106 protein-coding genes (2 of these 106 cut by a window edge) are annotated in these 115,343 nt (G+C 65.6%); 74 read left to right on the top strand and 32 right to left on the bottom strand.

The window, feature by feature from the left end; all coding sequences use genetic code 11:
- Nucleotides 1-223, top strand: partial view of a RelA/SpoT family protein gene (locus tag ACSQ12_RS11950; RefSeq protein ID WP_011692141.1) — the 3' portion only. It extends 2,171 nt beyond the left edge of the window; only the last 223 of its 2,394 coding nucleotides appear in the window; the start codon falls outside the window, past its left edge; it ends in the stop codon at nt 221-223.
- A gap of 67 nt (nt 224-290) precedes the next feature.
- Here ACSQ12_RS11950 and ACSQ12_RS11945 read toward each other — a convergent pair whose 3' ends face one another.
- The 3 genes from ACSQ12_RS11945 to ACSQ12_RS11935 form a co-directional block, all read right to left on the bottom strand.
- Complete coding sequence (locus ACSQ12_RS11945; RefSeq protein ID WP_436065538.1) at nt 291-920, bottom strand: hypothetical protein; 630 nt, start codon at nt 918-920, stop codon at nt 291-293.
- A 93-nt stretch (nt 921-1,013) separates the two neighbouring features.
- Nucleotides 1,014-2,645: a DUF349 domain-containing protein gene (locus ACSQ12_RS11940; RefSeq protein ID WP_436065537.1), complete on the bottom strand. Its 1,632-nt coding sequence runs from the start codon at nt 2,643-2,645 to the stop codon at nt 1,014-1,016.
- 61 nt (nt 2,646-2,706) lie between these two features.
- Nucleotides 2,707-3,507, bottom strand: a complete 801-nt coding sequence (locus tag ACSQ12_RS11935) for a peptidylprolyl isomerase (RefSeq protein ID WP_436065536.1) — start codon at nt 3,505-3,507, stop codon at nt 2,707-2,709.
- 262 nt (nt 3,508-3,769) lie between these two features.
- On the opposite strand from ACSQ12_RS11935, the gene hisS reads away from it, so the two are divergent.
- Nucleotides 3,770-5,113, top strand: coding sequence for a histidine--tRNA ligase (hisS, locus tag ACSQ12_RS11930; RefSeq protein ID WP_436065535.1), 1,344 nt, complete (start codon nt 3,770-3,772; stop codon nt 5,111-5,113).
- 16 nt (nt 5,114-5,129) lie between these two features.
- On the opposite strand, the gene ACSQ12_RS11925 is transcribed toward hisS, so the two are convergent.
- Nucleotides 5,130-6,386 carry an APC family permease gene (locus tag ACSQ12_RS11925; protein WP_436065534.1) on the bottom strand — a complete coding sequence of 419 codons (1,257 nt, stop codon included), beginning with the start codon at nt 6,384-6,386 and terminating at the stop codon, nt 5,130-5,132.
- A 108-nt stretch (nt 6,387-6,494) separates the two neighbouring features.
- Between ACSQ12_RS11925 and aspS the strand changes: the two genes are divergently transcribed.
- Entirely contained in the window at nt 6,495-8,285 is a 1,791-nt protein-coding gene (gene aspS, locus ACSQ12_RS11920) for an aspartate--tRNA ligase (RefSeq protein ID WP_209744402.1), read from the top strand.
- A gap of 80 nt (nt 8,286-8,365) precedes the next feature.
- A complete protein-coding gene (locus ACSQ12_RS11915) occupies nt 8,366-9,160 on the top strand; it encodes a GNAT family N-acetyltransferase (protein ID WP_436065533.1) in 795 nt (264 codons plus the stop codon).
- A gap of 74 nt (nt 9,161-9,234) precedes the next feature.
- Here ACSQ12_RS11915 and ACSQ12_RS11910 read toward each other — a convergent pair whose 3' ends face one another.
- Nucleotides 9,235-9,882, bottom strand: coding sequence for an acVLRF1 family peptidyl-tRNA hydrolase (locus ACSQ12_RS11910; protein ID WP_436065532.1), 648 nt, complete (start codon nt 9,880-9,882; stop codon nt 9,235-9,237).
- Between the two features lie 52 nt (nt 9,883-9,934).
- Here ACSQ12_RS11910 and ACSQ12_RS11905 point away from each other — a divergent pair, with 52 nt between their 5' ends.
- The 15 genes from ACSQ12_RS11905 (at nt 9,935) to nusB (ending at nt 24,139) form a co-directional block, all read left to right on the top strand.
- Nucleotides 9,935-11,359: a replication-associated recombination protein A gene (locus tag ACSQ12_RS11905; protein WP_436065531.1), complete on the top strand. Its 1,425-nt coding sequence runs from the start codon at nt 9,935-9,937 to the stop codon at nt 11,357-11,359.
- Between the two features lie 222 nt (nt 11,360-11,581).
- Nucleotides 11,582-11,980: a cupin domain-containing protein gene (locus ACSQ12_RS11900; RefSeq protein WP_436065530.1), complete on the top strand. Its 399-nt coding sequence runs from the start codon at nt 11,582-11,584 to the stop codon at nt 11,978-11,980.
- Nucleotides 11,981-12,198: 218 nt separating this feature from the next.
- A complete protein-coding gene (gene rpsD / locus ACSQ12_RS11895) occupies nt 12,199-12,825 on the top strand; it encodes a 30S ribosomal protein S4 (RefSeq protein WP_011692125.1) in 627 nt (208 codons plus the stop codon).
- A gap of 145 nt (nt 12,826-12,970) precedes the next feature.
- A complete protein-coding gene (locus ACSQ12_RS11890) occupies nt 12,971-13,345 on the top strand; it encodes a DUF948 domain-containing protein (RefSeq protein WP_011692124.1) in 375 nt (124 codons plus the stop codon).
- A gap of 17 nt (nt 13,346-13,362) precedes the next feature.
- The gene (locus ACSQ12_RS11885) at nt 13,363-13,593 is read left to right on the top strand and encodes a DUF6167 family protein (protein ID WP_245199135.1); all 231 of its coding nucleotides are present in this window, start codon (nt 13,363-13,365) and stop codon (nt 13,591-13,593) included.
- A 182-nt stretch (nt 13,594-13,775) separates the two neighbouring features.
- Complete coding sequence (alaS, locus tag ACSQ12_RS11880) at nt 13,776-16,454, top strand: alanine--tRNA ligase (protein WP_436065529.1); 2,679 nt, start codon at nt 13,776-13,778, stop codon at nt 16,452-16,454.
- 7 nt (nt 16,455-16,461) lie between these two features.
- Nucleotides 16,462-17,061, top strand: coding sequence for a Holliday junction resolvase RuvX (gene ruvX / locus ACSQ12_RS11875; RefSeq protein ID WP_436065528.1), 600 nt, complete (start codon nt 16,462-16,464; stop codon nt 17,059-17,061).
- Nucleotides 17,058-18,719, top strand: coding sequence for an endolytic transglycosylase MltG (mltG, locus tag ACSQ12_RS11870; protein WP_436065527.1), 1,662 nt, complete (start codon nt 17,058-17,060; stop codon nt 18,717-18,719). The genes ruvX and mltG overlap by 4 nt, the downstream gene beginning before the upstream one ends.
- Nucleotides 18,716-19,576: a shikimate dehydrogenase gene (locus tag ACSQ12_RS11865; RefSeq protein ID WP_436065526.1), complete on the top strand. Its 861-nt coding sequence runs from the start codon at nt 18,716-18,718 to the stop codon at nt 19,574-19,576. Before mltG ends, ACSQ12_RS11865 begins: the two co-directional genes overlap by 4 nt.
- A gap of 26 nt (nt 19,577-19,602) precedes the next feature.
- Nucleotides 19,603-20,802: a chorismate synthase gene (gene aroC, locus ACSQ12_RS11860; protein WP_436065525.1), complete on the top strand. Its 1,200-nt coding sequence runs from the start codon at nt 19,603-19,605 to the stop codon at nt 20,800-20,802.
- A complete protein-coding gene (locus ACSQ12_RS11855; RefSeq protein ID WP_436065524.1) occupies nt 20,802-21,401 on the top strand; it encodes a shikimate kinase in 600 nt (199 codons plus the stop codon). Before aroC ends, ACSQ12_RS11855 begins: the two co-directional genes overlap by 1 nt.
- Nucleotides 21,398-22,489 (top strand): 3-dehydroquinate synthase, encoded by a 1,092-nt coding sequence (gene aroB, locus ACSQ12_RS11850; protein ID WP_209744433.1) that lies wholly within the window; start codon nt 21,398-21,400, stop codon nt 22,487-22,489. The genes ACSQ12_RS11855 and aroB overlap by 4 nt, the downstream gene beginning before the upstream one ends.
- A gap of 14 nt (nt 22,490-22,503) precedes the next feature.
- Nucleotides 22,504-23,022: a tetratricopeptide repeat protein gene (locus tag ACSQ12_RS11845; RefSeq protein ID WP_209748360.1), complete on the top strand. Its 519-nt coding sequence runs from the start codon at nt 22,504-22,506 to the stop codon at nt 23,020-23,022.
- Nucleotides 23,023-23,165: 143 nt separating this feature from the next.
- Nucleotides 23,166-23,729, top strand: a complete 564-nt coding sequence (gene efp, locus ACSQ12_RS11840; RefSeq protein ID WP_209744438.1) for an elongation factor P — start codon at nt 23,166-23,168, stop codon at nt 23,727-23,729.
- Entirely contained in the window at nt 23,729-24,139 is a 411-nt protein-coding gene (nusB, locus tag ACSQ12_RS11835) for a transcription antitermination factor NusB (RefSeq protein ID WP_011692113.1), read from the top strand. The genes efp and nusB overlap by 1 nt, the downstream gene beginning before the upstream one ends.
- 59 nt (nt 24,140-24,198) lie before the next feature.
- Here the strand turns inward: nusB and ACSQ12_RS11830 are convergent, their stop codons facing one another.
- The gene (locus tag ACSQ12_RS11830) at nt 24,199-25,479 is read right to left on the bottom strand and encodes a PrsW family intramembrane metalloprotease (RefSeq protein WP_436065523.1); all 1,281 of its coding nucleotides are present in this window, start codon (nt 25,477-25,479) and stop codon (nt 24,199-24,201) included.
- 207 nt (nt 25,480-25,686) lie between these two features.
- Here ACSQ12_RS11830 and pyrR point away from each other — a divergent pair, with 207 nt between their 5' ends.
- The 13 genes from pyrR (at nt 25,687) to ACSQ12_RS11765 (ending at nt 40,945) form a co-directional block, all read left to right on the top strand.
- Complete coding sequence (gene pyrR / locus ACSQ12_RS11825; protein WP_028269121.1) at nt 25,687-26,271, top strand: bifunctional pyr operon transcriptional regulator/uracil phosphoribosyltransferase PyrR; 585 nt, start codon at nt 25,687-25,689, stop codon at nt 26,269-26,271.
- On the top strand, nt 26,268-27,281 hold the full coding sequence (locus ACSQ12_RS11820) for an aspartate carbamoyltransferase catalytic subunit (RefSeq protein ID WP_436065522.1): 1,014 nt from the start codon (nt 26,268-26,270) through the stop codon (nt 27,279-27,281). The genes pyrR and ACSQ12_RS11820 overlap by 4 nt, the downstream gene beginning before the upstream one ends.
- On the top strand, nt 27,281-28,669 hold the full coding sequence (locus ACSQ12_RS11815; protein WP_436065521.1) for a dihydroorotase: 1,389 nt from the start codon (nt 27,281-27,283) through the stop codon (nt 28,667-28,669). The genes ACSQ12_RS11820 and ACSQ12_RS11815 overlap by 1 nt, the downstream gene beginning before the upstream one ends.
- Complete coding sequence (locus tag ACSQ12_RS11810; protein ID WP_436065520.1) at nt 28,669-29,187, top strand: PH-like domain-containing protein; 519 nt, start codon at nt 28,669-28,671, stop codon at nt 29,185-29,187. Before ACSQ12_RS11815 ends, ACSQ12_RS11810 begins: the two co-directional genes overlap by 1 nt.
- On the top strand, nt 29,168-30,457 hold the full coding sequence (gene carA, locus ACSQ12_RS11805) for a glutamine-hydrolyzing carbamoyl-phosphate synthase small subunit (RefSeq protein WP_436065519.1): 1,290 nt from the start codon (nt 29,168-29,170) through the stop codon (nt 30,455-30,457). The genes ACSQ12_RS11810 and carA overlap by 20 nt, the downstream gene beginning before the upstream one ends.
- Entirely contained in the window at nt 30,457-33,756 is a 3,300-nt protein-coding gene (gene carB / locus ACSQ12_RS11800) for a carbamoyl-phosphate synthase large subunit (RefSeq protein WP_209744451.1), read from the top strand. Before carA ends, carB begins: the two co-directional genes overlap by 1 nt.
- A complete protein-coding gene (gene pyrF, locus ACSQ12_RS11795) occupies nt 33,749-34,615 on the top strand; it encodes an orotidine-5'-phosphate decarboxylase (RefSeq protein WP_436065518.1) in 867 nt (288 codons plus the stop codon). The genes carB and pyrF overlap by 8 nt, the downstream gene beginning before the upstream one ends.
- Before the next feature lie 107 nt (nt 34,616-34,722).
- Nucleotides 34,723-35,073 carry an integration host factor, actinobacterial type gene (gene mihF, locus ACSQ12_RS11790; protein WP_209744457.1) on the top strand — a complete coding sequence of 117 codons (351 nt, stop codon included), beginning with the start codon at nt 34,723-34,725 and terminating at the stop codon, nt 35,071-35,073.
- A complete protein-coding gene (gene gmk, locus ACSQ12_RS11785; RefSeq protein ID WP_209744460.1) occupies nt 35,070-35,642 on the top strand; it encodes a guanylate kinase in 573 nt (190 codons plus the stop codon). The genes mihF and gmk overlap by 4 nt, the downstream gene beginning before the upstream one ends.
- Before the next feature lie 39 nt (nt 35,643-35,681).
- Nucleotides 35,682-35,942 (top strand): DNA-directed RNA polymerase subunit omega, encoded by a 261-nt coding sequence (gene rpoZ / locus ACSQ12_RS11780; RefSeq protein WP_011692102.1) that lies wholly within the window; start codon nt 35,682-35,684, stop codon nt 35,940-35,942.
- 55 nt (nt 35,943-35,997) lie between these two features.
- The gene (gene coaBC / locus ACSQ12_RS11775) at nt 35,998-37,233 is read left to right on the top strand and encodes a bifunctional phosphopantothenoylcysteine decarboxylase/phosphopantothenate--cysteine ligase CoaBC (RefSeq protein ID WP_436065517.1); all 1,236 of its coding nucleotides are present in this window, start codon (nt 35,998-36,000) and stop codon (nt 37,231-37,233) included.
- A 109-nt stretch (nt 37,234-37,342) separates the two neighbouring features.
- Nucleotides 37,343-38,578: a methionine adenosyltransferase gene (metK, locus tag ACSQ12_RS11770; protein ID WP_436065516.1), complete on the top strand. Its 1,236-nt coding sequence runs from the start codon at nt 37,343-37,345 to the stop codon at nt 38,576-38,578.
- 210 nt (nt 38,579-38,788) lie between these two features.
- A complete protein-coding gene (locus tag ACSQ12_RS11765; protein ID WP_436065515.1) occupies nt 38,789-40,945 on the top strand; it encodes a primosomal protein N' in 2,157 nt (718 codons plus the stop codon).
- Nucleotides 40,946-40,970: 25 nt separating this feature from the next.
- On the opposite strand, the gene ACSQ12_RS11760 is transcribed toward ACSQ12_RS11765, so the two are convergent.
- The 4 genes from ACSQ12_RS11760 to ACSQ12_RS11745 all read right to left on the bottom strand — a co-directional run bounded on the left by ACSQ12_RS11760 (nt 40,971) and on the right by ACSQ12_RS11745 (nt 44,891).
- Nucleotides 40,971-42,047: a glycosyltransferase family 4 protein gene (locus tag ACSQ12_RS11760; RefSeq protein ID WP_436065514.1), complete on the bottom strand. Its 1,077-nt coding sequence runs from the start codon at nt 42,045-42,047 to the stop codon at nt 40,971-40,973.
- Complete coding sequence (locus ACSQ12_RS11755) at nt 42,044-42,973, bottom strand: alpha/beta fold hydrolase (protein ID WP_436065513.1); 930 nt, start codon at nt 42,971-42,973, stop codon at nt 42,044-42,046. The genes ACSQ12_RS11760 and ACSQ12_RS11755 overlap by 4 nt, the downstream gene beginning before the upstream one ends.
- 11 nt (nt 42,974-42,984) lie before the next feature.
- A complete protein-coding gene (locus ACSQ12_RS11750; RefSeq protein ID WP_436065512.1) occupies nt 42,985-43,860 on the bottom strand; it encodes an aldo/keto reductase in 876 nt (291 codons plus the stop codon).
- Nucleotides 43,861-43,928: 68 nt separating this feature from the next.
- A complete protein-coding gene (locus ACSQ12_RS11745; RefSeq protein ID WP_436065511.1) occupies nt 43,929-44,891 on the bottom strand; it encodes a sugar-binding transcriptional regulator in 963 nt (320 codons plus the stop codon).
- A gap of 124 nt (nt 44,892-45,015) precedes the next feature.
- Here ACSQ12_RS11745 and ACSQ12_RS11740 point away from each other — a divergent pair, with 124 nt between their 5' ends.
- The 9 genes from ACSQ12_RS11740 (at nt 45,016) to holA (ending at nt 57,552) form a co-directional block, all read left to right on the top strand.
- On the top strand, nt 45,016-46,818 hold the full coding sequence (locus tag ACSQ12_RS11740; RefSeq protein WP_436065510.1) for a glycerol-3-phosphate dehydrogenase/oxidase: 1,803 nt from the start codon (nt 45,016-45,018) through the stop codon (nt 46,816-46,818).
- Between the two features lie 162 nt (nt 46,819-46,980).
- Nucleotides 46,981-47,730, top strand: a complete 750-nt coding sequence (locus ACSQ12_RS11735; protein WP_209744487.1) for an MIP/aquaporin family protein — start codon at nt 46,981-46,983, stop codon at nt 47,728-47,730.
- Between the two features lie 58 nt (nt 47,731-47,788).
- Complete coding sequence (gene glpK, locus ACSQ12_RS11730; protein WP_011692092.1) at nt 47,789-49,303, top strand: glycerol kinase GlpK; 1,515 nt, start codon at nt 47,789-47,791, stop codon at nt 49,301-49,303.
- A gap of 419 nt (nt 49,304-49,722) precedes the next feature.
- Nucleotides 49,723-52,254 (top strand): leucine--tRNA ligase, encoded by a 2,532-nt coding sequence (leuS, locus tag ACSQ12_RS11725; RefSeq protein ID WP_436065509.1) that lies wholly within the window; start codon nt 49,723-49,725, stop codon nt 52,252-52,254.
- 69 nt (nt 52,255-52,323) lie between these two features.
- Nucleotides 52,324-53,328: a DegV family protein gene (locus ACSQ12_RS11720; RefSeq protein WP_436065508.1), complete on the top strand. Its 1,005-nt coding sequence runs from the start codon at nt 52,324-52,326 to the stop codon at nt 53,326-53,328.
- A gap of 43 nt (nt 53,329-53,371) precedes the next feature.
- On the top strand, nt 53,372-53,557 hold the full coding sequence (locus ACSQ12_RS11715) for a hypothetical protein (RefSeq protein WP_043429806.1): 186 nt from the start codon (nt 53,372-53,374) through the stop codon (nt 53,555-53,557).
- Between the two features lie 266 nt (nt 53,558-53,823).
- Complete coding sequence (locus ACSQ12_RS11710; protein ID WP_436065507.1) at nt 53,824-54,630, top strand: ComEA family DNA-binding protein; 807 nt, start codon at nt 53,824-53,826, stop codon at nt 54,628-54,630.
- Between the two features lies 1 nt (nt 54,631).
- Entirely contained in the window at nt 54,632-56,602 is a 1,971-nt protein-coding gene (locus ACSQ12_RS11705) for a ComEC/Rec2 family competence protein (RefSeq protein ID WP_436065506.1), read from the top strand.
- Nucleotides 56,536-57,552 (top strand): DNA polymerase III subunit delta, encoded by a 1,017-nt coding sequence (holA, locus tag ACSQ12_RS11700; protein WP_436065505.1) that lies wholly within the window; start codon nt 56,536-56,538, stop codon nt 57,550-57,552. The genes ACSQ12_RS11705 and holA overlap by 67 nt, the downstream gene beginning before the upstream one ends.
- A gap of 125 nt (nt 57,553-57,677) precedes the next feature.
- On the opposite strand, the gene rpsT is transcribed toward holA, so the two are convergent.
- Together rpsT and ACSQ12_RS11690 are read right to left on the bottom strand one after the other, a co-directional pair.
- Nucleotides 57,678-57,938 (bottom strand): 30S ribosomal protein S20, encoded by a 261-nt coding sequence (gene rpsT / locus ACSQ12_RS11695; protein WP_011692086.1) that lies wholly within the window; start codon nt 57,936-57,938, stop codon nt 57,678-57,680.
- A gap of 198 nt (nt 57,939-58,136) precedes the next feature.
- Nucleotides 58,137-58,694 (bottom strand): type II toxin-antitoxin system PemK/MazF family toxin, encoded by a 558-nt coding sequence (locus tag ACSQ12_RS11690; protein WP_436065504.1) that lies wholly within the window; start codon nt 58,692-58,694, stop codon nt 58,137-58,139.
- A gap of 179 nt (nt 58,695-58,873) precedes the next feature.
- Here ACSQ12_RS11690 and lepA point away from each other — a divergent pair, with 179 nt between their 5' ends.
- Both lepA and hemW read left to right on the top strand, forming a co-directional pair.
- Entirely contained in the window at nt 58,874-60,727 is a 1,854-nt protein-coding gene (lepA, locus tag ACSQ12_RS11685) for a translation elongation factor 4 (protein ID WP_011692084.1), read from the top strand.
- A 36-nt stretch (nt 60,728-60,763) separates the two neighbouring features.
- Nucleotides 60,764-61,993, top strand: coding sequence for a radical SAM family heme chaperone HemW (gene hemW / locus ACSQ12_RS11680; RefSeq protein WP_436065503.1), 1,230 nt, complete (start codon nt 60,764-60,766; stop codon nt 61,991-61,993).
- Nucleotides 61,994-62,058: 65 nt separating this feature from the next.
- Here the strand turns inward: hemW and ACSQ12_RS11675 are convergent, their stop codons facing one another.
- Nucleotides 62,059-62,478, bottom strand: coding sequence for a DUF4870 domain-containing protein (locus tag ACSQ12_RS11675; protein WP_436065502.1), 420 nt, complete (start codon nt 62,476-62,478; stop codon nt 62,059-62,061).
- A 123-nt stretch (nt 62,479-62,601) separates the two neighbouring features.
- Nucleotides 62,602-63,453, bottom strand: a complete 852-nt coding sequence (locus ACSQ12_RS11670) for a DUF3097 domain-containing protein (protein WP_436065501.1) — start codon at nt 63,451-63,453, stop codon at nt 62,602-62,604.
- Between the two features lie 246 nt (nt 63,454-63,699).
- Between ACSQ12_RS11670 and hrcA the strand changes: the two genes are divergently transcribed.
- The 3 genes from hrcA to ACSQ12_RS11655 all read left to right on the top strand — a co-directional run bounded on the left by hrcA (nt 63,700) and on the right by ACSQ12_RS11655 (nt 66,717).
- On the top strand, nt 63,700-64,713 hold the full coding sequence (hrcA, locus tag ACSQ12_RS11665) for a heat-inducible transcriptional repressor HrcA (protein WP_209744520.1): 1,014 nt from the start codon (nt 63,700-63,702) through the stop codon (nt 64,711-64,713).
- Nucleotides 64,714-64,804: 91 nt separating this feature from the next.
- Nucleotides 64,805-65,932: a molecular chaperone DnaJ gene (gene dnaJ / locus ACSQ12_RS11660; protein WP_209744523.1), complete on the top strand. Its 1,128-nt coding sequence runs from the start codon at nt 64,805-64,807 to the stop codon at nt 65,930-65,932.
- A 2-nt stretch (nt 65,933-65,934) separates the two neighbouring features.
- Nucleotides 65,935-66,717 (top strand): 16S rRNA (uracil(1498)-N(3))-methyltransferase, encoded by a 783-nt coding sequence (locus tag ACSQ12_RS11655; RefSeq protein ID WP_436065500.1) that lies wholly within the window; start codon nt 65,935-65,937, stop codon nt 66,715-66,717.
- Nucleotides 66,718-66,725: 8 nt separating this feature from the next.
- Here ACSQ12_RS11655 and ACSQ12_RS11650 read toward each other — a convergent pair whose 3' ends face one another.
- Nucleotides 66,726-67,688, bottom strand: coding sequence for a GerMN domain-containing protein (locus tag ACSQ12_RS11650; RefSeq protein ID WP_209744529.1), 963 nt, complete (start codon nt 67,686-67,688; stop codon nt 66,726-66,728).
- A gap of 377 nt (nt 67,689-68,065) precedes the next feature.
- On the opposite strand from ACSQ12_RS11650, the gene ACSQ12_RS11645 reads away from it, so the two are divergent.
- From ACSQ12_RS11645 to ACSQ12_RS11625, 5 genes are all read left to right on the top strand, one after another.
- Nucleotides 68,066-69,154, top strand: a complete 1,089-nt coding sequence (locus ACSQ12_RS11645; protein WP_436065499.1) for a PhoH family protein — start codon at nt 68,066-68,068, stop codon at nt 69,152-69,154.
- Entirely contained in the window at nt 69,151-69,624 is a 474-nt protein-coding gene (ybeY, locus tag ACSQ12_RS11640) for an rRNA maturation RNase YbeY (protein WP_011692075.1), read from the top strand. The genes ACSQ12_RS11645 and ybeY overlap by 4 nt, the downstream gene beginning before the upstream one ends.
- Nucleotides 69,621-70,964: a hemolysin family protein gene (locus ACSQ12_RS11635; protein WP_209744535.1), complete on the top strand. Its 1,344-nt coding sequence runs from the start codon at nt 69,621-69,623 to the stop codon at nt 70,962-70,964. Before ybeY ends, ACSQ12_RS11635 begins: the two co-directional genes overlap by 4 nt.
- Nucleotides 70,948-71,904, top strand: coding sequence for a GTPase Era (gene era / locus ACSQ12_RS11630; protein ID WP_209744537.1), 957 nt, complete (start codon nt 70,948-70,950; stop codon nt 71,902-71,904). The genes ACSQ12_RS11635 and era overlap by 17 nt, the downstream gene beginning before the upstream one ends.
- 152 nt (nt 71,905-72,056) lie before the next feature.
- Entirely contained in the window at nt 72,057-73,631 is a 1,575-nt protein-coding gene (locus ACSQ12_RS11625; RefSeq protein WP_436065498.1) for an LCP family protein, read from the top strand.
- Nucleotides 73,632-73,711: 80 nt separating this feature from the next.
- Here the strand turns inward: ACSQ12_RS11625 and ACSQ12_RS11620 are convergent, their stop codons facing one another.
- Nucleotides 73,712-75,664: a M13 family metallopeptidase gene (locus ACSQ12_RS11620; protein ID WP_436065497.1), complete on the bottom strand. Its 1,953-nt coding sequence runs from the start codon at nt 75,662-75,664 to the stop codon at nt 73,712-73,714.
- A gap of 254 nt (nt 75,665-75,918) precedes the next feature.
- Here ACSQ12_RS11620 and leuA point away from each other — a divergent pair, with 254 nt between their 5' ends.
- The 3 genes from leuA to ACSQ12_RS11605 all read left to right on the top strand — a co-directional run bounded on the left by leuA (nt 75,919) and on the right by ACSQ12_RS11605 (nt 79,370).
- Nucleotides 75,919-77,658: a 2-isopropylmalate synthase gene (gene leuA, locus ACSQ12_RS11615; protein WP_011692070.1), complete on the top strand. Its 1,740-nt coding sequence runs from the start codon at nt 75,919-75,921 to the stop codon at nt 77,656-77,658.
- A gap of 93 nt (nt 77,659-77,751) precedes the next feature.
- Complete coding sequence (gene recO, locus ACSQ12_RS11610) at nt 77,752-78,507, top strand: DNA repair protein RecO (RefSeq protein WP_307864408.1); 756 nt, start codon at nt 77,752-77,754, stop codon at nt 78,505-78,507.
- 2 nt (nt 78,508-78,509) lie between these two features.
- Nucleotides 78,510-79,370, top strand: coding sequence for an isoprenyl transferase (locus ACSQ12_RS11605; protein WP_436065496.1), 861 nt, complete (start codon nt 78,510-78,512; stop codon nt 79,368-79,370).
- A gap of 7 nt (nt 79,371-79,377) precedes the next feature.
- On the opposite strand, the gene ACSQ12_RS11600 is transcribed toward ACSQ12_RS11605, so the two are convergent.
- Nucleotides 79,378-80,463, bottom strand: coding sequence for an alpha/beta hydrolase (locus tag ACSQ12_RS11600; RefSeq protein WP_436065495.1), 1,086 nt, complete (start codon nt 80,461-80,463; stop codon nt 79,378-79,380).
- Nucleotides 80,460-81,470, bottom strand: a complete 1,011-nt coding sequence (locus tag ACSQ12_RS11595) for an alpha/beta hydrolase (RefSeq protein ID WP_436065494.1) — start codon at nt 81,468-81,470, stop codon at nt 80,460-80,462. Before ACSQ12_RS11595 ends, ACSQ12_RS11600 begins: the two co-directional genes overlap by 4 nt.
- A 126-nt stretch (nt 81,471-81,596) precedes the next feature.
- Between ACSQ12_RS11595 and ACSQ12_RS11590 the strand changes: the two genes are divergently transcribed.
- Entirely contained in the window at nt 81,597-82,670 is a 1,074-nt protein-coding gene (locus tag ACSQ12_RS11590; protein ID WP_209744556.1) for a quinone-dependent dihydroorotate dehydrogenase, read from the top strand.
- An 80-nt stretch (nt 82,671-82,750) separates the two neighbouring features.
- Here ACSQ12_RS11590 and ACSQ12_RS11585 read toward each other — a convergent pair whose 3' ends face one another.
- The gene (locus ACSQ12_RS11585) at nt 82,751-83,353 is read right to left on the bottom strand and encodes a DUF3043 domain-containing protein (RefSeq protein ID WP_011692064.1); all 603 of its coding nucleotides are present in this window, start codon (nt 83,351-83,353) and stop codon (nt 82,751-82,753) included.
- Between the two features lie 131 nt (nt 83,354-83,484).
- Between ACSQ12_RS11585 and ACSQ12_RS11580 the strand changes: the two genes are divergently transcribed.
- From ACSQ12_RS11580 to ACSQ12_RS11560, 5 genes are all read left to right on the top strand, one after another.
- The gene (locus ACSQ12_RS11580; protein ID WP_436065493.1) at nt 83,485-84,915 is read left to right on the top strand and encodes a dipeptidase; all 1,431 of its coding nucleotides are present in this window, start codon (nt 83,485-83,487) and stop codon (nt 84,913-84,915) included.
- A gap of 209 nt (nt 84,916-85,124) precedes the next feature.
- Nucleotides 85,125-85,514 (top strand): HesB/IscA family protein, encoded by a 390-nt coding sequence (locus tag ACSQ12_RS11575; protein ID WP_011692062.1) that lies wholly within the window; start codon nt 85,125-85,127, stop codon nt 85,512-85,514.
- A 186-nt stretch (nt 85,515-85,700) separates the two neighbouring features.
- On the top strand, nt 85,701-86,573 hold the full coding sequence (gene ctaC, locus ACSQ12_RS11570; RefSeq protein WP_209744562.1) for an aa3-type cytochrome oxidase subunit II: 873 nt from the start codon (nt 85,701-85,703) through the stop codon (nt 86,571-86,573).
- Between the two features lie 10 nt (nt 86,574-86,583).
- A complete protein-coding gene (ctaD, locus tag ACSQ12_RS11565; protein WP_209744565.1) occupies nt 86,584-88,305 on the top strand; it encodes an aa3-type cytochrome oxidase subunit I in 1,722 nt (573 codons plus the stop codon).
- Nucleotides 88,302-88,703 carry a cytochrome c oxidase subunit 4 gene (locus tag ACSQ12_RS11560; protein WP_011692059.1) on the top strand — a complete coding sequence of 134 codons (402 nt, stop codon included), beginning with the start codon at nt 88,302-88,304 and terminating at the stop codon, nt 88,701-88,703. The genes ctaD and ACSQ12_RS11560 overlap by 4 nt, the downstream gene beginning before the upstream one ends.
- Nucleotides 88,704-88,846: 143 nt before the next feature.
- Here ACSQ12_RS11560 and ACSQ12_RS11555 read toward each other — a convergent pair whose 3' ends face one another.
- On the bottom strand, nt 88,847-89,302 hold the full coding sequence (locus tag ACSQ12_RS11555; protein ID WP_436065492.1) for an HPr family phosphocarrier protein: 456 nt from the start codon (nt 89,300-89,302) through the stop codon (nt 88,847-88,849).
- Between ACSQ12_RS11555 and ACSQ12_RS11550 the strand changes: the two genes are divergently transcribed.
- Nucleotides 89,301-90,095, top strand: a complete 795-nt coding sequence (locus ACSQ12_RS11550; RefSeq protein WP_436065491.1) for a GntR family transcriptional regulator — start codon at nt 89,301-89,303, stop codon at nt 90,093-90,095. The genes ACSQ12_RS11555 and ACSQ12_RS11550 overlap by 2 nt on opposite strands.
- Nucleotides 90,096-90,159: 64 nt before the next feature.
- On the opposite strand, the gene qcrB is transcribed toward ACSQ12_RS11550, so the two are convergent.
- The 4 genes from qcrB to ctaE form a co-directional block, all read right to left on the bottom strand.
- On the bottom strand, nt 90,160-91,839 hold the full coding sequence (gene qcrB / locus ACSQ12_RS11545; protein WP_209744571.1) for a cytochrome bc1 complex cytochrome b subunit: 1,680 nt from the start codon (nt 91,837-91,839) through the stop codon (nt 90,160-90,162).
- On the bottom strand, nt 91,817-92,887 hold the full coding sequence (qcrA, locus tag ACSQ12_RS11540; RefSeq protein WP_011692055.1) for a cytochrome bc1 complex Rieske iron-sulfur subunit: 1,071 nt from the start codon (nt 92,885-92,887) through the stop codon (nt 91,817-91,819). The genes qcrB and qcrA overlap by 23 nt, the downstream gene beginning before the upstream one ends.
- Nucleotides 92,888-92,986: 99 nt before the next feature.
- Nucleotides 92,987-93,775 (bottom strand): cytochrome bc1 complex diheme cytochrome c subunit, encoded by a 789-nt coding sequence (gene qcrC / locus ACSQ12_RS11535; RefSeq protein ID WP_043481688.1) that lies wholly within the window; start codon nt 93,773-93,775, stop codon nt 92,987-92,989.
- A gap of 87 nt (nt 93,776-93,862) precedes the next feature.
- Nucleotides 93,863-94,537, bottom strand: coding sequence for an aa3-type cytochrome oxidase subunit III (gene ctaE, locus ACSQ12_RS11530; protein WP_231510979.1), 675 nt, complete (start codon nt 94,535-94,537; stop codon nt 93,863-93,865).
- A 112-nt stretch (nt 94,538-94,649) separates the two neighbouring features.
- Here ctaE and trpD point away from each other — a divergent pair, with 112 nt between their 5' ends.
- Nucleotides 94,650-95,708, top strand: a complete 1,059-nt coding sequence (gene trpD, locus ACSQ12_RS11525) for an anthranilate phosphoribosyltransferase (protein ID WP_436065490.1) — start codon at nt 94,650-94,652, stop codon at nt 95,706-95,708.
- Nucleotides 95,709-95,723: 15 nt separating this feature from the next.
- Here the strand turns inward: trpD and ACSQ12_RS11520 are convergent, their stop codons facing one another.
- On the bottom strand, nt 95,724-96,005 hold the full coding sequence (locus ACSQ12_RS11520) for an Lrp/AsnC family transcriptional regulator (RefSeq protein WP_011692051.1): 282 nt from the start codon (nt 96,003-96,005) through the stop codon (nt 95,724-95,726).
- A gap of 82 nt (nt 96,006-96,087) precedes the next feature.
- On the bottom strand, nt 96,088-96,504 hold the full coding sequence (locus ACSQ12_RS11515) for a DUF3054 domain-containing protein (RefSeq protein WP_436065489.1): 417 nt from the start codon (nt 96,502-96,504) through the stop codon (nt 96,088-96,090).
- A 169-nt stretch (nt 96,505-96,673) separates the two neighbouring features.
- On the opposite strand from ACSQ12_RS11515, the gene ACSQ12_RS11510 reads away from it, so the two are divergent.
- From ACSQ12_RS11510 to ACSQ12_RS11500, 3 genes are all read left to right on the top strand, one after another.
- The gene (locus ACSQ12_RS11510) at nt 96,674-97,042 is read left to right on the top strand and encodes a VOC family protein (protein WP_436066991.1); all 369 of its coding nucleotides are present in this window, start codon (nt 96,674-96,676) and stop codon (nt 97,040-97,042) included.
- A 116-nt stretch (nt 97,043-97,158) separates the two neighbouring features.
- The gene (locus ACSQ12_RS11505) at nt 97,159-97,635 is read left to right on the top strand and encodes a VOC family protein (RefSeq protein WP_436065488.1); all 477 of its coding nucleotides are present in this window, start codon (nt 97,159-97,161) and stop codon (nt 97,633-97,635) included.
- Between the two features lie 142 nt (nt 97,636-97,777).
- Entirely contained in the window at nt 97,778-98,074 is a 297-nt protein-coding gene (locus tag ACSQ12_RS11500; RefSeq protein ID WP_209744583.1) for an antibiotic biosynthesis monooxygenase family protein, read from the top strand.
- A 663-nt stretch (nt 98,075-98,737) separates the two neighbouring features.
- Here ACSQ12_RS11500 and ACSQ12_RS11495 read toward each other — a convergent pair.
- Nucleotides 98,738-101,128 (bottom strand): ATP-binding cassette domain-containing protein, encoded by a 2,391-nt coding sequence (locus tag ACSQ12_RS11495; RefSeq protein WP_436065487.1) that lies wholly within the window; start codon nt 101,126-101,128, stop codon nt 98,738-98,740.
- 148 nt (nt 101,129-101,276) lie between these two features.
- Between ACSQ12_RS11495 and ACSQ12_RS11490 the strand changes: the two genes are divergently transcribed.
- Genes ACSQ12_RS11490 through ACSQ12_RS11480 form a run of 3 tightly spaced genes read left to right on the top strand, consistent with a single transcriptional unit; the run spans nt 101,277 to nt 104,345 of the window.
- Nucleotides 101,277-102,491 (top strand): type III polyketide synthase, encoded by a 1,215-nt coding sequence (locus ACSQ12_RS11490; protein WP_436065486.1) that lies wholly within the window; start codon nt 101,277-101,279, stop codon nt 102,489-102,491.
- Nucleotides 102,491-103,216: a class I SAM-dependent methyltransferase gene (locus ACSQ12_RS11485; RefSeq protein ID WP_436065485.1), complete on the top strand. Its 726-nt coding sequence runs from the start codon at nt 102,491-102,493 to the stop codon at nt 103,214-103,216. Before ACSQ12_RS11490 ends, ACSQ12_RS11485 begins: the two co-directional genes overlap by 1 nt.
- Nucleotides 103,209-104,345: an FAD-dependent oxidoreductase gene (locus ACSQ12_RS11480; protein ID WP_436066990.1), complete on the top strand. Its 1,137-nt coding sequence runs from the start codon at nt 103,209-103,211 to the stop codon at nt 104,343-104,345. The genes ACSQ12_RS11485 and ACSQ12_RS11480 overlap by 8 nt, the downstream gene beginning before the upstream one ends.
- Here ACSQ12_RS11480 and ACSQ12_RS11475 read toward each other — a convergent pair.
- On the bottom strand, nt 104,332-104,796 hold the full coding sequence (locus tag ACSQ12_RS11475) for a nuclear transport factor 2 family protein (RefSeq protein WP_436065484.1): 465 nt from the start codon (nt 104,794-104,796) through the stop codon (nt 104,332-104,334). The genes ACSQ12_RS11480 and ACSQ12_RS11475 overlap by 14 nt on opposite strands.
- A 93-nt stretch (nt 104,797-104,889) precedes the next feature.
- Here ACSQ12_RS11475 and ACSQ12_RS11470 point away from each other — a divergent pair, with 93 nt between their 5' ends.
- Nucleotides 104,890-105,816: a hypothetical protein gene (locus ACSQ12_RS11470; RefSeq protein WP_436065483.1), complete on the top strand. Its 927-nt coding sequence runs from the start codon at nt 104,890-104,892 to the stop codon at nt 105,814-105,816.
- A gap of 9 nt (nt 105,817-105,825) precedes the next feature.
- Complete coding sequence (locus ACSQ12_RS11465) at nt 105,826-106,506, top strand: peptide deformylase (RefSeq protein ID WP_209744598.1); 681 nt, start codon at nt 105,826-105,828, stop codon at nt 106,504-106,506.
- On the opposite strand, the gene ACSQ12_RS11460 is transcribed toward ACSQ12_RS11465, so the two are convergent.
- Nucleotides 106,503-108,563, bottom strand: coding sequence for a S9 family peptidase (locus ACSQ12_RS11460; protein WP_436065482.1), 2,061 nt, complete (start codon nt 108,561-108,563; stop codon nt 106,503-106,505). The two genes, ACSQ12_RS11465 and ACSQ12_RS11460, sit on opposite strands and share 4 nt — an antisense overlap.
- A 129-nt stretch (nt 108,564-108,692) precedes the next feature.
- Between ACSQ12_RS11460 and ACSQ12_RS11455 the strand changes: the two genes are divergently transcribed.
- From ACSQ12_RS11455 to ACSQ12_RS11440, 4 genes are all read left to right on the top strand, one after another.
- A complete protein-coding gene (locus ACSQ12_RS11455) occupies nt 108,693-109,544 on the top strand; it encodes a putative RNA methyltransferase (RefSeq protein ID WP_436065481.1) in 852 nt (283 codons plus the stop codon).
- Between the two features lie 122 nt (nt 109,545-109,666).
- The gene (locus tag ACSQ12_RS11450; protein WP_011692036.1) at nt 109,667-110,128 is read left to right on the top strand and encodes an NfeD family protein; all 462 of its coding nucleotides are present in this window, start codon (nt 109,667-109,669) and stop codon (nt 110,126-110,128) included.
- A gap of 103 nt (nt 110,129-110,231) precedes the next feature.
- Complete coding sequence (locus ACSQ12_RS11445) at nt 110,232-111,218, top strand: SPFH domain-containing protein (protein WP_209744604.1); 987 nt, start codon at nt 110,232-110,234, stop codon at nt 111,216-111,218.
- A gap of 263 nt (nt 111,219-111,481) precedes the next feature.
- Nucleotides 111,482-111,829: an RNA polymerase-binding protein RbpA gene (locus ACSQ12_RS11440; RefSeq protein ID WP_011692034.1), complete on the top strand. Its 348-nt coding sequence runs from the start codon at nt 111,482-111,484 to the stop codon at nt 111,827-111,829.
- Nucleotides 111,830-111,943: 114 nt separating this feature from the next.
- Here the strand turns inward: ACSQ12_RS11440 and ACSQ12_RS11435 are convergent, their stop codons facing one another.
- The 3 genes from ACSQ12_RS11435 to ACSQ12_RS11425 form a co-directional block, all read right to left on the bottom strand.
- Nucleotides 111,944-112,684 carry a polyprenol monophosphomannose synthase gene (locus tag ACSQ12_RS11435; protein WP_209744606.1) on the bottom strand — a complete coding sequence of 247 codons (741 nt, stop codon included), beginning with the start codon at nt 112,682-112,684 and terminating at the stop codon, nt 111,944-111,946.
- A gap of 419 nt (nt 112,685-113,103) precedes the next feature.
- Nucleotides 113,104-114,780 carry an amidohydrolase gene (locus tag ACSQ12_RS11430; protein ID WP_436065480.1) on the bottom strand — a complete coding sequence of 559 codons (1,677 nt, stop codon included), beginning with the start codon at nt 114,778-114,780 and terminating at the stop codon, nt 113,104-113,106.
- A gap of 63 nt (nt 114,781-114,843) precedes the next feature.
- Nucleotides 114,844-115,343, bottom strand: partial view of a DEAD/DEAH box helicase gene (locus ACSQ12_RS11425; protein WP_436065479.1) — the end only. 2,395 nt of this gene lie beyond the right edge of the window; the window shows 500 of its 2,895 coding nt (coding positions 2,396-2,895); its start codon lies beyond the right edge, outside the window; its stop codon occupies nt 114,844-114,846.

The following is a 115,343-nucleotide window of genomic DNA, read 5'->3' as shown; positions in this document are numbered from 1 at the left end:
AGACCGGAAGTCGCTGCTCTCCGACGTCACCCGCATCCTCTCCGAAAACCACGTCAATATCCTGGCCGCCAGTGTGCACACCTCGACGGACCGGGTGGCCATCTCGAAGTTCGCCTTCGAAATGGGCGATCCCAAGTATCTGAGCCATGTGCTCAGCGCCGTGCGGCGCATCGACGGCGTGTTCGATGTGTACCGCACAACCGGAAACCGCCGGCGCAGCTAACTGCCGGCCGCGCCGGCTGCCATGCTCTGCCAGCCAGCCATGCTCTGCCGCCCGGACAGGCATGCTGCTAGCCGGGCTGGGCCCGCAGGGCAGCGAGTTTTTCCAGTGCCGCCTTCTTGTGCGGAACCCGGGGAGTGGCTTCGACGGCGAGGGTCAGCAGCCGCAGCCTGACGTCCAGTTCGGGGGTCGACAGCATTTTCCGGAGGGCCGGCAGTGCCCGCTCTGCATCCACGTGCAGCGCGATATCCAATGCGGTCCGCAGCGGGCTGGAAACCATCAGGCCGCCCAGGCTGACAACGTCAAACGGACCGAGCCGCACTTCGTGCAGGGTGCAGCCGCGGGTCGACCTCAGGCTGGAGACACGCCGGGTGGCATCCACGAGGAGCGCAAGCCGGTCCGGCTCCCCGGCGCAGCCGTAAATCCACGCCGCTGTCATCCGGCCCGCAACCACCCGTTGCCGGATAGCCGGCGGCACGGCGAAGGAGGCCGCGCGGGCGCGCAGTTGGGGCGTGGCGGCAGTTCCGGGGAGCATGTACCCGCGCTGATACAGCTGGCTCAGAATGCCGTCTGCAGCCATGGCCTGCAGCTCCGGCCACGAGAACACGCGGCCGGGTGAATACAGTTCTGCGGGCCCGATATCTGTGCGCCCGGATGCTGCAGGCCAGGAATTGGCGGGGGCGGGGAACGAGTTAGCCATTCAGCTATCTTCTCCTGCCGCCTTAAACCCGTACAGGCCCCGCTCCGGCTATGTGGATAACCGGAACGGGGCCTGTACGCTGAGCCTGACTGGCTACGACAGTTCGCTGGCCGAGCGCGAGATCTGGTCAAGCCATGCCTGGCGTGCCTCCAGGGCTTCCTGGGCGGCCTTGATCTTACGCTGGTCGCCAGCCTGCTCCGCCTTCGCGAGGTCTTCCTTCAGCCCGGCGATGGCGGCTTCCAGCTGGGAAAGTGCGCTGTTGGTCCGCGCCTTGGTCTCCGGGTTGGACCGCTTCCAGTTTTCGTCTTCGGCGTGGCGGACGGCGTCCTCCACCTTCCGAAGTCCGGCTTCGATCCGGCCCATGTCCGCACGGGGAACCTTGCCGGCTTCCTCCCAGCGGTCACGGATGGACTGGAGGGCCTTCTTGGCGGCAGCCAGGTCCGTGATGGGCAGCAGGGCGTTCGCCTCGACCAGGAGGGCTTCCTTCACGGTCAGATTTGCACCGTACTCCTGGTCGATCTCATCGTTGGCAGCCTGCCGCGAGGTGAAGAACACGTCCTGGGCGGCGCGGAAGCGGGCCCAGAGTGCGTCGTCGTCCTTGCGGCTGGCCCGCGGCGAGGCCTTCCATTCGTCCATCAGGCGCCGGTATTCACCCGCGGCGAAACCCCAGTCCGTTGAGGAGGACAGTGCCTCGGCTTCAGCGATCAGCTTTTCCTTCGCGGCCTTGGCTGCGGAGTTGTTGCTGTCCAGCTGGGAGAAGTAGGCCCGGCGGTGGCGGTCGAAGACAGTCCGCGCTGCCCTGAACCGCTTCCAGAGGGCGTCCTCGTTGCTGCGGCCCAGCCGCACGCCGTTCTTCTGTGCCGCTTTCCAGCTTTCGAAGAGCTCGTTCATGCGGGCGCTGGAAGTCTTCCACTGGATTTGCGCGGGGTCGTGGCCGGAAATTTCTTCCGCCTCCGCAACGATCGCTTCGCGTGCGGCCAGCTCGGCGGCACGCACGGCGTCATGTTCGGCTTTTTCGGCCTTCTCAAGTTCCGCGATCTGCGTGGACAACGTATCGAGACGGGCTTCGGCGGCGCGGAGATCGCCCACCATGTTGCGTTCCGCCAGCTGCTCGCGCAGGTGCGTCACGGTCTTCTGCATATCGGTGGTGGGGGCCTTGGAGCCCACCCGCTGTTCGAGCAGGACAATCTGGGCCACGACGTCATCGTACTTGCGCGCGAAGTAGCCAAGGGCTTCCTCGTCGCTGACGTCCGGGTACTGACCGACCGGGTGTTCTTCGCCGTCGATGGTCAGGAACACGTGTCCGTCGCCTTCAACGCGGCCCCAGCGTGCGGCTTCGGCCAGGGAGGCAGCCGAGGAAACAGGAGCGGGGACGGGAACCGCAGGAGAGGACGCTGCCTTCGGCCGCGCCGCGAAGGCTGCCGGCGAGGGCGCCGGACGGGCTGCCGGACGCGGTGCCGGGGACGCAGCTGCGGTGGCTTCAGCCTCCGGGGCTGCGTCTGCGGCCTCTGCCGGAGCGGCGGGTGCCTCGGCCGCGGGGGCGTCTTCGGCGGGTGCCTCAGCCTCCGGTGCGGAAACTTCCTGGGTAGCGGACTGCGCCTCTGCCGTAGCCTCGGGAGCTGCTTCGTTGCCAGCTGGCTGTGCGTCGTCAGCCACCTGAGCCACGGTCTCGGCTTCTTCGGAGGCTGCTGTTACTGTTTCGTCGGATTTCTGACTGTCTGTCACCGCTAAAAGTCTTTCGCTTGGAGGGAAATACCAGCACCCGCAGCGTGGAGGCCGGGGCTGGTTACTTCAGAGAGAACGAGTCTATCGTGACTGGTTCCGCAGGAGCGCCGTCTGTTGCGCTTGCGCCCGTCTTAATGCCGCCGGCGGCGATCTTGGTCACCACATCGAGGCCGGAGGTCACTTTGCCCACCACCGTGTATCCGCCGGCTTCATCGGCCGGGATGACGGTGTCTTTGTAGACTATGAAGAACTGGGTGCCGTTCCCGTAGGCGTTGCCCCCGGTCCGCGCCACTGCAATCGTTCCGGCCGGATAGTTGTTGTCCGCCGGGGTGTTTTCCAGCGGGCCCCAGGTGTACGCGGGATCGCCCTGCCCGTCACCGGTCTTCGATCCGCACTGCAGGACGCCGAACGTTTCGCCTGTGGTCAGCCGGTGGCAGCTGATGCCGTTGTAATAGTTTTCGTCGGCTAGGGACTTGAAGACCGCCGCTGCCTGCGGTGCCTTCGTTCCGTCCAGCTCAACGCCCAGGGCGCCGCCGTTCAGTTTGAGCTCGCCGGTGAACACTTTGCCCGCCGCAGTCTCGGGTTTGGGGATGTTGGGGCCGTTCGTGGCGGACGGTGCGGGCGACGCCGAGGGGCTGGTCAGGCCGGCCTGTGCGGCCGCGTACTCCTCTTCGGAGGGGTTGCCGGCGAACACAGTGAGCTGGAGGACGACGGCGAGCACCACGGCGCCGGCGCCGGCGCTGACAGCGATGATGTTGTCGCGCCTGCGGCGTTTCTCCTGGTGCCGACGCAGCTCGCGTTTCGCTTCCATTTGCAGGATGCGCCGCTTTGCTTCGCGGGCGCTCCGTGAACTGGCCGCCAAAAGTCCTCCTGGTTGTCGGGCCGGCCAGTCGAACGGGCCATGGGCGACGTCCGGTGTCCAGCAGCAAGCGGCAGGCGATGCTCCGGGGCCGCTCCATTAGAGTTGCCAGCGCCGAAAGCATAAACTGACTGCCGCACATAGTTTATGCATGACTGGCTGGACTCCCGTCCTAACCGCCGCTTTTGACCGCATGGCGGAACCGGAATGCCGGGTAAGGGACGTCAGCCTTTCTGTTTTCTGTTACCTGAGGAGAAAATCCACCATGGCACGCACCGCCTCCCTGTCCGGATTCCCCGAGTGGCTTCCCGAGGAGCGGCTGGTGGAGCTGCATGTGCTGGACACCCTGCGGCGGGTTTTTGAGCTGCACGGCTTCTCCTCGATCGAAACCCGTGCCGTGGAAACGGTGGGCCAGCTGCTCCGCAAGGGCGAAATCGACAAAGAGGTGTACGGCCTTAGCCGCCTGCAGGAGGACGAAGAGGATTCAAGGGCCGCCAAGGGCGACCACCACTCCCTGGCCCTGCACTTTGACCTGACGGTGCCGTTCGCCCGGTACGTCGTCGAAAACGCCGGATACCTCGCCTTCCCGTTCCGCCGGTACCAGATCCAGAAGGTGTGGCGCGGCGAGCGGCCGCAGGAGGGCCGCGCCCGCGAATTCACGCAGGCGGATATCGACATCGTCGGCGACGGCGAGCTGCCGTTCCGCTACGACGTCGAAATCGCCCTGGTGATCGCTGAAGCCCTCAGCGCCCTCCCGATTCCTGACTTCCGCTTGCGCATCAACAACCGCAAGCTGGCCGAAGGCTTCTACCGCGGAATCGGACTGACCGATACCGCCGGAGTCCTGCGGAGCATCGACAAGCTCGAGAAGATCGGTCCTGCCAAGGTGGCCGATCTGCTCAAGACCGAGCTGGGGGCGTCCGAGGAACAGGCGCAGGCCGCCCTGAGCCTGGCCGGCATCCGCACCGAGGACACCTCCTTCGTTGAGAAAGTCCGTGCCCTGGGTGTGAAGGACGAGCTGCTGGAGGAGGGCCTGAACGAGCTGGAGCAGGTCATTGCCGCCGCGGTCCAGCGTGCGCCCGGAAAGGTGGTGGCGGACCTCAGCATCGCCCGCGGCCTGGACTACTACACCGGAACCGTGGTGGAAACCGTGCTGGTGGGCCACGAACAGCTTGGCTCCATCTGCTCCGGCGGGCGCTACGACGCATTGGCAAGCAAGGGAAACCGGAAGTTCCCGGGCGTCGGCCTGTCCATCGGCGTCACCCGCCTGGTCTCCAGGATCCTGAGCCAGGAACTGGCGCAGGCCACGCGTTCGGTGCCGACCGCAGTGCTGGTCGCCCTGAACAGCGACGACAGCTGGGGCGCGGCCCAGGACGTCGCCGCGCAGCTTCGCTCCCGCGGAATTTCCACCGAGGTGGCCGCCAAAGCGGAAAAATTCGGCAAGCAGATCAAGTTCGCCGACCGCCGGGGCATCCCGTTCGTCTGGTTTACGGACGACGACGGAAAGCACCAGGTGAAGGACATCCGGTCCGGCGAACAGACGGACGCCGACCCCGCTTCCTGGACGCCGGCCGAAGAGGACCTGCACGTCCGGATCCTCAAGGCCTGAGCGGCCTTAAGCGGCCTTAAGGGCTGGGCTGCCGCTTCCGGAGCTTCAGTACCAGGAACCGGCCGGCAATCCCGGCGGCCAGCACCGCTGCCATGCCCGCAACCGAGGCAAACGGCAGCGTAACGGCCAGGAGCAGGCACCCCGCGAATCCCGCAGCGTTCATCCATCGGGGTGCGGTCGCTGGCCGCTCGGCCAGGGTGAAGGCGGCAGCATTGGTCACGGAGTAGTAGATCAGCACGCCGAAACTGGAGAATCCCACCACGGTGAGGACGTCCGTGGTGATGAGCAAGGCAACCACCGCGGCGGCCACGGAGAGCTCAGCGACGACCGGAACAGTGTGGCGTCCGCCCACCCGGGCCAGGGGCGCGGGGAGGTCGCGCTCCCGGGCCATGGCCAGCGCAGTGCGGCCCACTCCGGTAATCAGGGCGAGCAGGGCTCCCAGACATGCGGCGGCTGCGCCGGCTTGGACCAGGGGGCTGCCGGCGCGGAGGCCGGAGAAGACGACGGCGTCCAGCAGTGGCGACGCTGATCCGGCCAACCGCTGCGGCGACAGGTGCCAAAGCAGCAGCACGGCGAGTCCCAGGTAGATCACGAAGGCAGCGGCCAGTGCGGCCAGTATCGCCCGCGGAATGGTACGGGTGGGATCTTTGACTTCCTCGCCCAGTGTGGCGATCCGGGCGTACCCGGCAAAGGCGAAGAACATCAGCCCGGCGGCCGGGAGGATTCCCCAGGCGCTGCCGGGGCTTTCCGCCGACACGCCCGGCTCCGGATGGGGGCCCAGCAGGCCCGCAACCGCGACAAACACCAGGGTGGCGAGAACAATGCCGAGCAGGACCCTGGTCAGCAGCGCTGTGCGGGTGATACCCATGAGGTTGACAGCCGTCAGCACTGCGACGGCGGCAACGGCCACGGGTGTGGCATAGTCCGGGGCCACGTAGTGTCCAAAAGTCAGGGCCATGGCCGCGCACGAAGCAGTTTTTCCGGTGACAAAACCCCAGCCGGCAACAAATCCCGGCCATTCGCCCAGCTGCTTGCGGCCGTAAACGTAGGTGCCTCCGCTGGCCGGGTATTTGGCCGCCAGCTGGGCGGAGGCGACGGCGTTGCAGTAGGCAATCGCGCCGGCGATCAGCACGGAAACAATCATGAGCCGGCCGGCCAGTGCGGTGGCAGGGGAGAAGACGACGAACACGCCGGCGCCGAGCATGGAGCCGAGCCCGATTGCGGTGGCGTCAAACACTCCGAGCCGTCGCTGTAGCCGCTGATGGGTCTGCATGGCGGAAGTAAAGCCTCTCCAACGGGTAAACTCGAACGGGACTGTTCCCTAACGGTCCCATTGAACATCATCTCTGTATTCCTGCTGTCTCCCTAAGAAAGGCGTGCTGTGCTGCGCACACATGACCTCGGATCCCTTCGCTCCGAGCACATTGGACAAACCGTAACCCTGGCCGGCTGGGTGGGCCGGCGTCGTGATCACGGTGGTGTGGCATTCGTTGACCTTCGCGATGCCTCGGGCGTCTCCCAGGTGGTCGTCCGCGAAGAAGAGGTCTTCCACGGACTCCGCAATGAGTACGTCCTCCAGGTCATCGGCACCGTTTCGCAGCGTCCGGAGGGCAACGAAAACCCGGCGCTGGCCACCGGCCAGATCGAGGTCATCGCCGAGAAGGTGACCATCCTCAACACCTCCGATCCGCTGCCCTTCCAGATCGACGAGCACGTCGAGGTGGGTGAGGAAGCCCGCCTCAAGCACCGCTACCTCGACCTGCGCCGCCCGGGCCCCGCCCGCAACATGCGCCTGCGCTCCGAGGCCAACCGCGTGGCCCGCGAACTGCTCCACCGCGACGGTTACGTCGAAATCGAAACACCCACCCTCACGCGCTCGACGCCGGAAGGCGCCCGCGACTTCGTGGTCCCCGCACGCCTCGCGCCGGGTTCCTGGTACGCGCTGCCGCAGTCACCGCAGCTTTTCAAGCAGCTCCTGCAGGTGGGCGGGTTCGAGAAGTACTACCAGATCGCGCGATGCTACCGCGACGAGGACTTCCGTGCAGACCGCCAGCCGGAATTCACCCAGCTGGACATCGAAGCGAGCTTCGTGGAGCAGGATGACATCATTTCGCTCGGCGAAAGCATCGTCAAAGCCCTGTGGCAGCTGATCGACGTCGAGATCCCGACGCCCATCCAGCGCATCACCTACGCCGACGCCATGGCACGCTACGGCTCGGACAAGCCGGACCTGCGCTTCGGCCTGGAGCTGACCGAGCTCACCGAGTTCTTCAAGGACACCAACTTCGGCGTGTTCAAGGCGCCCTACGTCGGTGCCGTCGTCATGCCGGGCGGAGCCTCGCAGGCCCGCCGCGCGCTGGACGCCTGGCAGGAATGGGCCAAGCAGCGCGGGGCCAAGGGCCTCGCCTACGTCCTCTTCAAGGAAGACGGCGAACTGGCCGGTCCCGTGGCCAAGAACCTCACGGATACCGAGCGCGCCGGCCTCGCCGACGCCGTCGGTGCCAAGCCCGGAGACTGCATCTTCTTTGCCGCCGGCGAGAAGACGCCTTCCCGCGCCCTCCTCGGTGCCGCCCGCGTCGAAATCGGACACCGCACCGGCCTGATCAACCCCGCCGACTGGGCATTCTGCTGGGTCGTGGATGCGCCGATGTTTGAACCCGCCGCAGCCGCTGTGGCCTCGGGCGACGTCGCCGTCGGTGCCGGCCAGTGGACCGCAGTCCACCACGCCTTCACCTCGCCCAAGCCGGAATTTATGGATTCGTTCGACAAGGACCCGGAGTCCGCGTTGTCCTACGCCTACGACATTGTCTGCAACGGCAACGAGATCGGCGGCGGCTCCATCCGTATCCACGAACGTGACGTCCAGGAACGTGTCTTCGAACTCATGGGCCTGGACAAGGCGGATGCCGAGACGAAGTTCGGTTTCCTCCTGGAAGGCTTCAAGTTCGGCGCTCCGCCGCACGGCGGCATTGCCTTCGGCTGGGACCGCGTAGTGGCACTGCTGGCCGGCGTGGAATCGATCCGCGACGTCATCGCCTTCCCCAAGTCCGGCGGCGGCTACGACCCGCTGACCCAGGCTCCCGCGCCGATCACCGCGCAGCAGCGCAAGGAAGCCGGCGTCGACTTCAAGCCCGAGGCAAAGAAGACGGATCCCGGCGCCACGAAGGCCTGATCTGCCGAGGCACGGACACCAGCAAGAGGCTCCCCGGGACAACCGGGGAGCCTCTTGCCGTTGACACAGGAGGGAGCCGCATGGCTCGCATCGCACTGTCTGACATTGAATCCGCCATGGACGCCGCCTGGCCCGCCCCCGACCGGGAAGAATCCGGTGGCTGGGTGCTGCGTGCCGCGGGCGGCGTGACCCAGCGGGCCAACTCGGTCTGGCCGCGTTCGGAGCCTTCCGGCACCCGGCACGACCGCGTGGCCTGGCTCCGGGATGCCCGGGCCTGGTACCGCAACCGCCGGCTTCCGGTGATCTTCCAGGTCTTCGATGACTCCCGCAGTACCGCCCTGAACGCTGTCCTCGACGAGGAAGGCTTCACCCGGCAGTCGGAGACCCTGGTCCTGGTCCGCGACGCCGGCGCGGAGCCCGCATCCGCTGACGAAGCGCCTGACGGCGGCGTTGAACTTTCGGCAGAGCCGTCGGCTGAATGGCTGCGGCTCTGGTGGAGTGTGGACGGCCGCGGTGGCGACGAGTCCCTCGCCACCGCCCGCGGCATCCTCGAAGGCTGCCGGTCGCTGTACGCCCTGGTGCGGGACGACGACGGCGTGCCCGCCGCCGTCGGGCGCCTTGCCGTTCCTTCCGGCTCGGAGGGCGGCCTGTACGCCATGGCCACCCGTCCTGATGCCCGGCGCCGCGGCTACGCGAGCCGGGTTCTGCGGACCTTGCTGCGTGAAGGTGACGCCCGGGGCCTCAGCGGTTACTGGCTGCTGGTGACGGCGGCCAATGCCGGTGCCCGGGAGCTGTATGCCCGTTCGGGATTCACGGAAGCCGGACGCTACTACTACCGGCAGGAACGGCCCAAGCGGCACCTGACCGGCTGCTAGGTTCCTTCGGCCGCATGGCTTTCGGAGTAACCGTCACGCTTGCACCGGAGGATTCGGCCCAGCAACGGGCGGGGTTAAGCCGGCGGGTCGGTCACCAGGATCCGGACCGAGCACGCGGCGGCTGCAGCCTGCTTCACCACAGAAGCGCGCGGGTCCGGGACGTCCAGGAACGGCAGCCGGGACAGCGCCGCGTAGCGTTTCAGCGCGGGTTCCGCGAGGACCTGCTCGGCCAGGGCGCGGTCGCCGCCCGGCGCCAGATATTCGATCCGGTGCTCCGCGAAGATCCGGTCGGCGTGCCCGGCGACAGCCTCCACCAGGGCGTCCGCCTGGTTGCTGCGGCGCCGGGCGAACCGCTGCTGGGACCCGCCGCCCGCAGCAGTCCTGGACTGGATGTGGCGGGTGCCGGTTTTCGAGGCCAGCGCGGCGCCGTCACGGACCGCCGCCACTGAATAACCGCCCCGGCGGACAAGCACCAGCCCGAGCGTCCGGGACTGCGCCGCCAGCGACGCCATCCGCGCCACGCCGTCGCCGCCGCGGCCGGGCCGTCCGTCCGCCGGCCACGGCGGCTGCAACAGCGCCACGGCACCGTCCGCGGCGGACAGCTGCAGGCCGCCGTCGAGCTCTTCTTCGACCAGGGGGCCGTGGCTTGCGGCAAACCGCTCCACCCACCCCGGCAGCCGTTCACCGGAGACGAATGCCACACGGGACTCTGGGGTAGTCATGGCGTGGTTCTCCGTTGATAGTGACGTCCTGAACTAGAAGTAGCCTATCTATGTGGATGATCTCTTTGGCCAAGGGCCGGACAACGACGACGACGGCGGGACGGTGACGCCGTCCGGGACGGCAGTTTCCGGGCTGGCCGCCGGCCGGACGCAGCCCCGGAGCCCGCTCGCGGTCAGGATGCGGCCCCGTACCCTCGACGACGTCGTGGGCCAGCAGCACCTGTTGGGCCAGGGGTCCCCGCTGCGGCAACTGGCCGCCGGAGCCGGGGCCGATTCCGCCGGTCCGGCCGGCCCCACCTCGCTCATCCTGTGGGGTCCTCCTGGAACCGGCAAGACCACGCTGGCGCATGTGATCGCGAAAGGCCCGGGCCGGAAGTTCGTCGAACTCTCCGCCATCACCGCGGGCGTCAAGGATGTGCGGCGCGTTATGGACGAGGCGCTCACGGCCCGGGACCTCTACAAGACCACCACTGTGCTTTTCCTCGACGAAATCCACCGTTTCAACAAAGCCCAGCAGGACGCGCTGCTGCCGGGCGTCGAAAACCGCTGGGTGGTGCTCGTCGCCGCCACCACCGAGAATCCCTCGTTCTCGGTGGTGTCCCCGCTGCTGTCCCGCTCGCTGCTGTTGACGCTCCGCCCGCTGACCGATGCCGACATCGAGGGATTGGTCCAGCGGGCCGTGGCTGATCCCCGCGGGCTGAACGGGAAGGTGAAGCTCAGTGACGAGGCATTGGCCCACCTGGTCAGGCTGTCCGGCGGCGACGCGCGCCGTGCGCTGACGGCGCTGGAGGCGGCCGCCGGCGTGGCTTTTGGTGATGCCGACGACGCCGACGACGGTCCCGTCACCGTGGAACTGCGGCATACCGAGCGGGCCCTTGATGTGGCCGCGGTCAGGTACGACCGTGCCGGGGACCAGCACTACGACGTTGCCAGTGCCTTCATCAAATCGATTCGCGGATCCGACGTGGACGCCGCACTCCATTACCTGGCCCGCATGCTGGAGGCGGGGGAGGACCCCAGGTTCATCGCCCGGCGCATCGTGATCTCGGCCGCGGAGGACATCGGGATGGCAGACCCCACCGCGCTGCAGACCGCCGTCGCGGCGGCGCAGGCCGTACAGCTGATCGGCATGCCCGAGGGGCGGATCGTGCTGGCCGAGGCCGTGGTCCACCTGGCGACGGCCCCAAAGTCCAACGCTGCCTACATGGGTATCAACAAAGCCACGGCCGACGTACGGGCCGGCCTGGGGAACGGCATCCCGGCCCACCTGCGGGACGCGCACTATCCGGGTTCCAAACAGCTCGGGCACGGGCAGGGTTACAAATACGCGCACGATGCACCGCACGGCGTTGCCACGCAGCAGTACCCGCCCGACGACCTGGTCGGCCGGGATTACTACGAGCCCACCGCCAACGGCGCCGAACGCGAGATTTCCACCAGGCTGGAGCGGCTCCGGAAGATCATCCGCGGCGGCTGACGGGCTGCCCCGGGCGGTCGGTACAAGTCTCCGTTGACTTCCGCCAGCGGAGGGCTAACGTTGAATTACGTCAGCAAAGATCTGCTGTACGTGCGTGCCCAGAGGGGGGACATCAGCACACATGCCGGTTGTTCATACGCTCAGGCCCCGGGCCGGCGGCCGGCACGGAATCAGCCCGGCACAACCTTTACGCTCCTTTTCCCACTTCCCAGGGAGTGTCACATGTCCGCAAATTTCGTCACCGCAGTGTCCGTGAAGTCGTTCGACGTTCCGGACAAGAAGCGCTGCCCCGACAAGGCCGAGTTCGATCTGGTCACCGTCAACGACTACTCAGTGACCCGGCTGATACTCAACCCCGGCTGGCGGTGGTCGGAGAGCATCAAGCCCCTCGAGAAGACCGACTTCTGCCAGCACAACCACCTCGGATTCTGCGTCTCCGGTGTGATGGAAGTGGAAACCCCCGACGGCGTCCGATCCATCATCCATGCCAACGACACCTACACGCTGCCGCCGGGCCACGATGAATGGGTGGTGGGGAACGAGCCGTTTATCGCGGTCGAGTTCCTGGGCGCCGCGTCCTTCGGCCGTCCGGCCAGCCGCGGCGTCCACGCGCGGACCTGACGGCAGGCGTCAGGGAGGGCGGACCGCATCGTGGTAGGATAGTTCGTTGTCTGGCAAGGCACGGACGCGCAATCCACTGATTTTCAGCATTTCATGCTGCTCTGATTTTTTTGGTGGTCTGTCGCCCGGCGCCCAGTAGCAAAAGGCAGCGGTTGGCCGATGCTCTCCATCGTGGAGGCCAGTAACACTGACACACCGCAGATATTGGAAGGACACAAGTGGCTAACAACACTCGTGCTCGCCGTACCGCACGCCTTTCGCGTGCACTCGGCATTGCTCTGACCCCCAAGGCCGCCAAGTACATGGAGCGCCGCCCGTACGGCCCCGGTGAGCATGGCCGTGCCCGCAAGAAGCAGGACTCCGACTACGCCGTACGTCTGCGCGAAAAGCAGCGTCTGCGCGCCCAGTACGGCATCCGCGAAGCCCAGATGACCCGTGCCTTCGAAGAAGCACGCCGCACCAAGGGCCTGACCGGTGAAAACCTGATCGAACTGCTCGAAATGCGTCTCGACGCCCTCGTGCTGCGTGCCGGCTTCGCCCGCACCATCGCCCAGGCCCGCCAGCTGGTTGTGCACCGCCACATCCTGGTTGACGGAATCCGCGTTGACCGCCCGTCCTTCCGCGTCGGCGAGGGCCAGCTGGTCCACGTCCACAGCCGCAGCGAAACCATGCCTCCGTTCCAGGTTGCAGCAGCCGGCGCACACCGCGACGTTCTGCCCCAGGTTCCGGCCTACCTGGACGTCAAGCTTGACGCCCTGCAGGCACGCCTGGTTCGTCGCCCGAAGCGCTCCGAGGTTCCCGTAACCTGCGAAGAGCAGCTCGTCGTCGAATTCTACGCACGCTAAATAAACGCAGCGTATACAAAGAAGCCCGTGGCAAGCGCCACGGGCTTCTTTGTATGTAAGGTACTGGGGGGAGTTCCGCAAGAGCGGCCACGGCGCCGGTGCGGAACCCGCAGCAGTCCACGGAAATACAAGGAGATGAACGTCTATGTCTGGTGGCGATATTGCCGGCCTGATCGCGGCAGGGGTGTTTGCGCTTCTCGTGCTGCTACTCGCCGTGCCGATCCTGAAACTCGGACGGGTTTTTGATGAAGTCCGGACGTCCATCCGTTCGATCAGCGACGGCGCCACACCGCTCATGGATGAAGTCACTGCAACGGTGTCCACCACGAACCAGCAGCTCAAGAAGGTTGACGGCATCTCGTCCAACGTCTCGGACGCCTCAGCGAACATCTCGGCGCTGTCGTCCCTGGTGGCGGCAACCGTGGGATCTCCGCTGATCAAGGTGGCAGCCTTCAGCTACGGAGTCCGCTCCGCCCTTTCCGCCCGCAAGAAACCCGCCACCGGCCGCCGCAGCCGCTAATCCCGACGGAGCACTCAATGAAAAGAATCCTCTGGATGGGAATCGGCGTCGCCATCGGCGTCATCGCCTTCCGCAAGATCACCGAGGCCCAGTCCACCTTGGGTCCTGAAGGCCTCAACAGGGCGGTGGGCCGGCTGGCCGACGGCATCTACGACTTTGCAGACGCCGTCCGGGACGGCATGCAGGAACGGGAAACCGACCTGCGCGCGGCACTGGGCATCGACAGCCAGGACCTGGCCCGGCGCTAACCTGCAGCCACTGGAACGGCCCGGAAGCCGGTCCGGTACCCGCGCGGACATCGCAATGCCCGGCGTAGGGGAGAATTAAACCGGTGGCTCCGGCATGTGCCAGGGCAGCCACGCGTTGCATTGCGTGAACCGCACGCATCAGAACTACACGCAGTACACCAAGAAGGGTAAGTAACCAGGTTATGAAGTCGCAGGAGATCACCAAGCGCTGGATCGACTTTTTTGTCAGTAAGGGCCACACGGCGGTGCCTTCGGCGTCCCTGGTTTCCAGCGACCCCTCCTTGCTGTTCACGGTGGCCGGCATGGTCCCGTTCATTCCGTACCTGACGGCGCGCGAAGAGGCGCCCTACAACCGGGCCACCAGTGTGCAGAAGTGCATCCGAACCGGCGACATCGAGGAAGTCGGCAAGACGGCACGGCACGGCACCTTCTTCCAGATGTGCGGCAACTTCTCCTTCGGCGACTACTTCAAGGAAGACGCCATCAAGTTCGCGTGGGAACTGCTCACCACGAGTGTTGCCGACGGCGGCTACGGCCTGCCGCCCGAGAAGCTGTGGGTCACCGTCTACGAAGAAGACGACGAGGCCGAGCAGCTCTGGCTCAAGAACACCGGCATGCCCGCAGAACGGATCCAGCGGATGGGCAAGGCGGACAACTACTGGTCCACCGGCCAGCCCGGCCCGGCCGGCCCCTGCTCCGAGATCTACTACGACCGCGGCCCGTCCTACGGCGTCGAAGGCGGCCCCATCGCCGACGAGAACCGTTACGTGGAAATCTGGAACCTGGTGTTCATGCAGTACCAGATCGACAACGTGCGCTCGAAGGTGGACTTCGATATCACCGGTGAACTCCCCAAGAAGAACATCGACACCGGCCTGGGCATGGAACGCCTGGCAATGATCCTGCAGGACGTCGAAAACATGTACGAGACCGACCAGGTCCGTCCCGTCATCGACAAGGCCGCGGCACTGTCCGGCAAGGAATACACCTCGGCCGAGTCCGCCGACGATCCCCACCACACCGACGATGTCCGGATGCGCGTGGTGGCTGACCACATCCGGTCCGCACTGATGCTGATCGCCGACGGCGTAACGCCCTCCAACGAAGGCCGCGGCTACGTGCTCCGCCGCCTCATCCGCCGCGCCGTGCGCTCCATGCGGCTCCTCGGCGTCGAAAAGGCCTGCCTGCCCGACCTGCTCCCCGCTTCCCGCGACGCCATGAAGGGCGTCTACCCGGTGGTGGAGACTGACTTCGACCGCATCAGCCGCATCGCCTACGCCGAAGAGAAGGCGTTCCTGCGGACCATTGCGTCCGGCACCGCCCGCCTCGAGGACGCCGTGAAGGATTCCAAGGCAGCCGGCCAGCCGCTGTCCGGTGCAGATGCTTTTGCCCTGCATGACACCTACGGTTTCCCGATCGACCTGACGCTGGAAATGGCTGAAGAAGCGGGCCTGAAGGTCGACGAACCCGAATTCCGGAAGCTGATGCTTGAGCAGCGCCAGCGCGCCCAGGCGGACGCCAAGGGCAAAAAGGGTTCGCACGCCGACCTCAGCGCCTTCCAGGAGCTGCTGGCCGAGGGGGAGACGGTCTTCACCGGTTACACGGAGCTTGCCGGCGAATCCAAGGTCCGCGGCATCCTTTCCGGCGGCCGCAAGGTTTCCCAGGCCTCCACCGGCGACGAAATCGAACTGGTGCTTGCCGAGACCCCGTTCTACGCGGAAGCAGGCGGCCAGGCTGCCGACACCGGGCTCATTACGGGCGACGGATTCGTCGTCGAAGTCCTGGACGTCCAGCGCCCCGTCAAGGGCCTGAGCGTGCACAAGGCAATCGTCCGCGAGGGCGAAATCGGCGCGGACTCGCTCGTGCAGGCTGCGGTGGACCGCGAGCGGCGGCACTCCGCAGAGCAGGCCCACACCGGCACCCACATTGTGCATGCCGCCCTGCACCAGATCCTCGGCCCGGAGGCCCTGCAGCGCGGTTCCTACAACAAGGCCGGCTACCTGCGTTTCGACTTCGCCTGGGGCGAGGGACTCAGTGCCGCCACGCGCTCCGAAATCGAAGAAGTCTCCAACCTTGCCATCCGCAACAACTTCCAGGTGGAGACCAAAGTCATGGCTTTGGCTGAGGCCAAGGCACTCGGCGCCATGGCGCTCTTCGGCGAGAACTACGGCAACGAGGTCCGGGTCGTGGAGATCGACGGCGCATGGTCCCGCGAGCTTTGCGGCGGCACCCATGTGGCCAACACCTCGCTCATCGGCAGCCTGTCGCTGCTGGGCGACCAGTCCGTCGGCTCGGGAAACCGCCGCGTTGAAGCGTTCGTGGGAATGGAGGCCTTCCGGCACCTCGCTGCCGAGCGGGCGCTGGTCACGGAGCTCACGGAAATGCTGAAGGTGCCGTCGGGGCTGCTGGCCGACCGCATCGCCACCACCCTGACCAAGCTCAAGACGGTGGAAAAGGAACTGGAGCGCCTGCGCAAGGAGCAGCTGACGGCTGCCGCCGCGCAGCTGGTGGGTACGGCGAAGGACGCTTCCGGGGTGAAGGTCATTGCGCACGACGCCGGACAGGTGAGCGGCGCTGACGACCTGCGCGGACTGGCCCTCGACCTCCGCACCCGTCTTGGCTCCGAGGCCGCCGCAGTTGCGGTTGCCGGTGTGAGCAACGACCGCCCCGTGATTCTTGTCGCCACCAACGAGGCGGCCCGTGCCGCGGGCGTGAAGGCCGGAGCACTCGTCCGGCTCGCCGCCGGGATCCTCGGCGGCGGCGGCGGCGGCAAGGACGACGTCGCCCAGGGCGGCGGCACCGATGCCGCGAAGGTGCCGGCGGCGCTGACCGCCGTCGTGGACGCAATCACGAGGCGATAACCGAACCGTGAACCAATCTGCTGAATCCGACGCCTACCCCCGCGGCATCAAGCTGGGGGTGGACGTGGGCACGGTCCGTGTAGGCGTTGCGGTGTGTGACCGCGACGGCATCCTGGCCACACCGCTGAAGACGCTCGAGCGAAACGCCAAGAAGAATACGGATGTCCGTGTGCTGGCGGCGCTGGCCTCGGAGCTTGGCGCCGTGCAGGTATTTGTCGGGCTGCCGCGCACGCTCAAAGGGGAAGAACACGCTTCGGCCCGGATGGCGACGGATTACGCGGAGCTGCTGGCGGAAGCACTCACGGCCTCCGGATCGGACATTCCAGTGCAGCTCGTGGACGAACGGTTGAGCACGGTGACGGCCCACCGCAACCTGCACGAAGCTGGCATGAGCAGCCGGAATCACCGTAAGGTAGTGGATCAGGTTGCCGCCGCAGGAATACTGCAGCACGCAATCGACATGCAAAAAGCCAGGGGAACGGATGTAGGAAGCCGCGTGTTCGCGGGTTCCCAGCCGGGGCTTTCCGGGGACGCCGCAGCGGAGAACGCTGATCAGGCCGTCCCGGGAATCAATGTGCAATCTTCAGAAAATGGAAGGCAACAGTGAGCCCGGTTAACAGCGGAGAGTCCTCAGGTGAGGAATTCAGTGACTCCGGACGTCAGCTGACGCGCAAGGAAATTCGAGCCAGGGAGAAATCCCTGACCACCGAAGGCAACGACGTCGTCCCACCGCAGGCGTTCGAAACCGGCCACGCGCCGCAGGTTCCGCCCGCCATGCCGGCGGAGCCGCCCACCGTCCAACAGGCCGCTGTTCAGGAACCTGTCCACCGGGAGGCCGTCCACCCCGAGCCGGTGCAGCACGACGTGCAACCCGAGGAGCCTGTGCACCACGACGCCCCGCTGCACCACGAAGAGCCTGTGCACCACGATGCCTCTGCCGAGTTCGCTCCGCATGCCTACGACGCCCACGCCGAGCCGCACGGAGACGCTGCCCACCACGGCTACCCCGTTCAGCACGGGGACGAGGCACACCACGAGGATGACGCGCACCACGCCTACGGAGAGCACCACGAGGACGAGGCGCACCACGTCTACGATGACGCCCACGTCTATGCAGCGGGGGAGCACCCCGAGGAGCATCTTGACGAACCTGCACATCCGCTGATGGCCGTCGGCTCGTCCGTGGCGGTCGTTCCGGCAACGTCCAAGAAGGTCCGCCGTCGCCGGCGCTGGCTCGCGCTGCTGCTGACCCTGGCGGTGTTCGTGACTGCCCTGGTGGTGGGCGCCCAGTTCCTGAAACCCCTCTTGGGCGGGAACACCATCGCCGATTACCCCGGCCCCGGCACCGGCGAGGTGAATGTCTCCGTGGAACCCGGTGAAGGCACCCGGTCTGTCGCCACCAAGCTCGCGGAACAGAAGGTGGTTGCCAATCCGGACACGTTCCTGCGCGAGCTCACAGCTTCCGGCGGCACCATTGCCCCGGGGGAATTCCAGTTCCGCCAGGAAATGAAGAATTCTGACGCCGTGGCCGTGCTGCTGGGCAAGGGCGAAGGCAAAGTCATGTACTTCGCCCTGAGCGCCGGATTGCGGATCGGCGAATCACTCCAGGCCATATCCCAGGGTTCGGGTATCCCCGTTGCCGAACTCAAATCGCTCAGCGACGCCCCGGCCCAGTTCGGGCTGCCGGCGAAGGCCAAGAACCTTGAAGGTTACCTGGCGCCCGGCGAGCACCGGTTCCCGCTGGGAACGCCGGCGAAGGAGATCCTCCAAAACCTTGTGACCACCACGACCGACGAGCTGAAAGCGCAAGGAGTCACGGATCCCGCGAAGCAGTACGACGTCGTTACGGTCGCCAGCATCGTCCAGGCTGAAGGCGGCCAGGCCGAGTACGGCGACGTCGCCGGTGCCATCTACAACCGGCTCAAGCCGAACAACACCGAGACGGCCGGCCTGATCCAGTCCGATGCAACAGTGACGTACGGGCTGGGAATCAAGAGCTTCCACATCGACGAGGATCAGAAAGCCGACAAGTCGAACCCCTACAACACGTATGCCAACCAGGGTCTTCCGGTGGGACCCATCGGCTCGCCCGGCAAGAACGCCATCGACGCGGCAGCCAAGCCGAAGGCCAACGACTACATGTACTGGGTGACCATCAACCTGGACACCAAGGAGACGAAGTTCTCCAAGACGCTGGCTGAGCACAACCAGTACGTGGAGCAGTACAACGCCTGGTGCGCCGCCAACGCAGGACGTTGCACGTGACCTTGAAGGCTGCCGTCCTTGGGCACCCGATCGGCCATTCGAAGTCCCCGGCCCTGCACCGCGCTGCCTACGGGCGTCTGGGAATCGACGTCGAGTATTCCGCCATCGATGTGACTGTTCCCGAGCTGCCGGCCTTCATGGCGTCGGTCCGCGACCAGCCCGGCTGGTGCGGACTGTCCGTCACGATGCCGCTCAAGACGGCCATGGTTGACGAGGTTGACGAGGTCCGTGGCGTAGCCTGCATCCTCGGAGTGGTCAACACCGTGGTGTTTGAGGCTGACGGGACGTCCGTGCGACGGGTCGGCTACAACACCGACGTCGCAGGCATCGTCAACGCCGTGCGGCATGCCGGCGTCGTCTCCGCACCGTCAGCCGTGATCCTGGGCGGCGGCGGTACCGCTGCCGCCGCTATCGCGGCACTCAAGGATCTCGGCGCACCGTCGGCTGATGTCTACGTGCGCGATGTGGGACGGGCGGCAGAAGCCCGGGCCGCCTCCCAGGGTGTGGGCCTTCCCGTGCGCATCCTCCCGCTATCCGGCGCGGCCGCCGCAATGGCCGCCGCCGACGTCGTCATTTCCACACTCCCGCCCCGCGGGGCCGACGCCCTGGCGGATGAGCTCGCGGGCCTCGGGGCCCGGACGCCGGGAGTGCTGCTGGATGTCGCCTACGATCCGTGGCCCAGCAGGATAGCCTCCGTCTGGCAGGACGGGGGAGGCACAGTGGTTCCCGGCCTGGAAATGCTGCTCTACCAGGCGGTGGAGCAGGTCCGGTTCTTCAGCGGCCTTGGCGACGACGTCACGGCCGAAGTCATAGATGTGATGTGTGACGCAGTCGGGGCACCCCGACGAGTGTTCTAACCGCCCTACGTGGCAGGATGGATTTTATGTTGCGTTGGTTGACTGCCGGTGAATCCCATGGACCGGCACTGGTCGGAATAATTGAAGGCGTCCCTGCCGGTGTTGAACTCACCAGCAGCCAGATCGCCGATGCCCTCGCCCGTCGTCGCCTCGGCTACGGCCGCGGTGCCCGGATGAAGTTTGAGCAGGACGTCGTTACCGTCCTTGGCGGCGTGCGCCACGGCATCACCCAGGGCGGCCCGGTGGCCATCCAGGTGGGCAACACTGAATGGCCTAAGTGGGAGCAGATCATGTCTGCAGACCCCGTGGCACCCGAGATCCTGGCTGACCAGGCACGCAACGCACCGCTGACGCGGCCGCGCCCCGGCCACGCGGACTTCACGGGCATGCAGAAATACGGCTTTGACGAAGCACGCCCCGTGCTGGAGCGCGCCAGCGCCCGCGAAACCGCTACCCGCGTTGCACTGGGCACCGTGGCATCGCAGTTCCTCAAGCAACTGGGCATTGAACTGGTCAGCCATACAGTGTCGATCGCCAGTGTCTCCGTGCCGGAAGGGCGCCCGCTGCCGGTACCCGCCAATGTGATTGCGCTCGACGCAGACCCGCTCCGCTGCTTTGACCGGGAAACCTCGGACGCCATGGTGGCCGAAGTCGACGCCGCCCACAAAGAAGGCGAAACCCTCGGCGGTGTGGTGGAGGTGCTGGCCTACGGCCTTCCGCCCGGACTCGGCAGCTACGTCCACTGGGACCGCCGCCTGGACTCCCGCCTCGCCGCAGCCCTGATGGGCATCCAGGCGATCAAGGGTGTTGAGGTTGGCGACGGCTTCCTCACGGCTTCCCGCCGGGGTTCGGCCGCCCACGACGAAATCGTCAAGGACTCCGACGGCCGGATCATCCGCATCAGCAACCGCGCCGGCGGCATTGAAGGCGGCATGAGCATCGGTGACGTCCTGCGGGTCCGTGCGGCAATGAAGCCCATCGCCACCGTTCCGCGTGCCCTCAAGACCATCGACGTGAGCACCGGGGAAGCCGCCAAGGCCCACCACCAGCGCTCCGACGTCTGTGCTGTTCCGGCCGCCGGCGTCGTCGCTGAGGCCATGGTGGCACTGGTACTGGCCGAGGCAGTGGCGGAGAAGTTCGGCGGCGATTCAGTCGCGGAAACGGCACGGAACATCAAGGGTTACCTGGACAACATTCCGGCGTCCCTGGACTCGATCGGACAGTAGTGCCGGTCAGCAGCAGGAACGGCACTGCGGGCCGGCGGCCCATTGCGCTCATCGGACCCATGGCCGTTGGCAAGTCGGCAATCGGCCACCAGCTTGCTCAACAGCTGGGGGCGGCGTTCGTCGACACCGACGTCGTGATTGTGGAAAACCACGGAACCATCCCGGACATCTTCGCCGCCCGCGGCGAGCGTGCGTTCCGGGAAATTGAGGCGCGGACCGTCGCCCGGGTCATCGAAGAGGCCGGCACCACCGGCACCGTCATTTCCCTCGGCGGCGGCGCCGTACTCGACTCCGGCACCCAGCAGCTGCTGCGCCGCTGCACCGTTGTCTACCTCGAGTGCGATGCCGACACCGTTTCGGAGCGCATAGCCCGCAATTCCGGCCGACCGCTCCTGGCCGGAGACGCCATGGGCCGCTGGCGTGCGCTTTTTGCCACCCGGCAACCGGTCTATGAACGGCTTGCCGACCTTGTTTTCGATGTCCGCCACGGATCCGTCACGGATCTCGGGCACCGGCTGGAAGAGGCGCTGCGTGAGTACGCGGCGGCACAAACCGCGGCGGCGGAGCCAGTGGCCGCCACAAAGGAAGTTGAAAAGTGAGTAGCGAATCAACCGTCATCACAGTCACCGGCAAGTCCGCCGCTGACAACTACGACGTCGTTGTGGGCCGCGGCCTGCTTGAACGCCTTCCCGAGCTCCTGGGGGAGCGCGTCAAACGGGTCCTGGTCATCCACCCGCGGGCCCTGCGGCTCACCGGCGACACCGTACGCGATGAGTTGGCCTCGGCCGGGTTCACTGCGCTGACCGCAGAAATTCCGGACGCCGAAGAAGGCAAACACATTCAGGTCGCCGCGTTCTGCTGGCAGGTCCTGGGACAAAACGATTTCACCCGCTCCGACGCCGTGGTGGCAGTAGGCGGCGGTGCTGTCACGGACCTCGCGGGCTTCGTGGCGGCCACCTGGCTGCGCGGCGTCAAAGTCATCCACATGCCCACCAGCCTGCTCGGCATGGTGGATGCCTCCGTCGGCGGCAAGACCGGCATCAACACTGCCGAAGGCAAGAACCTGGTGGGTGCGTTCCACCCGCCGGCAGCCGTCCTCGCGGACCTTGACACGCTCAGCACCCTGCCGAAGAACGAGCTCATCTCGGGCATGGCTGAGGTCATCAAGTGCGGGTTCATCGCCGACCCCGCCATCCTGGACCTTGTGGAAAAGGATCCGTCCGCAGTCACCGACCCGCAGTCAGCAGTCCTCCGCGAGCTGATCGAGCGCGCTATCGCCGTGAAGGCCGACGTCGTGTCCGAGGACCTCAAGGAAACCGGCCGGCGCGAGATCCTCAACTACGGGCACACCCTGGGCCACGCGATCGAGCTTGTGGAACGCTACTCCTGGCGCCACGGCGCTGCCGTTTCGGTGGGGATGATGTTCGCCGCTGAACTCGCCCGCAGCGTGGGTCGCCTCAGCGACGCCGACGCCGACCGTCACCGCAGCATCCTGGAAACGCTCGGACTGCCGATCACCTACCGCCGCGACCGGTGGCAGGGACTGCTGGACGGCATGCGCCGGGACAAGAAGTCCCGTGGCGACCTGCTTCGTTTCGTGGTCCTGGACGGCATCGCCCGCCCGGGAATCCTTGACGTTCCGGACACATCCCTCCTGTTCGCCGCCTACCAGGAGATTGCCTCTTGATGACGGGCGGCGTCATGATTGATTCCATGGGCGGCACGAGTGAGTGGCCGGATGCAGGGTTCCCCGGTGTCAAGATCAACCCGGACACCCTCATGCCGGGAATCGTCAACGAAGAGGCGTGCAGCCTGGCACTCCAGGCGTCCTCCGACCCGGCGGACCGCATCATGGTCCTCCTGGCGGAAGGACACGCCGGCGATGCCGCGGAGCTTCTGGCCGAAGCACGCTACAACGATCCCGAATCTTTCCGGCTCCGAGCCTTTGAAGCCGAGGTCCTCCGGGTTTCCAAGCGTTATGACCGGGCCGTGGATCTTTACCGCCAGCTGTTGGCAGAGGTCCAGGGAACCGAGCTGGAGGCCATGGCGCACCAGCACCTCGGCCGTGCCTACTACGCCGGGGGCAACACGGCAGCTGCCGTCGACGAGTTCGCCAAGGCCCTGGACCTTCGCGTTGCGGGGGCCGCGGATGCAGCGCTGATCTACTCGTCCACCGTCGCGCTGCAGCGTGCCCGGAACGTCCTGGAAAGGTCGTCCTAGGGGCTGTCGCAGCACCCGGCCGGCAATACCGGTAGAATGGTTCTTGGATTTTTGACAAATACTCGCTGGCGGCCTTTTGGCGTGCCTGCCTGACATAACCGGCTGGCGGCTTGAAGCAGTCAGAGACAAACCAGAGGATACCCGTGGCAACCACAAACGACATCAAGAACGGAACCGTGCTGAAGCTTGAGGGCCAGCTCTGGAACATCATCGAGTTCCAGCACGTCAAGCCGGGCAAGGGCGGCGCATTCGTCCGCACCAAGATGCGCAACGTCATGTCCGGCAAGGTGGTCGACAAGACCTTCAACGCCGGCCTCAAGATCGAGACCGCCACTGTGGACCGCCGCGACTACCAGTACCTGTACCAGGACGGCGCCGACTACGTGTTCATGGACACTCAGGACTACGACCAGATCACGGTCTCCGGCGCCACTGTAGGCGACGCCACCAACTTCATGCTGGAAAACCAGATGGTCAACATCGCCATCCACGAAGGCACCCCGCTGTACATTGAACTGCCGCCGAGCGTCGTGCTCGAAATCACCTACACCGAGCCGGGCCTGCAGGGCGACCGCTCCTCGGCCGGCACCAAGCCGGCCACGCTGGAAACCGGCTACGAGATCCAGGTGCCTTTGTTCGTTGAGAACAACACCAAGGTCAAGGTCGACACCCGCGACGGCAGCTACCTCGGCCGGGTCAACGACTAGTGAGTGCCCGCGGTAAGGCCCGTAACCGGGCCCTGGATGTTCTTTTCGAGGCGGAGCAGCGCTCCCTCTCGGCTTTCGATGTGCTGCGGTCACGCCGTGAAAAAACCGACCAGATCGTCAACCCCTACACCCTCGAGATCGTCGAAGGCGTGGTGTCCCACCAGGCCGCCATCGACGAATTCCTGGAGACATACTCGCAGGGCTGGACACTGGAACGCATGCCTTCGGTGGACCGCATCATCCTGCGCATCGGCACGTGGGAACTGCTCTACAACGACGACGTGCCCGACGGCGTAGCCGTCAGCGAGGCTGTCGCCCTTGCCAAGACGCTGTCCACGGACGAGTCGCCGTCGTTCATCAACGGCCTCCTGGGCCGGCTCCAGCAGCTGAAGCCGTCGCTGTTGGCATAGCATCACGAGAAAGGACCGGTCCCCGCCCAGGCGGGCGCCGGTCCTTTTTGTTTTCCCGCTTAGCGCAGCACGGCGTCCCGTCTGGCCACGATTTCCGCGAGCTGGCGGTGCTCATCCAGCTGGTGGGCCGGAACATCACGGCCGCTGAGGATCCGTTGCCGGATGAAGGCCAACCGGGTGGCCGATCGCAGGAACGCTTTCATCTGCGGCCCCCGGCCGAACTGCTTCGCCCAGCGGACTGCGGAACGGCGTCCGCCGGCCGTTGCCAGCATGTCCACCTCGGGCGGCGTGAACCACCCTGCGGCGGCATACTCCTGGAGGCGCTGCCGTGTCAGCCGGTTTTCCGCCACGCGCAGCAGCACTATAACGACGACGGCCAGCACGAAGATGGGCACCTGTACCACGATGTACTGCACCAGGAAGTTCTGGCCCATGCTGTTCCACATGCTGTGCAGGATCATCGCCGGGACCAGGCCCACGGCAAAGGCCACGACGGACATCCCCGGGTGCCAGCGCCGGGCCGCAAAACCGAGAATGAGCCCGGTGGTACCCGTGAAGATGGCGTGGGCGAACGGGGACATGACCCCCCGCAGGAAGAACACGACCGCGAGGTCTGTGCCCGGTGTGGCGGACTCGGCAATGGCCCGGCCGAAGTAGAGGATGTTTTCCGTAAATGCGAAGCCGCCCGCAATGGTGAACGCGAACACCACACCGTCCACGGGGCCGTCAAAGTGCTTCCGGGCCAGCACGAGGAGCAGCAACAGGCCCAGGGACTTGGCGAACTCCTCCACCACGGGGGCCTGCACGGTGACGGCAAAAGTCCGGTAGTCCACGCCGGCCGGGGGCACCGCCGCCAGCGCAAAGACCGGCTGGATCAGCAGTGTGACGGAAATGGACACGACGGCGCCCCACAGGAAGGCGAACAGCAACAGTCGCTTGGGCTCTGGCTCCCAGCGGTCAATGATGTAGACGGCCAGGAGCACGGCGCTCAAGGGGATCAGGGACGCAATGAAGCCGATCACGAATCCGGTGACGCCGGTGTTGCCCACAAGGTAGGGGAGGACCAGGAAGAGGCTGGCAAAAGCCAGGAAGCCGCCGCCGCCCACCAGCCCAATAACTCCCGCACTTGAGCGGCTGCGGACTGCGGCAGGCGGCACCATGGTGTTCACCGCAGGCGCGTGGCTGCTGGCGGGTGCCGCACGGTAGTGATCAGGCCGGACCTGGCCCATCCAGGTGGGATTGGCCTGCTGCGGAAGCTCCTGCCGGGGCCATGGCGGCTGCTGCCCGTATCCGTGGCCGCCGGAGGGATCGTGCTGCGGCCAGGGTGCGTTCGATGTCATGGAACTGAGCCTATGTCCCCGTAACCGTCGCTTCCAAGACGACAGGCGCGCGGGAAAGGCACACCTCACCACCCCCGGGGTGTGATGTTAAACGCCTTCCCGCCGCCCGCCGGCCAGCAGGGCGTGGCTGCCGCGTATGGTAATTTTGAAGGGCAAATGTTCCTTTTTTAATTCCGTCCCGTGAGGCGGGGAAAGGGGAGACGAGCGTTGACTTCAGTCACAGAAGCACCGGTTCCGGCCAGGGTTGTGCTCAACTCTGCGGACATTGACCGTGCACTCACTCGTATCGCCCATGAGATCCTCGAGGCCAACAAGGGTTCCCAGGATTTGGTGCTGCTGGGCATTCCGCGCCGCGGCTACCCGCTGGCAGTCCGCCTGGCCAAGAAAATCGCCGCCGCCGATCCCACCGTGGATGCCGCCGCCATCGTGGGCCAGCTGGACGTCACCATGTTCCGGGACGATCTGTCCCACCAGCCCACGCGGCCGCCCTATCCCACCCAGCTGCCCCGCACCGGCATCGACAACAAGGTCGTTGTCCTGATTGACGATGTCCTCTATTCGGGCAGGACCATCCGCGCAGCGCTGGACGCGATCGTGGACCTCGGCCGCCCGCGCATTGTCCGGCTGGCCGTCATGATCGACCGAGGCCACCGCGAGCTGCCCATTCGCGCAGACCATGTCGGCAAGAACCTCCCCACCTCCTCCTCCGAAAAGGTCCGGGTCCGCCTCGAAGAGACCGATTCCGTTGACGGAACCCCCGTCAATGAAGTGGTCATCGAGGCAGGCGCATGAAACACCTGCTCTCCACCGAAGACCTCAGCCTGGCCAACGCCATCCGCATCCTCGACACCGCAGAGGAAATGGCGGCCGTGGGGGACCGGGAAGTCAAGAAGCTGCCTGCGCTGCGCGGCCGCACCGTGGTGAACCTGTTTTTCGAGGACTCCACCCGCACCCGCATCTCGTTCGAAGCAGCAGCGAAGCGGCTGTCCGCGGACGTCATCAACTTCGCTGCGAAGGGATCCTCCGTCTCCAAGGGCGAATCCCTCAAGGACACAGCCCAGACGCTGGCAGCCATGGGGGCCGACGCCGTCGTCATTCGCCACTGGGCCTCGGGTGCGCCGCACCGGCTGGCAGCCACGGACTGGATCGACGCCGCCGTCATCAACGCCGGCGACGGAACCCACGAACACCCCACCCAGGCGCTGCTGGACGCTTTCACCATGCGCCGGCACTGGGCCAGGCTCCACGGGACGCCGTCCGCCGGGGCGGACCTTAAGGGAATGCGCGTGGCCATCGCCGGCGATGTCCTGCACTCGCGTGTGGCCCGCTCGAATGTCTGGCTGCTGCGTACGCTCGGCGCCGAGGTCACCCTCGTGGCGCCGCCCACCCTGCTGCCCATCGGCGTCGGGCAATGGCCCTGCGACGTGAGCTACGACATGGACGAAACCCTGGCGAAGGGCGTCGACGCCGTCATGATGCTGCGTGTCCAGGGGGAACGGATGAACGCCTCCTTCTTCCCCACGACCCGCGAATACTCCCGCCGCTGGGGATTCGACGACAACCGCCTCCGCGCCCTGGACAGCCTGGGCCTGAAGGACACCATCATCATGCACCCCGGCCCCATGAACCGCGGGCTGGAAATTTCCTCTGCGGCCGCGGACTCACCCCGTTCCACCGTGCTGGCACAGGTGCGCAACGGCGTGTCCGTCCGGATGGCCGCCCTGTACTTGCTGCTCTCCGGGGACACCCGCGAACCAGCCGTAACTACCAACGCCGCCTATTCCACCAAGGAGAGCCACTGATGGCACACGATCAACAGGATGCAGTCACCACCGGGGCATACCTCATCCGCGGCGCAGCGATTCTCGGCGGCGCGGCCGAAGACCTCCTGATCCGGGACGGCATTATCGCCGCACGCGGCACTGACCTTGCCGGCACCGACGCAGCAGACGGCGCCACCGTGATTGAGGCCGAAGGCCTGGTAGCACTGCCCGGCATGGTGGACATCCACACGCACCTCCGCGAGCCCGGGCGGGAAGACGCCGAAACAGTGGAAACCGGCACGCGCGCCGCCGCGCTTGGCGGCTACACGGCCGTGCACGCCATGGCCAACAGCAATCCCGTTGCGGACACCGCAGGCGTGGTGGAACAGGTGCACACCCTGGGACGTGCCGCGGGCTGGGTGGACGTCCGCCCGGTGGGCGCGGTGACCGTGGGCCTCGCAGGCGAACAACTGGCCGAGCTCGGCGCCATGGCTGATTCCCGTGCCAAGGTCCGGGTCTTTTCCGACGACGGCATCTGCGTCCACGACCCCGTGATCATGCGCCGTGCGCTGGAATATGTGAAGGCGTTCGACGGCGTGGTGGCACAGCACGCGCAGGAACCCCGGCTCACCGCAGGCGCCCAGATGAACGAAGGCGACGTCTCGGCAGTTCTCGGACTGACGGGCTGGCCCGCCGTGGCCGAGGAAAGCATCATTGCCCGGGACGTGCTGCTCGCCCAGCACGTCGGGTCCAGGCTGCACGTCTGCCACGTCTCCACGGCAGGCTCGGTGGAGATCATCCGCTGGGCCAAGGCCCGCGGGATCAACGTGACGGCCGAAGTGACGCCGCACCACCTGCTCCTGACCGATGAACTGGTCCGCAGCTACGACCCCGTCTACAAGGTCAACCCGCCGCTGCGTACGGACTCCGACGTCCAGGCGCTGCGTGCCGCCCTTGCCGACGGCACGATCGACGTCGTCGGAACGGACCATGCCCCGCACCCGAGCGAACACAAGGAATGCGAGTGGGCGCAGGCGGCCATGGGCATGACCGGGCTGGAAACGGCGCTGTCCGTCGTCCAGGAAACCATGATCGAGACCGGCCTGATGGGTTGGGCCGATTTTGCCCGGGTGACGTCCACCGCTCCCGCCGTGATCGGACGGGTGGCGGACCAGGGACGTCCGCTGGAGGCCGGCGAACCCGCGAACGTCACACTGGTGGACCCGGCTGCGCGCTGGACCGTGGACCCTTCTAAGATGGCAACCATGGGCCGTAACTCTCCGTTCGCCGGCAGGGAACTCCCCGGCAAGGTGGTGGCGACGTTCTTCAAGGGCCACCCCACGGTCCTGAACGGCGAGCTCAACACCCCGTACCGCCACGGGCCCCACCAGGAAACAACCGCCGCCGCCCCCGCGGGCGGGTACTGATGGACAAAGTACTCCCCGGACTCGCCATGCTGGCGATCATCGCGGTGGCCTTCGTGTTGCTCGGCATCGGGTGGCGGAACCGCCTGCGGCGCCAGTCCGACGTCGAACAGCTGCCCTCGGTTCCGGCGGAACTGAGCCAGCCGCTGGCCACCGCCGACGGCCAGTATGTTGCCACCACGACGGCCGGCGACTGGCTGGACCGCATCGCCGTCCATGGCCTGGGCATCCGCACCAACGCTGAACTCACCGTCCACCCGGAGGGCGTGTTGTTCGAGCGCTCCGGGGCCGGGCCGGTCTTCATCCCGGCGGACCGGCTCACCGGAATCCGCCAGGACAGCGGCATGGCCGGGAAGTTCGTCGAAAAAGACGGACTCCTGGTGGTCAGCTGGACCCTGGGCGGCCGGGAACTCGATACCGGGTTCCGGACCCGCCGTGCCGCCGACAAGCCGCCCGTCCTGGCAGCCTTTCAAGAATTGATCTCCGCAGCCCCTCAGGCAGATGCCGATAGTGGAAAGTAACAACGTGACAGAAACCGAAGTAACAGCAAACGCAGATACTGCACCTGAACAAGGAACTGCCGCACCCGCGGTGCTGGTGCTCGAGGATGGCCGCACCTTCCGCGGCACCAGCTACGGCGCCACCGGCACCGCCCTCGGCGAGGCGGTATTCGCCACCGGCATGACCGGCTACCAGGAAACCATCACGGACCCCTCCTACGCCCGCCAGCTCGTGGTCCAGACCGCCCCGCACATCGGCAACACCGGCGTCAACAAGGACGACGCCGAATCGCGCCGCATCTGGGTGGCCGGCTACATTGTCCGCGATGCCGCCCGCCGGCCCTCCAACTGGCGCTCCGAACGCTCCCTGGACGACGAACTCGTGGAGCAGGGCATCGTGGGCATCCAGGGCGTGGACACCCGGGCCATCACCCGGCACCTGCGCGAACACAAGACCATGCGTGCCGGCATCTTCTCCGGCGAGGCAGCCCGCGCCACGGACAAGGAACTTCTCGACGCAGTACTGGCCAGCGCCCCCATGGAAGGGTCCCGCCTCGCCGAGGAAGTCAGTGTTGACGAGGCCTACGTCGTGGAGCCCAAGGACTGGGGCTGGGACGGCGAGCCGCGCTTCACCATCGCCGCAATCGACCTCGGCATCAAGCGCATGACACCCATCCGCTTCGCCGAACGCGGAGTCCGCGTCCACGTCCTGCCGGCAACGGCCACCCTGGCCGACGTCAAGGCGGTCAACCCGGACGGATTCTTTATGTCCAACGGCCCCGGCGACCCCGCCACGGCAGACAACCAGGTCAAGCTGCTGCGCTCGGTGCTGGACGAGAAGCTGCCGTACTTCGGCATCTGCTTCGGCAACCAGATCCTGGGCCGCGCCCTCGGCTTCGGCACGTACAAGCTCCGCTACGGACACCGAGGCATCAACCAGCCCGTCATGGACCGCCGCACCGGCAAGGTGGAGATCACCTCGCAGAACCACGGCTTTGCCGTGGACGCCCCGCTCGACGGCGCCACCCAGGCTCCCGAGGAGCGGTACGGCCGCGTCGAAGTCAGCCACGTCAGCCTCAACGACGACGTCGTGGAAGGCCTCTCCTGCCTGGACATCCCCGCTTTCTCAGTGCAGTACCACCCTGAAGCAGCCTCGGGACCGCACGACGCCGCTTACCTCTTTGACCGCTTCATCGAGCTGATGGCGGACACGAAGAAGGCAGCCGCCGCTGCCGACTCTGCTTCCGAGACAAAGACTGCCACCGAATCCAAGACTGAGGACAAGAAGTAATGCCTAAGAGAACTGACCTTAAGAGCGTCCTGGTCATCGGTTCCGGCCCCATCGTGATCGGCCAGGCCGCCGAGTTCGACTATTCCGGCACCCAGGCTCTCCGTGTCCTCAAGGAGGAAGGCCTGCGCGTAATCCTGGTCAACTCCAACCCGGCCACCATCATGACTGACCCCGAGTTCGCCGATGCCACCTACGTGGAGCCCATCACCCCGGAGGTGGTGGAAAAGATCATCGCCAAGGAACGGCCTGACGCGATCCTGCCCACCCTGGGCGGCCAGACAGCCCTCAACACTGCCATTGCGCTGGACAAGAACGGCGTGCTGGAAAAGTACAACGTGGAACTCATCGGCGCGAACATCGCCGCAATCGAACTCGGCGAAGACCGCGAGAAGTTCAAGGGTGTCGTGGAGCGTTGCGGCGCGGAGTCCGCCCGCAGCCACATCATCCACAGCATGGATGAAGCACTGAAGGCCGCCGAGGACCTCGGCTACCCGATGGTGGTCCGCCCGTCCTTCACCATGGGCGGCCTCGGCTCCGGCCTCGCCTACACCGAGGACGACCTGCGCCGGATCGTCGGCCAGGGCCTGCAGTACAGCCCCACCAGCGAGGTCCTGCTCGAAGAAAGCATCCTCGGCTGGAAGGAATACGAGCTCGAGATGATGCGGGACAAGAACGACAACGTGGTTGTCGTCTGTTCCATCGAGAACTTCGACCCCGTAGGCGTCCACACCGGCGACTCCATCACGGTTGCACCCGCGCTGACCCTCACGGACCGTGAGTACCAGCGCCTGCGCGACATCTCCATCGCGGTCATCCGCGAAGTGGGCGTGGACACCGGCGGCTGCAACATCCAGTTCGCCGTCGAACCGGACACCGGACGCGTCGTCGTCATCGAAATGAACCCCCGCGTCTCCCGGTCCTCCGCGCTGGCATCCAAGGCCACCGGCTTCGCCATCGCCAAAATCGCCACCAAGCTCTCCCTGGGATACACCCTGGACGAGATCCCCAATGACATCACCCAGAAGACCCCGGCCTCCTTCGAACCGACGCTCGACTACGTCGTGGTGAAGGTTCCCCGCTTCGCCTTCGAGAAGTTCCCGGCAGCGGACCCCACCCTCACCACCACCATGAAATCGGTGGGCGAGGCCATGGCCATGGGCCGCAACTTCACCGAGGCCCTGCAGAAGGCGCTCCGTTCCCTTGAACAGAAGGGCTCACAGCTGGACTTCAGCCACGTTCCGGAATGGGAAGTCCCGGAGCTGATCGAAAAGGCCAAACGGCCCACCACGGAACGCCTGCACCAGGTGCAGCGTGCTCTGCTCGGCGGCGCAACGGTGGAGCAGCTCTTCGAGGCCACCAAGATCGACCCCTGGTACCTGGACCAGCTCCAGCTGCTCAACGAGATCTCGCAGGAGATCCGCAAGTCCACGGCCCTCACCCCGGAAATGCTGCAGCGCGCCAAGCGCCACGGCTTCTCCGACGAGCAGATCGGCGCCCTCACCAACAACCAGGAGGCCGTGGTCCGCGGCGTCCGCCAGGCCCTGGGCATCCGGCCGGTCTACAAGACCGTGGATACCTGTGCCGCCGAATTCGCCGCGTACACGCCGTACCACTACTCGTCCTACGACGAGGAGGACGAGGTTGCGCTGCACTCCAAGCCGTCCATCATCATCCTGGGCTCCGGGCCCAACCGCATCGGCCAGGGCATCGAATTCGACTACTCCTGCGTGCACGCCTCCATGGCACTCCGCAAGGCCGGCTACGAGACCGTCATGGTCAACTGCAACCCGGAAACCGTCTCCACCGACTACGACGTCTCCACACGCCTCTACTTCGAGCCGCTGACCCTCGAGGACGTCCTGGAAGTCATCGCGGCGGAGGAGCGCACCGGCGGCGTCATGGGTGTGTTTGTCCAGCTCGGCGGCCAGACCCCGCTCAAGCTCGCACAGCAGCTGGCCGACGCCGGTGTGCCGATCCTCGGCACGTCGCCGGAAGCGATCGATCTCGCCGAACACCGAGGCGCCTTCTCCCGGGTGCTGGACGAGGCCGGACTGATCTCGCCCAAGAACGGAACGGCCGTTTCCTTCGAAGACGCCAAGAAGATCGCCGACGAAATCGGCTACCCGGTCCTGGTCCGCCCGTCCTACGTGCTGGGCGGACGCGGCATGGAGATCGTCTACGACGAGCCCAACCTCTCGCGCTACATCGCCAACGCCACCGAGATCACCACCGAACACCCGGTGCTGATCGACCGGTTCCTGGAAGACGCCGTCGAAATCGACGTTGACGCCCTCTACGACGGCACCGAAATGTACCTCGGCGGCATCATGGAGCACATCGAAGAGGCCGGCATCCACTCCGGCGACTCCGCGTGCGTCCTGCCGCCGATCACGCTCGGCAACAACGTGATCGAGCGCGTCCGGACCGCCACCCTGGCCATCGCCGAGGGCGTGGGCGTCCGCGGCCTCATCAACATCCAGTTCGCCCTGGCCTCCGACGTCCTGTACGTCCTCGAAGCCAACCCGCGGGCCTCCCGCACGGTGCCTTTCGTCTCCAAGGCCACGGGCGTGCAGATGGCCAAGGCTGCTGCACTGATCGGCACCGGAGTAACCATCAACCAGCTCCGCAGCGCCTACAAAATGCTGCCGGAGACCGGTGACGGCTCCACCCTGCCGTTCGACGCACCCGTCTCGGTGAAGGAAGCCGTGCTGCCGTTCAGCCGCTTCCGGACGCCGGAGGGCAAGGTTGTGGACTCCCTCCTCGGCCCGGAAATGCGCTCCACCGGCGAGGTCATGGGCATCGACAAGCACTTCGACACCGCCTTCGCCAAGAGCCAGGCCGCCGCCAACAACGCGCTGCCCACCGAAGGGAAGATCTTCGTCTCCGTGGCGAACCGGGACAAGCGCTCGGTGATCATGGGTGTGAAGCGCCTCTCGGATCTCGGCTTCGAGATCGTCTCCACCGGCGGCACCGCGGACGTCCTGCGCCGCAACGGCATCCAGGCCACCCCGGTCCGCAAGGTCGCCGAGGGCAGCAGCGCCGAGGGCGAAGGGACAATTGCCGACCTCATCATCGCCGGCGAGATCGACATGGTGTTCAATACGCCTTCCGGCGGCGAGGCCCGCATCGACGGCTACGAACTGCGGGCCGCGGCAACGTCCATCGGCATTCCGTGCATCACTACAGTTGCCGAATTCAACGCAGCAGTGCAGGCCATTGAAGCGCAGCGGACCTACGAATGGTCCGTAACCAGCCTGCAGGAGCACGCCGAGAACCTGAAGGCCCTGCAGAATGGCTGAGCAAGCGGCAGCAGTGACGGCCGGCCGGGAGTCCTTCGGCTCCCGGCTCGGCCGGGCCATGGCGGACCGCGGTCCGCTGTGTGTGGGGATTGATCCGCACCCGGCGCTGCTCAAGGCCTGGGGACTGAACGACGACGCCGCCGGCCTGGAGCGCTTCTCGCTCACCGTTGTGGACGCAGTGGGTTCGCTCGCTGCCGCCGTCAAGCCGCAGGTGGCGCTGTACGAGCGGCACGGCTCGGCGGGCATGGCGGTGCTCGAACGCACCCTCGCGGCCGCCGCCGGCGCCGGTGTGCTGACCATTGCCGACGCCAAACGCGGTGACATCGGCTCCACGATGGCGGCCTATGCCGACGCCTGGCTCCGGGACGGCTCGTCACTTGCTGCGGACTCGGTGACCCTGAGCCCCTACCTTGGCTTCGAGTCGCTGCGCCCGGCCCTCGACCTGGCCGCAGAGTACGGCCGCGGCGTGTTCGTCCTGGCCCTGACGTCCAATCCGGAAGGTGCCTCCGTCCAGCACGTGGGCGGTGCGGATTCAGTTGCGCGCAGGATCACCGAAGCCGCCGCCGGGGAAAACCGCCGGTACGCGGGTGCCCTGGGTTCGGTTGGCCTCGTGGTCGGCGCCACCGTGGGAGGTGCCCTGCAGGATCTGCAGCTGGACCTGGCGGCTGTCCGGGGGATCATCCTCGCTCCCGGGCTCGGCGCGCAGGGCGCCACGGCCGCTGATCTGCGGTCAACGTTTGGTGCCGCCTATTCGCAGGTCCTGGGCACCTCAAGCCGGGACATCCTCTCGGCAGGTCCCTCCGCCGGGGGCCTCCGGGAGGCTGCACTGCGTACCCTGGAACCCCTGCTGGCCGGCTGATCCATTGATTTCGGCGCCATTGATTTCCGGACCGGGCAAAGGGTAGGTTCAGGAAGACTCCAACGGCCCTTGCCTTGGTTCGGACTGACGATTCGGCGGTGACTTGAGTGAGCCTGCGGCCCCTGACAGACCAGGAACGCGCGGAAGCCCTGGGGAAGGCGGCAGCGGCCCGGGCTGCCCGGGCGGAAGCCAAGGAGCAGCTGAAGTCCGGAACCCTCGCCGTGGCGGACCTCCTCGCCTCCGGCGACGGAAATTCCGCGCTTGCCCGGATGAAGGTTTCGGAGATGCTTGAGGCACTGCCCGGTATCGGCCGCGTCACGGCGGCCGCCATCATGGACGAGCTGGGCATTGCCGCGTCCCGCCGGCTGCGGGGACTCGGCGTTCACCAGCGCCGGGCGCTGGTAGATTTTATGAACGAGAACCACGTCCATCCGAATAACGCCCAAAGGAATATGTGAGCAAGAAACCGGGACTGACAGTCCTCGCCGGTCCGACGGCTGTTGGCAAAGGCACCGTGTCCACCTACATCCGGGACAACTATCCTGAAGTCTGGCTTTCCGTCTCAGCCACCACCCGTGCACCGCGCCCGGGGGAGCAGGACGGAGTCCACTACTTCTTCAAGTCCGCCGAGGAATTCGACGCCCTGGTGGCTGACGGCGAACTGTTGGAGTGGGCCGTGGTGCACGGCCGCAACCGTTACGGCACCCTCCGCAGCACCGTGGACGCCGCCATCGCCGATGGCCGCTCGGTGCTGCTGGAGATAGATCTGCAGGGCGCACGCCAGGTCAAGCAGGCCGTTCCGGAGGCGCAGTTCGTCTTCCTCGCCCCGCCCAGCTGGGAGGAAATGGTCCGCCGCCTGGTGGGCCGCGGCACGGAAACGGCCGAGGAACAGCAGCAAAGACTGGAAACCGCTAAACTAGAACTTGCCGCTGAGCCGGAGTTCGATCACACCGTTATCAATGATGACGTTCGACGCGCAGCGGACGAGCTTGTTTCACTCATGGGGCTGACCCCGCACCCGCACTAGCCGCAGGGTCGGATCGGCCCGTTAGAATTTGGAGAATTCGTGTCCACGAACCTTGAAGGCATCATCAACCCGCCGATCGACGAGCTGCTGAAGGCAGCTGATTCCAAGTACGGCCTGGTGATCTTCGGTGCCAAGCGTGCACGTCAGATCAACGCATACTACGCGCAGCTGCACGAGGGCCTGTTCGAGTACGTAGGTCCGCTGGTCGACACCAAGCTGAACGAGAAGTCGCTTTCCATCGCCCTGCGCGAGATCAACGAAGGCAAGCTCGTTTCCACGCCGATCGAGCCTGCAGAGTAAGAACTCTTCGGACTGGATCTCATCGGAATACAGACTGCCTGTTGACGGAGGTCACGTGCGCATAGTCCTCGGAGTCGGGGGAGGGATTGCCGCCTACAAGGTGGCATCGCTCCTCCGGCTTTTTACTGAAGCCGGACACAACGTCACTGTGATCCCCACGGAGGCCGCCAACCGCTTTGTCGGAGTGGCCACCTGGGAAGCCTTGTCCGGAAATCCGGTCAGCAACAGCGTCTTCGACGACGTTCCGTCGGTCAACCATGTGCGCCTGGGGCATGAGGCGGACCTCATCGTCGTGGCTCCGGCCACGGCGGATCTCCTGGCCCGCGCGGCCGGTGGCCACGCGGACGACCTCCTGACCAACACCCTGCTGATGGCCAGCGGTCCCGTGCTGATGGCACCTGCCATGCACACCGAAATGTGGCTGCACGCCGCCACCCAGGCCAACGTGGAAATGCTGCGCAGCCGTGGCGTCACCGTCCTCGAACCGGCCAGCGGCCGGCTCACCGGGTCCGACTCCGGTCCCGGCAGGCTGCCCGAGCCGGAGGCAATCTTCTCTGCCGCCATGGCGTTGACGCAGGACAGCGGGGTTCGCGGACAGTTGCCGCTGGCCGGCCGTACCGTCACCATCAGCGCAGGCGGCACGCGTGAACCACTTGACCCGGTGCGGTTCCTCGGTAACCGCTCCTCCGGGAAACAGGGCGTGGCACTTGCCGTGGCCGCCCGGGACGCGGGCGCGAGCGTCCGGCTGCTCGCCGCCCACATGGACGTACCGGCGCCCGACGGCGTCGAGGTGGTCCGTGTGGAGACGGCGCTGCAGCTCCGGGAAGAGGCGCTGCGCGCGGCAGCCGATTCCGACGTCGTCATCATGGCCGCCGCTGTGGCGGACTTCCGCCCTGCGGACGTTTCGGACACCAAGATCAAGAAACGTGACGACACCGCCGATCCGGTGATCAGCCTGCTGCGTAACCCGGACATCCTGCAGGAGCTCGTGGAGGTGCGCGCGGCGAACCGGCCCGGGCAGCTGATCGTGGGTTTTGCGGCGGAAACCGGGGACGACGACGGTGACGTGCTCGCCTACGCCGAGGCCAAACTGCGCAAGAAAGGCTGCGACCTGCTGGTGGTCAACCATGTGGGTGAAGGCCTGGTGTTCGGCCAGGACCACAACTCGGTGGTCATCCTTTCCCGCACCGGCTCCGAACCACAGGCGGCATCCGGTTCAAAGGACGATGTTGCGGCCGCCGTTATTGACCGCATCAGCTCCGAGTTGAGCCGTGTTTTTCCACGATCATGATTTTCGAGAAGCTGTTTCCCGGAGACTCAGAGACCGGCGTGTGCAAAGCCTGCTTAGCAGGGGGACACATGCTGAGGCCTGACCGATTCCCAACCAGTAAGGTAGTTGAGTGACTTTACCGCTGCACATTCCCGCTCCCCATGGCGCGACGCCGCCATCCCTTCGTCTCTTCACGTCGGAGTCCGTGACTGAGGGCCATCCCGATAAGATCTGCGACCAGATCAGCGATGCCATCCTCGATGCCCTGCTGGCGAAGGACCCCGAGTCCCGCGTGGCAGTCGAAACACTGGCCACCACCGGACTGGTGCACGTAGCGGGCGAAGTCACCACCGACGCCTATGTGGAGATTCCGCAGATTGTGCGCGAGACCATCCTGGGGATCGGCTATGACTCCTCGGCCAACGGCTTCGACGGTGCCCGCTGCGGCGTCTCCGTGTCCATCGGCCAGCAGTCCAACGACATCGCCGGCGGCGTTTTCAATTCCCTGGAGGCCCGCGAAGGCCGCCAGGAAGATGACTACGACCTCCAGGGCGCCGGAGACCAGGGCCTGATGTTTGGCTACGCCAGCGACGAGACGCCGTCGTTCATGCCGGTCCCGATCTGGATTGCGCACCGCCTCTCGGAGCGGCTCACCGAAGTACGCAAGAACGGCGACCTGCCGTACCTCCGCCCGGACGGCAAGACCCAGGCGACGATCGGCTACGACCGCGACCGGCCCGTCTCAGTCGAAACCATCGTGATCTCCAGCCAGCACGCGGAAGGCGCCAGCCTCGAACAGCTGCGCGCCGACCTCGCCACGCACGTGATCAATCCCGTGCTGGCGGCAGCCAACCTGGACATCTCCCGGACGCACAACATCCTTAATCCCGCCGGTGCATTCGTGACCGGCGGCCCCGTGGGAGACGCCGGCCTGACGGGCCGCAAGATCATCGTCGACACCTACGGCGGCATGGCGCGCCACGGCGGCGGGGCCTTCTCCGGCAAGGATCCGTCCAAGGTTGACCGCTCGGCGGCGTACGCGATGCGCTGGGTGGCCAAGAATGTGGTGGCTGCGGGACTCGCCAAGCGGGCCGAGATCCAGATCGCCTACGCCATCGGCCAGGCACGCCCCGTGGGCACCTACGTGGAGACCTTCGGCACGGAAACGGTGGATCCCGAGCGTATCAGCGCCGCGATTTCGGAGATCTTCGACCTTCGCCCCCGTGCGATCATCGACGCGCTGGACCTCAAGCGTCCCATTTACGCCAAGACGGCGGCGCACGGACACTTTGGCCGCGACGATCCCGACTTCACGTGGGAACGGCTCGACCGGGTGGACGAGCTCAAGGCTTTCTTCAACGCCTGAGAACCGCCGCCCGCAACAAACCGCGGCGCACGCGATCCGCGCGGCACCAATGTGCCGGGTTGGAGTAAATGTCGGTGCCATGTGCTTGGCTGTAGCAGGGTCCCCGTCCGGGCGGCCCTGCTACAGTGCTTTCCGGCCAATGCCGCCGGGCCCCTTGCACCGGAACCACTGGCACCATAACTGGCACGATGTTGAACGGAGGGCGGCCCCATGACCTCCTTTTCCTCCGACGGAACGGCCACCGGCGAGCCGTTCCAGCTCTCACTCCTGCAAGGATTCCCGGCGGGCCGCCCGGTGTCTCCATCCGGCCCGGCCCTCGCCCCCTCGCTGCCCGTTGCCAGGGTGCTCATCGAGTCTTCGCTGCCACACCTGGACAGGCCCTTCGACTACAGCGTGCCGGCAGCCATTGACGCCGCCGCGCAGCCGGGCGTCCGGGTCAAGGTCAAGTTCAACGGCCAGGAGCTCGGCGGCTACATCCTGGACCGGCTGGCGGAATCCGACGCCGGCCATACCCTGGTGCCCCTCCACAAAGTGGTTTCGCCCGTCCGTGTGCTCACACCGGACCTCGCCGAACTCGCCGGCAAAGTGGCTGCCCGCTACGCCGGCACCATCAGCGACGTGCTGCGCGTAGCCATTCCGCCGCGGGTGGCCGGGCTGGAAAAGGAGCTTGTCGCTGCAGGTACCCTCGGCCTGAACCGGGGTACTGCTGCCGAACCAGCCGCGGATCCCGGTCCGGAGGCGGACCGCATTCCTCCCGCACCGGGCCACTGGTCCCGCTACATCAACGGGGTGGCGTTCCTGCAGCACCTCGCGGCCGGCGAATCGCCGCGGGCCGTCCTGAGCGCGCTGCAGGGTTTCGGCCCCGCCGGCTGGCCCGCCCTCGTTGCCGAGGCCGTTGCAGCCGCCCGCGCCTCCGGCCGCGGCGCGGTGGTGGTTGTTCCGGACTACCGCGACCTGGACCGGGTCGAGGAGGCGCTGGCGGAGCTGCTGCCCCGGGAAGACATTGCCCGGCTCACCGCCGACGACGGACCAACGCCCCGCTACCGCAGCTACCTGCGGGTGCTCACGGGCAGCGCCGGCGTTGCCGTCGGTACCCGCTCGGCGGCCTACGCTCCAGTGCACAACCTGGGTCTTGTGGTGTGCTGGGATGACGGCGACGACCTTCACATCGAACAGCGGGCGCCGTACGCCCACACCCGGGAGGTCCTGCTGCTGCGGGCGGAACAAGAAGGCGCGGCGTGCCTCATGGCGGCGCACACACGCAGCACAGAACTTCAGCGGCTGGTGGAGGCGGGCTGGGCCAGACCTGTGCACGCCGACCGTCCCGAGGTCCGCCGGACAGTACCGCGGGTTGTGAACACAGCGGATAGCTTCGAGCAGGAGCGCGACCCCCTGGCCAGGATCGCGAGGCTGCCCGGTGCAGCCTGGCGTGCCGCCAAGGAGGGCCTGGAACGCGGACCCGTTTTGGTCCAAGTGGCCCGTTCCGGCTATGCGCCGTCACTGGTTTGTGATTCCTGCCGGGAGCCGGCCCGGTGCGCAGCCTGCAGCGGACCCCTGGCTGTTGCCGGTGCCGCCGGCAGCTCGGCAGTGCCGCAGTGCCGCTGGTGTTCCGCTTCCGCGCCGGACTGGCGCTGCAGCCACTGCACGAGCCCCAGGCTGCGCCGCTCCGCTACCGGCGTGCTGCGGACCGCGGAGGAACTGGGCCGGGCATTTCCCGGCAAGCCGGTCATCACTTCGTCCGGGGACCACGTCAAAGCCGCTGTCCCGGACACGAACGCCCTGGTGGTCGCCACGGTGGGAGCGGAACCTGTGGCGGCCGGCGGCTATGCCGCCGCAGTTCTCCTGGATGGAGACACGCTCCTCCGCCGCGAAAACCTCCGCGCGGGGGAGGACGCCGTCCGGCGCTGGTTCAATGCCGCGGCGCTGGTCAGGCCTGCCCGCGAGGGCGGCCTCGTCGTTATCACCGCCGATGACACAGCCGGGGTCGGCGCGCTGCTGCGCTGGGACGCAGGGGGGTACGCGCAGCGTGAGCTCTCACTGCGCCAGGAGCTCCAGCTGCCCCCCGCGGTCAGGATTGCCTCCGTCACCGGCGGCCGGACCGCCGTCGGGCACTTCACCGACGCCATCGAACAAAGCCTTGCCAGGCAGGGGATCACCCTTCGCACCGCCGGACCGGCCCCGCTGGTACTCACGGACGCACGCGCGCCGCGGCGGGAGGCCTGCGAGGACGTCAGGACCCTGCTGTTCATTCCGTACGCGCAGGCGGCCGACGCCACTCGGGTGATGCGGGCCGTCAAGGCGGCTGCAGTGGCGCGGCGCATCGACGATCCCGTCCAGTTAAGGCTCGACGGCGTGGATGTGCTGTAGCTGATGCGCTCCCGCCGGCGCCACCTCAGCGGCGGTTGATCCGGGCGGCCTCCTCGGCCAGCTGCACAAGCTGCCGGGCCGAGTGGTCCCAGCTGAATTCCGCGGCCCGCTCCACCGAACGGAGTGAATGAGCTTTCCACACTTCCGGCTCTTCCAGTCTGCGGACCGCGTTGGCAAACTCCGAAGGGGAATCCGGGTGGACATAACTCACCGCGTCATGCCCTACTTCGCGGAAGATCGGGATGTCGCTGGCGATCACCGGTGTCCCATGGGACATGGCCTCCACGAGCGGGAGGCCGTAGCCCTCGGCGCGTGAGAGGCTGATCAGGGCCGTTGTCCGGCCCAGCAGCGCCTCATACTCGGCGTCCGTCACGCCGTTGTGGAACACAACGTTGGCCCCCGGCGGCACCAGCGCTTCGAGCTCCGCCCGCCGCTGCGGCGTGATGCGGCTGAGGAGGTGGAGCGTCATGTCCGGAAGTTCGGCCATTCCCCGCACCATGGTTTCCACGTTCTTGTACGGCATGAACGAACCCATGTACAGGAGCGTCCTGTCCGCGCCGGCACCGGGGTCGCGCGGAGTATGGCCGTGCTGCGGCGCATTGCCCACAATCCGGACCGGACGCCGGGTGAGGCGGTGTTTGGCGATCAGCGCTTCGGTGGTGTGGCTGATGGTGGCCACCACGTCCGCCCGGTTCAGGAGCAGCCGCTGCGGCCAGTACGCCTTATGGTACAGGCGCCACAGCAAACGGACGGGTGCCGGCAGGAAGCCCGGCGGGGAAGGGTGCTCGTAGTAGATGAGGTCGTGAAGGGTCAGCACCAGGGCGTACTTCCGGCCGAAGGTTCCCATCGTCTGCATCGGGCACACCACGACGTCGGCGCCCAGCTTGTTTACCTTGCCGGCTACGAACAGTTCCGCGGGGGAGAGCGGGCTGTTGATCAGCGTGTAGGGCACATCCGGGAGGAGGGCCAGCTGCCGGGGATCACTGATGAGCATCGAGACGTCGGCGATCTTGGCCGTGGCTGCGATCAGGCTGGCGCCGTACCGGCTGATGCCGTCGTGGTGGTCCAGGCGGGTGAAGCGGGCGTCGATAATGATTTTCACGCGGGATGGTCCTTCAGGAAGCGCCTGATGAAGCCGGCGGCCGGTTGAGGTGTCTCGTAGTGGATGAGGTGCCCCACGCCGGGAATCACCTCGAGGGTGCCGTCCGGCAGGAGTGCCTGCAGCTTGTGCTGGTCCGGGAGCATCGCGATCTCATCCTTCTCCCCGGCAATCAGCAGCACGGGCAGGGCAAGATCCGGGGCAACCTCGGAGACATTGCTTCCCACTGACGCCTTGAACGACTCAAGCAGACTGTCCCGGTTGGCAAAGGCGGAGAAGTAGGCGTTGTGCTGTCCATGGATGAACTGCAGGAGCTGCTTGTCCCTGGTCTTGGCCATGGCCATGCTCATCACCCTGACAATGAGCCGGCTGCGGAGCAGGTAAAGGCCGAGGGCCCGGGGGAGCCTGGCGGAGGCCTCGTAGTACAGGACAGCCAGTTTGGTCATAACGCCCTTGGGCCCCTCCAGCGCCGGGGCGGCAATGGGGTTGATGAGGATCAGCGGGAACACGGCGCCGGGGTTGGCAGCCACGAAGTGGCTGGCGACGATGGACCCGAACGAGTGCCCCAGGAGCACCGTGTCCGGTCCCAGGCCCAGTGCGGCCATGAAATCGTTGATGAACTGCCCGTACCGCCTCACGCTGTGCCCGCCGTCCGTGAACGCATCCGAGCTGCCGAAGCCGGGAAGGTCGGGCATGATGAGCCGCATGTCGGGGAGCTGGTCCGCCACCCGGAGCAGGCCGTGGTGGTCGCCCCGGAATCCGTGGACCACCAGGATGGTCCGGGTCTCTGCCGTCACGCTGACAGGTTCATAGATCCAGTAGTCCACATTGCAGCCGTCCAGGTCCACGCTGGCGGCCCGCGTCCGGGCGTCCAGTTGCCCGCTGAAGAGGGGCGCGGCCTGTGCCGGTCCCGTGTCCACTTGTTCCATGGTGTTGAATCCTAGTTGACGTCGTCAGGGTTGGAGCCGGTGCGGTGGCCGCGTTCCAGGGCAGCGAGGGCAGCCATCTCCGCGGGGTCCAGGGCGAACCCGAAGACGTCCAGGTTTTCCCGGATCCGGGCATAGGAACTGGCCTTCGGGATCACCACGTTGCCCAGCTGGACGTGCCATCTCAGGATGATCTGCGCCGCTGTCCGCCGGTGCGCCGCTGCCAGCTCCAGGACTACCGGATCCGCAAGCACCTGGCCCCGGCCCAGCGGGCTCCAGGCCTCGGTACGGATGCCAAGCCGGGCGTGCAGCTGGCGGAGTTCGTCCTGCTGGAGCCAGGGGTGGAGTTCGATCTGGTTCACTGCAGGGACGACTTCGGCGGTCTCCAGCAGATGCTCCAGGTGGGCGGGCTGGAAGTTGGACACCCCGATGGCCCGGATCCTGCCCTCGCGGTAGAGGGTTTCCATGGCCCGGTAGCTTTCCGTGAAAAGTCCGCGGCGGGCGCATGGCCAGTGGATGAGGTACAGGTCGACATATTCCATGCCGAGGTTGGACATGGACGTATCGAAGGCCCGCATGGTGGCGTCATAGCCATGGTCGTCATTCCACACCTTCGTGGTGACGAAGAGGTCCTCGCGGGAAAGCGCTGGTGCTGCTTCGCCGGAGCCTCCGGCCGGACCGCCGCCCGCGAACCCGGCAAGCGCGCCGATAGCCTTGCCTACCCCGGTCTCATTCCCGTACATGGCGGCCGTGTCGAAGTGGCGGTAGCCGGCCTCGAGGGCCATGGTCACCAGGCCGGCGGCGTCTGCAGGGGGAACCTTATAGAGCCCGAAGCCCAGTTGGTCGATCAGCACACCGTTGTTGAGGCTCAGTCGGGGCGAGTTCTTCATACGACTGACTCTACCGACTCGGCGCCGTCCGCTCCCCGGGACAGGCCGGGCGGGACTGGCAGCAGGCTTCAGGACAGTCCGTCAAAGCTGACGAGGCGGCGGGCGGTGGCTTCATCGAGGATCAGGTCCGTGGCCAGGCCGGCGGCAAGCGCGCCGCGCAGTCCGTTGATCTTCGAGGCCCCGGAAACAACGCAGATCCGCCGCCTGACCTGCCGCAGCTGCGCCAGGGCAGGGCCGGTGGACCTCTCATTGAGAGTGATGCCGTCAGAGGATCCGTCCCCGCGGAAAAATACGGTGGCTACGTCACCCACCACGTCCGAGTTCGCCAGGATATTCAGGTCGTTTTCGTCGAGGTATCCGCCGGCATAGACGTGGCTGGGGTAGTCGGCATCCACCGATCCCACGCCGAAGATGGCGATGCTCATGCGTGACTGCAGTTCAAGGATGCGCTGGACGCTGCGTTCATTCCACATGGCGGTTTTGGTGGCTGCGTGGTCGAAGAAGGCCGGAACGGGAAACTGTTCAACGCGCGCACCGTAGGCACTGCCGAACCTGCGCATGATGTCGCTGGCGTAGGTAATGCCGGTGGTCTGCATGTTGCCGGCGCCATTGAGCTGGACGATCACGCTGTCATGGGTGATCTTGCGGGTGAGATGCCTGCTGACGGCGCTGAGGGTGGATCCCCAGGCGACGCCGATGATGGCGTTGGAGTCAACCAGCGGCCCGATTGTCCTAGCGGCCTGCATGGCCACCCTGTCAAGGGTTTCCGCTTCATTAAGGGTGTCCAGCACCGGAACGACGTGGACATCCACCCGGTATTGGGTGCGGATCATGTTTTCCAGTTCCGGCCCGGTGTCGAGCGGATTGCGGATCTGGATCTGAACCAGGCCGGTCTCCCGGGCAGCCGAAAGTAGGCGGGAAACCGTGGATCTGGAGGTCCTGAGCTCTCTGGCTATGGCGTCCATCGTGAGGTCCTGGAGGTAATACAGTTGTGCAGCCCTGAGGGCTTCTGAGTGGCGTGAGCGCGGCATTCGGCTTCCGTTCTGCACGTTTGTGCATAGTGCTTGACTCCATTTTCCATTACTCCAAAGAATAGTGATGAACGGCGCCGCGCTGTGAGGCGCGCCGCACAGGACCAAACCCAAAGGAGCAGATTTGGGAACCAACGATTCATCCGGCCATCCGGCCACCAGCCGCCAGCGGTCATCAGTGCAGAGCCTGCGCAAGCGGCCCCGAGCCCAAGTCCTGATCATCGGCGGCGGGATCAACGGAGTCGGCACGTTCCGCGATCTGGCGCTGCAGGGCGTGGACGTTGCGCTCGTTGAGCGGGGGGATTACTGCCAAGGGGCCAGTGGTGCATCGTCGCACATGATCCACGGTGGCATCCGATACCTGGAAAACGGTGAGTTCCGGCTGGTCCAGGAGTCCGTCGTCGAGCGCAACAGGCTTCTGCGCATCGCTCCCCATTACGTCAAGCCGCTCCAGACGACCATCCCCATCTTCAGCACTTTCTCAGGCGTACTGTCCGCGCCGCTGCGATTCCTGACCCACAAGCAGCAGGGCAAGCCGAAGGAACGCGGAGCCTTCCTCATCAAGGTCGGCCTGAGCATGTACGACTTCTTCTCGCGCGACGGCGGCACGGTCCCGCGCCACCAGTTCCGGGGCCGTAAGCGCGCACTAGCGGAACTGCCGCGGCTGCACCCGGGCATCAAATATGCCGCAACCTACTTCGATGCCTCGGTCCACAACCCCGAGCGCCTCACCCTTGACGTGCTCCAGGACGGCGAGAAAGCCGGCGCCAGCGGCCAGAGCGACGCGCGGGCCAGCAACTACCTCTCGCTCGTCGCCATGGGCGGAGCTGCCGGCACGTCGGCCGGCTCCACCGGCGGCAGCACCGTCCAGCTGCGCGATGAACTGACCGGCGAGGTCTTCGACTTCACGGCGGACGTCATCGTCAACACCACGGGTGCGTGGGTGGACCTGACCAACGAGGCCATGGGCGCCGCCTCGACGTTCATGGGCGGCACCAAGGGCTCGCACATCGTGCTGGACCACCCCGGCCTCCTCGAAGCCTGCAACGGCCGCGAGATCTTCTTCGAACACACTGACGGCAGGATCGTCCTCATCTACCCGATGGGCGACCGGGTCCTCGTGGGCACCACCGACGTGGACGCGGACATGGCAGAGGATGCCGTCTGCACCGACGATGAGATCGATTACTTCTTCGACCTGATCGGCCACGTCTTCCCTGACGTCGCAGTGCACCGGGACCAGATTGTCTACACTTTCGCCGGTGTTCGCCCGCTGCCCAGGCACGACGCCACCCAGCCCGGCTTCGTCAGCCGCGACTACCGCATCGAGCGCAGGGCCGGCAGCCAAACAGCGGACGCCGGCGGCAGCGGCGCCGTCGTACTCAGCCTGGTGGGCGGCAAATGGACAACATTCCGGGCGCTGGCCGAACACCTCACGAACGATGTGCTCAAGGAACTGGGCCTGGACCGGAAAGTCTCGACGGCGAAACTCGCCATTGGCGGCGGAGCCGGCTTCCCTGACAGCCAGGCCGGGGTCCAGCAGTGGATCAAGGCCCACATGTCCGCCGGCCGCGATGCTGACCGGATCTCCGGATTGCTGACCCGCTACGGGACCCGAGCCGAAGAGGTGCTTCGCTACCTCGATGCCGGCCCCGACCGGCTCCTGCACTCCACCCGTGAACTCAGTGTCCGCGAACTGGAATTCATGGCCCGGAACGAACAGGTGGGACACCTCGTCGATGTGCTGATCAGGCGCACCTCCCTGGCCTTCCGCGGACTGGTGACGGGCGAACTCCTCAACGAGGTGGCAGATGTCCTCGCTGCCCCGTTGGGATGGGACGCGGCTGCCAGGGCAGCCGAAATCCACCATGCCCAGGAGGTGCTTGAACGCTTCCACGGCGTCCAGGTCCACAGCCTGGTCGCCTAGACAGCTTGCGTGCCCGGGGAGGACTTGCCCGGGCGCAAGGGCTGCGCGGTTCCGCTGGAGGAGCAGCCGGCGCAGCAGCCGGCCGGCAACGCAACAACGTTGCCGGCCTAACAGCCCTTCAAACTCGCGAAGGGCTGACAACAGAAAATAGAGGAGTCAAAGATGTCTCTTGGAATTGTTTTCCTTTCCGAAGTATTCGGAACCGCGATGCTGACCCTGCTGGGTTGCGGCGTTGTGGCAAACGTCGCGCTCAAAGGCACCAAGGGCAACAACGGCGGATTCCTGATGGTCACGTGGGGCTGGGGCATCGCGGTCTTCGCCGGCGTCTACGTCGCCGCCAGGTCCGGCGCGCACCTGAACCCGGCCGTGACCCTTGGCCTGTTGGTCAACGGCAAAGCGGAGTATGCTCCCGGCGTCAGCGTCGACTTCGCATCCACACTGACCTACTTCGGCGGAGAACTCACGGGCGCGTTCCTGGGCGCCGTGGTCATGTGGCTGGCCCACAAGCAGCACTTCGACGCCGAACCGGAACCCGCCAGCAAGCTCGCCGTGTTCTCCACCGGCCCTGCCATCCGCTCCACCCCCTGGAACCTGATCACCGAGATCATCGGCACGTTCGTGCTCGTCTTTGTCATCCTGACGTTCGGCGGCACCCCTTCGGGCCTCGGCCCGCTGGCTGTGGCCCTGCTCGTTGTAGGCATCGGCGTGTCCCTTGGCGGTCCCACCGGCTACGCCATCAACCCCGCCCGTGACCTTGGCCCCCGCATCGCGCATGCTCTGCTCCCCATCAAGGGCAAAGGTTCCAGCGACTGGAGCTACTCCTGGATCCCGGTCGTCGGGCCGCTGGTCGGCGGCACCCTGGCCGGCGCTGTCGCAGCTGTAGTGCCGATCATTGCCTCGGCAGCTTCCTGATCCGCCCGCGTTTCAACACCCCCGTCAAGCACCTCAGACAACAGACAAGGACGTCAACATGAACCAGTACGTAATCGCCATCGACCAGGGCACCACCAGCACGCGCGCCATCGTCTTCGACCACAGCGGCAGCATCGTCTCCTCCGGCCAGATGGAACACGAACAGATCTTTCCGCAGGCCGGCTGGGTGGAACACGACCCCGCCGAAATCTGGAACAACACCCGCGAGGTCATTGCCTCGGCGCTGTCCAAGGCGAACCTGACCCGGCACGACATCGCCGCGGTCGGCATCACCAACCAGCGCGAAACCGCGGTCGTGTGGGACAAGACCACGGGCAAGGCGATCTACAACGCCATCGTCTGGCAGGACACCCGGACCCAGGACATCGTGGATGAACTGGCCAAGGACGGTGGACCGGAGCGTTTCAAGCAGAAGGTGGGCCTGCCGCTGGCCACGTATTTCTCCGGCACCAAGATCAAGTGGATCCTGGACAACGTGGAAGGCGCCCGCGCCAAAGCCGAAGCCGGCGACCTGGTCTTTGGCAACACCGACTGCTGGGTGCTGTGGAACCTCACCGGCGGAGTGGATGGCGGCGTGCACGTCACGGACGTCACCAACGCCTCCCGGACCATGTTCATGGACCTGGACACGCTGTCCTGGGACCAGGAGATCCTTGACGCCTTCGGTGTTCCCGCCTCAATGATGCCCGCCATCAAGTCTTCCTCCGAGGTCTACGGCACCGTCCACACCTCCCAGTTGCTCCGGGAAGTGCCGGTTGCCGGCATCCTCGGCGACCAGCAGGCAGCCACGTTCGGCCAGGCGGCATTTGATGCCGGCGAAGCCAAGAACACGTACGGAACGGGCTGCTTCCTGATCTTCAACACCGGCGAGGAAATTGTCCACTCCAAGAACGGCCTGCTGACCACCGTGGGCTACAAGCTGGGGGACGCTGCTCCGCACTACGCGCTGGAAGGCTCGATCGCCGTCACCGGGTCCCTGATCCAGTGGCTGCGTGACAACCTCGGCCTGATCAGCAGTGCCCCGGAAGTGGAGACGCTCGCGGCGTCGGTCAAGGACAACGGCGGCGTGTACATCGTGCCGGCGTTCTCCGGCCTCTTCGCACCATACTGGCGGTCCGACGCCCGCGGCGCGATCGTTGGCCTGACCCGCTTCGTGAACAAGAACCACATCGCCCGTGCGGCGCTGGAGGCCACAGCCTTCCAGACCCGTGAGGTGCTCGACGCCGTCAACGCGGACTCCGGTGTTCCGTTGACTGAGTTGAAGGTCGACGGCGGCATGGTTGCCAACGACGCCCTGATGCAGTTCCAGGCGGACATCCTCGGCGTTCCGGTGATCCGGCCCAAAGTTGTGGAAACCACCGCCCTCGGTGCCGCCTACGCCGCCGGCCTGGCCGTCGGCTTCTGGAAGGACCTCGGGGAGTGCTCGGCCAACTGGTCCGAAGACAAGCGCTGGGAACCGCAAATGGACGACGCCGAGCGGGACCGCCAGATGCGCCTCTGGAAGAAGGCCGTCACGAAGTCCATGGACTGGGTCGACGAGGACGTGAAGTAGACCCGGCGAGCCTATGCCTTCGCTGTCAAGGGGGCCCCGCCCGTCCCCTGCTGCCCCCGACGCTCGCAAGCTCGCGTCGGGGCCCTCGCAGCAGTGGGCCCATCGCGGACGCCCGAAGCCGCTCCCGGGCCCCCTTGACAGCTCGGCATGTCCGAGCCCGTCTATTCAGCCGCTCGTGGCGACTTACGTTTAGGTGATGGTGGAGGTGCGCTAAAGTAGTTCTATGCGTGCGATCCTTCTGCTTAGCTAGCCGCCCGGTATCCCGGACCTACTCGGATTACCGCGCGGCAGCCCCTCCATGTCGAGGGGCTTTTGTGTGTCTGGAGCCCTTCGGGGCCGGCAGCAGGGGATTAGGGGGCCGGGGCTGGACAGCAAGCCCGGGCCGTACGAAAAGCGGTACAGAACAGAAGAGGGCAGCAGTGAGCGTTCAGCCGGAGACAGAGACCGGAACAGCAGCAGTCGCGACGGAAGGTCCCGAGGAGGGCACCTACAGCTTCGCCGCGATGGAGGCCAAATGGCCGCAGGTGTGGGAAGACCTCAAGGTGTTCACCCCCGTCGACGACGGCTCGCGCGAGCGCCGCTACGTCCTCGACATGTTCCCCTACCCCTCAGGCGACCTGCACATGGGTCACGCCGAGGCGTTTGCCATGGGCGACGTCGTGGCGCGCTACCTGCGCCAGAAAGGCTATGACGTCCTGCACCCCATCGGCTGGGATTCCTTCGGCCTGCCCGCCGAGAACGCCGCCATCAAGCGCAACGCGCACCCCAGCGAGTGGACCTACGCCAACATCGACACCCAGGCGGCGTCCTTCAAGCGCTACGCGATCTCGGCAGACTGGTCACGGCGCCTGCACACCTCGGACCCGGAGTACTACCGGTGGACCCAGTGGCTGTTCAAGCGCTTCTACGAGCGCGGCCTGGCCTACCGGAAGGATTCCCCGGTCAACTGGTGCCCCAAGGACCAGACCGTACTGGCCAATGAACAGGTGGTCAACGGTGCCTGCGAGCGCTGCGGCACCGCTGTCACCAAGAAGTCCCTGAACCAGTGGTACTTCAAGATCACCGACTACGCCGACCGGCTGCTGGACGACATGGACGAACTGCGCGGCCACTGGCCCGAACGGGTCCTGGCCATGCAGAAGAACTGGATCGGCCGGTCCGAAGGCGCCCACGTGAACTTCGTGATCGAAGCCGCCGGCCGTAAGCCGGCCAAGGACGTCACCGTCTTCACCACGCGCCCCGACACCCTGTACGGTGCCACGTTCTTTGTGGTTGCAGCAGATGCGCCGCTGGCAGTGGAGCTGGTCACGGACGAGCACGCCGCGGCCCTGGACGCGTACCGCGAACAGGTCAAGGCGCTGTCCGAAATCGAACGACAGTCCACCGAGCGCGAGAAGACGGGCGTCTTCACCGGCCGCTACGCCGTCAACCCCCTGAACGGCGAAATGCTGCCCGTCTGGGCTGCCGACTACGTGCTGGCAGACTACGGCACGGGCGCCATCATGGCGGTCCCCGCCCACGACCAGCGCGACCTCGACTTTGCCAGGACCTTCGACCTGCCCGTCCGCGCCGTACTGGACACGGGGGAGGACGACCCCGCGGTGACCGGAAAGGCCACCGCCGGGGAAGGCACCTTGATCAACTCCGGCGTGCTCGACGGCCTGCCCAAGGCCGAGGCCATCCCCGCAGCGATCGACATGCTGGAGAAACAGGGCACGGGCGAAAAGTTCGTCAACTTCCGTCTGCGTGACTGGCTGCTCAGCCGCCAGCGCTTCTGGGGCACACCCATCCCGATCATCCACTGCCCTGCCTGCGGCGAGGTTCCTGTTCCCGACGAGCAGCTGCCCGTCACCCTGCCGGCTGACCTTCGCGGCGAGGACCTGTCCCCGAAGGGCACCTCCCCGCTGGCTGCGGCCGAAGCCTGGGTCAACGTTGAATGCCCCAACTGCCACGGTCCCGCCAAGCGTGACACTGACACCATGGACACGTTCGTTGACTCGTCGTGGTACTTCCTGCGCTTCGTGTCGCCGCAGTACACCGAGGGTCCTTTCGACCCGGAGAAGATCAATGACTGGATGCCGGTGGGGCAGTACGTGGGCGGCGTGGAACACGCCATCCTGCACCTGCTGTACGCGCGGTTCTTCACCAAGGTCATCCACGACCTCGGCATGATTGACGCCGACGAACCGTTCAGCGCGCTGCTCAACCAGGGCCAGGTCCTCAACGGGGGCAAGGCCATGAGCAAGTCCCTGGGCAACGGCGTCGACCTCGGTGAGCAGCTGGACAAGTACGGCGTCGATGCCGTGCGCCTCACCATGATCTTCGCCTCCCCGCCCGAGGACGACGTCGATTGGGCGGACGTCTCGCCGTCGGGCTCTGCGAAGTTCCTCGCCCGGGCCTGGCGCTTGGCGCAGGACGTCACCAGCGCGCCCGGCACGGACGCCGCCCAGGGAGACCGGGCGCTGCGCTCCGTCACGCACCGCACCATCGCCGACGCCGCCGCACTGCTGGACAGCAACAAGTTCAACGTGGTGGTGGCCAAACTGATGGAGCTGGTCAACGCCACCCGCAAAACCATAGATGCAGCCTCCGGCGCAGGCGGGGCGGATCCCGCCGTCCGCGAAGCAGCGGAAGCCGTCTCGGTCATCCTGAGCCTCTTCGCGCCCTACACGGCCGAGGACATGTGGAACGTTCTGGGGCATCCCGCATCGGTGGCGAACGCCGGCTGGCCCTCGCATGACGAAGCACTCCTGGTGCAGGACACCGTGACCGCAGTCGTCCAGGTCCAAGGCAAGGTCCGCGACCGCCTCGAGGTCTCTCCCGAGATCGGCGAAGACGAGTTGCGTGAACTGGCCCTCGCGTCGGAGAACGTCCAGCGTGCCCTCGACGGGCGGGGCATCCGCACGGTCATCGTGCGTGCACCTAAACTGGTCAACATCGTCCCGGCGTAGCCGGGGCACCGGCCGCCGGTATTGCCGGCGGCCGGCCATGATGTTTGACCGGAGCAGCAGGGGGACGCCGTGAACGACCGGGAGCCGGCCGGCTGGCCGTGGCTAAAGGAACGGCTAGTCCGGCTGCGGCAGGTTTCCAGGCCGGGGGCTGCGCCGGAAGCCGTGGTTCCGGCCGCCGTCGTGCGCACCGCAGTGGTGACCGATTCCGCCGCTGCGCTTCCTGCGGACTGGGTCAGGGACTTCGCCGCCGACGGGCGGCTGACCGTGGTGCCCATGCCGGTGATGGTGGGGGCGGAGATCTACGGCGAGGGCGAAGACGACATCACCGACACGATCGCGGTGGCGCTGGCCACCGGGATGCCTGTGAAGACATCACGGCCGTCACCCGGCCAATTCGAGCAGGCCTATCTTGCGGCGCTGCGACGCGGCTTTGAGTCGGTGGTCTCCGTGCACATCTCCGGAGCGCTGTCCGGCACTGCCGACTCCGCCAGGCTCGCGGCAACCCGTGTGGGCATCCCCGTGGAAGTGGTCGATTCGAAGACCGTGGGCATGGCGCTGGGGATGGGTGTGCAAAGCGCAGTGGTGGCGGCCGCGGACGGCCGCCCTGCGGCCGAAGTCCGCGCCTTCGCCGAAGACCGGATGGCCCGCACCAAAGTCTATTTCTACGTACCCAGCCTCGAGCAGCTGCGCCGCGGCGGCCGGATCGGAGCGGCGGCGTCCCTCTGGGGAACCATGTTCGCCATCAAGCCGATTCTCGCCGTGGATGACGGGAAGATCGTTCCGTTGGAGAAGGTCAGGTCCGCGGCAAGGGCCGTGGCGCGCCTTGAGGAAATCGTGGTTGCCGACGCCGCAGCGCGGCCTGCCGGCCAGGCCAGGCTGGCAGTCCACCATTTCGGCAACCCGGGTGAGGCAGCGGAGCTTGCGGACCGGCTGGCAGCCGCGCTACCGGAAGTCCCTGCGGCGCAGATCAGTTCGCTCCCGGCCGTACTCGCTGCCCACGCCGGACTGGGTGTCCTGGCAGTGATCGTGGGGGAGAGCAGCACTCCGCAGAAGGAACCCCCTCTGGTCCGATAGCTGTGCCGGTAGTACAGTCTCCCCACCAAGCAAGGAGGCTCCCATGACAATGCAGGTGCACCACGTTGCCCAGTTCGACAAGGACGTGTCCGAAGAAGTCACCAACTGGCTGAAGTACCTCAAGGGCCAGGTGACCAGCGTCCAGTTCCTGACGACGACTGTTCCCGACCCCAAGGCACCGGAGTCCTGGCGGGTCCAGTACGAGGCGTATATCACCTACCAGAAGTAGCCGGCCGGAGAATCGCGGAGAAGTCCGCCAGCGGCGCTTTCCACATACCGTCATCCGCGCTGTCTGTTCCGCATCCATTTGCCTAGCGTGGGGGTATGTCACGCCGGAACGCGGAAGCGGGAGCACCTGCCGCGGCCAGCCGTGCGCGGCGGCGCCTGACAACCACCCTGGGGCCTTCCGGCGGCGGTGACGGCAGCGGCGGGTCCGAAGCCAGGGACCCAGGTTCAGCGGGGCTTATGGGGCACGGTGCCGGGGGTAGCGGCCAAGTGACTTTTGCGTACGACGGCGGTGCGCAGCCGGAACCTCGGGCGGTAGACGGCTCTGCCGTCGATTCATCGGCCGTTTCCGGGACGCATGGACCGGCGAAGTTCAGGTGGCGCACGGGATTCCGCGTTGCCGTGCTGCTGGGACTGCTGAGTCTCCTCCTCGGTGGCTGGTTCTGGTGGGATGTGGGCGCCAGCCGGCCCCACGTGGTGCCGCTGAGCGACGTCAGCAGCACGGAGGGCAGCGGGCAAGGGGAAGGACATCCCGGTCCAGGTCCGGGAGAATCCGGCGCCGCCTCAACGGGAGGACAGGCGTCAGATTCCGCATCCGGAGCGAAGATCGTTGTCCACGTGGCGGGGGCCGTCAACCGGGCGGGCGTTGTGGAACTGCCACAAGGCAGCCGGGTCCACGAGGCGATAGCCGCGGCAGGTGGCAGTGCGGAAGGGGCTGACCTGAACCGGTTGAACCTTGCTGCCGTCCTGTCCGACGGCCAGAAGATCCACGTTCCGCGGATCGGGGAGCCGGCGGATGCCTCCGGCGCGGCAGCTGGCGCCACCGGTCCGGGCGCCCCGGGATCGGCGGACCCAGTGCCTGGCCAATCGGGAGCGGGAGGCGCGAAAATCGACCTGAATGCGGCGTCTGCCGAGGAACTGGGCGCATTGCCCCGGGTAGGGCCCGTGCTGGCCCAGCGCATCGTCGATTGGCGCAAGGAACACGGCCGGTTCAGCACCGTTGAGGAGCTCGACGCGGTGGACGGTGTTGGCCCCAAGATGCTGGAAACGCTGCTGCCCCTCGTTCGGGTGTCCTGAGGTGGGCAAGGTCAGTCCGTGGCACCGCTTCGTCGATGCAGCCGTCAGAGGTGAGGTGGGCGGGTCCCCTCGACTGCCGCGCACCGCTGACGACCCGTCGACTCCCCGCCGGGCTGCGGAAGTCCGTGCTGCCGGCATCAGGGCCATCGTGCCGCGGACGGCGTCCGGCCTGCGGGACGTCATTGCGGCGCGCCTCCTTCCCGGACCGGAGGCCCGGGTGCAGGGGACAGGGAAGCCTGCCGGATGTGCAACCGGCGACAGGCCGCGGCGCCGGACCGACCTGCGCCTTGTGCCTCCCGCCCTCCTCGCCTGGGCCGCCGCCGTCGCCGGCGTCTGGTTGCCGATGCCCGCGCTCGGCGTCCTTATCGCGGGATTTCTTCTGGCAGCCGTGGTGCTGTTTGCTGCGATGCGCCGTCGCCGGTCGCTGCGCCACGATGGCGGCCGCGCGCCGCGGAGTTTCCTGACCACCCTCACCATTGCCTTGCTGCTGTCGGCTGCCATCGCGTCCCACTCGGCGGTTGCCGCATCGCAGAAGCACGACGGGCCTGTAGCGGATGCAGTCGCGGCGCGCTCCGCTGTGGTGGTTGAGGCGGAGATTGCGGGGACACCGCGCCAGTTGAAGATTCCCGGCCGCGCCGGATCGGACCGGTGGGCTGTTGAGGCCACCGCATATGCGATCACTGCCAACGGCGGGCTCATCAGAAGCGATGCCCGCTTGCTGTTGGTGGGCGGGGGAGACTGGCAGCACGTGCTCCCCGGACAGCGGATCCGGACTACGGGAAAGCTGAGGCCGGCCGACGACGGCCAAACGCAGGCGGGTACCCTTTCCGCCACCACCGGCCCAGCCACCACGGATGCCCCCTCCGCATGGCAGGAAGGACCCGGCGCCCTCCGCAGCGGGTTTGCAGAGGCTGCGGAATGGATCGGTGGCGATGCCCGCGGCCTCCTGCCGGGAATGGTCACGGGTGACACCAGCCGCCTCGATGACCAGCTTGAAAGCGCCATGAAAACCGTCGGCATGACCCACCTGACCGCAGTGTCTGGAGCGAACTGCAGCCTCATCCTGGGCGCGCTGCTGCTGGCTGCCCGAAGTATCCGCCTGCCGCGGGCTCCGGCCGCCGCGGCTGCCCTCTCCGGCCTGGCACTGTTCGTCCTGATGGTGGGTCCTGACGCCAGCGTCCTCCGGGCTGCGCTTATGGGCGCGATCGGACTGGTCTCCCTTTCCGGCGGCCGGACCGGACGCGGGCTCAGCTTCCTCTGCCTGGCCGTGATCGGACTCCTCATGGCCGATCCGGCACTCGGGACCAGTTTCAGCTTCCTGCTGTCCGTGCTTGCCACCCTCGGCATCGTGACGACCGGACCGCGGATCATGGAATGGCTTCCGCCGGTGGTGCCACGCTGGCTGGCGGCCGGCCTTGCCGTACCGCTGTCCGCCCAGCTTCTCTGCGGTCCGGTGATTGTCCTGCTACAGCCCCAGTTTTCGTCCTACGCACTGCCGGCGAACATGGTGGCGGCTCCCCTAGTGGCACCGGTGACCATCCTCGGGACCGCCGCCGTGCCCGTGGTGCCGCTGGCCCCGTGGGCAGCCGTGGTTCCGATGGCGGTGGCGGGCGGCTGCTCGGCCGGAGTCGCGGCCGTTGCGCGGTTCTTCTCGGGCCTGCCCGGTGCCGCCCTGCCGTGGCCTGAGGGGCCGTTCGGCGCTGCCACGATGGCGGCGCTGTCCGGCTGCACCCTGCTTGTGCTGTGGCTTGTTCTGCACCCGCGTGCCCTGTGGGAGCTGGTCCTGGCGACGCATCGAAGGACCGTCGATCTGCTGGATCTGTGGCCCGGTTTCTCCGGCTTGGATGAGCGCCGCCACCGTGGGAGTCTTAGAGGTATTAATCGGATGTCCGGGAGGAACCAAGAGTGGCCGCTGCGCAAAAAGCACGATCCAAGCCGGCGACGTCAGCGACCGCCACCTGGCGCGATGTGACCCCGGCCCGCGTGGTGCTGGTCGGCGGACCCGAGGAATACCTCGGCATCCGGGCCATGGACCGCATCAGGTCCCAGGTCCGCGCAGCCCAGCCTGATGTCGAGATCACCAGGCTCAACGCAGGCAGCTATGAAGCCGGGTCCCTCGCCATGAACGTCAGCCCTTCGCTGTTCGGGGAATCGAAGCTGATTGAGGTGGAATCCGCGGAGGCAATGAATGACGCGTTCCTCGCGGACGCACTGAAGTACCTGGCAGACCCTGAGCCCGACGCCGTCCTGGTGGTCCGCCACGCCGGCGGCGTTCGGGGCAAGAAACTGCTCGATGCCATCAAAGCCGCCGGCTGGCCGGTGGTCGATTGTCAGCCGCTCAAGAAGGATGCGGACAAGTCGGCATTCGTCGCAGCGGAATTCAAGGCCGCTTCGCGCCGCATCGAGCCCGAGGCCGTCCATGCGCTGGTGAATGCGGTGGGCGCCAACCTGTCGGAGCTCGCTGCCGCCTGCAGCCAGCTGATCGCGGATGCAGCCACTGCTGTGGATACGGACATGGTGGACCGTTACTATGGCGGGCGGATCGAGGCAACAGCCTTCAAAGTTGCGGACGCCGCGCTTGCCGGCAACGGACCGCTGGCACTCTCTACGCTCCGCCACGCCCTTGCGACGGGGGCCGATCCCGTTCCGCTCGTGGCGGCACTGGCCGCAAAACTGCGCACGGTGGCCAAAGTAGCCGGTGCGCAGGGATCCTCGGCCCAAATTGCGCGGCAGCTTGGCATGCAGCCGTGGCTTGTTGAACAGGCGCAGCGGGACGTCAGGCGCTGGACACCGGAAGGCCTGGTCCGCTCCATCCAGGTGACTGCCGAGGCGGACGCCCAGGTCAAAGGCCTTTCCCGGGATCCGGTCTACGCAGTGGAGCACGCTGTCACCGTCATTGCAACGTCGGTCCGCCGCAACTAGCTGCGGACACGTAGCGGACGGTTCGCCACCGACTCTGCCAACCTGCAGTCGCCGTTAAATGGATGTGGCCGGCACCCCGCTTGGGGTGCCGGCCACGATCATCAGTTCAGGTGAACTGGAAAACCTTAGAGTGCGTTGACCTTCTTGGAGATCGCCGACTTGCGGTTTGCAGCGTTGTTCTTGTGAAGAACGCCCTTGCTGACAGCCTTATCCAGCTTACGGCTTGCAGCAACCAGCGCAGCAGCAGCGGCATCCTTGTCGGTGGACTCAACGGCGGTGTTGACGGCGCGGATGGCCGTCTTCAGCTCCGACTTGACTGCGTTGTTGCGCAGGCGAGCCTTCTCGTTGGTGAGGATGCGCTTCTTCTGGGACTTGATATTAGCCACGTGTGAACTCTCTTTTTAATGCGGAAATGGTCTAGAGGGCTTTCAGATTGGCCATTGACTGAGCGGCGTGGGGATACCTATGGCGGCCAACCATCAGTGGCCGTCGACCTGCACGGACACACAGCTGTCAATAGTAGCAGATGCTCTGCAATGCTGTTGTTTCCCCGCTGGTGTCGGGCGTTGTGCCGGTGGCATCCATCAGCTCCAGCCGTGAAGCTCACGCAGTGCCGAGGCGACGCTGTCGAATCGCTTGCGGTCCAGGACGGCGCCTTCCCTGCGGATGTCCGCCGGGCTGATCTGGATGATGCGGTCCAGCTTGGCTTCACTGGGCCGGCGCTGCCTGTCCCAGCTGCCTGTCCCGATATCCACGTAGCTGTCGTCATTCCTGCGGTCCTGGTCATGGTCCTTGCTGGTGAGCATGAGTCCCAGCAGATACCGCCCGCGGCTGCCAACCAGGAGCACGGGCCGGTCCTTGCCCTGGGAGTGGTCCTCTTCGTAGGGAACCCAGGTCCACACGACTTCGCCCGGTTCCGGCTTGCCGTTGGGGGAGGGGGCGTACTTGATATCCGTGGTTCCCTTGAAGTCACCAGGGTATGTTCCGCTGAGGCCGCTTGCAGCGGCCTGCGGCTGCTTTGAACGGACGGGAGTGGGGCGGCCGGGGGCCGGGCGGGCCGGTCGACCCGCGGCGGGGCGCCCTTCCAGCAGGCGAAAAGCAGTGCGGACAGCCCGGCCGAGTGAGCGGAGGTTAAATGCCATCCTGCAACGATACTTCGACCGGCCGGCCCGGACTTTCGCGGTCCCGCGGACCAGGCGCGCAAACAATGCACCGAGTGGCGGCAGGACGTGGGACACTATAAGTTCACGTGCGGCAGGTCCCGCGACGGCCCCGGCCGTCCTGAGCACAGCCGCGGAAATGCCAACAGTAAGGACCCTGCGTGTCTCCCATGGCCCGCACCGCCCCGGTGCCCGCCGCAACAGATCCGGCCATCATCCGGAACTTCTGCATCATTGCGCACATTGACCACGGTAAATCCACTCTGGCCGACCGCATGTTGCAGTACACCGGCGTCGTTCAGTCCCGCGACATGAAGGCCCAGTATCTGGACCGCATGGATATCGAACGTGAGCGCGGCATCACCATCAAGTCCCAGGCAGTACGCATGCCCTGGGAAGTTGACGGCACCAGCTATGCGTTGAACATGATCGACACCCCCGGTCACGTCGACTTCACCTATGAGGTCTCCCGTTCGCTGGCCGCCTGCGAAGGTGCAGTGCTCCTCGTGGACGCGGCCCAGGGCATCGAGGCGCAGACCCTCGCGAACCTGTACCTGGCGATGGAGAACAACCTCACCATCATCCCGGTCCTGAACAAGATCGACCTCCCCGCGGCCCAGCCCGAAAAGTACGCCGAGGAACTTGCCAACCTGATCGGCGGCGACCCCGACGAGGTCCTGCGCGTCTCCGGCAAGACCGGCATGGGCGTCGAAGTCCTGCTGGACAAGATCGTCCGCGACCTGCCTGCACCCGTGGGCGACCCGGACGCTCCCGCCCGCGCCATGATCTTCGACTCGGTCTACGACACGTACCGCGGCGTGGTCACTTACGTGCGCGTGGTCGACGGCATGCTGCACCCCCGCGAACGCATCCAGATGATGTCCACGCGCGCCACACATGAACTCCTTGAGATCGGCGTCAGCTCCCCGGAGCCCACCCCCTCCAAGGGCCTGGGCGTCGGCGAAGTGGGCTATCTCATTACGGGTGTGAAGGACGTCCGCCTGTCCAAGGTGGGCGACACCGTCACCAACCTGGCCAAGCCTGCCTCCCAATCACTCCCGGGCTACGCGGACGCCAAGCCCATGGTCTTCTCCGGGCTCTACCCGCTGGACGGCACGGACTACCCGGTGCTCCGCGATGCGCTGGAAAAGCTGATGCTCAACGACGCCGCCCTCGTGTACCAGCCGGAAACCTCGGCCGCGCTGGGCTTCGGCTTCCGTGTTGGATTTCTCGGGCTGCTGCACCTCGAAATCACCCGTGAGCGCCTTGAGCGCGAGTACAAGCTCGACCTGATTTCCACCGCCCCCAACGTGGAATACGAAGTGACCCTGGAGGACAAGCGGGTTGTCCATGTCACCAACCCCAGCGAATACCCCACCGGTAAAATCGCGGAAGTCCGGGAGCCGATGGTGTCCGCCACCATCCTCGCGCCGAACGAATTTGTCGGGGCCATCATGGAGCTGTGCCAGAGCCGCCGCGGTGTGATGGGCGGCATGGACTACCTCTCCGAGGACCGAGTGGAAATCCGGTACCGGCTGCCGTTGGCCGAAATCGTCTTCGATTTCTTCGACATCCTCAAGTCCAAGACCCGCGGCTACGGCTCGCTGGACTGGAAGGCCGACGGCGACCAGGTTGCCGACCTTGTCAAGGTGGACATCATGCTCCAAGGCGAACAAGTGGACGCCTTCAGCGCCATCACCCACCGGGACAAGGCCTATGCCTACGGCGTGATGATGACCGGCAAGCTGCGTGAACTTATTCCCCGCCAGCAGTTCGAGGTGCCGATCCAGGCTGCGATCGGCTCCCGGATCATCGCCCGGGAAAGCATCCGTGCCATCCGCAAGGACGTCCTTGCCAAGTGCTACGGCGGTGACATCACCCGTAAGCGCAAACTGCTGGAAAAGCAGAAGGAAGGCAAGAAGCGCATGAAGATGGTGGGTCGCGTTGAAGTGCCGCAGGAAGCCTTCATCGCAGCGCTCACCACGGACGAATCCAAGGACAAGGCCAAGAAGTAGTGATGATCGTGGCCGGAACCTCCGGAGGCCGCACCCATGCCTAGCGTCCTTCCCCTGGGCGACCCCGCGCCGTCGGACGGCCTGTTGCCCGCGCAGGCCGCTGACGGCGCTGCGCAGCGGCGATTCGGGCTGTACGTCCACATACCCTTCTGTGCCGTCCGTTGCGGTTACTGCGACTTCAACACCTACACCGCGACAGAGCTCGGCGGCGGCGCGTCCCAGGACGCGTACGCCTCCACGGCCATCTCCGAGGTGGAGTTTGCCGCCAAGGCGCTGCAAGGCAGCGGCCTGCCGGAACGCCGGCTGGGCACGGTCTTTTTTGGCGGCGGCACACCAACTCTGCTGCCCGCCGGGGACCTGGCCCGCATCCTCACTGCGGCGGTAGCGCAGTGGGGCCTGGAGCCGGGGGCCGAGGTCACCACCGAAGCCAACCCGGACTCCGTCACACCGGAGTCGCTGCAGCTCCTTGCGGATGCCGGCTTCACCCGTGTTTCCTTCGGAATGCAGTCAGCGGTTCCGCACGTCCTGAAGGTCCTCGACCGCACCCACACACCCAGCCGGGTGCCGCAAGTGGTGCAGTGGGCCAGGGACGCCGGACTCGCCGTCAGCCTTGACCTGATCTACGGAACACCGGGGGAATCGCTGGAGGACTGGCGGTACTCGCTCGAGACCGCCCTCTCGTACGGCCCGGACCATATCAGCGCCTACGCCCTGATCGTCGAGGACGGCACCAAGCTGGCCGCCCAGATCCGCCGCGGCGAAGTGCCGGGAATCGACGACGACGACCACGCGGCCAAGTACGAACTTGCCGATGAACTGATCACGGCCGCGGGCCTTGGCTGGTACGAGGTCAGCAACTGGGCGCGCACGGAGGAGCAGGCGTGCCGGCACAACCTGGCCTACTGGCGCGGCGATGACTGGTGGGGGATCGGCCCGGGCGCGCATTCGCACGTCGGCGGAGTCCGCTGGTGGAACGTGAAGCACCCCACGGCCTACGCGGGAAGGCTTGCCGGCGGTGTGTCGCCGGCGGCGGGCCGGGAAACGCTCGACGCCGAAACCCGGAACGTTGAGCGGGTCATGCTTGAGGCCAGGCTGAGCACGGGCCTCGAATTGTCCGGGCTGGGAGCGTCCGGGCGGCACGCCGTCGCAGGCCTGATCGCCGACGGCCTGGTGGATCCCGCTGCGGCATTCCAGGGCAGGCTCGTCCTCACCCTGAAAGGCAGGCTGCTCGCCGACGCCGTAGTCAGAAGGATCCTGCCCGACTAATTGGCAGAACCGGCGGTTACTTCGCCTCCGGTTAGCTTGCCGGGCCGGTTACCCGGCCCGGCTGCTTAGTTGATCCAGCGCAGGTTGAAGTCGTAGCGGTGGGGCTGGCCGCGGTTTACGTGGATACCGGCCGCCACGGAGAAGCACGTTACAGCGATCCAAATCAGCGTGGCCAGCACTGCGAAGATGTTACCCACCACCGGCAGCATCACCAGGATGTTGCAGACGACGGCGGCGATTGTGGGCGGCAGGGTGAAGTTCAGCGCTTCCTTGGATTCCTGCGCCGTGAACGGGCCGCGGTCCTTGAAAATCAGGTAGATCAGCAGCGACGGGACGCACCCGAGGATGCCGCCGAAGTGTGCGAGTGTTGCCCACTGCCGGTCTTCGTTGGCCGTCAGCGGCAGGGCATTGGCGGGGACACCATGATACTGGGGCTGGCCATGGCCGGCCTGGTTGTCCCGTTGTTCACGTGCGTCTTCTGCCACGGTGTCGTCCTTCGGATTGCAGTGGTGCGGTGGTTCCCGGAAAAGCGGGCGCTGCCTCAAGAGCAACAACCGCCGAATCAAGAATACTGGGTCAGGGGTGCATTCGAAGAGTTCAACAGGCGCCTACGGCACGGTGAGGAAGTCGATGACCTCTTCCACCCGGCCCAGCAGGGACGGTTCCAGGTCCGCGTAGCTTCGGACTGCCCCGAGCAGCCTTTGCCAGCCCAGGCCGATGTCCTCCTTGGTCTCGTGGGGCCAGCCGAAGGCCGTCAGGATTCCGGTCTTCCAGTCCACGCCCCGCGGGATGACCGGCCACGCGTCAATGCCCAGTACGGCGGGCCGGATGGCCTGCCACACGTCCACGTAGGGGTGGCCCACGATCAGCACATTGCCGGCGGCGCCGGGGGACGCCATCACGGCATCGGCAATACGCGATTCCTTCGAGTCGGCAACCAGATGGTCCACCAGCACCCCCAGGCGGCGGCCCGGGCCCGGCCGGAAAGCGGCAACCGCCGCTGCGAGGTCGTCAATGCCGTGCAAGGGTTCGACGACGATGCCCTCCACCCGGAGGTCGTCGCCCCAGACTTTTTCCACGAGTTCGGCGTCGTGCTTGCCTTCCACCCAGATGCGGCTGGCCTTGGCGACCTGGGCGCGCCGGCCTTCTACCCGCACGGAACCGGACGCCGTCCTGCCGGATCCGGCAGAGGCTGTCTGCGGTCGCGGCGCCGGGGGCATCAGCCGGATCGGCAGGCCCTCCAGGAGGAACCCGTAGCCGAGCCTGAACGTGCGTGATTTGCCCCGCCGGTCCTCGAGGGCAACAACATGCATGCCGCCGGACTTCTCCACCCTGGTAACAGCGCCCACCCAGCCGGACTGCACGTCTTCCAGCACCATGCCGCGTTCGACCGGCACTTCGGGAAGTTCGGATTTCCGGGGCGCGGTGATGTCCTGCGGGCCCCAGTTCTGGTACGACATCGGATAGACACAGCCTTGCGCTAGAAAAAATGAACAGGAGAAGCGAAAACAGGGGGTCTGTGGGTTCACGGAACTGCACGTCCTGTCCCGCTCCCGGGTTTCGCCCGGAGCGGTACCAATGCTAACAACGCGGCGACTCATATTAGACTGGTTAGCACTTAGACATGTCGAGTGCTAACGGAGGACGGGACGTGCGTCCGGCGCAACGCCGGACCGCGGACCGGGAAAGCCGATCGGAGGTGGAGAATGAGCGAACCGCGCAAGCTTGAAGTATTGCGGGCCATCGTGGAGGACTACGTCCATTCCCGCGAACCTGTGGGCTCCAAGGCACTGGTGGAGAGGCACCACCTCGGAGTCTCCAGCGCCACCATCCGCAATGACATGGCGGCGCTGGAAGACGAGGGCCTGATCACGGCGCCGCACACCAGTGCCGGCAGGATCCCCACGGACAAGGGCTACCGGCTTTTCGTCGACCAGATATCCGCCGTCAAGCCGCTGTCGCAGGCCGAACGCCGCGCCATCCAGACGCTCCTGGAAGGGTCGGAGGACCTGGACGATGTCCTGGAGCGCACCGTGCGGCTGCTGTCGCAGCTGACCAACCAGGTGGCCGTGGTGCAGTATCCGCACCTCAGCCGCGCGATGGTGCGGCATATCGAGTTCGTGCTGCTGGCGCCGCGTCAGGTGCTGATCGTGCTGATTGCGGACACCGGCAAGGTGGAGCAGCGGGTTATCGACGTCGGCCAGGAGCTCGGCGATGAAGCCCTCGCCGGCCTTCGCGCGCGGTTCCTGAAGAGCCTGGCGGGGACACCCCTGAGCCTGCTACCGCAGGCGCTGCCCGCCGTCGTCGCCGGTTGTGAACCGTCACGCCGGCACGCCGCCCAGGCACTGGCCCGTGGCCTGGATGCCCTGGCCAGCAGCACCCGCGAGGAGCGGATGGTCATGGCCGGCACGGCGAACCTCGCGCGCTCCAACGTTGACTTTCCGCTGAGTATCGGCCCGGTCCTCGAAGCACTCGAGGAGCAGGTGGTCATGCTCCGCCTGCTCAGCGAAATGGCCCAGGACCCCCGCGGTGTCACTGTCAGCATCGGCAGGGAGAACCCTTACGACGGACTCGCGGAAGCTTCGGTGGTGGCCACAGGCTACGGCCCCGGTTCCAGCGCCAAGGTGGGCGTGCTCGGCCCGACCCGGATGGACTATCCCACCACCATGGCCGCGGTCCGTGCCGTGGCCCGCTACCTTTCCAGGATCCTTGGGCCGTGACCGGTCCTACATCAGCCAACCAGGCCTTCGTGTCCCGGTTTCCGGGGCGCAGCAGCACAACAGGCAGTACAACCAGGAAGAGATACGAACTTTGAGCAGCCACTACGACGTTCTTGGAGTCTCACCCGAAGCGACGGGCGAAGAGATCAAGAAGGCCTACCGAAAGCTTGCGCGCACCCTGCACCCGGATGTGAACCCCGGTGAGGATGCCTCGGACCGCTTCAAAGCTGTCACCCACGCCTACGAAGTCCTTTCCGACCCGCAAAAGCGCCGGGTCTACGACACCACCGGCAATGAGAACGGCACCGATAACGGCTTCGGCGGCGCCGGCTACTCCGGGCAGGGCTTTGCCTTCCAGGACATCTTCGACACCTTCTTCGGCGCCGGCGGTTCGTCCGGTCCGGCCTCGCGGGTCCGCCGCGGGCAGGACGCCCTGATCAGCGTCCGCATCGACCTTCGCGACGCTGTGTTCGGCGTCAACAAGAAGCTTGAGGTGGACACGGCCGTCACGTGCCCCACCTGCGAGGGATCCTGCTGCCAGCCCGGGGCCCACCCTGAGCGCTGCGACATCTGCGGCGGCAGCGGCCAGGTCCAGCGGGCCGTCCGCTCCATCCTGGGCCAGGTCATGACGGCCGCCCCCTGCGGCTCCTGCGAAGGCTTCGGAACCGTCATCAAGGATCCCTGCAACGAGTGCAACGGCCAGGGCCGCATCCGCAGCCGCCGTTCACTGACGGTCAAGGTTCCCGCCGGCGTGGCCACCGGAACCCGCATCCAGCTCGGCGGCCAGGGCGAGGCCGGTCCCGCCGGCGGCCCCTCCGGTGACCTCTACGTAGAGATCCGCGTCAATAATGACGCCACGTACGTGCGCGACGGCGACGACCTTCACGCGACCCTGCACATTCCCATGACCGCCGCTGCCCTTGGCACCGAGCTCAGCCTGGACACGTTCGACGGCCAGCAGGAAATAGACGTCAAGGCGGGCACCCAGTCCGGCGAAGTCATCACCCTGCGCGGGCTCGGCGTCACCCATCTCCGGGGCTACGGCCGCGGCGACCTGAAGGTCCACCTGCAGGTCGAAACCCCGGCGAAGCTGGATGCCGCGCAGGAAGACCTGCTCCGGCAGCTCGCCAAACTCCGGGGCGAGCAGTACACCGAGGGAAAACTCACCGCCAGCGGGGGAGTCTTCGCCAAGCTGCGGGACCGGTTCGGTAACCTGTAGCGGTGAGCAACCCGGTTTTTTTCGCAACCCCGGGAGCCCTGGACGAACAGGTTCCCGGTTCGCACTTTGTCCTCCAGGGTGCCGAGGCCCGGCACGCGGTCACCGTCAAGCGGATCGCTGTGGGGGAGTCTGTCGACATAGCCGACGGCGCGGGCAAGAGGCTCAGCGGCACCGTCGCGGCCGTCGGCCAGGGCGAACTGACAGTGGAGTGTTCGGTCCTCGAAACCGAGGAGCGTCCGGACCTCCGCCTGGTCCTCGTACAGGCGCTGGCCAAAGGCGACCGCGACGAACTGGCAGCTGAAACAGCTACTGAACTGGGGATCGATGCCGTCATCCCGTGGCAGTCTGAACGCTCCATAGTCCGCTGGAAAGGCGAGCGTGCCGCCAAGGCCCATGCCAAGTGGCAGTCGGTGGTGACCGCGGCGGCCAAGCAGGCGCGGCGGGCCTGGATCCCCGAGGTCCGTGCCGCCGTCGATGGCGCGGGGCTGCAGTCCGCTGTCGCCGCGGCGGACCTGGCGATCATCCTCCACGAGGATGCCGTCCGGCCGCTGCGCGCAGTGCTGGAGAAATGGCGCGACGGCGACGGCGACGGCAGGACGCCGGGTCCGGGGCCCCGCGAAATTCTCCTCATTGTTGGCCCGGAGGGCGGAATCAGTCCGCGGGAAGTCACCAAACTCTGCGGCGCCGGTGCCGTCACGGCCCTGCTGGGGCACCATGTGCTGAGGTCATCCACGGCAGGGCCGGCCGCCACAGTGCTCGCCAGCGACATCCTCGGACGCTGGTAGCGGCAGAGCTATTCGACCTTGAAGCCGCGGGTGTCCACGTTCATTTCCCGGTCCGGCTTGCCCGGATCGATCTGGGACACGCGGACTTCATAGTTCCCCGGTGCCAGGTTGACGTTCAGCGAGAAAAGCCCTGCTTGTGCCTGCTCGGCCGATGCCGTGACCTCGCCGCCCAAGTACGCCGTCTTATCGCTGCTGCCTTCAACCTTCAGGATCTTCCACCGGAGTTTTCCGCCGGGGACCGTGCTTCGTCCGGTGATCTTGACGCTGCCGTCAGCAACGCCCGCGCCTTCCTGCGGGTCGATGATCCAGACCGGGGCCACCATTCCTGCACTGCGGGGGGTGGGCGTGCCCAGCCGCACGTGGTTGAAGGCCAGGTAATCGGTGTGTCCGTCAACGAGGATGACAACCTGGATCTGCTGGCCCGAATCCACCAGCCCCGAGCTGGCACCGGCGGCCGTTGCCGTGTACACCAGCTGCTGGATGGCGCGTTTGGCCATGTCCTCGTCGAGGTTGCTGTTGAAGGCATCCGGTGAGACGTCTACCGTGATCACATTTTTTCCGGAGATCGAGGTGGCCAGCTTCTTCGGGTTCTGCCACGGGGTGAAGAAGTCGGGATCGAGGGGCTTGTCCGACATCATGGCGCGAAGTGCCCTGGTGACTGGATTTTCCTGTTCGGGGACGTCCCGGAACTCACGGTAGAGGAAGACGTTTTCGTTGCTGCGTCCGATCCAATACACCGGCGCCTTGTTGGAGGCCTGTGTGGTTTCCAGCGGTGCGCTTGTGCTCGGGACACCGGCGGTGGCGGACCCGGTCACTGACTGTGGTGTGCTGTCCGCGCTCGTTGCCGAAGGCTGGGGAGTGGCCACACAGCCGGAGAGAACCATGGCGGCGGGCAGCACAAACAGGAGCGCGGCAGACCGTGTCCGCTCGCCTCCTGCTGCCTTCCGGCGTCGTCGATTCCAGATCTCCATAGTGCTCCCGGGTACCCCGCCCTGTCCCTGCAACCGTTGTCGGTGACGTCGTATTTCGGCCGGCGCAATCCCGGCGGATTCCAGCATTACATAGAGAGGGCGGCCGCCAGCGGCGTTTGCGGACGGTCAGCCGAACTGCAACGGGAACGATATGAGGCCGATACGAAGTTGATACCTAATGACGTAGACGCGCAACGAAACGGTTGCACCCGGCCGGCGTACCTCCACGGTACGCGGCTCCCGGGCAGCGTACTGGCGTAAGATAAAAGGACTCGGCCGAGCACGGAAGCCCGATGCCGCAGCAGCGGCGGCGAAGTAATCGGCCGGAGAGACAATATTCCTAACTGGAGGGGACCAGAGGCCCGCAGGCCGGCACCATGACTGAAGCAACAAACGGAAGGCCCCGGTTCAGCGCCGGAGAGCGCACCACAGGTGAATTTCCCCATAGTCTTCCCGGTGTCCGGACGGAGGTGGTCATCTTCGACAACTCCGAACAAATGGTTCAGTCGCTCGGCAGCCACGATGAGGCGCTGCGTTTCATCGAAGAGCAGTTTCCGGCCGTGGACTTCCACGTCCGCGGCAACGAGCTGGCCATCAGCGGCCCCGCCGCCGACGTTCCCAGGATCATGCGGTTGCTCCACGAAGTGCGCGGCCTCGTGGACCGGGGAACTGTCATTACACCTGCGGTGCTTCAACAGCTCGCAGCCCTGCTCCGGAGCCAGTCACTCCAAAACCCGGTTGAGGTACTGACGTACAACATCCTCTCGAGCCGCGGCAAGACGATCCGGCCCAAGACGCTGAACCAGAAGAACTACGTGGATGCCATTGACGCCAACACGGTGATCTTCGGAATCGGTCCCGCCGGTACGGGCAAGACGTTCCTCGCCATGGCGAAGGCAGTCCAGGCACTGCAGCAGAAGGAAGTCAGCCGCATCATCCTCACCAGGCCCGCGGTGGAGGCCGGCGAACGGCTGGGCTTCCTGCCCGGGACGCTCAGTGACAAGATCGATCCCTACCTGCGTCCCCTGTACGACGCCCTGCACGACATGATGGACCCGGAGTCCATTCCCCGCCTCATGGCGGCAGGCACCATCGAAGTAGCTCCACTGGCGTATATGCGCGGCCGGACCCTCAACGATGCCTTCATCATCCTCGACGAGGCCCAGAACACCACACCAGAGCAGATGAAGATGTTCCTGACCCGGCTTGGATTCGGCTCCAAAATGGTGGTCACCGGGGATGTCACCCAAGTGGACCTGCCCTTCGGCACCCGCTCCGGCCTCCGGATCGTGGAAGAGATCCTGCAGGGAATTGAGGACGTGAACTTCAGCGTTCTGGATGCCTCTGACGTGGTCCGCCACCGGCTGGTGGGCGACATCGTCAATGCGTACGGCCTCTGGGACGAGGCACAGAGGAACCGGGTGAAGCATTCCGTGACCCGGGAGAAGCGGGGAGAGCACGCATGAGCATCGAAGTAAACAACGAATCAGGCGTCACGGTGGACGAAGCCCAGCTGGTTGCCCTGGCCCGGTTTGTGTTCGAACGCCTGTACATCCACCCCCAGGCTGAACTGTCCATCCTCCTGGTGGACGAACCCGCCATGGAGAAACTGCACCTGGAACTTATGGACGAGCCGGGGGCCACCGACGTCCTGTCGGTTCCCATGGACGAATTGACTCCGGGCACACCGGACAAGCCGACGCCGCAGGGCATGCTCGGCGATATCGCCGTGTGCCCTCAGGTGGCGGAAGTCCAGGCACGCAACGCCGGGCATTCCACCCAGGACGAGATGCTGCTGCTCACCACCCACGGAATCCTGCACCTGCTGGGTTACGACCACGCCGATCCCGAGGAAAAAGAAGAGATGTTCGGCCTGCAGCGGGAACTGCTGGAGGGCTTCACCGGTAAAGAAGCCCCGTCTGAGACGATGCAGTGACCCCACTGATCCTTGTTGGCATGGCGCTGGTCTTTCTCAGTTTCGCCGCCCTGCTGACAGCGGCCGAGTCCGCGTTTAATTTTCTTCCCCGCCACGACGCCGAAGAAGCCGTGCTTCGAAGCGACGGCCAGGCCCTCAAGCGCATCCTGGACCAGCCGGTCGCGCACATGCGGTCCCTGAGGTTCTGGCGGATCTGGTTCGAAATGGCCTCTGCAGTGGCGGTCGCCGTCCTTCTGCACAGCCTGCTGGACAGTGTCTGGCTCGCAGGCCTTGCCGCCACCGGAATCATGGCCCTCGTGGGCTTCGTGATCGTCGGGGTATCACCGCGGCAGCTGGGCCGTGCCCACGCCGCCGGCGTCGTCAGGTTCAGTGCGCCGATCATCCGTTTCCTGTGCTGGGTGCTGGGCCCTATTCCGGGCTGGCTGGTTGCGCTGGGCAGCGTCGTGGCACCGGGTGCACGCGCCGGCGATGAAGCCTCCTTCAGCGAGGAAGAGTTCCGCGAGCTCGTGGACCGTGCCACCGAATCGGACATGATCGAGGACAACGAAGCCGAACTGATCCAGTCCGTGTTCGACTTCGGCGACACCCTGGTCCGGGCCGTGATGGTGCCCCGCACGGACATCCTGAGCATCGATGCCGGCTCGAGCCTGCACCGGGCCATGTCCCTGTTCCTGCGGTCCGGCTACTCCCGGATCCCCGTGATCCGGGACAACACGGATCAGATCCTGGGCATTATCTACCTTAAGGATGTCGCCGCGGCGCTGCACGGTCTCGGCCCCGGCGAGGAACCCCCCATCGTGGATGACCTTGCCCGCGAAGTCCGCTATGTGCCGGAGTCCAAGCAGGTCAGCGACCTGCTTCGCGAACTGCAGAAGGAATCCACGCATGTGGCCATTGTGATCGACGAGTACGGCGGAACTGCCGGCCTTGTCACCCTCGAAGACCTGATCGAGGAAATCGTCGGCGAGATCGTGGATGAATACGACACCGAGAGTGCCGAGGCCGTGGCCCTTGGCAACGGCAGCTACCGGGTCAGTGCCCGGATGGGCATCGACGATCTCGGTGAGCTTTTCGATGTGGAACTCGACGACGACGAAGTGGACACCGTCGGCGGCCTGCTCGCCAAGGCCCTCGGCAGGGTTCCCATCGTCGGCAGCACCGTAGAGGTGGACGGGATCTCGCTGCGGGCGGAACGCCTGGAAGGCCGCCGCAACAGGGTCAGCCACATCATCGCGGCGCCCGTTGCAAAGGGCGCCGTTCCAGAACAAACTGACCTTGAAGACCTACTCGACGAGGCCGAAACAACGCAACAGGGAGTTCCACGTGAGCAAGCAGAATAAAGCGGACGACGACGCCTTTGGCGGCTTCCGGGCCGGATTTTCGATTCTTGTGGGCAGGCCGAACGCCGGTAAGTCCACGCTGACGAACGCCTTGGTGGGCAAGAAGGTGGCCATCACCTCTGCCAAGCCCCAGACGACGCGCCACACGATCCGTGGCATCGTCCACCGGGACGACGCCCAGCTGATCCTCGTGGATACCCCCGGTCTGCACCGGCCGCGGACGCTGCTCGGCAAGCGCCTCAACGACCTCGTGGCGGACACCCTCTCCGAAGTGGACGCCATCGGTTTCTGCCTTCCGGCCAACGAAAAGATCGGCCCCGGCGACCGCTTTATCGCCGCCCAGCTGGCCGCGGTCGGCAAAAAGCCGATCATCGCCATCGTGACCAAGGCTGACCTGGTGGACCGTCAGGCACTGACCGAACAGCTGCTCGCTGTTGCTGCCCTGGGCCGCGAAGTCCTTGGCGAGGAGGGCTGGAAGGACATCGTTCCCGTGTCGGCCACGGACGGCTTCCAGGTGTCTACTGTGGCGGACGTCCTCATCAGCCACATGCCGCCGTCGCAGCCGCTGTACCCCGACGGGCACCTGACGGATGAGCCCGAAGCCGTCATGGTGGCCGAACTCATCCGCGAGGCTGCACTGGAGGGTGTCCGGGACGAGCTTCCGCACTCCCTGGCCGTTGTGGTGGAGGAGATCGTTCCCCGGGAGGGCCGGCCGGAGGACAGCCCGTTCCTTGACGTCAGGGTCAACCTCTACGTGGAGCGCCCCTCCCAGAAAGCCATCATCATCGGTAAGGGCGGCGCCCGGCTGCGGGAAGTCGGCACTAACGCCCGCAAGGGCATCGAAGCCCTCCTCGGGACCCGGATCTACCTCGACCTGCATGTCAAGGTGGCCAAGGACTGGCAACGCGACCCCAAGCAGCTGGTGAAGCTCGGTTTCTAGCCCGCACCGGGACGCCGGGCTGCGTCCCGGGTTGCCGCCGCCGGACCGGACGGCCCATCCCGGCGCCCGCCTGCGCCCGCCCATCGGGCGTTTTCCCAGCCAGGACCACTAAAATGGACCGGACCCCGTTTTATAGAGGAAGGTAACACCACGTGGTGCGACGCCGAGACACTCCCGGACAAGGCTTTGGTTCGCCAGCGTCCGACGCCGCTGCCAGGCATTCGGACACGAAGGACATGGGCCCCGCCCGGCACCTCGGCGCAATGCGCGGAAAGCCCGTGTGGTTCAAGGTGACCACAGCTGTTGTGGCCCTCGTTCTGGTGGGCGCTCTCGCTTTCGCCGCCTTCTGGGTCATCCGTTTGCAGATGAACATCAGCAAAGCTCCACTCGGTGCAGGCAGCAGCCGCACCGAAGATCCCGTCAACGACTCCAAGGACCGGATGCAGATCCTGATCCTGGGCTCGGACACCCGCGACGGCAAGAATTCCGACTACGGCACGGCCGAGGACTCCACAGGCTACGGCCAGTCGGACGTCATGATGATGATGGACATCTCGGCGGACAACAAGCGTGTCAGTGTCATTAGCTTCCCGCGCGACCTGCTGGTGGACATTCCCGAATGCACGGACCAGAAGACCAAGCAGGTGTTCCCGGCCCGAAGCGGCGTGATGATCAACGAAGCCATGAAAGAGGCCGGCATCGGCTGCGCCGTGGACACGGTGAACAAGATCACGGGGCTGGAAATCGACCACTTCATGATGGCGGACTTCAACGCGGTCAAGGAACTTTCCAACGCTGTGGGCGGCGTGGAAGTCTGCGTCAGTGACGCCGTCTACGACCCCGATTCCCGGCTCCGCCTCCCCGCCGGAAACTCGCAGGTGCAGGGCGAGCAGGCGCTGGCCTACCTGCGGACCAGGCATGCCTTCGCGGACGGCGGTGACCTGGGCCGCATCAAGGCGCAGCAGGGCTTCCTGTCGTCCCTGACGCGCAAGATCAAGGATGACGGCACGCTGTCGGACCCCCAGAAGATGCTCAAGATTGCCGACGTCGTCACCCAGAACCTTACGGTGGACGATGGACTGGCGTCCGTCCCGTCGCTGCTGACCATCGGCAACCGGCTCAAGAACATTGACATCGGCAAGGTGGCGTTCGTGGCCGTGCCAACGACGCCTGCTCCCACTGATCCCAACCGGCTCACCGTTGCCGAGCCGGCCGCATCGCAGCTTTTCGCCGCGCTGCGCAAGGACGTCGACCTAACCGACCCGACAGCCACCCCGAGCCCCACGGCGGAGCCGAGCGAATCTGCTCCCGCCCCCACGCCATCGACGCCGACCGAAACGCCGCTGCCGCCCTACGATAAGGCACTGCAGCCGGTGACCGTGGCGAATGGAACGGGTGTTCCGGCGCGAACCCAGGAGATCACCCAGGCGATCATCGCCGGCGGCTTCACGCAGGTTGCCCCGCTCGTGGCGCAGCCTGTCGCGAAGACGGCGGTCTATTACGGACCCGGTTTCGAGGACGTGGCGGCGGACGTCGCAGCATTGCTGGAAATACCCGCCACGCAGGTTCTCCCGGCGACCGGCGTCAGCGGGGTTCAGGTCTACCTCGGCACCGATTTCATGTCCGGAACAAAAATGGACTCTGCGCCGCTCCCGTCCGACATCGTCAACCAGACGGCCGGCGACACCGTCTGCCAGCAGGCGAATCCTGAAATGATCGTCCGCTAGCGGCGGCCGCATCGACGGATAGACTGCGGGGCCGGCCACTGTGTGTGGCCGGCCCCGCAGTTTTTATCGCGACCCGCCCGTCACCAGATGCTGACCCGTTCCTCCGCGGGCATCCACATGCCGTCCTGCTCCGCCACACCGAACGCTTCATGGAAGGCGTCCAGGTTCTTGGCGATGGCGTTGGTGCGGAACTCGTTGGGGGAGTGCGGGTCGGTAGCGAGCCGCCGGATGGCCTCCTCGTTGCGGATCACCTGGCGCCAGCCGGCAGCCCAGGATGCGAAGAACCGCTGCGGTCCGGTGAGGCCGTCCAAAACCGGCGGCTCCGCACCGTCAAGGCTGATCAGGTAGGCCTTGTACGCGATGGTGAGCCCGCCCAGGTCGCCGATGTTTTCGCCGAGGGTGAGCTTGCCGTTGACATGGTGGCCGGGGGCCGCAGTAGGCGACAAGGCATCGAACTGCGCCACCAGCTTGGACGTCAGGGCTTCGAACGCAGTCCGGTCATCCTCGGTCCACCAGTTGCGCAGGGCGCCTCCGCCGTCGAACTGCGAGCCCTGGTCATCGAAGCCGTGCCCGATTTCGTGGCCGATGACGGCGCCGATACCGCCATAGTTGACGGCGTCGTCGGCGTCCGCGGTGAAGAACGGGGCCTGCAGGATCGCTGCCGGGAACACGATCTCGTTCAGCAGCGGGTGGTAATAGGCGTTGACGGTCTGCGGCGTCATGAGCCACTTGTTCTTGTCGACGGGTTTGCCCACTTCATCCAAGTGCCGGTCCACGTCGGCATTGTGGGCCCGTTCAACGTTTCCGAGGAGATCGGCGGGGTCTATTTCCACCGCGGAGTAGTCGATCCACTCATCCGGGTAGCCGATTTTGGCCCGGAATGCTTCGAGCTTCTTGAGGGCTTCGAGCTTCGTGTCCTCGCCCATCCAGGCCAGCCCGGTGATGCTTTGCCGGTAGGCCTCGATGAGGTTGGCGACGAGTGTCTGCATCCGGGCTTTATGGGTTTCGGGAAAGTGCCGGGAGACGTAGATCTGGCCCACCGCTTCGCCCAGCGCGGCCTCGACGACGGCGACACCGCGCTTCCAGCGGTCCTTGTTGCGCGGGGTGCCGCTAATGGTGGTGCCGTAGAACGCGAAGTTCGCGTCCACGAATTCGGACGACAGGTACGGGGCGGCAGAGCCGACGACGCGCATGGCCAGCCAGTCCTGCCAGGCCGCCAGCGGCTCGGATTCGAGCAGGCCGGCTGCCCCGGCGAAGAAGTCAGGGGTGCTGACCACCATCTCCTGGCGTTTGTCCGGCACGATCCCGGCTGCCTGGAACCAGGTATCCATCAGCGGGAAGAGCTGCCGCGCCTCCTCGGCGGATTTCAGGTTGTAGGTCTTTTGCGGATCCCGCAGCGTCACGTTGTCCCAGTGATGGGCGGCAAGGGCCGTCTCCAGCCGGACCACGCGTTCCGCGGCGGCATCCAGGTCCGCGGTTCCGGCGAGGCCGAGCATGGTCCGGACATGGTCCCGGTAGGCGGCCACCATGGGGGCGAACTTCTCTTCGCGGTAGTACGACTCATCCGGCAGCCCGAGGCCTCCCTGGCCGGTGTACAGCAGGATCCTGTCCGGATTACCCGCGTCGGGTGCCGGGTAGATGTAGAAAAGCCCCGATACGTCCGAACGGAAGAGTTTTCCGGCCAGTTCGATGACGTCCGCCGCGGACTTCGTGGCGTAGACGGAGGCGAGCCGTTCCCGGATGGGTTCCAGGCCTTTGGCTTCTACCGCGGCTTCATCCATGAAGCTGTTGTAAAGATCCCCGACCTTCTGTTCGATGCCGGTGGCTTCTTCGCCGCGTCCGGCGGCTTCTTCGATGATTTCCCTGACCGCCAGCTCGGAGCCGTCCCGCAAGGCGGTGAAAGTGCCTTCAAGGGGGCGGTCGTCCGGGATGGTCGTGCTCTTCAGCCACGCGCCGTTGATGTGCTGGTACAGGTCATCCTGCGGCCGCACGGTGTGGTCGATATTGGACAGGTCGATCCCCGAGTTTGGCACAAGTGCTCCTTCAGGTGAAGGCTGCCTCCGGCGCTGGCACCGGTGGCAGCGTCTGCATAGTGGACGTTGCTGGAGGTGTTGCTCCTTCATCTTACGCACCCGTGTTACTGTGAAATGGTGCGCGCAGAACTGCTTCTTCTTAGCTGCCGCGGCGAGGCCTCAGACGCGATCTAGCGCAAGGCCAATCCTCGTCGCGGAGTTTGTGTTGCCCGGCCACCTTTCACACAGGAACCACAGAAAAGGCCCCGATAGTAATGCGAAACGCACAGAAGCCCTCCGGAATGCCCGTTCACCGCTACATGCCGTTCCAGGACCAGATCACCGTTGAACTGCCTGACCGGACGTGGCCGGACAAAGTCATCACCAAGGCCCCGCGCTGGTGCGCTGTGGACCTCAGGGACGGCAACCAGGCCCTGATCGACCCCATGAGCCCGGCCCGCAAGATGAAGATGTTCGACCTGCTGGTCCGCATGGGTTACAAGGAAATCGAGGTGGGCTTCCCCTCCGCCTCGCAGACTGACTTCGACTTTGTCCGTCAGTTGATTGAAGGCAACCACATTCCGGACGACGTCACCATCCAGGTGCTGACGCAGGCCCGCGAGCACCTGATCGAGCGGACCTACGAGTCCCTGGTCGGCGCCAAGCAGGCCATCGTGCACCTCTACAACTCGACGTCGGTCCTGCAGCGCCGCGTGGTGTTCAACCAGGACGAGGACGGCATCCTGGACATTGCGCTCCAAGGCGCCCGGCTGTGCAAGAAGTACGAGGAAACGCTGGCGGATACCCATATCACCTACGAGTACTCACCGGAATCCTTTACCGGTACGGAACTCGAATACGCTGTCCGCGTCTGCAACGCCGTGGCCGATGTCTTTGAAGCTTCGGCTGACAGCCAGGTCATCATCAACCTGCCGGCCACCGTGGAGATGGCCACCCCCAATGTCTACGCCGATTCCATCGAGTGGATGAGCCGCCACCTGCACCCCCGCGAGGGCATCATCCTCTCGCTGCACCCGCACAACGACCGCGGCACCGGTGTTGCCGCGGCCGAGCTCGGCTACCTCGCCGGGGCGGACCGGATTGAGGGCTGCCTGTTCGGAAACGGCGAGCGGACCGGAAACGTGGACCTGGTGACGCTGGGGCTGAACATGTTCGTCCAGGGCATCGACCCCATGATTGATTTCTCCGACATCGACGACGTCCGCCGCACCGTGGAGTACTGCAACCAGCTGCCGGTGGCGGAGCGTTCGCCGTATGGCGGCGACCTCGTCTTCACGGCGTTCTCCGGCTCGCACCAGGATGCCATCAAGAAGGGCTTCGAAGCGCTCGAAAAGGATGCGGCTGCGGCCGGCAAGGATGTGGCCGACTACACCTGGCAGGTTCCGTACCTGCCGGTCGACCCCAAGGACCTGGGGCGCAGCTACGAAGCCGTCATCCGGGTCAACTCGCAGTCCGGTAAGGGCGGTGTGGCCTACCTGCTGAAGAACGAGCACAGCCTGGACCTGCCGCGCCGCGCACAGATCGAATTCTCCGGTGTCATCCAGAAGCGGACGGACACCGTGGGCGGCGAGGTCAGCGGCGCCCAGCTCTGGCAGATCTTCCAGGACGAATACCTGCCCTCCAGCAAGGAGGACGGCCAGTGGGGCCGCTATTCGCTGGGCTCGTTCAGCACCGAAACGGACGACGACGGCGCCATGACCTTGCATGCGACGGTCACCGTGGACGGCGTCCAGGTCCGCCGCACCGGCTCCGGCAACGGGCCGATCGCGGCGCTGCTGTCGATCCTCGGCCAGGACGGCGTGGACGTACGCGTCCTGGACTACAGCGAACACGCGCTCTCTGAAGGCGGCAACGCCCGTGCGGCCGCGTACGTTGAATGCGCTGTCGGCGAGCGGGTCCTGTGGGGCGTGGGTATTGATTCCAACACCACCACGTCCTCGCTGAAGGCCGTCATTTCGGCCGTCAACCGTGCCATCCGGGACGCGCAGGCCTAGGCCCATTAGCCGAACCACTGACGCGCTGCGCCTCCGGACCACTCCGGGGGCGCAGCAGCCGCGTTTTCCTGAAGGTCAGTGCGAAGATTAACTGTGGCCCAACAATCCTCCTTTTCTGCCCGCGCCTACCGTGACGATGCCGTGGTGCTGCGTACCCACAAGCTGGGCGAAGCGGACCGGATCATCACGCTGCTGACGAAACACCATGGCCAGGTCCGCGCGGTGGCCAAGGGAGTGCGCCGCACCAGCAGCCGCTTCGGCGCCCGCCTGGAACCGTTTATGGTGGCGGACCTGCAGCTAATTTCCGGGCGGACACTGGACGTCGTGACCCAGGCGGTGGCCAAAGGTGCCTACGGCGGCAACATCGCGGCCGACTACGGCCGCTATACGGTAGCGGCGGCAATGACGGAGACCGCCGAGAAGCTCACGGATGTGGACGGCGAGGCCGGAACCGCGCAATACAACCTGCTGGTGGGAGCCCTTGCCTCGCTCAGCCGGGGCGAGCACACCCCGGAACTCATCCTCGACTCCTACCTCCTGCGTGCACTGGCTACCGGGGGATGGGCGCCGAGCTTCACGGTGTGCGCCCGCTGCGGCGCGCCCGGTCCGCACACGGCCTTTTCGGCGCCGCTGGGCGGCATGGTGTGCAGCAATTGCCGTCCGCCGGGATCACCTGCACCCGCGGCGGAAACAGTCTTCCTGCTCGGGGCACTGCTGACAGGGGACTGGACGACCGCGGATGCGTCCCTGGCGCTTCACCGGCGGGAGGCTGCCGGTTTGGTGGCCAGCTATCTGCAATGGCATCTTGAACGGGTGCTGAAATCACTCAAACACGTGGAGCGTAGCTGACAGTGGCCCTTGGAAAGAAGAAAACCCCCGTCCGGCAACGGACCGAGCCTGTGATTGCGCCGTATCCGCACAGCTCCGGGGCCGTGCCGCCATCGATACCCGCGGAATTCATCCCGCAGCATGTGGCGATCGTCATGGACGGCAACGGCCGCTGGGCCAACCAGCGCGGACTGCCCCGGATCGAGGGCCATAAAGCGGGGGAGCCGGCGCTGCTGGATGTCGTCGCGGGCGCTATTGAGCTGGGCATCAAGTACGTCACGGTATACGCCTTCTCTACGGAGAACTGGCGGCGGTCCCCGGAGGAAGTCCGCTTCCTGATGGGATTTAACAAAGACGTGCTAAGACGCCAGCGGAACCAGTTGGACGAGTGGGGCGTGCGGATCCGTTGGTCGGGACGCCGGCCCAGGCTGTGGGGTTCGGTGATCCGTGAACTGGAAGAGGCGGAGGAGTACACCCGGGGCAACAGCACGTGCACGTTGACCATGTGTGTTAATTACGGCGGCCGTGCCGAAATTGCGGATGCTGTCTCGGCGATTGCCGAAGACGTTGCGGCCGGCAGGCTCAAGCCGGGTTCGATCACCGAAAAGACCATCCAGAAGTACCTGGACGAGCCGGACCTTCCCGACGTCGACCTCTTCCTCCGCAGTTCCGGCGAGCAGCGGCTCTCCAACTTCATGCTGTGGCAGTCGGCCTATGCGGAGTTTGTCTTCATGGACACGCTCTGGCCCGACGTCGATCGCCGCACCTTGTGGGACGCCGTCGAAATCTATGCCGGGCGGGACCGCCGGTACGGCGGGGCCGTGGATGCTGCCCGGCCCGGCCCGGAGGACGCATCCCGGCCCGTCGAGTCCGTGGAGTCCTGATTAGCGGTCAGCCCGGATGCGAACTGAGCCAGCCCACCAGGTCGCGGTAGGCTTCCTGCCGCACCTCGCGGCGTGAAAGGAAAACGTCGTGGATCGCCCGGGGGTAGCGGAACACGGACGTCCGGCGACCCAGGCCCAGCGCCCGGCGCGCGGTCTGTTCCACGTCGATCACGGCGTCCGCGACCATCAGCTCTTCAGACCACTCAGCCTGGATTCTGGTGCGGTCCGAGAGCATCACCAGAACCGGCGCCGCGATGTCCAGGCGCCGTTCCACGGCTGCATGCCCGGCAAGGACGGCCCGGGTCCAGCCCGCACGGATAGGGAACGACGCCGTCGGGCGCCACTGCGGATCCAGGAACCACTCGCCGTGGGCCTGATCGCTGACGCTCTGCCAATAGCCCGGCATTTCCGGAAAACGGAACGGCCGACGCGGGTCCGTGCGTGCGATCGGTTCCACGAGATGCATGGCAATGTTCCGGATCAGGCTGCTGCCCTGGAGCTCCAGCCATGGCGCGTTGAGGATCAGTGTCTCGAGCGCGGCCGGGTGCCGGTCCGCCCAGAGTGCCCCGATCAACCCGCCCAGCGAATGTGCCAGCATGTGGACCCCGGGATCCGTGGCCAGGCCGGTACGTCCTGCCACGTCCGCCTTGATTGCCTCGATCGCGGCCGAGATGTCCTCATCGTAGATGCCCAGGTCCGTGGTGTAACCGGGCGTCTGCCAGTCGCGCAGGCTCCGGCCGTACTTGCGGAGGTCCAGCGCATAGAAGTGGAGTCCGTGCGCACCGACATACCTGGCAAGTTCGGACTGCAGGAAGTAGTCCGCCCAGCCGTGAAGGTAGAGGACTACTCCGGGGCGGGCTGCACCGTCGGGTTCCCGGCCGTCCGTGGCCGGCCACTCCAAGGTCCGAAAGACCGTATTGCGCAGCGCCGAGAGGAAGGCCGGCGGACCGGCCGTAACTGCCGGGACGTACCGGACCAGCGTGGCACACACCGTGCCTTCGTCGTCGTCGGCCAGGGGCAGCTCCAGGGACTCGAATCCTTCCCCGAGCCGATCAGGCTGCCAGGATGGTGCCTCCGGCTCCGCCGCTTTCACTCCTCGCCGCCGTCGTCCAGGACGTAGCCCCTGATCCAGCGGTTCAGCCGCGCGTATGCGTCCGCCCGGACGTGGGGCGGAGACAGGAAGACGTCGTGGAGGGCGCCGTCGATCCTTTCAAGGGTGACCGTCCGGCCGAGGGCCATGGCCCGGATGGCGATCGTGTTCACGTCCAGCACGGCGTCGGTCCGTCGCATCGCCTCGGTCCAGAACATGCCGTTCGCGCTGGCTCCGGACAGGAGCACCAGGATCGGGATGTCGATCCGCAGTCCGCGGGCCACCCGGGAATGCCCGGCCAGGACCGCACTGAGCCAGCCGGCCCGCACGGGAAAAGCCAGGGGCGGCCGGTACTTGTTGTCCAGCGTCCACTCACCCTCAGCCTCGCTGCTGATGCTCCGCCAATAGAAGCCGCGCTCCGGCAGCCGCAGCACAGCCTCCGGACGGTACCGTGCCAGCGGTCCCACCATGGACCTGGCGGCACGCCGGACCAGTGAACTGCCATGCATTTCCAGCCAAGGGCTGTTGAGGACCAGCTGGGAAGCCACTCCCGGATGACGGCTCACCCACAGCGCGGCGATGAGGCCGCCGGTGGAGTGTCCCATCAAGGTCAGCGGCGGCTTGCCGGCGTGCTCCGACCAGAGGGAGCCGATGATGTCAATTGCCTTGCTGATTTCGGCGTCGTAGTCATCGAGGTCGGCCACGTAGCCGCCATGGGTGTCGGCCTGCAGGCTCCGCCCGTGGTTGTGCATATCGAGGGCAAAGAACTCAAATCCCTTCCCTGACCAGAACCGGGCGAGCTCCACGTTAAAGAAGTAATCGCTCCAGCCGTGCAGGAAGAGAATGGCGCGGCGGGGGAGGGGCCGGGGTCCGGAACCGCCCGGCCCGTCAGCCTCGCCTTGGGGAACGTGGCGCACAAGGGTAGCCGTGCGCTCCACGCCGTCGCCGCCTGTGGCCTGGTAGGTACAGGCTTCAAAATCGTCACCCAGGATATCTGTGTGCCACTCCATTTGATCAGCCTAGACAACGCCTGCTTCAGCGGCGAATACACCGGCCGTGCCCGCGAAGCGCGTCACACCGCCCGCCGGCGTGCGCGCCGGTTTGGTCTGCGGAGCCTGAACCGGAAAACTGGACTCATGCGCGTATATCCCACCTTCTTTCGCCTGGCCTTTTCATGGATGGACGCCGAACGCGCCCACAAGATCGGCTTCCGTGCCATCAGGCTGGCCCACAGCTCAGGGGCGGGCAGGGTGCTCGCCAAATTCACGGCACCGGCGCCGTCGCTCCAGACCACTGCCTTCGGCATTACCTTTCCTTCACCCTTCGGGCTCGCCGCAGGCTTTGACAAGGAAGGGCACGGCATTGAAGCGCTGACCGAACTCGGGTTCGGCCACGTGGAGGTCGGCACCATCACCGGGCAGGCCCAGCCCGGGAACGAAAAGCCCCGGCTCTTCCGCCTCGTCGAGGACAAGGCAGTTATCAACCGGATGGGATTCAACAACGACGGCGCCACCGCCGTGGCCCCCCGGCTGAAGTCCGCGCGGGCCGCCTTGCAGCGCCGCCACCCGGGGGTCCGCCCGGTGATCGGCGTCAACATCGGCAAGAGCAAGGTGGTGGAGCTCGAGGACGCAGCCAGCGACTACCTGGTCAGCGCCCGGAGCCTTGCACCGGCAGCCGATTACCTCGTGGTCAACGTCAGTTCACCCAACACGCCGGGTCTCCGCCTGCTCCAGAACGTCGAAACCCTCCGCCCCCTGCTCAAAGCGGTGGGAGAGGAAGCGGACAAGGCCGCCGGCAGGCACGTTCCGCTGCTGGTTAAGATCGCCCCGGACCTCACGGACGAGGACATCGACGATGTTGCGAAACTCGCCCTGGACCTCAAGCTGGACGGAATCATCGCCACCAACACCACGATCGGCCGGGAGGGGCTCACCTCCGATCCGGCAAAAATCCGGGACTGCGGGCCCGGCGGCCTCTCCGGGGCCCCGCTGAAGGCACGGTCCCTGGAAGTGCTGCGCCGCCTCAAGGACGCAACCGGCGGCTCGCTCACGCTCGTGTCCGTCGGCGGAGTGGAGGACGCCAGGGATGTCCAGGAACGGCTCGATGCCGGTGCCACCCTGGTGCAGGGCTACACGGCGTTCCTGTATGAGGGTCCGTTCTGGGCCGCGCGGATCAACCGGCAGCTGGCCAAACACCCCTCCCGCCGGTAACTGGCACTTCCGCGAAAGCGCCCGACGACAAAGAAGCCCCCGGCAGTTGGTGAACTGCCGGGGGCTTCTTATTGCCTTGATTAGGCGGGGAATTCTCCGCGCTTGACGAGCGGCTTGGGAAGGCGCAGGCGGCGGAACTGGAGTGAGCGCATGGACCCGTACCAGACAGTTCCGCGTTCCACCTCGCCAAACTTCTCCGTGAGGCGCTTGCGCAGCTTGCGGGACAGGATGAAGACGTCAACGAAAACGGCCAGGAACATCACCCAGAAGCCGCCCAGGACGTAGATCATCGCTTCGCTGGTGGAAGGGACCAGCAGCGAGATGACCACGAACAACAAGGCACCGAACATCAGGTACTCGCCCAGGCTGAAGCGGGCATCCACGTAATCGCGTGCGTAGCGCTTCTGCGGGCCCTTGTCCCGAAGGGGCAGGAACTTTTCGTCGCCTGTGTCCAGGGCCTGGCGCATTTTGATCCGCTGTTCCTGCACGGCCGCCCGCTCGGCTGCCTTGGAGGCCTTTCGGTCTTCCGGCACCAGGGGACGCTTCCGCGCGGCTTCCTGTGCTTTGCGCTTGGGCGTGGGCGCGCCCTTGCCGAGGGCTGCGTCCTGCCGGGCCAAGGCCTCGGCTGCCTGCTGGTCAACTACGTCCTGCGCCGTTGGCGCTTCTTTTTTACGTCCAAACACCCCTAAAGAATACCCTGCACGGGGAGGCGGAATTTCATGTGTCGCGCGGGTCAGGCGGCGGCGAACCGGGGGAGCCGGCGGGCGGTTCCGAAGTGTTTCCTGTGGTCACGGACACAGGTAGGGTTTTGGCCATGACTTCATCACCGGCGGGGACCCCGCAAAAAATCAGCGCAGGAATCGACGGGATCGGCGTCGAAGCCCTGCGCCGGGCTGTACATGAGTCCTTCGACACCACCGTTGGGCAGCTGAAAGATCTCGTGAAGCTCCCGGGCATCGCCTGGCCCAGCTTCGATCCTGCCCCGCTGGACCGCAGCGCGGAGGCCGTGGCGGAGCTGGTTCGGGCTGCGGGAATTGCTGACGTCCGGATCCTGCGCTGCAACAAAGAGGACGGCACGCCGGGCGGACCGGCTGTCGTGGCACGACGTACCGCTGCCGAGGGAAAGCCGACCATTCTGCTGTACGCCCACCATGACGTCCAGCCCACCGGGGACCTGGCGCTTTGGGAGACCGAACCGTTCACCGCCGTCGAACGCGACGGCCGGCTTTACGGGCGGGGAGCGGCCGATGACAAAGCCGGCATCATGGCCCATATAGCCGCGTATGCCGCCGTCACCGAGGTACTGGCCGACGAGCTGGGACTGGGTGTGACGTTTTTCTTCGAAGGCGAGGAGGAGGCAGGATCGCCCACCTTCCGCACGTTCCTGGAAACGCACCGCGAACTGCTGCGCGCCGACGTCATCGTGGTAGCGGATTCCAGCAACTGGAAAGTGGGCATTCCGGCCCTGACCACCAGCCTGCGCGGCCTGGTGGACGGGACCATTGAGGTACAGGTCCTGGAGCACGCCGTCCACTCCGGAATGTTCGGCGGCGCAGTCCTCGATGCGCCTACGCTGCTTTCGCGCCTGATCGCCACCCTCCACGACGACGAAGGAAACGTCGCCGTGAAAGGCCTCGTCAGCAGGGACGACGTCTCTGTCGACCTGACGGAGGCGGAATACCGGGCCGACGCGTCCGTGCTGGACGGAGTGCGCCTCGCCGGCAGCGGTACCATCGCCTCCCGGCTGTGGACCAAGCCGGCGCTGTCGATCATCGGCTTCGATGCTCCCGCCGTGGACGTTGCCTCCAACACCCTGCTGCCGAGGGCTCGGGCGAAGTTCAGCCTGCGGCTGGCTCCGGGCCAGGACCCGGCCGACGCCATGGCCGCCGTGCGGAACCATGTTGAGTCCAATGCACCGTTCGGCGCCAAGGTGGTGTTCACCCCGGGGGAGAGCGGAAGCTCCTTCCTGACTGACACGGGTTCCGCGGCCGCCGGATTGGCAATGTGGGCCCTCGGGGAAGCGTGGGGCGTTCCGGCGGTTGAAATGGGCATCGGTGGTTCGATTCCCTTCATCGCGGACCTTACGGAGGTCTACCCGGACGTGCAGATCCTGGTTACCGGCGTCGAGGACCCCGATTCCAGGGCCCACAGCGCCAATGAGTCCCTGCACCTTGAGGACTTCCGCAATGCGGTGGTGGCTGAAGCACTCCTCCTTGCCCGGCTCAACCATGAGGGTCTTGCCTGACGCCGGGAGCGGCAGCGCAGTGGCACCCACGTTCCCTGGCGGGTCTGTTCCGGAGTCGCCAGGGAACATTCAGGGTATGGCCACGGTTACGCCAGGAGTTAGAGCTACACGCAGGATCGACGTAGCATGTAGCTATAGCCCATACCGTTTCCGTAGGGGCGGGCAACGCGCAAGCCGAGTCGCCACCACCGTCGTAAGAAGGTAGGCCAATGAGCACTACAACCAATGAAAACAGCGCCGCAGCCACCGGCACCGCCAGCGAAGAACTGCCCACGCACGAGGTCAAGCTGACCGACGTCGCCGCGGGCAAGGTCCGCAGCCTGCTGGAGCAGGAAGGCCGCACCGACCTTCGCCTGCGCGTTGCTGTCCAGCCGGGCGGTTGCTCCGGGCTGATCTACCAGCTCTACTTCGATGAGCGGCTGCTCGACGGAGATGCCGTACGTGACTACGACGGCGTCGAGGTCGTTGTCGACAAGATGAGCGTCCCGTACCTCAGCGGCGCCAGCATCGACTTCGAAGACACCATCTCGAAGCAGGGCTTCACCATTGACAACCCCAACGCCGGCGGCTCCTGCGCCTGCGGAGATTCTTTCCACTAACCTGGCTCTTTTGCCCCATGACAGCTTGCTTTCGGCACCGGTGAAAACCGGTGCCGACGCACGGTGCCGACATGTGAGCGAAAACCCCCGGGGAGCGGTAAGCTCTACATCGAGTAGTAAAACTTTTAGTGTGCCCGGGGAGCCATCTACGGCCCGGGCAACAGCAACAAGTAGGAAGGGCCGTCTGTGAGTTCGCAGAACCGAACCGGCAGCCGACGCAAACAGATCACTACGATCACTGGCTTGGCACTAGCCGGCGCGTTGGCTTTGACTGGATGTTCACCAGAGGTACAGAGAGGCTGGTTGCCCACCGAGCGTGGCACCACCAATCACACTGACCGCATCATGGACCTCTGGGTCAACTCATGGATAGCCGCATTGGTCGTCGGCATCATCACCTGGGGACTCATGGTCTGGTGCATCGTGGCCTACCGCCGCCGCAAGGGCACCGTCGGGTTCCCGCGGCAGACCAGCTTCAACCTTCCCCTCGAGGTCTTCTACCTGACCATCCCGCTGTTCATGGTCCTGGTGTTCTTCTACTTCACCGACCGGGACCAGCAGGCCATCGACAACCGCTCCGAGCCGGCCGACGTCGTTGTGGACGTCCGCGGCAAGCAGTGGGCCTGGGACTTCAACTACAAGCAGGGCGACGTCATCACCGAAGACGTCCACGAAGCAGGCGTCCAGGCGCACCTCACCGGTGCTGAAGTGGACAAGGAAAAGCTGCCCACCCTGTACCTCCCCGTCAACAAGTCTGTTGACCTCGAGCTGAACTCCCGCGACGTTATCCACTCTTTCTGGGTCCCCGCCTTCCTGCAGAAGCGCGACATGATCCCGGGCAAGACGAACTACATCAGGTTTACCCCCACCAAAGAGGGCACCTACGACGGCAAATGTGCCGAACTCTGCGGCGAATACCACTCCGAAATGCTGTTCCGCGTGAAGGTTGTCTCCGAAACGGAGTTCCAGGCGCACATGGACCAGCTGCGACAGGACGGCAACACCGGCCTGCTCGGCGAAGAGTACGACCGCAACCCGAACCTGAACGAAATTAAGTAAGGGGAGCGACGTGGCTACGTACACTCAATCCGCCGGGATCCTCGAAAGTCCCGTTGTTCCGAAGTCCAAGGGACGCATCGTCGTCAACTGGATCACTTCGACCGACCACAAGACCATCGGGTACATGTACCTGATCTCGTCCTTCGTGTTCTTCTGCTTCGGCGGCGTCATGGCGCTGCTGATCCGCGCCGAGCTTTTCGAGCCCGGAATGCAGATCCTGCAGACCAAAGAGCAGTACAACCAGCTGTTCACCATGCACGGAACCGTCATGCTGCTGATGTTTGCGACCCCGCTGTTCGCAGGCTTCGCCAACGTCATCATGCCCCTGCAGATCGGTGCACCCGACGTCGCCTTCCCGCGACTGAACGCACTGGCCTTCTGGTTCTTCCTCTTCGGCTCCACGATCGCCGTCTCCGGCTTCATCACCCCGCAGGGTGCCGCTTCGTTCGGCTGGTTCGCGTACGCGCCGCTGTCCAACACCACGTTCAGCCCCGGCGTCGGCGGTGACCTCTGGGTGTTCGGCCTCGCGCTCTCCGGCTTCGGCACCATCCTCGGTGCGGTCAACTTCATCACCACCATCATCTGCATGCGCGCTCCGGGCATGACCATGTGGCGCATGCCGATCTTCACCTGGAACACGCTGGTTACGGCAATCCTGGTCCTGATGGCTTTCCCGCCTCTCGCAGCTGCCCTGTTCGCCCTCGGCGCCGACCGCCGCTTCGGAGCACACATCTTCGATCCCGAGAACGGCGGTGCAGTCCTCTGGCAGCACCTGTTCTGGTTCTTCGGCCACCCCGAGGTGTACATCATCGCGCTGCCGTTCTTCGGCATCGTCTCCGAGATCTTCCCCGTCTTCAGCCGCAAGCCGATCTTCGGCTACAAGGGCCTCGTGTACGCAACCATTGCCATCGCGGCTCTGTCCGTGACCGTGTGGGCGCACCACATGTACGTCACCGGCTCGGTCCTCCTGCCGTTCTTCTCCTTTATGACGATGCTGATCGCCGTACCTACCGGCGTGAAGTTCTTCAACTGGATCGGCACCATGTGGCGGGGTTCCATCACTTTCGAAACGCCCATGCTCTGGAGCATCGGCTTCCTGGCAACCTTCCTGTTCGGTGGTTTGACGGGCATCATCCTCGCGTCACCGCCTCTTGACTTCCACGTATCGGATTCCTACTTCGTGGTGGCCCACTTCCACTACGTGGTGTTTGGCACCGTGGTGTTCGCGATGTTCGCCGGCTTCTACTTCTGGTGGCCGAAGTGGACCGGCAAGATGCTCAACGAGCGCCTGGGCAAGATCCACTTCTGGCTCCTGTTCCTCGGTTTCCACGGAACCTTCCTGATCCAGCACTGGCTGGGTGTCGAAGGCATGCCCCGCCGTTACGCGGACTACATGCCGCAGGACAACTTCACTTGGATGAACCAGTTCTCCACGATCTCCTCGTTCGTGCTGGGTGCTTCGCTGATCCCGTTCTTCTGGAATGTGTACATCACCTGGCGCAGCAACGAAAAGGTTGAGGTGGACGATCCCTGGGGCTTCGGTGCTTCGCTCGAGTGGGCAACCTCCTGCCCGCCGCCGCGCCACAACTTCACGTCGCTGCCCCGCATCCGTTCGGAGCGTCCGGCACTGGACCTCCACCACCCGGAGCTCGCACAGTCGCACACCGTTGAATCACCGGCACCGGCAGCGTCCGTGCTGGGCAACGCAGATCAGAAGGACACCGCCAAGTGAAGATCGAATCATGGATTTTTGGAGCCGGAGTCTTCTTCTTCGTACCGGTCTCCCTGGTTTACGGATTCCTGACCAACTGGTCTGAGTGGGTCGGCATCCTCGGTATCCTTCTCGTTGGCGGCCTCGCCGGCATGATCGGTGCATACCTTGGCTTCACCGGCAAGCGCGTGGGCATGCGTCCTGAGGACCGCAACGACGCCGAGATCCACGAAGGTTCAGGCGAGCAGGGCCACTTCAGCCCCTGGAGCTGGTGGCCGCTGGTCCTGGGCCTGTCCTGCGCAGGCGGATTCCTCGGCCTGGCCGTAGGATTCTGGGTCACGTTCATCGCCGGCGGCCTGGCCGTCATCGCCCTCGTCGGCTGGGTCTACGAATACAGCCGCGGCGATCACGCACACTAGCGCCTAAGCACTGTTCACAACGACGGCGGGCCCCACCATTCGGTGGGGCCCGCCGTCGTTGTTTGCGCTGAACCACGGTAGGACGCGTTTCCTACCGTGCGCGCTGGGAGGGGCGGGGCCGGCTTGAGGCCGTTCGTAAGCCCTCAGGCGGCCGCGCCTGCTTCCAGCAGAAGCGTCAGGCCTTCCAGTGCCGCCTCGGCGGATTCAACGCTGTAGCGGGCAGGAAGCGCCTCGGGATCAACTGAGAGTTCCACTTCACAGCCACAATGGAAATCGGCTGTCATGACTTCGAGCAGGGACCGTGCATCGACGGGCACGATTCCCTTTTTTCCGATTCTGACCGGCAGGCCGGATTCCGTAACAGCCCGGACGAAGACAGCGGCCGGCCGCGCGTGCAGGCCTATGGGTGATTGAACGATTGCCTTGCGCACTGGCAACAGGACTCCTTTGTTCCGACGGGTTTCGGCCGTCACGACTGCATTCCTGAACAAGCGTAGTGCCGCTACATCCGGCGGCTGAAACCGCCGTCGGGGTGGTCTAGACCTGCCCTCTTGTTGCTCTACCCTTAAAACATGAATGTAGATCTGGATCGCGGCCATGGCGGCCTCTGACGCGAGCAGGATGGTAGGGGAGATCGACCGCGACAGCGGGACGCCCATCTACGTCCAGCTGCGGGAACTTCTGCGCGCACACATCACCGCCTCCTGTCCGCCTGGCGCGTCGTTGCCCTCGGAGCGTGACCTCGCCGAGAGATTCGGCCTGGCCCGCATGACGGTCCGCCAGGCCATCGATGCACTGGTAGGCGAGGAGGTCATTGAACGGGTGGTGGGTCTGGGCACCTTCGTCCGGAAACCAAAGCTTGACCTGCAGGTCAAACTGACTTCTTACAGCGAGGAAATGCAGCGCCGTGGCATGGTCCCTGCCGCCAAGGTGCTCAGCTTCGAACAGATCGGCGCGAGTGCGTTCCTGGCCCGGGAGCTTCAGTTGGACGAGGGAACGCCCCTGGTGCGCTTCAGGCGCCTCCTGCTGGCCGACAACGAGCCCATGAGTGTTGACGAGAACTTTATTCCCGCCCATCGCGTGCCAGGCCTGCTCGACGGCGAACCACCCACCTCGCTGTACAACGTCCTGAGTGAACGCTTTGGCCTGGTCATGGAGTGGGGGGAGGACATGATTGAGGCTACGGCGGCCTCACCGTCAACAGCCAGGCTGCTCAACGTAGAGGTCGGATCGCCGCTGCTGAAGATCCAGAGGCACGCCTTCGTTGCCCGCTCCATGGTGGACTACTCGGTGTCCTACTACCGGGCAGACCGCTACAAGCTCTGGGTGCCCCTGCAGCGTCCCGGCGTCCGTCCTACGCGCAACTACGCCTCCGGCTACCGGAATCCATAGGGGACACAGAAGAGGCCCGGTCCATGCGGACCGGGCCTCTTCTGTAATGCTGTCAAACCATCAGCTAGTGGCTGAGGGTCTTCTGTCCCTCGGCAGTTTCCACCGCTTCGTGCTGGCCGTGGTGCCCGTGGGCAGCCTCGAGCTCAGCCGGCGAAGCAGGTGCAACCCTGTCCTCGAAGAACCAGCGCGAGAGCGCCGCGCGGCGCTTTTCCTTGCGGGTTACGACGCCGTGTTCGTTCGGAACCGCAGGCAACGGCACCGGTGACTCGAAGCCCACCAGCTTGTAGCGCTTGTAGTCATCCAGCGGTGCGTGGACCTCAATGAACTCACCGTGCGGCAACCTGACGATTCGGCCGGTTTCGCGGCCGTGCAGGGCGATTTCGCGGTCCTTGCGCTGAAGCGCCAGGGCGACGCGCTTGGTCACGACGAACGCGATGACCGGGCCGATGAAGAATAGTGCGCGCAGCCAGTAGGTGACATCGTTCAGAGCAACGTGGAAGTGCGTTGCAATGAGGTCCGAGCTAGCGGCGGCCCACATCACGCAGTAGAACGTGAAGCCGGCCATGCCGATCGCGGTCCGGGTGGGAGCGTTGCGCGGGCGGTCCAGAACGTGGTGCTCGCGGTCGTCCTTGGTGATCCAGCGTTCGATCCACGGGTACATGAACAGCACCGTGAAGACGAGGCCGGCAGGTACCAGGGCCGGCAGCAGCACGTTCAGGGTCAGGACCTGGCCGAAGATGACGTACTCGAAGTGGAAGTCGCCGATGACACCAGGCATGAGGCGCAGGGCGCCGTCAACCCAGCCGATGTACCAGTCAGGCTGCGTGCCTGCGGAAACCGGGGAGGGGTCGTAAGGGCCGTAGTTCCAGATCGGGTTGATGGTGAAGAACGCCGCCATGAGGGCGACAACACCGAACACGATGAAGAAGAAGCCGCCGGCCTTGGCCGCGTAAACCGGACCAAGGGGGTAGCCGACGACGTTGCCGTCGTTGCGGCCCGGGCCGGGGTACTGCGTGTGCTTGTGAACAACCACCATGAAAAGGTGAATCACGATCATCAGCAGGATCAGTGCCGGTACCAGGAGGATGTGCAGCATGTAGAGCCGGCTGATGATGACCGTACCGGGGAACTCGCCGCCGAAGAGGAAGAACGAGATGTAGGTACCAATGACAGGGATCGACTTGATGACGCCGTCGATGATCCGCAGGCCGTTGCCGGAGAGCAGGTCGTCGGGGAGCGAGTAGCCGGTGAAGCCTGCCGCCATCGAGAGGATGAGCAGGACGCCGCCCACCACCCAGTTCAGTTCGCGGGGCTTACGGAACGCGCCGGTGAAGAACACGCGCAGCATGTGCACGGAGACGGAAGCCACGAACAGCAGTGCGGCCCAGTGGTGCACCTGGCGCATGAACAGGCCGCCGCGGACATCAAACGAGATATCCAGCGATGAGCTGTAGGCGACGGACATTTCGACGTTCTTCAGCGGCGTATACGAGCCGTCGTAGTGCGTCTCCGCCATGGACGGATCAAAGAAGAACGTCAGGAAGGTGCCGGAGAGCAGAAGGATGACGAAGGAGTACAGGGCCACTTCGCCGAACATGAACGACCAGTGGTCCGGAAAGACCTTACGGCCAAATTCGCGGAGGATGCCCGAACCGCCGACGCGCTGGTCAACAAAGTCGGTAATGCGGCCGCCCTTGGTTTTGGCGACGAAGGCGGGGGCATTAGCTGTTGATGTTGCGCTCATGCTCATCACGCTCCCAGTAACTCGGTCCTACGGGTTCTTTGAAGTCGCTCGTAGCGACCAGGTACCCCTCGGCGTCAACTGCGATGGGCAGCTGGGGGAGAGGCCGGCTGGCCGGGCCAAAGATAACCTTGCATTCCTGGGTCAGGTCAAAGGTCGACTGGTGGCACGGGCACAGCAGGTGGTGGGTCTGCTGCTCGTACAGGGCAACAGGGCAACCAACGTGGGTGCAGATCTTCGAGTAGGCAACGATGCCGTTGTAGCTCCAGTCCTCGCGGCCCGCAGAGGGCTTGAGGGACTCGGGGTTCAGGCGCATGAGCAGGACGACGGCCTTGGCCTTCTCGTTCAGCTTGCCTTCATGCAGTTCGTTCAGGCCTTCCGGAATCACGTGGAAGGCCGAGCCGATGGTGACGTCCGAGGCCTTGATGGGCGTACCGTCGGGGTCCCGGGTGAGGCGCTTGAGCTTGCCTTCCTGCGGGGCCCACATGGTGTGTGCAAGCTTGTCGTCCGGGCGGGGACCGAGGTCACCGAAGACGGCCAGTGCAGGCAGCGGAGCCAACGCTACGGCGCCGAGGAGGGTGTTGCGGATCAGCGGCCGGCGCTTGATCCCGGTTTCCTCGACGATGTCGTCAACGATTCGGACGGCCGCCTGGCGGTCTTCTTCGGTGCGGATGGCGTGGCGCTCTTCCGAAACCTCGTGGTCCGGCATGAGGGCCTTGGCCCAGTGGACAATGCCGGTGCCGATGCCGAGCATGGCAAAGGCGGTGCCGATGCCCAGCAGGGCATTCTGCAGCCGGATGGTGGCGATCGTGGAGTCGGGTCCAAGATCGATGGCGAAGTACGCCACCAGGAAGATCACGGTGCCCACGACCGAGCTGCCGAAGAGGACGGCAACCTGCCGTTCTGCACGCTTTGCGGCCTTCGGGTCCGTGTCAGCCAGGCGCAAACGATGCGGGGGAATTCCAGGATCCTGGAACTTCTCCACCTCATTCTGACCAGCCGTAGCTACGGTGCCCGAGTGGTTCGGACTGCCGTCACTATGGTTGCCCATAATTCGCCTCATCCTTCTCTCGTCCCGGCCAGTGCCGGGTTAGTTTTCAATTCCATACTGCTGACTCGTCAGCAGGAGTTCTTACAGTTGCGGACGTCGCTAGGACGTCCGGGACGTCAGCCAGATGGTGAAGGCGATGATGACGCCCAGGCCGGCGATCCAGACAAACAGACCTTCAGAAACCGGCCCCAGGGCGCCGAGATCGGCTCCGCCGGGTGAACCGTTGGCTTCGATCTGCTTCAGGAAGGTGATGATGTCGCGCTTGCCTTCAGGTGAGACGTTGGCGTCGTTGAAGACCGGCATGTTCTGCGGTCCGGTAACCATGGCCTCATAGATGTGCTTTTCGGACACATCAGCAAGGGCCGGTGCGAACTTGCCGCGGGTGAGCGCGCCGCCGGCGGCCGCTGCGTTGTGGCACATGGCGCAGTTGACCCGGAAGAGCTCGCCACCCTCGGCGGCGTTGCCTTGTGCGTCCAGGAGGCCCTCTTCGGGGATGGACGGGCCGGGGCCGAGCGAAGCGACGTAAGCGGACAGCTGGTGGGTCTGTTCGTCGTTGAACTGTGCGGGCTTCTTGTAAGCCTGCGGGCCGTTCATCTGCATGGGCATGCGCCCGGTGCCTACCTGGAAGTCAACAGCGGCAGCACCGACGCCTACAAGTGAGGGTCCGTCCTTGGTTCCGCTCGCACCCATGCCGTGGCAGGTTGCGCAGTTGGCGGCGAAAAGCTTCCCGCCCTCTTCAGTGTCGTTCGCACTGAAGCTGGTGGTGGAAGCCTTGGCCTCGTTGACGGTGGTGGCAACGGCGTACAGCCCACCAGTGAGGAGGAGGCCCATCAGCAGCAGCGCAATGGCTGCCAGTGGGTGACGTCGCTTCTGCGAGAGTGCCTTCACGTGGTGGTTCCTTTATTCGATCGTGCGTCGGCTCCGGGAGCCGCTTCTTGAAATTCTGCCTCTTGTAGAAAAAGAGTCAAGTCGGGGCTACCTGAGGACGTAGATGACCAGGAAGAGGCCGATCCACACGACGTCGACGAAGTGCCAGTAGTACGAGGTGACAATCGCGGACGTTGCTTCGAAGTGACCAAACTTCTTGGCGGCAAACGAACGGCCGATGATGAAGAGGAAGGCGATGAGGCCGCCAATGACGTGCAGGCCGTGGAAGCCGGTGGTCATGTAGAAGGCCGAGCCGTACGCATTCGACGAGAGCGACACATGCTCCGAGACGAGCATGGCGTATTCAGTCGCCTGACCGGCAACGAAGAAGGCGCCCATGATGAACGTGAGGGTGAACCATTCGTTCATCCCCCAACGCGTGAAGGCAAGGGGGCCGCCGGCGCGGCGCGGCTGGAGCCGCTCAGCGGCGAAGACGCCCATCTGGCAAGTGAATGAACTTGCCACGAGGACGATCGTGTTTACGAGCGCAAAGGGGAAGTTGAGCTTGGCTGTCTCTTCGGCCCACATCTGTCCGGACGTCGAACGGAGTGTGAAGTACATGGCAAAGAGACCGGCGAAGAACATCAACTCACTGGACAACCAGACAACGGTTCCTACGGAAACCATATTCGGGCGGTTCAGCGTCGGGTGCGCCGGGGTACTGGGGGCATGGGTCGCAGATGTCACATAGACATTATGTCTGTAAAAGTTCCTCCTGCCCAACGCAAACCGCCATTTCCGCGGACTTTTTCTACAAAGACGCGAATTCGCGCGGAAAAGTTCCCGGGCCGGTTCACATTGGTCATCAGGGCGGGTGCCTCGATAGCATCAGGAGGTGACTTCACAGGCATCTGCACAGGCGGCGGGCAACACCTGGCCGCGGCTCATTTCGGCACTGATCAACGGCGCGGACCTGACGGCCGACAATACGGAATGGGCGATGGACACCATCATGTCCGGGGAAGCCACCCCTTCGCAGATCGCCGGGTTCCTGGTGGCGCTGCGGTCAAAGGGTGAGACGGTGGATGAGATAGCCGGGCTTGTCGAGGCCATGCTGGCGCACGCGAATCCGGTCGACATCGGCGGCGAGAAGCTGGACATTGTGGGCACCGGCGGTGACCAGCTGAACACCGTCAACATTTCCACCATGGCCGCACTCGTCTGTGCGGGAGCGGGCGCAAAGGTGGTTAAGCACGGCAACCGGGCGTCGTCGTCGTCGTCAGGATCAGCGGACGTCCTCGAAGCGCTCGGCGTCCGGCTGGACCTGCCCATCGAGCGCGTTGCGCGCAACGCCGACGAGGCGGGGATCACGTTCTGCTTCGCCCAGGTGTTCCACCCCTCTTTCCGGCACACGGCCGTGCCGCGCCGGGAGCTTGCCATTCCCACGGCGTTCAACTTCCTCGGCCCGCTGACCAATCCTGCTCGGGTTCAGGCTTCCGCGGTTGGTGTCGCCAACGCAAGGATGGCCCCCTTGGTTGCCGGGGTCCTGGCCAAGCGCGGAAGCCGCGGGCTGGTTTTCAGGGGAAGTGACGGACTGGACGAACTGACAACCACCGGGCCGTCCACTGTATGGGAGATCCGGAACGGCGAAGTGACGGAGCAGACGTTTGATCCCCGGGTACTGGGCATCCGTGCCGCGACAGTGGAGGAGCTCCGCGGCGGCGACGCGAAAGCCAATGCCGCCGTCGTCCGTGATGTCCTGAGCGGCGCGGCGGGCCCGGCCCGTGACGCCGTCCTGCTGAATGCCGCCGCTGGCCTGGTGGCGTTCGACGTCGATGCCGAGGGCGCGCTCACCGACCGGATGGCGGCCGCGTTGAAGCGGGCGGAAGAGTCCATTGATTCCGGTGCCGCGGCGGCCGTGCTGGAAAAGTGGGTCGCCCTTACCCGGGGTTAGCCGTAATGGCCGGGCTTACTGCTCGAAGCCCAGTGCGAAAGCCGCATCGAGGTCGTGCTGGGAGTAGGCGCGGAACGCGATGTGGGTCGTGGTGTGGACCACCGCCGGCACCTTGGACAGCTTGTCCGCAATGACGTCCGCCAGGTCATCGTGCTTCGCCACCCGGGCCACGGCGATCAGGTCCCATTCCCCGGTCACGGAATAGACTTCGCTGATGCCCGGAATCGCCGAAATTTCCTCTGCCGTCTCCGGAATTCGGGATGCGTCTGTCTTGATCAGGACGAATGCGGTGATCACTCTTGACCTTTCGGATGGGTGCGTCCCTGCGGGGAACGGCGGGCGATGCTGTGTGCTGCCAGCCTAGTACATCGGGGGTGAATCAGCGGAGCTGCCGGCGTCCTTTGAGCCGGCCGGCAGCGGCCACAATCACCCGGTAGCCCACAAGGAAAACGCCCAGGCTCAGCGTGGCAACGATGACGAATGGCAGGACCACCGTCTGTCCGGTCACCGCCCGCAGAACCATGCCCAGGGCCACAGCGCCGAGCCACACAGCGATGCCTTCCGGCCAGACGCGCAACGGCCCCCGCCATACCCTCAATACAAGCCACGCAATCGCACCCCCGGCCAGAAAGGGCCAGGCCGTCGAGAGGACCCCGGTGATCACGTCCCCGCGCTGGTGCGCGTCCCGGCCGATGGCTGCAAACGCGAGGATCAGGACAGTATCGGCGAGGGCGGCAAGTACTGCCTCGTTCCTGGTGGCGGCGCGGACGGGTGTCGGGTTAGGGCGGGAAGGCATACCTCCACACTAGTTGCGGTTTCGTGCCGGGACGAGCCGATGTGAGCCGGCGTCTCAGGGTCGATGGCTCTAGACTATGACCGGGAACACCGCCAACAACCTTGCCGGGGCGTTCCGTCGCGCCCCTACTGCACCCAACTCATCCCGCAACGACAAACCGGACGGCAGCATGAGACTTGTCCAGATCGCGCAGCACGCCAGCGACCTCCCGCGGGCAGGGGAGTTCTACGCCGCCCTGCTCGGCGTCGAAGTCCGTGCAGTATTCAATCCGCCGGGCCTCCTTTTCTTTGACCTGGACGGCGTGCGGTTGCTGCTCGAGGCCGGGGCGCCGTCGGCCTTGCTTTATCTGGCTGTGCCTGACGTCAGGGAATCAGTGTCCGGGCTCCGGGGCAGGGGAGTGGAGATCATTGAGGAGCCCACAGTGATCTTCAGCCATGCAGATGACCGTCTGGGGCCGCCCGGAACCGACGAATGGATGGCCTTCATCCGCGACAGCGAAGGGAACACCGTTGGCCTGGTCAGCCAGCTGCCGCGTTAACGGCCGGCCTGCCGGACCATTGTGCCGCGAATCACCCGCCGCTAGGCTCGCACACGCAACTGAAGGACCGCCGTCGGGAGTCCTTTCCGGCGAAGCCAGTGAGATGAGGGGACCACGTGACTGAAAAGATCACCACCTGCCTGTGGTTTAACAGCCAGGCAGAGCAAGCCGCGGACTTCTACGTCTCGGTCTTTGACGACTCGAAAATCCTGAATGTGGCCCGTTATGGCGACGTTGGACCCGGCCCCGCAGGCCAGGCGATGACCGTGGAATTTGAAATTGAAGGCCGGAAGTTCCTGGGGCTTAACGGTGGGCCCGCGTTCACTTTTACTGAAGCTGTTTCCTTTGTCATCAACTGCTCCTCACAGGAAGAAGTGGACCGGTACTGGACAGCACTCACGGCCGGCGGTTCGGAGGGCCAGTGCGGCTGGCTCAAGGACAAGTTCGGCCTTTCGTGGCAAGTGGTTCCTTCCGTCATGGGGCAGTTGCTGGGCGGGCCGGATCCTGCGGGCGCCCAGCGTGCCATGCAGGCAATGCTGGGAATGCGCAAACTGGTGATCAGCGAGCTGCAGGCCGCCTATGACGGGGCCTGAAAAAATTGACGGGGCCTGATAGGAACGGACTCCCAGGTCGGGCGCGGGGGAGTGGACCACATGCCATGTGGCCCTACCCGGCTCCGGCCGGCGGGAAGATAATCGGGAATACCTACCCCGCACGCGATTGGAGGCCTTCGCGATGTCTGTTTACACGCTCGGAATCTGGCTGGTGAAACCAGGCAGGGAAAATGATTTCGTCCAGGCATGGCGCGATCTCGCCCGCAAGACCGAAGAGGATTTTCCCGGTGCGAAGGCCGTCCTGATGCACGATCGCGATGTTCCCAACAGGTTCATCAGTACCGGCCCCTGGGAGTCGCTTGAACAGGTCGACGTATGGCGGGCCTCGTCCGCCTTTACCCAGGGCTATGAGGCCATGCGCGAAATGCTGGAGCACTTCGAACCGCACACCCTTGATGAAGCGGCGACTATCGGCTGATGCCGGCCGGAGCCAACACGCTCACAGCGGGCCCAGCAGGGCCGTTTTCCTGACAAGTCCCGGGTGAACGGCATTGACAACCACGCCCGTGCCGCGGAAGCGCTACCTCTGAGCGCCTCCGCAAGCCAAACCGGAAACAATCCAGCCTCCGGAAGTGGTGTGGCTGACACCGACGATCCAATCACCACTGAGGACGGTCTGTTCGTCGGAGGGATGCCATCCGCCGTGCGGGGCGCCGGAAGGCGTTAATCGGGATTTGGACTTGGACCATGCCACGGCGGCTGACTCAGGCGTGGCGTCGCCCGGGACGCTTGTATCGACATCTGCGACAAACGGGCTGTGGCACGGCGTGGTGCTCTGGTCCGGCTCTGTCACGACCTGCGTTGGTCCAGTCGCACAGGAGGATAACGCGAGCAGAAAGATAGCCGCTGCTCCAGCTGTCTGCGCTTTTCCTGGCATGACCGCAGCATAGCGGCGTCGGCTTCGTTTGTTTGTGCCGTCTTTCCTTGGGCAGCGGATGGGGCGGATCCGAGGTCGATCGGAGGGTGGGGGCCTTTCGCCGAAAAACTTCTACTTTACATAATGTAGATTATCGGCGTTATTGGGAAGCAACTCAGAAGGCGGAAGGACCCGCCTTTCTGAACCCTTAGTCACCGCCTCCGATCAACCGCCGACATAGGCTGCAAGGTGTTCTCCGGTGAGCGTCGAGCGTCCGGCGACGAGCTGGGCCGGCGTGCCCTCAAAGACGATCAGTCCGCCGTCATGCCCGGCGCCCGGGCCAAGGTCGATAATCCAGTCGGCGTGAGCCATGACGGCCTGGTGATGTTCGATCACGATTACCGATTTGCCGGAATCCACCAACCTGTCCAACAGGCCCAGCAGGTTCTGGACGTCGGCGAGATGCAGGCCGGTGGTCGGTTCGTCCAGGACGTACACGTCGCCCTTCTCCGCCATCTGGGTAGCCAGCTTGACGCGCTGCCGCTCGCCGCCGGACAGCGTGGTGAGCGGCTGGCCGAGCGTCAGGTACCCGAGTCCGACGTCGACGAGCCGGTCGAGGATCTTGTGGGCAGCCGGCGTCCTTGCCTCGCCTGCGCCGAAGAACTCCTCGGCTTCGGTCATCGACATTGCCAGCACTTCAGCGATGTTGCGCCCGCCCAGTTCGTATTCCAGGACTGACGCCTGGAACCTCCGGCCCTCGCAGTCCTCGCAGACGGACTCAACAGTGGCCATGACACCCAGTTCCGTGAAGATGACGCCGGCGCCGTTGCAGGTGGGGCAGGCGCCCTCGGAGTTGGAGCTGAACAGGGCAGGCTTCACACCGTTGGCCTTCGCGAACGCTTTGCGGATGGGTTCAAGAAGGCCCGTGTACGTCGCCGGGTTACTGCGGCGCGAGCCCTTGATGGCGCCCTGGTCGATCACCACAACGCCGTCGCGGCCGGCCACCGAGCCCTGGATCAGCGAGCTCTTGCCTGACCCCGCGACTCCTGTCACGACGCAGAGCACGCCGAGCGGAACGTCGACGCTCACATCCCGGAGGTTGTGCGTCGAGGCACCACGCACGTCCAGGGTGCCGGACGGCGTGCGCACGGAGCTTTTTACGGATGCCCGGTCGTCGAGGTGGCGGCCGGTGATGGTGTCACTCCCCCGCAGCCCCTCCACATTTCCCTCGAAGCAGACGTGGCCGCCCTCGGTTCCTGCGCCGGGACCGAGATCAACAACGTGGTCAGCGATGTCGATGGTTTCCGGTTTGTGCTCGACGACGAGCACGGTGTTGCCTTTGTCACGCAACTGCAGCAGCAGCTGGTTCATCCGTTCGATGTCATGCGGGTGGAGACCGATCGTCGGCTCGTCAAAGACGTAGGTAACGTCCGTAAGGGACGAGCCGAGGTGCCGGATCATCTTGGTCCGCTGCGCCTCTCCCCCGGACAGCGTGCCCGCGGGCCGGTCCAGGGAGAGGTAACCCAGCCCGATTTCGGCGAAGGAGTCGAGCAGGTGCTGCAGCCCTTTGAGGAGCGGGGCCACAGACGGCTCCTTGAGGTCACGGACCCAGCCGGCCAGGTCGCTGATCTGCATCGCGCACAGGTCGGCGATGTTCCTGCCCTGGATCTTCGAGGACCTTGCCTCCGGGCTGAGCCGCGTACCGTCGCACTCATGGCAGGCCTGAAAGGTGATGGCACGCTCCACGAAGGCCCGGATGTGCGGCTGCATCGCATCGACGTCCTTGGAAAGCATCGACTTCTGGATTTTCGGGATCAGGCCCTCGTAGGTGAGGTTGATGCCTTCGACCTTGATCTTGGTCGGCTCCTTGTAGAGGAGGTCGTCCAGCTCCTTCTTGGTGAACTTCGCGATCGGCTTGTCCATGTCGAAGCCGGCACCGCTGAAGATACGGCCGTACCACCCGTCCATGCTGTAGCCGGGGACCGTCAGGGCACCCCCGCCGAGCGACTTGCTGTCATCGTAGAGCGCCGTGAGGTCGAAATCGGAGACCGAGCCCATGCCCTCGCAGCGCGGACACATGCCGCCCAGGTAGACCGCGTTCTGCACCACGCTCTTCTCGACCCTGCCGCCTTTCTCGGTGCTCATCACCCCGCTTGCCTTCCGCGTCGGGACGTTGAAGGAGAATGCCGTGGGCGGCCCGATATGCGGTGTCCCCAGCCGGCTGAACAGGATGCGCAGCATCGCGTTGGCGTCCGTGGCGGTGCCCACGGTGGAGCGGGGGTTGGCACCCATCCGTTCCTGGTCCACGATAATAGCGGTGGTCAGGCCTTCCAGCAGGTCGACGTCCGGCCGCGCCAGTGTCGGCATGAAGCCCTGCACGAACGCGCTGTACGTCTCGTTGATCATCCGCTGCGACTCCGCGGCAATCGTGGCGAACACCAGGGAGCTTTTGCCCGAACCCGAGACGCCCGTAAATACCGTCAGCCGGCGCTTCGGGATCTCCAGGCTGACATCTTTGAGGTTGTTCTCCCGCGCGCCCTGCACACGGATCAGGTCGTGGCTGTCGGCCACGTGCGGGGCCGGCGACTGGGGGTCGGTCTGGGTGGCCATGCTCATCGTGTCTCCCTCGGTTATGCGGGGCAGCCGCCGCGGCTTCCGTCGGCGTCGCCCGATCCAATCTAACCAGCTCCGGCCGATCAGCCGGGGAACCCTACCGTTTGGTAGCCACCATTGTCTTAAGCCCGAAGCTCACTGAGAATGAACCATGACGGTCTACATGAGGTCCCTGGAAACTGCTGTCCCGCCCACCGTACTCATTCAGTCTGAAGCCCGCGATGTGTTTGCCGCCCAGCCAGGGCTGACCAGGCTGGGGTCGCGGCTGGTCAACACCTGCTTTGATTCCGCAGCCATCGATACCCGGTACACGGCTGTTACCGAGCTCACCAAAGACAGCCGTGCGGATGATCCGCAGTTCTTCGACCCGGATACCGGCCTGGTCCTGAGTCCTAGCACGAAAGTCCGGAACGATATTTTCGGCCGCGAAGCCACGAAGCTTTTCGTAGAGTCCGCCAGGGCGGCGCTGGATGCCTGTGCCGGCATCGATGCGGCTGACGTGACCCATCTCGTGACAGTCTCGTGCACCGGATTCTTCAACCCCGGGCCGGACTACAAAATCGTCCGTGCCCTGGGTTTGAGTCCGGCCGTGCAGCGCTACCACCTCGGTTTCATGGGCTGTTACGCGGCGTTTCCGGCGTTGCGCGCCGCCAAATCGTTCTGCGAGGCAGACCCGGACGCCGTTGTCCTGATTGTCTGCGCGGAGCTTTGTTCCCTTCACGTCCGCACCTCCAACGACCCCGACACCATCATGGGCTCGGCCCTGTTCGCCGATGGCGCCGCAGCAGCAGTCATCTCGGCCAGGGACATTCCGGACGGAACGCCCCTGTTGCAGCTGGACCACTTCGAAACGGTACTCACTCCCGTCGGTGAGGAATCCATGGCGTGGAACATCGGCGACGAGGGTTTCGAGATGGTGCTGGGCAACTACGTCCCGCACATCATTGACGACCACATCATCGGCGCGCTTGAGCCGCTGCTTATGCGGGACGAATCCTTGCGGGGACTCCCCTACCGTGACATCACCCACTGGGCTATCCACCCCGGCGGGCGGAGCATCCTGGACAAGGTGCAGTCCCGGCTTGAGCTCACGGATGAGCAGCTTGTGCCGGCACGGGAAACCCTACGCAACTTTGGCAACATGAGCAGTGCCACAGTGCTTTTTGTCCTCAAACACATCGCCGGACTCCCGCCGCAGGAAGGCGATGAACGCATTTGTTCGATGGCCTTCGGACCGGGCCTCACGGTGGAAACGGCGATGTTCACCAAGGTGCGCGCACTGCAGCCGGAAGCGTCGCCCGCGGCTGTCCGGAAATCCGCCGGGACGGAGGATGCCGGAGCACGGACCGAGCCGTCACTCATCTGATGGCCACGCACGTGACGGCCGCCGTCGGAATGCTGCGCGAGCGGGACGCGCACTCAGTGGAGGAAATGGATCGCCCTGGCTGTGATCCTGCCCGCCTGGACCGCACCTACGCACAATTTTCCGTGGTCAACAGGGCCGTGGCCGGATGGCGCGGAATCTACCGGACGCACCTCCGGCCGCTCCTTTCAGCGGACAGGGTCACAACGCTGCTGGACATCGGCTGCGGGGGCGGGGATGTGGCGGTGCTGCTGGCGGAGTGGGCGGCCAGGGACGGGCGGCGGCTGGAAGTCACCGCCATTGATCCGGACCGTCGTGCCCTTGAGTTCGCGCTGCGCCGCAGGCGCGTCGACGGAGTGACGTTCCGGCAGGCATCCACTGCTGAACTGGCCACCGAAGGAAAACGCTACGACGTCGTCATCTCCAACCACGTGCTGCACCACCTGGACGCGGCGGAACTGCCCCGGTTCCTCGCCGAGTCGGCGCTGCTGTCCGGCGGCAGCGTCTTCCATAACGACATCCGCCGGAGCCCCGCCGCCTATGCGCTGTTCTACGCGGGATCATGGCCGTTCCGCGGTTCCTTCATCAGGCCGGACGGGCTGACGTCCATCCGCCGCAGTTACACAACCGCGGAACTCCGGGCCGCCGCTCCCCCGGGCTGGGCCGTTGCGCCCCGCGTACCCTTCCGCAACCTCCTCACCCTCAGCCGGAACGTTCGTGGTGATTGACGTCGTCGTGGTGGGCGGCGGGCCGGTGGGGCTGTATCTGGCGGCCCTTCTGCTGCAGCAGGGCGTGTCGGTCCGCGTCCTGGAGCGCCGCACGGAACCCGACACCCACTCCCGTGCCATCGGCATCCATCCGCCGTCGCTGGAAGCGCTCGACCGGATCGGGGTGGCGTCAGGCCTGGTAAACGAGGGCGTGCGCATCCGCCGCGGGGTTGCCATCGGCGGCGGCGTGGAAGTGGCCGGCATGTCCTTCGACTCCGTGTCCGGCCGATTCCCCTTCGTGCTGTCGGTCCCGCAGGTTCTCACGGAAGCCGCCCTGGAACGGCGCGTCGTGGCACTGGACGGCGAGGCGATAATCCGCGGAGCCACAGTGACGGGAATTCACGACGACGGCTCCGCGGTTGCGGTGGACGTCGTCACCGCCTGCGGGAAATCCCGAATTCATGCCTCCCTGGCGGTGGCCGCGGACGGGGTCCGCTCCACCATCCGTCAATTGCTGGCCATCCCCGCCCCGCTGAGGACGTATCAGGACAGATACCTGATGGGAGACTTCGCTGACGGGACCGCGTTCGGCCCCGACGCGGCACTTTTCCTGGAGTTTCCCGGGATCGTGGAGTCCTTCCCGCTGCCGGGAGCCATGCGCCGGTGGGTGGCCAGGCTCCCGGGAACCATGCCGGACGCGCCCAGCGCCGGTTCCTTGGCACGGATCGTGCGGGAACGGACCGGGATCGCCGTCGACGCCGGCACGAATTCGATGGTGAGCAGTTTCGGCGTACGGTCACGGCTGGTGAAGCGCATGGTCCACGGCCGGACGTCGCTGATCGGTGATGCCGCCCATGAAATCAGCCCCATCGGCGGCCAGGGTATGAACCTGGGCTGGCTGGATGCCGCTGAACTGGCGCCGCTCATCCTCAACCGGTTGACGCACACTGACTGCGGGGCTGACCTCAGGTCCTTTGAACGTCACCGGCTGCGGGCGGCAGCGAAGGCCGTCCGGCAATCCGAAATCAACATGGCCCTTGGCCGGCCGGTGCCACGCCCGCTGTGGCATGTCAGGAACCGGCTGATCGGATCCGCCGCCAGTGTTGCGGCCATCAATTCACGCGTTGCCGCCCGGTTCACCATGCATTAGAACTCCCCGCGGCCGGCTGTCCTTGATCTGTGTCATCTGCATCATCTTCGTCACCGGTGAAGTAGCAGTCGTAACTGTCCTGGCTGGTGATCCGGCCGTCACGGACTTCGAAGACGGAGGTGGTGCGGGCCCGGATGGTGTCACCGGCATCCCAATAGCGGAGGTTCATCAAGAGCGTTGCCGACCAGTCCACTTCCAGCACAACGCGGTTTCCTTCGCACGTGGTCCGGCGGACATCGAAACGCTGGTTGGATACCACCTGCCGGCTTTGCTCGGCACCTGCCAGCACCTGTTCGCGGCTCCGCCTGGATCCTTCCGGGGCAAGCACGTGCGGCGCTTCGACCAGGGTGAAGTCCTCGGCAAGGAAGGCGTCCACTTCAGCGGCGCCGCCGCCGGCTTCAATGGCTCGTACAAACCCAAGGACACAGGTGAGCGGCGTCTGTTCAGTCATGGAACGAGGGTAGCCCATGCCCGGCGCCCATTTTCAGCCGCCCACTGCCCGTCGCCCGGCGCCGCTGCCGGGCCGTGGCTTTAGACTGCTCGCATGAACGGCGTCCCGCGGGCGGGTCGACGGCGGTCCGCAGCAGCCGCCGTCGTCGTGGCTGCCGTGATGGCGGGCGGCGCGGTGCAGGGCTGCACTCCCGAAACGCAGGCGCCGGAGCCGCTTACTGCCGAGCTCAACCAGTTCAGGGACACCTACGGCACGCAGGTCATCGAGATCCAGGTCAGCAATACCGGGTCCGTGCCGGTCAGCGTCCTCAGCGCCGAAGTCTCGACGCCCCTGTTCCCGGCGGGGACCGCATGGCAGGCGCCACCGGAGGGCACCGAGGTACCGCCGGGCCAGACCAAGAGCCTGCCTGCCAGGCTTCCGGCACCCGCCTGCGGGCACCCCGGGATTGATGAACCTCAGAGCGCTGAAGGGGCGCGGGCCGGGCCCGGCAGTTCGCCGGCGGAAGTAACGGTATCTGTCCGGCAGGGGTCCGCAACCGCACAGGAACGTCTTCCGGCCGCGGACCCGTTCGGCGTCCTGGCCCGGAACCATTCCGAGCTGTGCTTCGCGCAGGACGCCGGGCAGATTGCGGACATGGGCCTGGCCCCGGAACTGGAGGTTTCGGCGGACGGCCGTACCGCCGTCGTACGCCTTCGGGTCACCCCGCGCGCAGCCGGTGCCGGAGGATCGCGCACACTGACCATCGAACGGATCGAGGGGACCACGCTGCTGGCCGAAGCGCCGGAAAGCCCCTGGCCGCGCGGCATCACGGTTGCGGCCGGCACGGCTCCCCGGGAACTCAGCCTCCGTATCCGGCCCGCCCGCTGCGATCCGCATGCCGTCGCCGAGGACAAGGTGGGGACACTGCTGCCCCTGCGCGTCGACGCAGGCGGCCGGCAGGGTGTGCTCAAAGTTGCTGCCGGAGCCGTCCTGAAGGCCCGGATCTACGAATTCGCCACGGCGGCCTGCGCAGCGCACTAGGCTTTCCCCATGCTTCACGTAGCCAACCCCACGCCGTTCAGCACCGCCCGGATCAGGGAAACTGTCCAGGAAATGCTCTCCGCAGGCGTCCTTCCCGCCATCGTCCAGGCCGGCCATCCCGTGCTCCGGCAACAGGCAGCCCCGTACGAGGGCCAGCTGGATGGCGCTGAACTTGCAGCGCTGATAGCCCTGATGCGGGAGGTGATGCATGACGCACCTGGCGTCGGCTTGGCCGCGCCGCAGCTCGGCATTCCCCTGCAGCTTGCGGTCCTTGAGGACCAGTACGATGTCGACGCCGAGACTGCCGCCGTCCGGCACAGGTCACCGCTGGAGTTCTTTGCGGTCATCAATCCGTCGTACTCGCCGCTGGGGACCGGCACTGCGGCGTTTTACGAAGGATGCCTCTCGCTGCAGGGCCTGCAGGCCGTGGTCTCGCGGCACGAGGCGGTACGCCTGCATTTCACCGATCCCGGCGGAACCAGGCGGCAGCAGGACTTCTCCGGCTGGCAGGCGCGTATTGTGCAGCATGAGACGGACCACTTGCAGGGGATCCTCTATGTGGACAAGGCTGAGTTGCGCTCGCTCAGCAACAACGCCGAATACGGCGCCCGCTGGGCGCATCCTGACATCCACCTGGCCCGGCAGGAATTGGGGTTCCTGCCGGGCCAGGGTACCGGCCAGGGCAACTAGCTGTTGGCCGCCGTGGGCAGGTAACGGGACCACCAGCGCAGGATCTCCTCAAAGCGCTGTCTTCTGTGATGCGGGGTACCGGACCGGGAGAGCTCGTGGTTCTCCCCGGGGAATACGAGGAACGCGGCTTCCACACCCTGCTGCTTCAGCGCCGTGAAATAGCGCTGGCCCTGTTCCACAGGGCAGCGGAGGTCCTCTTCGCTGTGGACGACCAGCGAGGGCGTCCGCACATTGCGGACAGTGGCCATGGGGCTTTGGGCCGCCATCTGCTCCGCCGAGGTGCCGGTGTACTCGCCGCCGAAGAACCAGCCGATATCCGAGGAGCCGATGAAGCTGACCGGATCCAGGAATCCGCGCTCCACGATGGCCGCCTTAAAACGGTGGTCCTGGCTGATGGTCCACGCCGTAAGGTATCCGCCGTAGGAACCTCCCATGATCCCGAGCGCTCCGCCGTCGAGCTCCTGGAACTTTGCCAGGGCGCCGTCGAGGAAGGACAGCACGTCCTGCATGTCGACGGTTCCCATCTTTTGCTTGATGGCCCGCCCGTGGGCCTGGCCGTAGCCGGCCGAGCCCCGTGGATTGCACATGAGCACCGCATAGCCGGCCGCGGCGTACACCTGGGCCTCGTCAAACAGGGCCACGGTGTATTGCGAGAACGGCCCGCCGTGGATGTTCAGCAGGACGGGGTGCGGCCCTTTCCCGGGCGGCAGCACCAGCCAACCGTGGACCGGATAGCCGTCGGCAGCCTCGAACGTGACCTCCCGGGGCTCGATGATCTCTGCCTGACGGCGCAGTTCCGCCGAGAAATCTGTCAACAGCCTCAGCTGGCCGTCCTCAAGCGCTGCGACGTCCCCCGCTGTGGCGGGATCAGTGAAACTGACGAACACTGAGCCGGCGGCCGCAGCTGCGCCGGTGACAACCCGGTCACCATGAACCAGCAGTGAGTGGTTCCCCGTGGCTCCGAACTCCAGAAGCTCCACCGTGCCCTGCGCGTTGTTGAGCAATAGCACGGAATCCGGGCCGCGGAGCTCCAGCCCCGCGGCGGACGCTGCCAGGTCCATTGTTTCGACGTCGCTCAGTACGCTGGCGTCGCCGCCCCCGGCCGGCATCACATACAGGGCAGTGTTGCGTGCGACGAAGTCCTGGCCTGACTCGCCAAGGTCCTGGGCGGTGTAGAACAGCCACTTCCCGTTCCTGGACTGACGTGCCGCGCCGACCGTCTGGCGGCCGCTGTTGGCAGCGATGACGGGTTCCGGTTGTCCGCCGGAGACGGGGACCCGGTACACGCCGGATTCAAGGTCATGGTCGCTGCCCTCATGAAGCGAGGCAATGAAGTACACGGAGCGTCCGTCCGTGCTGAACGATTCTCCGCTGTGGTCAGTCGGGGCGAACGTGAGCTGACGGGCCGGCGGGAGCAGGGCGTCCGCGGTGTCGGCGTCAGGAGCCGGACCGGCTTCTTTTGCAGTACCTTCCGCAGCGGTCTTTTGCGCCCGCAGGGCGCGCCCTGCGGGCGCAACGGGCGGCTCGTCGTCCAGCTCGGGCACCTCCACAACGTAGAGCTGCAGCGGCTTGTCCGCCGTGTATCCCACGCCGTTCATCCTGTATTTGAAGTCCGTGATGAGCCGCGCGTCCTCGGCCCCGGCGGATACGCCGTCCAGAGTGCCGTACCGGCCGTCGTCGGGCGTCCTGGCGCCAAAGACAATGCTGCGCGAATCGGGCGACCAGGCGAAAGAGGAGACGCCGAGTTTGGTGCTTGTCAGGACCTGCGGTTCGCCGCCGGCAGCCTCCACGACATAAAGCTGCGGCTTCCCGTCTGCAGTAGCGCGCAGGAACGCCAGCACCAGTCCGTCCGGGGAAAATGCCGGTGCCGTGTCACGGAAGCCGCGGGTCAGCCGGCGGGGCAGCTTTTCAGGGTCCAGTGGCACAGTCCATAACTGGCCCACATAAGTGTCGGCGTCGAAATCAGGGCGGATGACGGAGACCACGGCCCGGCTGCCGTCCGGATGGACGGCCGGCGCGGAAACGGACTTCAGCAGGGGAAGATGTTCAGGTTTCACGTTTGTGAGCCTAACGGCTCGCGCATGGCCTGTGAAATGACTCACGTCGCGCCGGGACGGGCCCTGGGCGCGACCCGGGGCGGTCGGGAGGCGTGGATTGGCCGCCGCCGCGGCCCCTAGGATGGTGGCATGCTCCCCGACGCCGCCCGTTCCCTCCTGTGCCCCGTCTGCCGGAACGGCCTGACGCTGGGCGGCAACCGGCTGGCTTGCCCCGAGGGCCACAGCTTCGACGCCGCCAGGCAGGGTTACTTCAACCTGCTGGTGGGCAAGGGAACTGTCTTCGAAGCCGATACCGCCGCCATGGTGGCAGCCCGTTTCGACTTTCTTTCCAAAGGTCATTACCGGCCGCTCGCCGGGGCCGTCGCGGAGCTCGCAGCCCCGGTGCTGCAGGGACCGCACGCCGCGGTACTGGACGCCGGTACGGGAACCGGACATTACCTCAAGGAACTATTGACGGCTGCACCCGCGTCGGCCATCGGCCTGGACATTTCCAAATTCGCGCTGCGGCGTGCCGCCCGGATGAATCCCGGCGCCGCCAACCTGGTCTGCGATGTCTGGCAGCCGCTTCCGGTCGCGGACATGGCGGCGGACGTCGTTACGGTGGTCTTCGCGCCGAGGAACGCCCCGGAATTCGCCCGGGTGCTCCGTCCCGGCGGCCGGCTGATCGTGGTGACGCCGCGGTCCGGCCACCTCGCGGAAATAGCGGGACAAACGGGCATGCTCGGCATCGAACCGGCCAAGGAGGAGCGGCTGGCCGCTTCGCTCGGGGGACATTTTGCTCCGCACTCCGTCCGGGAGCTTGACCTCGAGCTTGGGCTTGAACCGGCCGACGTCGGCAACCTCGCCCTGATGGGACCCGCCGGCCACCACCTGGACCCTGCAGCGCTGGACACCATCACCGCCGCGCTGCCGCCGCTCACCAAGGTCTCGGCACGGTTCCGAATCAGCGTTTTTGAACCCCTGAACCGGCCGCCCGCATAACGACTTGACTACGTTCGCAACGTCCCCGGGAGCAGCCTCCTACGCCCCGTGGCTTCGGTCTAGGATGGAAGGACAGTTACTGAGGGCCTGCTTCCGCAGCTCCGGGGACGAAGGGGGAGCACATGTTTGAATGGCTTGGCGAGAACTGGTGGGCATTGTGGCTCACCGTATTCCTGGCGTTCGCAGTGGTGGAAATGCTGACGCTGGACCTCTTCTTCATCATGCTTGGCGGCGGAGCACTGGCCGGGCTGCTGGCTGATTTTGCCGGTGCCGACTTCTGGCTGCAGATCGTTGTTTTCTGCGTCGTTTCCCTACTGATGGTGGTCTTTGTCCGGCCTGTGGCGCTGAAGCACCTGAAGAAGGGCCCCGCGGAACAGCGGACTAACATTGACCGGCTGATCGGCGAATCCGCCCTCGTCATGGAGACCGTCAGCACATCCTCCGGCCTGGTCAAGATCGGCGGAGACGTCTGGAGCGCGCGTTCTGAGAACGGAGTCCTGAACGCCGGGCAACGTGTGGTGGTTTCCGCCATCGAAGGAGCCACCGCCGTCGTGGCGCCACAACCGGAAACGGCCGTTCAGTAGCAGCAGCACGAACACTTTTCCGGCAGCCGCCACCGGCGCCGGGCAGGCGGCAGAGCATCGCCGCAACACATAGCAAGGCACATAACTGGGGAATAGGTGATGTATGGATATCGCAGTCGCAATAGTGCTGCTGGTTCTCGTTGCGTTCGTAATAATAGTGCTGGTCCGGTCGGTGCGGATTGTCCCGCAGGCCCGGGCCGGCGTTGTGGAACGGCTCGGTAAGTACCAGCGGACACTGCTCCCCGGCCTCACCATCCTGATTCCCTTCGTCGACAGGCTCCTGCCGCTCCTGGACCTTCGCGAGCAGGTTGTCTCATTCCCCCCGCAGCCGGTCATCACCGAAGACAACCTCGTCGTTTCCATTGACACCGTGGTCTACTTCCAGGTGACTGACGCGAGGGCGGCCACGTACGAAATTGCGAATTACATCCAGGCGGTCGAACAGCTCACCACCACCACGCTCCGAAACGTCGTCGGCGGCCTCAACCTCGAAGAGGCGCTGACCTCCCGCGACCAGATCAACGGCCAGCTTCGCGGCGTCCTGGACGAGGCGACGGGCCGCTGGGGCATCCGAGTTTCCCGTGTGGAGCTGAAGGCTATCGATCCGCCCCACTCCATCCAGGACTCGATGGAGAAGCAGATGCGTGCCGAGCGTGACCGCCGCGCTGCCATCCTTACCGCCGAGGGCACCAAGCAGTCGGCCATCCTCACCGCGGAAGGCCAGCGCCAGTCCTCCATCCTCAAGGCCGAAGGTGACGCCAAGGCTGCCATTCTCCGCGCAGACGGCGAGGCCCAGGCCATCCAGAAGGTGTTCGACGCGATCCACAAGGGCAATCCCGACAACAAGCTCCTGGCTTATCAGTACCTGCAGACACTGCCCAAGCTGGCCGAAGGTTCCTCGAACAAGCTCTGGATCATCCCCAGCGAAGTCGGCGAAGCCCTGAAGGGCATCGGCAACGCGCTCGGCGGCACCAACCCGGATCCCCGCACCGGCGGTCTGTTCGACGCCGCCACTGGCGACGGAACGAACGCTGCCGCCGGGTCGCGCCCGGATGTTGCCGACCCCAACACTCCGAGCCAGCCGCTGTAGGCAGCCCCGTCAACCACCGGCCAGGGGAGGTATCCGCAGTGCGGGTGCCTCCCCTGGTTTTGTGCCGGAGGCCCCGCTTTACTCGCCAGCGCGGAAGCCGGTATAATAGTATATTTGTCCGGCTGGTTCAGGCCTGCTGGAACAACATAGCTTGGCAAAGCGTTGTATCTATTGGTGCAGTGCAGTGCAAACAGTAGTCCGAGGCGTGAGCTGCCCCGGCTAGCGCGGAGCCTGACTCCGCGAACCGACCAAAGGGAGAAATCATGAGCGATCGCAGCCTCCGGGGCATGCGTCTTGGCGCACAGAGCATGGAGACGGAATCCGGTGTTGAGCCGGCTCCGCGCCAGCGGGTTGAGTACCGTTGCGAGGACGGCGAGCAGGTCTTCGTTACCTTCTCCTCCGAAGCCGAGATTCCCCCGGTGTGGGTTTCGAAGACCGGCAAGGAAGCCTTGCTTGTCGACGGCGAACGCCCCATCAACAGCAATGAGAAGGCCGTCCGTACGCACTGGGACATGCTCCTTGAACGCCGCTCGCTGCCTGAGCTCGAGCAGATCCTCGAAGACCGCCTGACCATTCTGCGGGAACGCCGCGGCGAACGGCGCTCGGCTTAGGTCTGGCGCAGGCTAAACGCAGCATAAAGGGCCGGGCCCGTAGCCTCACGTGAGGCTACGGGCCCGGCCCTTTATCGACTGTGTCTGTCCGGCCGCCGCCGGCACCTTGCCACTCTAGGCTGCGGCGGAACCCCGGCCCGTAAGCTTCTGCCAGCGGGCAGTCAGTCCCCATTTGGTGACGTTGATCATGGCTTCCACCACAATGTTGCCGCTCATTTTGGAGGCCCCAAGTTCCCGCTCCACGAACGTGATGGGGCGTTCCACGATCTTCAGCCCCATCTTGGCCACACGCCAGGCGAGGTCCACCTGGAACCCGTAACCCACGGAGTCCACCTGGTCGAGGTTGAGCTTCTCAAGGGTGGTACGGCGGAAGGCGCGGTACCCGCCGGTGACATCCTTGATCTTGATGCCCAGCATAAGCCGCGCGTACGTGCTGCCGATCCGTGAGATCGCCTGCCTGTACAGCGGCCAGTTGACCACGCTGCCGCCCGGCACCCAGCGCGAACCCATGGCCAGGTCCGCGCCCTCCTCCACGGCGTCGAGGAGCTGCTGCAGCTGCTCGGGCTGGTGCGAACCGTCGGCGTCCATTTCCACAAGAATGTCGTACCCGGCCTCCAGGCCCCACTTGAAGCCTGCGATATAGGCGGCTCCCAGTCCGGCCTTGCCTTCACGGTGCAGGACGTGGACCTGGCTGTCCTCGGCAGCGATACCGTCTGCCAGCTGTCCAGTGCCGTCCGGGCTGTTGTCGTCCACCACCAGCACATCGGAAGCCGGGACGGCCGCACGCAGGCGCGCGAGTGTCTTGGGCAACGATTCCAGCTCGTTGTAGGTGGGGATGATGGTGAGGACACGCACAGCGAGGCCCTTTCCTTGATGGGAGCGGTCACGCGCCAGGAAGCTCTACAGGAGAGACGGCTTTAAGGCGCAAGTCACCATTATAGGTAGTTTGCGCATACCGGGCGCGTCACACGTGATCCCGCGGGCAGGTCCACACGCCTCGGGCCAGTTTCGGACGGATGCGACATGCCTCGGCGGAACTGTTTTCTGCTGCGAAGTGGACCTGCCCCTGGGACTACCACGCTTCGGCCTGCCTGCAGGTGCGGGTTAGGCATCTGCAGGACGGCCACGTGGCCAGACGGAGCCCCTCGACTTTGGAATCCGTCCGTTGCGACTCAATGCTACGGACCGTCCCGGGAGTGTCAACCCGCGTTTGACGTGCGGTTTTAGGTGTAACCGCAGGTCAGGAACATACGGCGCGCCGGTAGCTTTACGGTCTATGACTGCAGGGAGCCGTTTGTGAACAACTCGTGTCCGTCGCGGACGGTCTGCAGGCACACAGGATCGTTGCCGGTGTCCAACGCCGGGAGCAAGGGTGTGCGGGCCCGCGGATCGGTACTCCACGACTGCACGCGCCCGTCCGCGACCTGGACCATGAGTTCCTCCACTTCCCAGACCGCAAAGCTGGCGGGTGCGCCGGGAACCAGCTGGCCGGCCATTGGATTGCTGTACTTGGCGGCCCGCCAGCCTGCCCTTGTGTGGCCGAGGAACGCCGCGCGGGCTGAGATGCGCTGGTCCGGGTTGTTGTGCTCGAGGCAGGCGCGGACGCTGGCCCACGGGTTGAGCGGAGTGACGGGGCTGTCGCTGCCGAAGCAGATTGGTACTCCGGCCGCGTAGAAGGATGCGAAGGCGTTCATGCCGTGCTCCCGATGCCCCAGCCGTTCCTGGTACAGGCGTCCCGGCCCGCCCCAGGCAGCGTCGAATCCAGGCTGCACGCTGACGGTCACCGAGTACTTTGCGAGCCGGCCGATTGCCGCGGCATCGGCCATTTCCACATGCTCGAACCGGTGGCCTGCCGCCCTGACCCGCTGCTCACCCACGTCGGCTGCCGCCCGGTCCAGGGCGTCCAGTGCAGCGTCAAGGCCGGCGTCGCCAATGACGTGGAACCCGGCCTGAATGCCCAGCAGCGAGCATGCGGCCAGATGGGCTGCAGCTTCGTCAACGGACAGGTAAAGGCTGCCGCGCTCCCCCGGAGCATCGCTGTAGTCGTCCCTCAGGGCAGCTGTGCGGGACCCCAGGGACCCGTCAATGTTCAGGTCCCCCGCGAGGCCGCGCACACTGGCAGCAAGGCCTTCGATGATGCCGCGGGCCTCCTCCTCGGAGGCCGCCAGCTGGCCCCAGTACGGCAGTACTTCAGGCACCGCCTTCCGCGGACCGTCCGGGCTGTTCCATCCGGCCGCAATCCGCAGGTCCGCTGCGCTGCCGATATGCGGTGCCGCCATTTCGGCCACGGCCACGTACCCGTTTGCGGCGGCTTCGGCCAGGGCCCGCGACTGAAAGCCTTGCAGGCGGTCGTCCGGCAACTGGCGTGCTGCACGCCTGGCGGATGTGTGGGCCTGGCGTTTGACCTGGCTGCCGGCGGTGAAGCCGTCCAGGCCGGCCAGGCCAGCCGCATCGGCCAGGGAGGATGAGACCAGGGCTGAATGGGCGTCAACCCGCGACAGATACACGCGCCGGCCTCCCGCCGCTCGCTCCAGTTCCTCACGGCTGGGCAGCGCTTGATCGGCCCAGCCGCTTTCGTCCCAGCCATGGCCGAGGACTGTGGCACCGGCGTCGACTGACGTAGCTGCGACGGCGGAAGCTACGGCATCCAGGATTTCGGCCGCTGAACGCATGCCTCCGAGCTGAAGGGAGTCCAGGGCAATGCCCGTTTCGGTCAGGTGCACATGTGAATCAACAAAGCCGGGGGCCAGCAGAGCTCCCTGGAGGTCGATGATGTCCATGGACGCATCGGCGATCGACGTCGCCGCCTGTTCTGATCCGACCCAGGCCACCGTGTCACCGTCCACCAGCATCGCGGTGGCAAAGGGGTCGGCGGCGGTGTAGACGGAACCGTTGCGGTACAGCGTCACTTTGCGTTGTTCGGCCGGCTGGTCCGCCCGTGCGTCAGTCATGTTGTGTGGTGCTCCTAAGCAGCCTTGGAAGTTGTGGATGTGGTGGGTGCGGTGCGGGTGGCGTCAGACCACGGTGGAATAGGCGACCACGCCGCGGCGAACCAGGATGATCGCCTCCGAGCAGAGGCGTGAAAGCCGCGGATCCAGGCCCGGGATCTTCGCCAGCTGGTCCAACAGGTCAATAACCTGTTTGACCCACCGGACAAAGTCCCCCGCGGCCAGGTCGGTTCCGTTGAGGACTTCCTGGAGATGCTTGCCCTTGGCCCACTTAAAGATCGGCCAGACGAGCCCCAGTTCCGGCTCCCCCGTCAACGGAAGCTTGTTCTCTTCCTCGGCGTCTTCCAGCACGGACCATCCCCGGACGACGATGTCGACGGCGGTCTCCAGCGACACGCTGGGCATCCGGGGCCTGAGCCCGCGTTCCTCCCGCTTCGCCTGGTAAACCAGCACGCTTGCGAGGGCAGCAACTTCCGTGGCATCGAGGTCGCTGAATGCGCCTTGCCGCAGCGACTGGGATATGAGGAGGTCCTTCTCTCCGTAAATCCGGCGCAGTTTTTGGCCGT

The organism is Arthrobacter sp. LjRoot14, assembly GCF_964253905.1.
Taxonomy (GTDB): Bacteria; Actinomycetota; Actinomycetes; order Actinomycetales; family Micrococcaceae; genus Arthrobacter.
The sequence above is the reverse complement of the archived record's forward strand: the minus strand, read 5'-3'. Positions and strand labels throughout refer to the sequence as shown.

Excerpts from the sequence above, each read along its gene's own strand:
- ACSQ12_RS11945 (WP_436065538.1), bottom strand. The coding sequence starts at position 920 with ATGGCTAACTCGTTCCCCGCCCCCGCCAATTCCTGGCCTGCAGCATCC.
- hisS (WP_436065535.1), top strand. The coding sequence starts at position 3,770 with ATGGCACGCACCGCCTCCCTGTCCGGATTCCCCGAGTGGCTTCCCGAG.
- ACSQ12_RS11925 (WP_436065534.1), bottom strand. The coding sequence starts at position 6,386 with ATGCAGACCCATCAGCGGCTACAGCGACGGCTCGGAGTGTTTGACGCC.
- ACSQ12_RS11915 (WP_436065533.1), top strand. The coding sequence starts at position 8,366 with ATGGCTCGCATCGCACTGTCTGACATTGAATCCGCCATGGACGCCGCC.
- ACSQ12_RS11910 (WP_436065532.1), bottom strand. The coding sequence starts at position 9,882 with ATGACTACCCCAGAGTCCCGTGTGGCATTCGTCTCCGGTGAACGGCTG.
- ACSQ12_RS11900 (WP_436065530.1), top strand. The coding sequence starts at position 11,582 with ATGTCCGCAAATTTCGTCACCGCAGTGTCCGTGAAGTCGTTCGACGTT.
- ACSQ12_RS11890 (WP_011692124.1), top strand. The coding sequence starts at position 12,971 with ATGTCTGGTGGCGATATTGCCGGCCTGATCGCGGCAGGGGTGTTTGCG.
- ACSQ12_RS11885 (WP_245199135.1), top strand. The coding sequence starts at position 13,363 with ATGAAAAGAATCCTCTGGATGGGAATCGGCGTCGCCATCGGCGTCATC.
- alaS (WP_436065529.1), top strand. The coding sequence starts at position 13,776 with ATGAAGTCGCAGGAGATCACCAAGCGCTGGATCGACTTTTTTGTCAGT.
- aroC (WP_436065525.1), top strand. The coding sequence starts at position 19,603 with ATGTTGCGTTGGTTGACTGCCGGTGAATCCCATGGACCGGCACTGGTC.
- ACSQ12_RS11845 (WP_209748360.1), top strand. The coding sequence starts at position 22,504 with ATGATTGATTCCATGGGCGGCACGAGTGAGTGGCCGGATGCAGGGTTC.
- ACSQ12_RS11830 (WP_436065523.1), bottom strand. The coding sequence starts at position 25,479 with ATGACATCGAACGCACCCTGGCCGCAGCACGATCCCTCCGGCGGCCAC.
- ACSQ12_RS11820 (WP_436065522.1), top strand. The coding sequence starts at position 26,268 with ATGAAACACCTGCTCTCCACCGAAGACCTCAGCCTGGCCAACGCCATC.
- ACSQ12_RS11815 (WP_436065521.1), top strand. The coding sequence starts at position 27,281 with ATGGCACACGATCAACAGGATGCAGTCACCACCGGGGCATACCTCATC.
- ACSQ12_RS11810 (WP_436065520.1), top strand. The coding sequence starts at position 28,669 with ATGGACAAAGTACTCCCCGGACTCGCCATGCTGGCGATCATCGCGGTG.
- carA (WP_436065519.1), top strand. The coding sequence starts at position 29,168 with ATGCCGATAGTGGAAAGTAACAACGTGACAGAAACCGAAGTAACAGCA.
- carB (WP_209744451.1), top strand. The coding sequence starts at position 30,457 with ATGCCTAAGAGAACTGACCTTAAGAGCGTCCTGGTCATCGGTTCCGGC.
- pyrF (WP_436065518.1), top strand. The coding sequence starts at position 33,749 with ATGGCTGAGCAAGCGGCAGCAGTGACGGCCGGCCGGGAGTCCTTCGGC.
- ACSQ12_RS11765 (WP_436065515.1), top strand. The coding sequence starts at position 38,789 with ATGACCTCCTTTTCCTCCGACGGAACGGCCACCGGCGAGCCGTTCCAG.
- ACSQ12_RS11755 (WP_436065513.1), bottom strand. The coding sequence starts at position 42,973 with ATGGAACAAGTGGACACGGGACCGGCACAGGCCGCGCCCCTCTTCAGC.
- ACSQ12_RS11750 (WP_436065512.1), bottom strand. The coding sequence starts at position 43,860 with ATGAAGAACTCGCCCCGACTGAGCCTCAACAACGGTGTGCTGATCGAC.
- ACSQ12_RS11745 (WP_436065511.1), bottom strand. The coding sequence starts at position 44,891 with ATGCCGCGCTCACGCCACTCAGAAGCCCTCAGGGCTGCACAACTGTAT.
- ACSQ12_RS11735 (WP_209744487.1), top strand. The coding sequence starts at position 46,981 with ATGTCTCTTGGAATTGTTTTCCTTTCCGAAGTATTCGGAACCGCGATG.
- glpK (WP_011692092.1), top strand. The coding sequence starts at position 47,789 with ATGAACCAGTACGTAATCGCCATCGACCAGGGCACCACCAGCACGCGC.
- ACSQ12_RS11715 (WP_043429806.1), top strand. The coding sequence starts at position 53,372 with ATGACAATGCAGGTGCACCACGTTGCCCAGTTCGACAAGGACGTGTCC.
- ACSQ12_RS11690 (WP_436065504.1), bottom strand. The coding sequence starts at position 58,694 with ATGGCATTTAACCTCCGCTCACTCGGCCGGGCTGTCCGCACTGCTTTT.
- hemW (WP_436065503.1), top strand. The coding sequence starts at position 60,764 with ATGCCTAGCGTCCTTCCCCTGGGCGACCCCGCGCCGTCGGACGGCCTG.
- ACSQ12_RS11670 (WP_436065501.1), bottom strand. The coding sequence starts at position 63,453 with ATGTCGTACCAGAACTGGGGCCCGCAGGACATCACCGCGCCCCGGAAA.
- hrcA (WP_209744520.1), top strand. The coding sequence starts at position 63,700 with ATGAGCGAACCGCGCAAGCTTGAAGTATTGCGGGCCATCGTGGAGGAC.
- ACSQ12_RS11650 (WP_209744529.1), bottom strand. The coding sequence starts at position 67,688 with ATGGAGATCTGGAATCGACGACGCCGGAAGGCAGCAGGAGGCGAGCGG.
- ACSQ12_RS11645 (WP_436065499.1), top strand. The coding sequence starts at position 68,066 with ATGACTGAAGCAACAAACGGAAGGCCCCGGTTCAGCGCCGGAGAGCGC.
- ybeY (WP_011692075.1), top strand. The coding sequence starts at position 69,151 with ATGAGCATCGAAGTAAACAACGAATCAGGCGTCACGGTGGACGAAGCC.
- leuA (WP_011692070.1), top strand. The coding sequence starts at position 75,919 with ATGCGAAACGCACAGAAGCCCTCCGGAATGCCCGTTCACCGCTACATG.
- ACSQ12_RS11595 (WP_436065494.1), bottom strand. The coding sequence starts at position 81,470 with ATGGAGTGGCACACAGATATCCTGGGTGACGATTTTGAAGCCTGTACC.
- ACSQ12_RS11590 (WP_209744556.1), top strand. The coding sequence starts at position 81,597 with ATGCGCGTATATCCCACCTTCTTTCGCCTGGCCTTTTCATGGATGGAC.
- ACSQ12_RS11580 (WP_436065493.1), top strand. The coding sequence starts at position 83,485 with ATGACTTCATCACCGGCGGGGACCCCGCAAAAAATCAGCGCAGGAATC.
- ACSQ12_RS11575 (WP_011692062.1), top strand. The coding sequence starts at position 85,125 with ATGAGCACTACAACCAATGAAAACAGCGCCGCAGCCACCGGCACCGCC.
- ACSQ12_RS11550 (WP_436065491.1), top strand. The coding sequence starts at position 89,301 with ATGGCGGCCTCTGACGCGAGCAGGATGGTAGGGGAGATCGACCGCGAC.
- ACSQ12_RS11555 (WP_436065492.1), bottom strand. The coding sequence starts at position 89,302 with ATGGCCGCGATCCAGATCTACATTCATGTTTTAAGGGTAGAGCAACAA.
- qcrB (WP_209744571.1), bottom strand. The coding sequence starts at position 91,839 with ATGAGCGCAACATCAACAGCTAATGCCCCCGCCTTCGTCGCCAAAACC.
- qcrA (WP_011692055.1), bottom strand. The coding sequence starts at position 92,887 with ATGGGCAACCATAGTGACGGCAGTCCGAACCACTCGGGCACCGTAGCT.
- ACSQ12_RS11515 (WP_436065489.1), bottom strand. The coding sequence starts at position 96,504 with ATGCCTTCCCGCCCTAACCCGACACCCGTCCGCGCCGCCACCAGGAAC.
- ACSQ12_RS11510 (WP_436066991.1), top strand. The coding sequence starts at position 96,674 with ATGAGACTTGTCCAGATCGCGCAGCACGCCAGCGACCTCCCGCGGGCA.
- ACSQ12_RS11500 (WP_209744583.1), top strand. The coding sequence starts at position 97,778 with ATGTCTGTTTACACGCTCGGAATCTGGCTGGTGAAACCAGGCAGGGAA.
- ACSQ12_RS11495 (WP_436065487.1), bottom strand. The coding sequence starts at position 101,128 with ATGAGCATGGCCACCCAGACCGACCCCCAGTCGCCGGCCCCGCACGTG.
- ACSQ12_RS11490 (WP_436065486.1), top strand. The coding sequence starts at position 101,277 with ATGACGGTCTACATGAGGTCCCTGGAAACTGCTGTCCCGCCCACCGTA.
- ACSQ12_RS11485 (WP_436065485.1), top strand. The coding sequence starts at position 102,491 with ATGGCCACGCACGTGACGGCCGCCGTCGGAATGCTGCGCGAGCGGGAC.
- ACSQ12_RS11475 (WP_436065484.1), bottom strand. The coding sequence starts at position 104,796 with ATGACTGAACAGACGCCGCTCACCTGTGTCCTTGGGTTTGTACGAGCC.
- ACSQ12_RS11470 (WP_436065483.1), top strand. The coding sequence starts at position 104,890 with ATGAACGGCGTCCCGCGGGCGGGTCGACGGCGGTCCGCAGCAGCCGCC.
- ACSQ12_RS11465 (WP_209744598.1), top strand. The coding sequence starts at position 105,826 with ATGCTTCACGTAGCCAACCCCACGCCGTTCAGCACCGCCCGGATCAGG.
- ACSQ12_RS11455 (WP_436065481.1), top strand. The coding sequence starts at position 108,693 with ATGCTCCCCGACGCCGCCCGTTCCCTCCTGTGCCCCGTCTGCCGGAAC.
- ACSQ12_RS11450 (WP_011692036.1), top strand. The coding sequence starts at position 109,667 with ATGTTTGAATGGCTTGGCGAGAACTGGTGGGCATTGTGGCTCACCGTA.
- ACSQ12_RS11445 (WP_209744604.1), top strand. The coding sequence starts at position 110,232 with ATGGATATCGCAGTCGCAATAGTGCTGCTGGTTCTCGTTGCGTTCGTA.
- ACSQ12_RS11440 (WP_011692034.1), top strand. The coding sequence starts at position 111,482 with ATGAGCGATCGCAGCCTCCGGGGCATGCGTCTTGGCGCACAGAGCATG.
- ACSQ12_RS11430 (WP_436065480.1), bottom strand. The coding sequence starts at position 114,780 with ATGACTGACGCACGGGCGGACCAGCCGGCCGAACAACGCAAAGTGACG.